100 protein-coding genes and 4 tRNA genes (1 of these 104 only partly in view) are annotated in these 115,343 nt (G+C 59.5%); 36 read left to right on the forward strand and 68 right to left on the reverse strand.

Translation table 11 applies throughout. The features are described from left to right. Window positions 1-259 precede the first annotated feature (259 nt). Window positions 260-808 carry a SecY-interacting protein gene (gene syd, locus ACJ8QF_RS15320; RefSeq protein ID WP_442537665.1) on the reverse strand — a complete coding sequence of 183 codons (549 nt, stop codon included), beginning with the start codon at window positions 806-808 and terminating at the stop codon, window positions 260-262. A 63-nt stretch (window positions 809-871) separates the two neighbouring features. On the opposite strand from syd, the gene queF reads away from it, so the two are divergent. From queF to xni, 3 genes are all read left to right on the forward strand, one after another. Further along, on the forward strand, window positions 872-1,717 hold the full coding sequence (gene queF / locus ACJ8QF_RS15325) for an NADPH-dependent 7-cyano-7-deazaguanine reductase QueF (RefSeq protein ID WP_004931905.1): 846 nt from the start codon (window positions 872-874) through the stop codon (window positions 1,715-1,717). A 192-nt stretch (window positions 1,718-1,909) separates the two neighbouring features. Then, window positions 1,910-3,274, forward strand: a complete 1,365-nt coding sequence (gene ppnN, locus ACJ8QF_RS15330) for a nucleotide 5'-monophosphate nucleosidase PpnN (RefSeq protein ID WP_021505658.1) — start codon at window positions 1,910-1,912, stop codon at window positions 3,272-3,274. 54 nt (window positions 3,275-3,328) lie between these two features. After that, window positions 3,329-4,087: a flap endonuclease Xni gene (gene xni / locus ACJ8QF_RS15335; protein WP_004931900.1), complete on the forward strand. Its 759-nt coding sequence runs from the start codon at window positions 3,329-3,331 to the stop codon at window positions 4,085-4,087. A 40-nt stretch (window positions 4,088-4,127) separates the two neighbouring features. Here xni and rlmM read toward each other — a convergent pair whose 3' ends face one another. The 4 genes from rlmM to ACJ8QF_RS15355 form a co-directional block, all read right to left on the reverse strand. Further along, window positions 4,128-5,231: a 23S rRNA (cytidine(2498)-2'-O)-methyltransferase RlmM gene (rlmM, locus tag ACJ8QF_RS15340; protein ID WP_004931897.1), complete on the reverse strand. Its 1,104-nt coding sequence runs from the start codon at window positions 5,229-5,231 to the stop codon at window positions 4,128-4,130. After that, entirely contained in the window at window positions 5,224-5,619 is a 396-nt protein-coding gene (locus tag ACJ8QF_RS15345; protein ID WP_004931896.1) for a DUF423 domain-containing protein, read from the reverse strand. The genes rlmM and ACJ8QF_RS15345 overlap by 8 nt, the downstream gene beginning before the upstream one ends. Window positions 5,620-5,670: 51 nt before the next feature. Beyond that, complete coding sequence (locus ACJ8QF_RS15350; RefSeq protein WP_004931894.1) at window positions 5,671-6,588, reverse strand: transcriptional regulator GcvA; 918 nt, start codon at window positions 6,586-6,588, stop codon at window positions 5,671-5,673. Between the two features lie 386 nt (window positions 6,589-6,974). Further along, entirely contained in the window at window positions 6,975-7,199 is a 225-nt protein-coding gene (locus ACJ8QF_RS15355) for a YgdI/YgdR family lipoprotein (RefSeq protein ID WP_004931891.1), read from the reverse strand. 196 nt (window positions 7,200-7,395) lie between these two features. On the opposite strand from ACJ8QF_RS15355, the gene csdA reads away from it, so the two are divergent. Both csdA and csdE read left to right on the forward strand, forming a co-directional pair. Further along, window positions 7,396-8,601: a cysteine desulfurase CsdA gene (csdA, locus tag ACJ8QF_RS15360; protein ID WP_197753867.1), complete on the forward strand. Its 1,206-nt coding sequence runs from the start codon at window positions 7,396-7,398 to the stop codon at window positions 8,599-8,601. 19 nt (window positions 8,602-8,620) lie between these two features. Continuing rightward, entirely contained in the window at window positions 8,621-9,055 is a 435-nt protein-coding gene (csdE, locus tag ACJ8QF_RS15365) for a cysteine desulfurase sulfur acceptor subunit CsdE (protein WP_044030600.1), read from the forward strand. Here the strand turns inward: csdE and tcdA are convergent. Together tcdA and mltA are read right to left on the reverse strand one after the other, a co-directional pair. After that, on the reverse strand, window positions 9,046-9,852 hold the full coding sequence (tcdA, locus tag ACJ8QF_RS15370; protein ID WP_004931886.1) for a tRNA cyclic N6-threonylcarbamoyladenosine(37) synthase TcdA: 807 nt from the start codon (window positions 9,850-9,852) through the stop codon (window positions 9,046-9,048). The two genes, csdE and tcdA, sit on opposite strands and share 10 nt — an antisense overlap. 84 nt (window positions 9,853-9,936) lie before the next feature. Next, window positions 9,937-11,073: a murein transglycosylase A gene (gene mltA / locus ACJ8QF_RS15375; RefSeq protein ID WP_004931884.1), complete on the reverse strand. Its 1,137-nt coding sequence runs from the start codon at window positions 11,071-11,073 to the stop codon at window positions 9,937-9,939. A gap of 216 nt (window positions 11,074-11,289) precedes the next feature. Here mltA and ACJ8QF_RS15380 point away from each other — a divergent pair. The 3 genes from ACJ8QF_RS15380 (at window position 11,290) to ACJ8QF_RS15390 (ending at window position 11,643) form a co-directional block, all read left to right on the forward strand. Next, window positions 11,290-11,366: transfer RNA gene (locus ACJ8QF_RS15380), tRNA-Met, on the forward strand. Between the two features lie 58 nt (window positions 11,367-11,424). Further along, window positions 11,425-11,501, forward strand: a tRNA-Met gene (locus ACJ8QF_RS15385). A 65-nt stretch (window positions 11,502-11,566) separates the two neighbouring features. Continuing rightward, window positions 11,567-11,643 (forward strand) — tRNA-Met (locus ACJ8QF_RS15390). 90 nt (window positions 11,644-11,733) lie between these two features. On the opposite strand, the gene amiC is transcribed toward ACJ8QF_RS15390, so the two are convergent. Further along, window positions 11,734-12,987 (reverse strand): N-acetylmuramoyl-L-alanine amidase AmiC, encoded by a 1,254-nt coding sequence (amiC, locus tag ACJ8QF_RS15395; RefSeq protein ID WP_342579297.1) that lies wholly within the window; start codon window positions 12,985-12,987, stop codon window positions 11,734-11,736. A 221-nt stretch (window positions 12,988-13,208) separates the two neighbouring features. Between amiC and argA the strand changes: the two genes are divergently transcribed. Continuing rightward, on the forward strand, window positions 13,209-14,552 hold the full coding sequence (gene argA, locus ACJ8QF_RS15400) for an amino-acid N-acetyltransferase (RefSeq protein ID WP_154747479.1): 1,344 nt from the start codon (window positions 13,209-13,211) through the stop codon (window positions 14,550-14,552). A gap of 38 nt (window positions 14,553-14,590) precedes the next feature. On the opposite strand, the gene recD is transcribed toward argA, so the two are convergent. From recD to rppH, 12 genes are all read right to left on the reverse strand, one after another. Further along, window positions 14,591-16,441 (reverse strand): exodeoxyribonuclease V subunit alpha, encoded by a 1,851-nt coding sequence (gene recD / locus ACJ8QF_RS15405; RefSeq protein ID WP_442537666.1) that lies wholly within the window; start codon window positions 16,439-16,441, stop codon window positions 14,591-14,593. Continuing rightward, a complete protein-coding gene (gene recB / locus ACJ8QF_RS15410; protein WP_442537667.1) occupies window positions 16,438-19,998 on the reverse strand; it encodes an exodeoxyribonuclease V subunit beta in 3,561 nt (1,186 codons plus the stop codon). Before recB ends, recD begins: the two co-directional genes overlap by 4 nt. Further along, entirely contained in the window at window positions 19,995-22,883 is a 2,889-nt protein-coding gene (gene ptrA, locus ACJ8QF_RS15415) for a pitrilysin (protein WP_154871792.1), read from the reverse strand. The genes recB and ptrA overlap by 4 nt, the downstream gene beginning before the upstream one ends. Before the next feature lie 232 nt (window positions 22,884-23,115). Further along, the gene (gene recC / locus ACJ8QF_RS15420; RefSeq protein ID WP_197753863.1) at window positions 23,116-26,487 is read right to left on the reverse strand and encodes an exodeoxyribonuclease V subunit gamma; all 3,372 of its coding nucleotides are present in this window, start codon (window positions 26,485-26,487) and stop codon (window positions 23,116-23,118) included. Window positions 26,488-26,518: 31 nt separating this feature from the next. Further along, window positions 26,519-26,875 carry a prepilin-type N-terminal cleavage/methylation domain-containing protein gene (locus ACJ8QF_RS15425; protein ID WP_033645649.1) on the reverse strand — a complete coding sequence of 119 codons (357 nt, stop codon included), beginning with the start codon at window positions 26,873-26,875 and terminating at the stop codon, window positions 26,519-26,521. Then, on the reverse strand, window positions 26,865-27,311 hold the full coding sequence (locus ACJ8QF_RS15430; protein WP_004931866.1) for a YgdB family protein: 447 nt from the start codon (window positions 27,309-27,311) through the stop codon (window positions 26,865-26,867). Before ACJ8QF_RS15430 ends, ACJ8QF_RS15425 begins: the two co-directional genes overlap by 11 nt. Beyond that, window positions 27,308-27,886: a prepilin peptidase-dependent protein gene (locus tag ACJ8QF_RS15435; RefSeq protein ID WP_049186878.1), complete on the reverse strand. Its 579-nt coding sequence runs from the start codon at window positions 27,884-27,886 to the stop codon at window positions 27,308-27,310. Before ACJ8QF_RS15435 ends, ACJ8QF_RS15430 begins: the two co-directional genes overlap by 4 nt. Beyond that, window positions 27,880-28,383 (reverse strand): prepilin peptidase-dependent protein, encoded by a 504-nt coding sequence (locus ACJ8QF_RS15440; protein WP_004931862.1) that lies wholly within the window; start codon window positions 28,381-28,383, stop codon window positions 27,880-27,882. Before ACJ8QF_RS15440 ends, ACJ8QF_RS15435 begins: the two co-directional genes overlap by 7 nt. Window positions 28,384-28,557: 174 nt before the next feature. Further along, window positions 28,558-29,352: a thymidylate synthase gene (gene thyA, locus ACJ8QF_RS15445; RefSeq protein ID WP_016929918.1), complete on the reverse strand. Its 795-nt coding sequence runs from the start codon at window positions 29,350-29,352 to the stop codon at window positions 28,558-28,560. Window positions 29,353-29,359: 7 nt separating this feature from the next. Then, the gene (gene lgt, locus ACJ8QF_RS15450; protein ID WP_019455719.1) at window positions 29,360-30,232 is read right to left on the reverse strand and encodes a prolipoprotein diacylglyceryl transferase; all 873 of its coding nucleotides are present in this window, start codon (window positions 30,230-30,232) and stop codon (window positions 29,360-29,362) included. Between the two features lie 221 nt (window positions 30,233-30,453). Next, the gene (ptsP, locus tag ACJ8QF_RS15455; protein WP_004931852.1) at window positions 30,454-32,700 is read right to left on the reverse strand and encodes a phosphoenolpyruvate--protein phosphotransferase; all 2,247 of its coding nucleotides are present in this window, start codon (window positions 32,698-32,700) and stop codon (window positions 30,454-30,456) included. Window positions 32,701-32,712: 12 nt separating this feature from the next. Further along, on the reverse strand, window positions 32,713-33,240 hold the full coding sequence (gene rppH, locus ACJ8QF_RS15460) for an RNA pyrophosphohydrolase (protein WP_004931849.1): 528 nt from the start codon (window positions 33,238-33,240) through the stop codon (window positions 32,713-32,715). Window positions 33,241-33,936: 696 nt separating this feature from the next. Between rppH and mutH the strand changes: the two genes are divergently transcribed. The 4 genes from mutH (at window position 33,937) to ACJ8QF_RS15480 (ending at window position 37,059) form a co-directional block, all read left to right on the forward strand. Continuing rightward, window positions 33,937-34,623 carry a DNA mismatch repair endonuclease MutH gene (gene mutH, locus ACJ8QF_RS15465; protein ID WP_033644848.1) on the forward strand — a complete coding sequence of 229 codons (687 nt, stop codon included), beginning with the start codon at window positions 33,937-33,939 and terminating at the stop codon, window positions 34,621-34,623. Between the two features lie 100 nt (window positions 34,624-34,723). Continuing rightward, a complete protein-coding gene (locus tag ACJ8QF_RS15470; RefSeq protein WP_004931845.1) occupies window positions 34,724-35,440 on the forward strand; it encodes a TerC family protein in 717 nt (238 codons plus the stop codon). Window positions 35,441-35,594: 154 nt separating this feature from the next. Then, the gene (locus ACJ8QF_RS15475; RefSeq protein ID WP_004931843.1) at window positions 35,595-35,813 is read left to right on the forward strand and encodes a YgdI/YgdR family lipoprotein; all 219 of its coding nucleotides are present in this window, start codon (window positions 35,595-35,597) and stop codon (window positions 35,811-35,813) included. 205 nt (window positions 35,814-36,018) lie between these two features. Beyond that, window positions 36,019-37,059, forward strand: a complete 1,041-nt coding sequence (locus ACJ8QF_RS15480; protein WP_049186872.1) for an NADP(H)-dependent aldo-keto reductase — start codon at window positions 36,019-36,021, stop codon at window positions 37,057-37,059. A gap of 34 nt (window positions 37,060-37,093) precedes the next feature. On the opposite strand, the gene lplT is transcribed toward ACJ8QF_RS15480, so the two are convergent. The 3 genes from lplT to ACJ8QF_RS15495 all read right to left on the reverse strand — a co-directional run bounded on the left by lplT (window position 37,094) and on the right by ACJ8QF_RS15495 (window position 43,035). Beyond that, window positions 37,094-38,278: a lysophospholipid transporter LplT gene (gene lplT / locus ACJ8QF_RS15485; protein ID WP_049186871.1), complete on the reverse strand. Its 1,185-nt coding sequence runs from the start codon at window positions 38,276-38,278 to the stop codon at window positions 37,094-37,096. Continuing rightward, window positions 38,278-40,431, reverse strand: coding sequence for a bifunctional acyl-ACP--phospholipid O-acyltransferase/long-chain-fatty-acid--ACP ligase (gene aas / locus ACJ8QF_RS15490; RefSeq protein WP_265261391.1), 2,154 nt, complete (start codon window positions 40,429-40,431; stop codon window positions 38,278-38,280). Before aas ends, lplT begins: the two co-directional genes overlap by 1 nt. Window positions 40,432-40,776: 345 nt before the next feature. After that, the gene (locus ACJ8QF_RS15495) at window positions 40,777-43,035 is read right to left on the reverse strand and encodes a molybdopterin guanine dinucleotide-containing S/N-oxide reductase (RefSeq protein ID WP_442537668.1); all 2,259 of its coding nucleotides are present in this window, start codon (window positions 43,033-43,035) and stop codon (window positions 40,777-40,779) included. A 220-nt stretch (window positions 43,036-43,255) separates the two neighbouring features. On the opposite strand from ACJ8QF_RS15495, the gene galR reads away from it, so the two are divergent. From galR to ACJ8QF_RS15510, 3 genes are all read left to right on the forward strand, one after another. Then, window positions 43,256-44,275: an HTH-type transcriptional regulator GalR gene (gene galR, locus ACJ8QF_RS15500; RefSeq protein ID WP_004931832.1), complete on the forward strand. Its 1,020-nt coding sequence runs from the start codon at window positions 43,256-43,258 to the stop codon at window positions 44,273-44,275. Between the two features lie 159 nt (window positions 44,276-44,434). Beyond that, window positions 44,435-44,779 carry a type II toxin-antitoxin system RelE/ParE family toxin gene (locus tag ACJ8QF_RS15505; RefSeq protein WP_004931830.1) on the forward strand — a complete coding sequence of 115 codons (345 nt, stop codon included), beginning with the start codon at window positions 44,435-44,437 and terminating at the stop codon, window positions 44,777-44,779. 5 nt (window positions 44,780-44,784) lie between these two features. Next, window positions 44,785-45,087, forward strand: a complete 303-nt coding sequence (locus ACJ8QF_RS15510; RefSeq protein WP_004931828.1) for a helix-turn-helix domain-containing protein — start codon at window positions 44,785-44,787, stop codon at window positions 45,085-45,087. A 27-nt stretch (window positions 45,088-45,114) separates the two neighbouring features. Here the strand turns inward: ACJ8QF_RS15510 and lysA are convergent, their stop codons facing one another. Further along, a complete protein-coding gene (gene lysA / locus ACJ8QF_RS15515) occupies window positions 45,115-46,377 on the reverse strand; it encodes a diaminopimelate decarboxylase (protein WP_265261390.1) in 1,263 nt (420 codons plus the stop codon). A 133-nt stretch (window positions 46,378-46,510) separates the two neighbouring features. Here lysA and ACJ8QF_RS15520 point away from each other — a divergent pair, with 133 nt between their 5' ends. Beyond that, entirely contained in the window at window positions 46,511-47,434 is a 924-nt protein-coding gene (locus tag ACJ8QF_RS15520; RefSeq protein WP_016929930.1) for a LysR family transcriptional regulator, read from the forward strand. 27 nt (window positions 47,435-47,461) lie between these two features. On the opposite strand, the gene ACJ8QF_RS15525 is transcribed toward ACJ8QF_RS15520, so the two are convergent. After that, window positions 47,462-48,370 carry a LysR family transcriptional regulator gene (locus ACJ8QF_RS15525; RefSeq protein WP_015378928.1) on the reverse strand — a complete coding sequence of 303 codons (909 nt, stop codon included), beginning with the start codon at window positions 48,368-48,370 and terminating at the stop codon, window positions 47,462-47,464. A 108-nt stretch (window positions 48,371-48,478) separates the two neighbouring features. On the opposite strand from ACJ8QF_RS15525, the gene ACJ8QF_RS15530 reads away from it, so the two are divergent. Beyond that, window positions 48,479-49,363, forward strand: a complete 885-nt coding sequence (locus ACJ8QF_RS15530; protein ID WP_442537669.1) for an MBL fold metallo-hydrolase — start codon at window positions 48,479-48,481, stop codon at window positions 49,361-49,363. Between the two features lie 74 nt (window positions 49,364-49,437). Further along, window positions 49,438-50,085, forward strand: a complete 648-nt coding sequence (locus ACJ8QF_RS15535) for a DsbA family protein (RefSeq protein ID WP_004931818.1) — start codon at window positions 49,438-49,440, stop codon at window positions 50,083-50,085. Window positions 50,086-50,113: 28 nt separating this feature from the next. On the opposite strand, the gene ACJ8QF_RS15540 is transcribed toward ACJ8QF_RS15535, so the two are convergent. Next, window positions 50,114-50,821, reverse strand: a complete 708-nt coding sequence (locus tag ACJ8QF_RS15540) for a tetratricopeptide repeat protein (RefSeq protein WP_442537670.1) — start codon at window positions 50,819-50,821, stop codon at window positions 50,114-50,116. Window positions 50,822-51,026: 205 nt separating this feature from the next. On the opposite strand from ACJ8QF_RS15540, the gene ACJ8QF_RS15545 reads away from it, so the two are divergent. After that, complete coding sequence (locus tag ACJ8QF_RS15545) at window positions 51,027-52,754, forward strand: ABC transporter ATP-binding protein/permease (RefSeq protein WP_442537671.1); 1,728 nt, start codon at window positions 51,027-51,029, stop codon at window positions 52,752-52,754. Between the two features lie 36 nt (window positions 52,755-52,790). Here the strand turns inward: ACJ8QF_RS15545 and agaF are convergent, their stop codons facing one another. From agaF to agaR, 6 genes are read right to left on the reverse strand one after another with little or no spacing between them, the layout of a single operon-like run. Beyond that, window positions 52,791-53,225 carry a PTS galactosamine/N-acetylgalactosamine transporter subunit IIA gene (gene agaF, locus ACJ8QF_RS15550; protein ID WP_004931813.1) on the reverse strand — a complete coding sequence of 145 codons (435 nt, stop codon included), beginning with the start codon at window positions 53,223-53,225 and terminating at the stop codon, window positions 52,791-52,793. Between the two features lie 10 nt (window positions 53,226-53,235). Further along, window positions 53,236-54,129 (reverse strand): PTS system mannose/fructose/sorbose family transporter subunit IID, encoded by an 894-nt coding sequence (locus ACJ8QF_RS15555; RefSeq protein ID WP_015378934.1) that lies wholly within the window; start codon window positions 54,127-54,129, stop codon window positions 53,236-53,238. Continuing rightward, entirely contained in the window at window positions 54,119-54,898 is a 780-nt protein-coding gene (gene agaW / locus ACJ8QF_RS15560) for a PTS N-acetylgalactosamine transporter subunit IIC (protein WP_286093562.1), read from the reverse strand. Before agaW ends, ACJ8QF_RS15555 begins: the two co-directional genes overlap by 11 nt. Window positions 54,899-54,912: 14 nt before the next feature. Further along, window positions 54,913-55,389, reverse strand: coding sequence for a PTS N-acetylgalactosamine transporter subunit IIB (gene agaV, locus ACJ8QF_RS15565; RefSeq protein WP_004931808.1), 477 nt, complete (start codon window positions 55,387-55,389; stop codon window positions 54,913-54,915). 1 nt (window position 55,390) lies between these two features. Next, window positions 55,391-56,674, reverse strand: a complete 1,284-nt coding sequence (locus ACJ8QF_RS15570) for a D-tagatose-bisphosphate aldolase, class II, non-catalytic subunit (RefSeq protein ID WP_342579286.1) — start codon at window positions 56,672-56,674, stop codon at window positions 55,391-55,393. Window positions 56,675-56,697: 23 nt separating this feature from the next. After that, window positions 56,698-57,471, reverse strand: a complete 774-nt coding sequence (gene agaR, locus ACJ8QF_RS15575; RefSeq protein ID WP_004931804.1) for a transcriptional repressor AgaR — start codon at window positions 57,469-57,471, stop codon at window positions 56,698-56,700. Between the two features lie 503 nt (window positions 57,472-57,974). Between agaR and ACJ8QF_RS15580 the strand changes: the two genes are divergently transcribed. Continuing rightward, entirely contained in the window at window positions 57,975-59,195 is a 1,221-nt protein-coding gene (locus ACJ8QF_RS15580) for a CynX/NimT family MFS transporter (protein WP_004931803.1), read from the forward strand. A gap of 183 nt (window positions 59,196-59,378) precedes the next feature. Here the strand turns inward: ACJ8QF_RS15580 and ACJ8QF_RS15585 are convergent, their stop codons facing one another. Both ACJ8QF_RS15585 and ACJ8QF_RS15590 read right to left on the reverse strand, forming a co-directional pair. Next, window positions 59,379-59,492, reverse strand: coding sequence for a YmiA family putative membrane protein (locus tag ACJ8QF_RS15585; protein ID WP_049232362.1), 114 nt, complete (start codon window positions 59,490-59,492; stop codon window positions 59,379-59,381). A gap of 388 nt (window positions 59,493-59,880) precedes the next feature. Further along, window positions 59,881-61,533 (reverse strand): multidrug ABC transporter permease/ATP-binding protein, encoded by a 1,653-nt coding sequence (locus ACJ8QF_RS15590; RefSeq protein WP_060560153.1) that lies wholly within the window; start codon window positions 61,531-61,533, stop codon window positions 59,881-59,883. A 375-nt stretch (window positions 61,534-61,908) separates the two neighbouring features. Between ACJ8QF_RS15590 and ACJ8QF_RS15595 the strand changes: the two genes are divergently transcribed. Continuing rightward, on the forward strand, window positions 61,909-62,460 hold the full coding sequence (locus tag ACJ8QF_RS15595) for a tyrosine-type DNA invertase (RefSeq protein WP_004931799.1): 552 nt from the start codon (window positions 61,909-61,911) through the stop codon (window positions 62,458-62,460). Between the two features lie 230 nt (window positions 62,461-62,690). Here the strand turns inward: ACJ8QF_RS15595 and ACJ8QF_RS15600 are convergent, their stop codons facing one another. The 17 genes from ACJ8QF_RS15600 to ACJ8QF_RS15680 form a co-directional block, all read right to left on the reverse strand. Further along, window positions 62,691-63,374: a response regulator transcription factor gene (locus ACJ8QF_RS15600; protein ID WP_154871735.1), complete on the reverse strand. Its 684-nt coding sequence runs from the start codon at window positions 63,372-63,374 to the stop codon at window positions 62,691-62,693. 45 nt (window positions 63,375-63,419) lie between these two features. After that, the gene (locus ACJ8QF_RS15605; protein WP_131165559.1) at window positions 63,420-64,115 is read right to left on the reverse strand and encodes a response regulator transcription factor; all 696 of its coding nucleotides are present in this window, start codon (window positions 64,113-64,115) and stop codon (window positions 63,420-63,422) included. A gap of 51 nt (window positions 64,116-64,166) precedes the next feature. Next, the gene (locus tag ACJ8QF_RS15610; RefSeq protein WP_004931793.1) at window positions 64,167-64,694 is read right to left on the reverse strand and encodes a fimbrial protein; all 528 of its coding nucleotides are present in this window, start codon (window positions 64,692-64,694) and stop codon (window positions 64,167-64,169) included. 60 nt (window positions 64,695-64,754) lie between these two features. Continuing rightward, a complete protein-coding gene (locus tag ACJ8QF_RS15615) occupies window positions 64,755-65,813 on the reverse strand; it encodes a fimbrial protein (RefSeq protein WP_234721980.1) in 1,059 nt (352 codons plus the stop codon). 10 nt (window positions 65,814-65,823) lie between these two features. Next, window positions 65,824-68,373 carry a fimbria/pilus outer membrane usher protein gene (locus ACJ8QF_RS15620; protein ID WP_033645647.1) on the reverse strand — a complete coding sequence of 850 codons (2,550 nt, stop codon included), beginning with the start codon at window positions 68,371-68,373 and terminating at the stop codon, window positions 65,824-65,826. A gap of 105 nt (window positions 68,374-68,478) precedes the next feature. Then, the gene (locus ACJ8QF_RS15625) at window positions 68,479-69,156 is read right to left on the reverse strand and encodes a fimbria/pilus periplasmic chaperone (RefSeq protein WP_197753854.1); all 678 of its coding nucleotides are present in this window, start codon (window positions 69,154-69,156) and stop codon (window positions 68,479-68,481) included. A gap of 97 nt (window positions 69,157-69,253) precedes the next feature. Then, window positions 69,254-69,775 carry a fimbrial protein gene (locus ACJ8QF_RS15630; RefSeq protein ID WP_004931785.1) on the reverse strand — a complete coding sequence of 174 codons (522 nt, stop codon included), beginning with the start codon at window positions 69,773-69,775 and terminating at the stop codon, window positions 69,254-69,256. Between the two features lie 480 nt (window positions 69,776-70,255). Then, window positions 70,256-70,804 (reverse strand): tyrosine-type DNA invertase, encoded by a 549-nt coding sequence (locus ACJ8QF_RS15635; RefSeq protein WP_442537672.1) that lies wholly within the window; start codon window positions 70,802-70,804, stop codon window positions 70,256-70,258. Window positions 70,805-71,344: 540 nt separating this feature from the next. Further along, window positions 71,345-71,587 (reverse strand): acyl carrier protein, encoded by a 243-nt coding sequence (locus ACJ8QF_RS15640; protein ID WP_004931779.1) that lies wholly within the window; start codon window positions 71,585-71,587, stop codon window positions 71,345-71,347. Between the two features lie 11 nt (window positions 71,588-71,598). Next, window positions 71,599-72,852 (reverse strand): beta-ketoacyl-[acyl-carrier-protein] synthase family protein, encoded by a 1,254-nt coding sequence (locus tag ACJ8QF_RS15645; protein ID WP_033645646.1) that lies wholly within the window; start codon window positions 72,850-72,852, stop codon window positions 71,599-71,601. Window positions 72,853-72,854: 2 nt separating this feature from the next. Then, the gene (locus tag ACJ8QF_RS15650) at window positions 72,855-74,234 is read right to left on the reverse strand and encodes an efflux transporter outer membrane subunit (RefSeq protein WP_342579283.1); all 1,380 of its coding nucleotides are present in this window, start codon (window positions 74,232-74,234) and stop codon (window positions 72,855-72,857) included. Continuing rightward, window positions 74,231-76,189 carry an ABC transporter permease gene (locus tag ACJ8QF_RS15655; protein WP_442537673.1) on the reverse strand — a complete coding sequence of 653 codons (1,959 nt, stop codon included), beginning with the start codon at window positions 76,187-76,189 and terminating at the stop codon, window positions 74,231-74,233. The genes ACJ8QF_RS15650 and ACJ8QF_RS15655 overlap by 4 nt, the downstream gene beginning before the upstream one ends. Continuing rightward, window positions 76,179-77,366 (reverse strand): efflux RND transporter periplasmic adaptor subunit, encoded by a 1,188-nt coding sequence (locus tag ACJ8QF_RS15660; protein WP_442537674.1) that lies wholly within the window; start codon window positions 77,364-77,366, stop codon window positions 76,179-76,181. Before ACJ8QF_RS15660 ends, ACJ8QF_RS15655 begins: the two co-directional genes overlap by 11 nt. Next, the gene (locus tag ACJ8QF_RS15665; RefSeq protein ID WP_442537675.1) at window positions 77,344-79,461 is read right to left on the reverse strand and encodes a peptidase domain-containing ABC transporter; all 2,118 of its coding nucleotides are present in this window, start codon (window positions 79,459-79,461) and stop codon (window positions 77,344-77,346) included. The genes ACJ8QF_RS15660 and ACJ8QF_RS15665 overlap by 23 nt, the downstream gene beginning before the upstream one ends. A gap of 19 nt (window positions 79,462-79,480) precedes the next feature. Next, the gene (locus ACJ8QF_RS15670; RefSeq protein ID WP_442537676.1) at window positions 79,481-80,425 is read right to left on the reverse strand and encodes an ABC transporter; all 945 of its coding nucleotides are present in this window, start codon (window positions 80,423-80,425) and stop codon (window positions 79,481-79,483) included. Then, window positions 80,425-81,090, reverse strand: coding sequence for a DsbA family protein (locus ACJ8QF_RS15675; protein ID WP_442522421.1), 666 nt, complete (start codon window positions 81,088-81,090; stop codon window positions 80,425-80,427). The genes ACJ8QF_RS15670 and ACJ8QF_RS15675 overlap by 1 nt, the downstream gene beginning before the upstream one ends. Window positions 81,091-81,267: 177 nt before the next feature. Further along, entirely contained in the window at window positions 81,268-81,471 is a 204-nt protein-coding gene (locus tag ACJ8QF_RS15680; RefSeq protein WP_004931753.1) for a DUF4762 family protein, read from the reverse strand. Between the two features lie 426 nt (window positions 81,472-81,897). Here ACJ8QF_RS15680 and ACJ8QF_RS15685 point away from each other — a divergent pair, with 426 nt between their 5' ends. From ACJ8QF_RS15685 to lldD, 3 genes are all read left to right on the forward strand, one after another. Beyond that, the gene (locus tag ACJ8QF_RS15685) at window positions 81,898-82,818 is read left to right on the forward strand and encodes a LysR family transcriptional regulator (RefSeq protein WP_049186844.1); all 921 of its coding nucleotides are present in this window, start codon (window positions 81,898-81,900) and stop codon (window positions 82,816-82,818) included. Window positions 82,819-83,141: 323 nt separating this feature from the next. Then, window positions 83,142-84,725 carry an L-lactate permease gene (locus tag ACJ8QF_RS15690; RefSeq protein WP_442537677.1) on the forward strand — a complete coding sequence of 528 codons (1,584 nt, stop codon included), beginning with the start codon at window positions 83,142-83,144 and terminating at the stop codon, window positions 84,723-84,725. A gap of 42 nt (window positions 84,726-84,767) precedes the next feature. Next, window positions 84,768-85,907, forward strand: a complete 1,140-nt coding sequence (gene lldD / locus ACJ8QF_RS15695; RefSeq protein ID WP_004931747.1) for an FMN-dependent L-lactate dehydrogenase LldD — start codon at window positions 84,768-84,770, stop codon at window positions 85,905-85,907. A 1-nt stretch (window position 85,908) separates the two neighbouring features. Here the strand turns inward: lldD and ACJ8QF_RS15700 are convergent, their stop codons facing one another. Together ACJ8QF_RS15700 and ACJ8QF_RS15705 are read right to left on the reverse strand one after the other, a co-directional pair. Next, window positions 85,909-86,718, reverse strand: coding sequence for a MoaF C-terminal domain-containing protein (locus ACJ8QF_RS15700; RefSeq protein ID WP_004931744.1), 810 nt, complete (start codon window positions 86,716-86,718; stop codon window positions 85,909-85,911). A 36-nt stretch (window positions 86,719-86,754) separates the two neighbouring features. Continuing rightward, on the reverse strand, window positions 86,755-88,020 hold the full coding sequence (locus tag ACJ8QF_RS15705; protein WP_050561918.1) for an MFS transporter: 1,266 nt from the start codon (window positions 88,018-88,020) through the stop codon (window positions 86,755-86,757). 669 nt (window positions 88,021-88,689) lie between these two features. Here ACJ8QF_RS15705 and ACJ8QF_RS15710 point away from each other — a divergent pair. Next, entirely contained in the window at window positions 88,690-89,607 is a 918-nt protein-coding gene (locus ACJ8QF_RS15710) for a TIGR03571 family LLM class oxidoreductase (protein ID WP_004931740.1), read from the forward strand. Window positions 89,608-89,765: 158 nt separating this feature from the next. Then, window positions 89,766-90,197 (forward strand): VOC family protein, encoded by a 432-nt coding sequence (locus ACJ8QF_RS15715; protein ID WP_197753844.1) that lies wholly within the window; start codon window positions 89,766-89,768, stop codon window positions 90,195-90,197. A gap of 6 nt (window positions 90,198-90,203) precedes the next feature. On the opposite strand, the gene ACJ8QF_RS15720 is transcribed toward ACJ8QF_RS15715, so the two are convergent. Next, a complete protein-coding gene (locus tag ACJ8QF_RS15720) occupies window positions 90,204-91,748 on the reverse strand; it encodes a BCCT family transporter (protein ID WP_033645643.1) in 1,545 nt (514 codons plus the stop codon). A 158-nt stretch (window positions 91,749-91,906) separates the two neighbouring features. Here ACJ8QF_RS15720 and betI point away from each other — a divergent pair, with 158 nt between their 5' ends. After that, complete coding sequence (betI, locus tag ACJ8QF_RS15725; protein ID WP_049186836.1) at window positions 91,907-92,503, forward strand: transcriptional regulator BetI; 597 nt, start codon at window positions 91,907-91,909, stop codon at window positions 92,501-92,503. A 15-nt stretch (window positions 92,504-92,518) separates the two neighbouring features. On the opposite strand, the gene ACJ8QF_RS15730 is transcribed toward betI, so the two are convergent. Continuing rightward, the gene (locus ACJ8QF_RS15730) at window positions 92,519-94,288 is read right to left on the reverse strand and encodes an ABCB family ABC transporter ATP-binding protein/permease (RefSeq protein WP_442537736.1); all 1,770 of its coding nucleotides are present in this window, start codon (window positions 94,286-94,288) and stop codon (window positions 92,519-92,521) included. 179 nt (window positions 94,289-94,467) lie between these two features. Between ACJ8QF_RS15730 and ACJ8QF_RS15735 the strand changes: the two genes are divergently transcribed. Then, window positions 94,468-95,325 (forward strand): AraC family transcriptional regulator, encoded by an 858-nt coding sequence (locus ACJ8QF_RS15735; protein ID WP_004931728.1) that lies wholly within the window; start codon window positions 94,468-94,470, stop codon window positions 95,323-95,325. Between the two features lie 34 nt (window positions 95,326-95,359). Here ACJ8QF_RS15735 and actS read toward each other — a convergent pair whose 3' ends face one another. Then, window positions 95,360-96,109 carry an amidase activator ActS gene (gene actS, locus ACJ8QF_RS15740; RefSeq protein WP_031300610.1) on the reverse strand — a complete coding sequence of 250 codons (750 nt, stop codon included), beginning with the start codon at window positions 96,107-96,109 and terminating at the stop codon, window positions 95,360-95,362. A 149-nt stretch (window positions 96,110-96,258) separates the two neighbouring features. On the opposite strand from actS, the gene ACJ8QF_RS15745 reads away from it, so the two are divergent. Both ACJ8QF_RS15745 and ACJ8QF_RS15750 read left to right on the forward strand, forming a co-directional pair. Further along, window positions 96,259-96,828, forward strand: coding sequence for an HdeD family acid-resistance protein (locus tag ACJ8QF_RS15745; protein ID WP_440484587.1), 570 nt, complete (start codon window positions 96,259-96,261; stop codon window positions 96,826-96,828). Window positions 96,829-96,963: 135 nt separating this feature from the next. Further along, complete coding sequence (locus ACJ8QF_RS15750; protein ID WP_015378954.1) at window positions 96,964-97,302, forward strand: hypothetical protein; 339 nt, start codon at window positions 96,964-96,966, stop codon at window positions 97,300-97,302. Between the two features lie 188 nt (window positions 97,303-97,490). On the opposite strand, the gene ACJ8QF_RS15755 is transcribed toward ACJ8QF_RS15750, so the two are convergent. Both ACJ8QF_RS15755 and ACJ8QF_RS15760 read right to left on the reverse strand, forming a co-directional pair. Beyond that, the gene (locus tag ACJ8QF_RS15755; RefSeq protein ID WP_015378955.1) at window positions 97,491-98,099 is read right to left on the reverse strand and encodes an OmpA family protein; all 609 of its coding nucleotides are present in this window, start codon (window positions 98,097-98,099) and stop codon (window positions 97,491-97,493) included. A 3-nt stretch (window positions 98,100-98,102) separates the two neighbouring features. Further along, on the reverse strand, window positions 98,103-98,579 hold the full coding sequence (locus ACJ8QF_RS15760; protein WP_021505694.1) for a hypothetical protein: 477 nt from the start codon (window positions 98,577-98,579) through the stop codon (window positions 98,103-98,105). Window positions 98,580-98,967: 388 nt separating this feature from the next. Between ACJ8QF_RS15760 and ACJ8QF_RS15765 the strand changes: the two genes are divergently transcribed. The 3 genes from ACJ8QF_RS15765 (at window position 98,968) to ACJ8QF_RS15775 (ending at window position 102,091) form a co-directional block, all read left to right on the forward strand. Next, complete coding sequence (locus ACJ8QF_RS15765) at window positions 98,968-99,582, forward strand: 2OG-Fe dioxygenase family protein (protein ID WP_226883068.1); 615 nt, start codon at window positions 98,968-98,970, stop codon at window positions 99,580-99,582. Further along, complete coding sequence (locus tag ACJ8QF_RS15770; protein ID WP_021505696.1) at window positions 99,579-100,811, forward strand: cysteine desulfurase-like protein; 1,233 nt, start codon at window positions 99,579-99,581, stop codon at window positions 100,809-100,811. Before ACJ8QF_RS15765 ends, ACJ8QF_RS15770 begins: the two co-directional genes overlap by 4 nt. Window positions 100,812-101,098: 287 nt before the next feature. Beyond that, entirely contained in the window at window positions 101,099-102,091 is a 993-nt protein-coding gene (locus ACJ8QF_RS15775; RefSeq protein WP_031300612.1) for a LacI family DNA-binding transcriptional regulator, read from the forward strand. A gap of 119 nt (window positions 102,092-102,210) precedes the next feature. On the opposite strand, the gene ACJ8QF_RS15780 is transcribed toward ACJ8QF_RS15775, so the two are convergent. The 4 genes from ACJ8QF_RS15780 to ACJ8QF_RS15795 form a co-directional block, all read right to left on the reverse strand. Further along, window positions 102,211-103,608, reverse strand: coding sequence for a c-type cytochrome (locus tag ACJ8QF_RS15780; protein ID WP_442537678.1), 1,398 nt, complete (start codon window positions 103,606-103,608; stop codon window positions 102,211-102,213). Then, window positions 103,605-105,257: a GMC family oxidoreductase gene (locus ACJ8QF_RS15785; protein ID WP_025304112.1), complete on the reverse strand. Its 1,653-nt coding sequence runs from the start codon at window positions 105,255-105,257 to the stop codon at window positions 103,605-103,607. Before ACJ8QF_RS15785 ends, ACJ8QF_RS15780 begins: the two co-directional genes overlap by 4 nt. Continuing rightward, on the reverse strand, window positions 105,254-105,841 hold the full coding sequence (locus tag ACJ8QF_RS15790; RefSeq protein WP_049186831.1) for a sugar dehydrogenase complex small subunit: 588 nt from the start codon (window positions 105,839-105,841) through the stop codon (window positions 105,254-105,256). Before ACJ8QF_RS15790 ends, ACJ8QF_RS15785 begins: the two co-directional genes overlap by 4 nt. A gap of 375 nt (window positions 105,842-106,216) precedes the next feature. Next, window positions 106,217-106,687: a YhcH/YjgK/YiaL family protein gene (locus ACJ8QF_RS15795; RefSeq protein ID WP_442537679.1), complete on the reverse strand. Its 471-nt coding sequence runs from the start codon at window positions 106,685-106,687 to the stop codon at window positions 106,217-106,219. Between the two features lie 571 nt (window positions 106,688-107,258). On the opposite strand from ACJ8QF_RS15795, the gene ACJ8QF_RS15800 reads away from it, so the two are divergent. Continuing rightward, window positions 107,259-108,209 (forward strand): 2-hydroxyacid dehydrogenase, encoded by a 951-nt coding sequence (locus tag ACJ8QF_RS15800; protein WP_015378963.1) that lies wholly within the window; start codon window positions 107,259-107,261, stop codon window positions 108,207-108,209. Window positions 108,210-108,294: 85 nt separating this feature from the next. Beyond that, window positions 108,295-109,605, forward strand: a complete 1,311-nt coding sequence (locus tag ACJ8QF_RS15805; protein WP_015378964.1) for an MFS transporter — start codon at window positions 108,295-108,297, stop codon at window positions 109,603-109,605. Between the two features lie 200 nt (window positions 109,606-109,805). Here the strand turns inward: ACJ8QF_RS15805 and ACJ8QF_RS15810 are convergent. From ACJ8QF_RS15810 to xerD, 6 genes are all read right to left on the reverse strand, one after another. Next, window positions 109,806-109,879 (reverse strand) — tRNA-Gly (locus ACJ8QF_RS15810). 147 nt (window positions 109,880-110,026) lie between these two features. Beyond that, complete coding sequence (gene lysS, locus ACJ8QF_RS15815; protein ID WP_004931697.1) at window positions 110,027-111,544, reverse strand: lysine--tRNA ligase; 1,518 nt, start codon at window positions 111,542-111,544, stop codon at window positions 110,027-110,029. A 9-nt stretch (window positions 111,545-111,553) separates the two neighbouring features. After that, window positions 111,554-112,652 (reverse strand): peptide chain release factor 2 gene (gene prfB, locus ACJ8QF_RS15820; protein ID WP_096242572.1). Its coding sequence is split into 2 segments (ribosomal slippage): window positions 111,554-112,576 and window positions 112,578-112,652, totalling 1,098 coding nucleotides; the frame shifts between segments, so codons are not numbered across the junction. Window positions 112,653-112,818: 166 nt separating this feature from the next. Continuing rightward, window positions 112,819-114,552, reverse strand: a complete 1,734-nt coding sequence (gene recJ / locus ACJ8QF_RS15825) for a single-stranded-DNA-specific exonuclease RecJ (protein WP_442537680.1) — start codon at window positions 114,550-114,552, stop codon at window positions 112,819-112,821. A 6-nt stretch (window positions 114,553-114,558) separates the two neighbouring features. Further along, a complete protein-coding gene (dsbC, locus tag ACJ8QF_RS15830) occupies window positions 114,559-115,275 on the reverse strand; it encodes a bifunctional protein-disulfide isomerase/oxidoreductase DsbC (RefSeq protein ID WP_004931688.1) in 717 nt (238 codons plus the stop codon). 26 nt (window positions 115,276-115,301) lie between these two features. Then, window positions 115,302-115,343, reverse strand: the end of a protein-coding gene (gene xerD / locus ACJ8QF_RS15835; RefSeq protein ID WP_048795302.1) for a site-specific tyrosine recombinase XerD. Its footprint extends 858 nt past the window's final position; 42 of the gene's 900 nt are visible here — the last part of the coding sequence; its start codon lies beyond the right edge, outside the window — the gene reads right to left on this strand; it ends in the stop codon at window positions 115,302-115,304.

Here is a 115,343-nt window from a genome sequence, read left to right on the forward strand (position 1 = left end):
GCTGCATCATCCTGATGCTTTCCTGCTCCGCCGGTTCCGTTCCGGTAACGATAAGATCGCTTAAATTCCCCGGAATCACAAGGGTTTGGGAGGCGTCTCACACTAAATTAAGCCTAAGAGTTATCCTAAAGAAATTCTAACCAATTGATCTGGATAACAATAATCTCATAGTCTGGAAAAAGGTGGGAAAAATTAAGAGCGATCTCTCACACCCCGTGTGAGAGATCTCTTACACGGGCGACGGCGAATCCGCCGCGCTTCAGTCCAGCACCGGGCGCAGCGCATCGAGGAAACTCCCCAGCGTCGCCGCCAACAAGGTGCGCTTATCGCTGCCGAATTGTTCCAGCACCACGTTGCCGCTAACGTTGCACAGCGACACCATCGTCATCTCGGATTCGGTGGTCGCCAGGAACAGCGTTGGCGACAGCTTGAGACGTTTTTGCGTCACCAGATGACCGATCAGGTTCTCCTGCAGGCGGATAAAATCTTCCTCGCTCCAGACCTGCAGCAGGCTCAGGCGATGCTCCCCAAATTGCGCGCTCATGTCGCCCGCGTATTGCTGCGTGTAAAAACGGTGCGCATCCGGCTGCAAACGCAGCTCCAGCGCGGCTTCTACCTTCTCCAGCGTCGCCGCCGGCTCGAAAGGCTGCGGCAACCACAGCACCTCGTCCTCGCGATTCTCCACGATGCAGGGCGACGGCACGCCGTACAACGCCTGGCTGGCCGGCGCGTGGCCGCGCGCTTGCTGCCACAACTCGACATAGCGTTGAGTGAATTCACGCAGAGCGTGCGATACATCATGGTCCATATTCTTTCTCGCATACGTTAAACTGACGGCCATTGTACCTATCTCTGAGCGAGGTGACAGCAGATGTCCTCCTATCAAGACCACCAGGCCCTGTCAGGGCTGACGCTGGGCAAACCCACCGCCTACCGCGATCGCTACGACGCCACGTTGCTGCAGGCGGTGCCGCGCAGCATGAACCGCGAGCCGCTGGGGCTGTATCCCGACAACCTGCCCTTCCACGGCGCGGACATCTGGACGCTTTACGAACTCTCCTGGCTGAACGCCAACGGGCTGCCGCAGGTGGCGGTCGGCGAGATCAGCCTCAACGCCGACAGCCTGAACCTGATCGAATCGAAAAGCTTCAAACTGTATCTCAACAGCTTCAACCAAACCCCGTTCGCCGATTGGGAAACGGTGCGCAGCACCCTGCAGCGCGATCTGTCTGCCTGTGCCCAGGGCGAGGTAAGCGTCACCCTGTTCAGCGTCGAGCAGCTGGAAGGCACGCCGATCGCCCGTCTGGCCGGCGACTGCATCGACCAGCAGGATATCCGCATCGACAATTATGAGTTCAACGCCGACTACCTGCTGAACGCCGCCGGTGAAGAGGTGGTGGAAGAGCAATTGGTCAGCCACCTGCTGAAGTCCAACTGCCTGATCACCCATCAACCGGACTGGGGCTCGGTGCAGATAAGCTACCGCGGCGGCAAGATCGATCGCGAAGCGCTGCTGCGCTACCTGGTCTCCTTCCGCCACCACAACGAATTCCACGAGCAGTGCGTCGAGCGCATCTTCAACGATCTGATGCGCTACTGCCGGCCGCAAAGCCTGACGGTTTACGCCCGCTACACCCGCCGCGGCGGGCTGGACATCAACCCGTGGCGCAGCAACGTCGTATTCGCTCCCGCGCACGGCCGCCTGGCGCGCCAATAAGTGCGAAACATTGCTCAACAACTGAGCTAACGAGCGGTTTATGTTGGTAAAAGCCCAGGGACGGCGGTAAGGTTAAAACGAGGCTGTGGCCGGGCAGAGCGCCCGCTGCGCCGCAGCACGCCAACCATAACGAGATGCTGTTTTGCTGCGTATGGATTACTACCGCCCCGCACCGGGTGCAAAGGAGTTACCTTGATTACACACATCAGCCCGCTTGGCTCTATGGATTTATTGTCGCAGCTGGAAGTAGACATGCTGAAGCGCACCGCCAGCAGCGACCTGTACCGCCTGTTCCGCAACTGTTCGCTGGCCGTGTTGAACTCCGGCAGCCAAACCGACAACAGCAAACAGCTGCTGTCGCGCTATGAAACCTTCGACATCAACGTGCTGCGCCGCGAGCGCGGGGTGAAGCTGGAGCTGGTCAACCCGCCGGAAGAGGCGTTCGTCGACGGCCGCATCATCCGTTCGCTGCAGGCCAACCTGTTCGCCGTGTTGCGCGACATTCTGTTCGTGCACGGCCAAATCGCCAGCGCCGGCCGTTTCCAACACCTGAACCTGGAAAACTCGGCCCACATCACCAACCTGGTGTTCTCGATCCTGCGCAATGCGCGCACGCTGCATCTGGATGAAGATCCCAACATGGTGGTGTGCTGGGGCGGGCACTCGATCAACGAGAACGAATATCTGTACGCGCGCAAGGTCGGCAGCCAGCTGGGCCTGCGCGAGCTCAACATCTGCACCGGCTGCGGGCCGGGTGCCATGGAAGCGCCGATGAAAGGCGCAGCGGTCGGTCACGCGCAGCAGCGTTACCGCAACAGCCGCTTTATCGGCATGACCGAGCCTTCGATCATCGCCGCCGAGCCGCCTAACCCGCTGGTGAACGAGCTGGTGATCATGCCGGACATCGAAAAACGCCTGGAAGCCTTCGTGCGCATCGCGCATGGCATCATTATCTTCCCGGGCGGCGTCGGCACCGCCGAAGAGTTGCTGTACCTGTTGGGTATCCTGATGAACCCGGAGAACAGTGAACAGGTGCTGCCGCTGATCCTGACCGGACCGAAAGAGAGCGCCGACTACTTCCGCGTGCTGGACGAGTTCATCATGAACACGCTGGGCGACGAAGCGCGCCGCCATTACACCATCATCATCGACGATCCGGCGGAAGTGGCGCGGCAGATGAAAAAAGCCATGCCGCTGGTGAAGGAAAACCGCCGCAACACCGGCGACGCCTACAGCTTTAACTGGTCGATCCGCATCGCGCCGGATCTGCAACTGCCGTTCGAGCCGACCCACGAGAACATGGCGAACCTCAACCTGTATCCGAACCAGCCGCCGGAGCAATTGGCCGCCGCGCTGCGCCGCGCCTTCTCTGGCATCGTGGCCGGCAACGTGAAGGAAAACGGCATCCACGCCATTGAGCAGTTCGGCCCGTACAAGCTGCACGGCGAACCGCAAATGATGAAGCAGATGGACAGCCTGCTGCAGGGCTTTGTTGCCCAGCACCGTATGAAGCTGCCGGGCAGCGCCTATGTGCCCTGCTACGAAATCGTCGCCTGACCCTCAATCCCGGGCGGCGTAACGGCCGCCCTGTTTTTTCTGACCTTACCGCCCATGATGATACACCTACTGATTGTCGACGCCCTGAACCTCATCCGCCGCATTCACGCCGTGCAGGGCTCCCCTTGCGTCAACGCCTGCCGCCACGCGCTGCAGCAGTTGCTCCAGCACAGCCGCCCGACCCACGCGGTGGCGGTATTCGACGAGGACGACCGCAGCGACAGCTGGCGCCACCAAATTCTGCCGGACTACAAGGCCGGGCGCTCGCCGATGCCGGAAAACCTGCAGCAGGAGATGCCGCAGCTGCGCGAAGCCTTTGCCGAACTGGGCGTCGCCAGCTGGCATTCGCCCGGCAATGAGGCGGACGATCTGGCGGCCACGCTGGCGGCGAAGGTCGCCGGCGGCGGCCACCAGGTGACCATCGTCTCCACCGACAAAGGCTATTGCCAACTGCTGGCGCCGAACGTACAAATTCGCGATTACTTCCAGAAACGCTGGCTGGATATGCCTTTCGTGCAACAGGAGTTTGGCGTGCAGCCGCAGCAGCTGCCGGACTACTGGGGGTTGGCGGGGATCGGCAGCAGCAAGATCCCCGGCGTGGCCGGCATCGGACCGAAAACCGCCGTGCTGCTGCTGCAGCAGTCGGGCACTCTGGACGGGCTTTATCAGCACCTGGAGCAGGTGCCGGAAAAATGGCGCAGTAAGCTGGAGCAGCACCGCGAGCTGGCCTACGTCAGCAAACGGGTCGCCACGCTGCGCACCGATCTGTCGCTGGACGGCAACCTGCAGCAGCTGCGCCTGCCGATACAATAAGGGCGCTGCAAGCAGCGCCCTTCATCAAGGCTTCACGCGGTTAATCGCGCTCGTCGCGGCGGCCCGGCACCGCCGACCACATGCGGCGCACGTGTACGGTGATCTCTTCGCGATCGTGATACAGCTGCTTGGCGTGCACTTCAGCGCTGATGCCGGCGGCGCCCAACGCTTCGCGGATGCTCATCAGGTTTTGCGACACTTCCTCGTAGCGCTTTTTCATCGGCAGCTTGAGGTTAAAGATCGCTTCACGGCACCAGCCTTTCACCAGCCACTGAATCATCAGGCTGGTCACCTTCGCCGGTTTCTCCACCATGTCGCACACCAGCCAGTAGATCTTGCTGCTGTTCGGCTCGAACTTGAAGCCGTCGGCGCGGTGGTGCGTCACCTGGCCGGTTTCCATCAGGCTCGGCGCCATCGGGCCGTTATCCACCGAATGCACCATCATGCTGCGTTTCACCAGCTGATAGGTCCAGCCGCCCGGGCAGGCCCCCAGATCGACCGCGTGCATGCCGCTGGCCAGGCGCTCATCCCACTCGTCGGCGGGGATGAACACGTGGAACGCTTCTTCCAGCTTCAGCGTCGAACGGCTCGGCGCATCGGCCGGAAAACGCAGACGCGGAATGCCCATATAGAACGGTGAGTTGTTGTTGCTGTAGGAGTAACCGACGTAACAGCAGCCCGGCGCGATGAAAAATACATGCACCACCGGGCGAGTCGGGTTCTCGCGCGCCATCAGCACCTTCTGCTCGCGCATCGCGGCGCGCAGCGGCACCGTCAGCTTGCGGCAGAACTTCATCAGCTCTTTGCTTTCGTTGGTGTCCGGCACTTCCACCCGCAGCTCACCGCCGCGATCGACCACGCCGATCAGCATGCCGACGATCGGCGATACCCGATCTTCCGGCGGCAGATCGCGCAGCAGCTCCCCCACCACGATCATCTGGCGGGCGAAAATCAGTTCGCGGAACGGAATTTCCCGCGCCAGACGGTCGGCATCGTCCGGCTGATAGCATTCGAACAACACGTAACCGCTGTGCTCTTTTACCCGCGCAAAGCCGTAAATCTCCAGCTGGGCGGCTTTATCGGTGATCTCCGCCGCACACTCTTTTTCGAAGCCGGGGCGGCAGTACAACGCAATCTTATTCATGGCGCTCGGCCTTTTTCCTCAGACGCAAAGCGCCAATCAACATCAATATCCAGCCGATCAAGAAGCACACGCCGCCAACCGGCGTGATATATACCCAGACCTTCAGGTGCGACAGCGCCAGGCAATAGAGGCTGCCGCTGAACAACACGGTGCCGAACGCCAACAGCGCTCCGCTCCAGTAAAACCACAGGCTCACGCGGCGCTGCATCGCGACCGCCAGCGCCAGGATGGCCAGGGTATGGAACCCCTGATATTCCAGCCCGGTGCGGATCCAGGCCATTTCGTTGGCGCCCAGCGTGCCGCTTAACACATGCGCGCCGAATGCGCCCAACGCGACAAACACAAAGCCGCTGATAGCGGCGAAAACCAGCATGGAACGGCTGCTCATCGTGATCTATCCCATTAAAAATCACCGGCCGCGGCAAGGCGGCGGCCAGCCTTATTGTTCGTAGCGGAAGCGGAACTTCTCTTGTTCGCTGGCGGCGCGCGCCAGGATCCACTGCCGGAAGGCGGCTATTTTACCCAGTTCTGCCTGGCTGTCATGACATACCAGATAAAAAGCGTTTTTACTGACCAACACATCGTTGAACGGGCACACCAGGCGACCGGCTTCGATCTCGGTTTGCGCCATCACGTTATTCACCAGCGCCACGCCCTGGCCATGCACCGCCGCCTGCACCACCATGGCGCTGTGGCTGAAGATCGGCCCCTGCTGCACATTGATGTGTTGCAACCCCAGCTGGCGCGTATAGGCCAGCCAGTCGCGGCGTGAAACGTCATGCAGCAACGTATGATAAGCCAGATCGTCTGCGGTTTTCAGCGGATGATCGCCGGTCAGCAGGCTCGGCGAACAAACCGGCAGCAGATATTCCGCATACAGGCGCTCGGCGCGCAGCCCCGGCCAATTGCCGCGGCCGTAGAAAATCGCCACATCGACGTCGTCCGCCAGCTTGTCTTCTTCGCGGTCCACCGCCTGGATGCGCACATCGATCCCCGGATAAGCTGAGTTAAAGCCGGACAGGCGCGGCACCAGCCACTGAATGGCGAAGCTCGGCGGCAGACTGACGGTCAATGCCCCCTTGGCGCTGCGCGCCTGCAGCTTGCGCGTCGCCTCGTTGATCGAAGAGAAGATCTCCTTGATATCGAGGTAGTAACTTTGCCCCTCTTCGGTCAGCAGCAGCGAGCGGTTGCGCCGACGAAACAGCTTCAGCCCGAGGAAGTCCTCCAGCGACTTGATCTGGTGGCTCACCGCGGCCTGGGTCACGAACAGCTCTTCCGCCGCCTTGGTGAAACTCAGGTGGCGAGCGGCCGCATCGAACACGCGCAGCGCATTGAGGGGAGGTAAGCGTTTAGACATTAAATTAGCTACTTTTGTGTAACATTAATCCGAATGATTCGGCGCCGAAAATCGGGCGGCTTTGCGTGGCAAGCCATCGGTAAACGCTAACGGCGGATTGCCATTAGTTTTTTTTATCCGAGCCATTATAATTTGTCCGTTGAGGATGCGCCAGCAAATACCTATAGTGGCGGCACTTCCCGGGCCGGAACGAAAAGGGAGTGGGTGTCGAGGACGCCGATGAACTTTTGGCTTGTGGTTGTGATGTTGTGTTTGCAAATTGTCCGGCGATTCCGGACATGGTAGCTAGGCTACTGTTTTTTCACTTCCTGTACATTTACCCTGTCTGTCCATAGTGATTTTATGCAGCACCGCAAAACTTGCGGTGCTTTTTTTTTGCCTGACGATTACTGGTTGCTTTCAACCATCTCTTTCACATCGGCGCGGTTGATCTGTTGCTCGACGCCGTTGGCGTCTTTATAGCTGATCATGCCGGTGTCGTTGTCCACTTTAGGCTTACCGTCAGCGACAATGGTGCGTCCGTCATTGGTATGCATCACGTAGTTGCTGGAACAGGCGGCCAGGGTGAACGTAAGCATCAGGGCAGAGATAACTGCGGCTGTTTTCTTCATTGAGGACTCCTTTGTAGTTTTAAATGCTGATAAATACCTTTTATGTGTATAGATGCGATTAATAAGCGCACGTTTAATAGCATAACAAACTTTCCCAATTTTGCCAGGCGATAAGTCCTAATCGGCGCGAACGCTTGTCTCCGGCGGCAAAATAGGACAGGATCACCCATCGACTCAAGCCAGTGACAATCAGGGTATGACGCCTTTTAACCCCAGCCTTTTTCGCCAACAGTTTCCCGCGCTCGCGCAGGACGGCATCTATCTGGACAGCGCCGCCACCGCGTTGAAACCGCAGGCGGTGATCGACGCCACGCAGCAGTTTTATCGCGACGACGCCGCCACAGTGCACCGCAGCCAGCATCGGGCGGCGCAGGATCTGACCGCCCGTTTCGAGCAGGCGCGCGGCCAGGTCGCGCAACTGATCCATGCGCCGTCGGCCGACGACATCGTCTGGACGCGCGGCACCACCGAGGCGATCAACCTGGTGGCACAGAGCTACCTGCGCCCGCGTCTGCAGCCAGATGATGAAATTCTGGTGAGCGAAGCGGAACACCACGCCAACCTGATCCCCTGGCTGATGGTGGCGGAGCAAACCGGCGCGCGGGTGGTGAAACTGCCGATCGGCGCCGATCGGTTGCCGGATTTGACGCAGCTGCCCGCCCTGCTCAATGACAAAACCCGCCTGTTGGCGCTGGGGCAAATGTCCAACGTCACCGGCGGCTGCCCGGATCTGGCGCCGGCTATCGCGCTGGCCCATGCCGCCGGCGCGCGCGTGATGATCGACGGCGCCCAGGGCGTGGTGCACGGCCCGGCCGACGTACAGCGGCTCGACATCGATTTTTACGCCTTCTCCGGCCACAAATTGTATGGCCCGACCGGCATCGGCGCGCTGTACGGCAAAGCCGAGCTGCTGGCGCAGATGGCGCCGTGGCAAGGAGGGGGAAAGATGCTAACCCAGGCGTCGTTCGACGGTTTTATCCCGCAAAAACCACCGCACTGCTTCGAGGCCGGCACGCCAAACATCGCCGGCGTGCTGGGATTGGCCGCTGCGCTCACCTGGCTCAGCGAACAGGATATGGCGGCGGCGGAGCGCTACAGCCGCGAGCTGGCGGACCGGGCGGAACAGCGGTTGGCGCAGCTGCCGGGCTTTCGCAGCTTCCGCAGTTCCGGTTCCAGCCTGCTGGCGTTCGATATCGCCGGCGTACACCACAGCGACATCATCACGCTGCTGGCGGAGCAAGGCATTGCGCTGCGCGCCGGCCAGCACTGTGCGCAGCCGCTGATGGCGGCGTTAGGCGTCAGCGGCACGCTGCGCGCGTCGTTCGCTCCCTACAATACTCAACAGGACGTCGATACGCTGGTCAGCGCGTTAACTCACGCCCTCGATCTGCTGGCCGACTGACTTGACTCCCGGAGACGCTATGCTCGCCCCCCATCCTTTTGGCCGAGAGGTCACCGCCGACGCGTTGATCGCCACCTTCAGCGCGCTGAAACAGTGGGAAGACCGCTACCGCCAGCTGATTATGCTCGCAAAACGGCTGCCGCCGCTGCCGGAAGCCTTGCGCAGTGAAGAAATGGCATTGAGCGGTTGTGAAAACCGCGTCTGGCTGGGGCACCAGTTGCTGGAAGACGGCACGCTGCACTTCTATGGCGACAGCGAAGGCCGCATCGTGCGCGGCCTGCTGGCGGTGCTGCTGACCGAAGTGGAAGGGAAAACGCCGCCGCAGATCGCCGCAATGGATCCGCTGGCGCTGTTCGACCGCCTGGCATTGCGCGCGCAGCTGAGCGCCACCCGCGCCAGCGGCCTGGCGGCGTTGGCCGCCGCCGTAAAGGCGATCGCCGCCCGTTACGCCTGACGCGCCGCCTTCGCCACCATCTTTTTCAGCGCGTGCGACACGGCGACGAAGCCGAAGGTGGCGGTAACCATGGTCGCCGCGCCGAAACCTGCGCTGCAATCCATTCTTTTCGGCCCTTCCGCCGTGCTGCGCGAAGCGCATACCGAGCCGTCCGGCTGCGGATAAACCAGCGGCTCGCTGGAGAAGACACAGTCGATGCCCAGCTTGCCCTTGCCGTTTTTCACCACGTTGAAATCGTGCTTCAGCCGCTCGCGCAGCTTGGCGGCCAGCGGATCCTGAATGGTCTTCGCCAGATCGGCCACTTCGATTTTAGTCGGGTCTATTTGCCCGCCGGCGCCGCCGGTAGTCACCACCGGGATCTTGAAGCGGCGGCAGTAGGACAGCAGCGCCGCCTTCGGCCGCACGCTGTCGATCGCGTCGATGACGTAGCTGAAGTTATGGTCCAGCAGCTCGGCGACGTTGTCCGGAGTGATGAAATCATCGATGCAGGTCACCCGGCATTCCGGGTTAATCGCCAGGATGCGCTCCGCCATCACCTCGGTTTTGGATTGCCCGACATGCTGACGCAATGCGTGGATTTGACGATTGGTATTGGTGACGCAGACATCATCCATGTCGATCAGGGTGATGGCGCCGATGCCGGTGCGCGCCAGCGCCTCAGCCGCCCAGGAACCCACGCCGCCGATGCCGATCACGCAGACGTGTGCCTGCGCGAACACCGCCAGCGCCTGCTGGCCGTACAACCGCGCCGTGCCGCCGAAACGCTGCAGATAGGCTTCCGAATAAGCTGTGCTCATAACGCTTTAATTACCTTCGTAATGCAAATGATAAGGGCCGGAAAATCCGGCCCTTGCGGGTCAATCTTTTCACGCCGCGCGCGTTTACCGGGTGGCCAACAACGAACCGCCGCCGTTTGACTGATTGGCGCTGAACAGCTGGCCGCCGCCATTGTTCTTCAGCACCCAGACGCGGCCGTAGTGGTTGTAGTACCCCGCCGAGTGGCCGGCTTCCGGCCCGATGCCCTGATACATGTCAAAATGTTGGCCCTTGATGGCGCCGCCCACGTCGAGCGCGACCATCAGACGCATCTCGTATTTTCCCGTGAATTTACCCTTGTTGTCCAGCAGCGGCACTTCGGCCAGCAGCGTGGTGCCCGCCGGGATCAGCGAACGGTCGGAAGCCACCGAGGCTTTGGCGATCAGCGGCACCGCACTGGCGCCTTTCACCGGCGCAAAAGCTTCCGGGCGGAAGAACACGAACGACGGGTTCTGCTCCAGCAGCTCACGCACCTCTGCGGCGCTGTGGGTATCCGCCCACTGACGGATCGCCTGCATCGACATGTCCGCCTTGGCCACTTCGCCGCGATCGATCAGCACCTTGCCGATGCTGCGATAGGCGTGGCCGTTCTTGCCGCCGTAACCGAAGAACACCAGCGGCTGGCCGTTGCCGTAGTCGACATAACCGCTGCCCTGGACTTCCATCATGAAGTTGTCCATCAGCGAGTTGGTGTAAGCGATGATATAGCGATCGTCGAGCGCGCCGGAGTAGATGCCCGCGCGATCCGGCAAGCGGCCCCTGCCCTTCGGCGGCATGCGGTACAGCGGATAGCGGAACTCGCCCTGTTGGGTATAGCGCGCCTGCACCACCGGCGTATAGTAGCCGGTAAATTGCACGTTGCCGTAATTGTCGACGCCTTCCATCTGGTAAGCGCTGAGGCCGTACTGGCTCAGCATGCGCGTGTCGGCACCGGACGCCATCCAGCTTTGCACCGCCTGATAGGTGCTGTTGTTGCGGTTAAACAGCGAAGGCGACGCGTACTTGATCTCCATCAGCTGATCCGAGTAATCCTTGGCGTTGACCGGCGAGCCTTTGGCGTTGGGCTGATTGACCAGCTCCAGCGATTGATCCAGACGGCCGTCCTTATATTGCTGCCCCCGATCGGTCGGCTTGGACGAACAGCCCGCCAACACCGCCACCATCAACCCGCCCAGCAGGTATTTGCCCCAACGTCCTTTCATCGCGCACACTCTCAAACTGATATGATCTACCGGCTGAACGATAACAAACGCTCATTGATAAAGGAATCGCTGCAAATAAAAAAAGCCGCACGGAGGATGGTGATGAAAAAGAAGGCAAATTGCGGGCAAATTCAGCAGAAAAACGGGTTTAGGGCAATAAAATGCAAAAAGGGTTTGCAACAAAACGCATGGAGAGTATAGTGCGCATCCATCGGACGCGGGGTGGAGCAGCCTGGTAGCTCGTCGGGCTCATAACCCGAAGGTCGTCGGTTCAAATCCGGCCCCCGCAACCAACCGATGCCGCATTGGCGGTATTTTTCGTTTGGTTACGATAACAAAGTATTACACGGACGCGGGGTGGAGCAGCCTGGTAGCTCGTCGGGCTCATAACCCGAAGGTCGTCGGTTCAAATCCGGCCCCCGCAACCAACCGAATGTCGTACCAGCGGCATAACATGAACGGTGGTTTCGTCGTAATACCGCATCAAGACGGACGCGGGGTGGAGCAGCCTGGTAGCTCGTCGGGCTCATAACCCGAAGGTCGTCGGTTCAAATCCGGCCCCCGCAACCAACTCTTGATGACAACAGATAAGCACCCTGACGGGTGTTTTTTTGTATCTGCAATCCGCGAAAACAGCCGGACTCGCGCCCGGCCCTGCCGTTATCGACTCGCCAGCGCGCCGCCGTTGGCGAAATAAGCCTTGATGCCCGCCAGAATCGACTCCGCCACCTGCTGCTGGAAATGGCTGGTGCGCAGCTTGCGCTCCTCTTCGATGTTGCTGATAAACGCCGTTTCCACCAGGATCGACGGGATATCCGGCGCCTTCAACACCGCAAAACCGGCCTGATCGACGCGATTCTTGTGCAACCGGTTGATTTTGCCCATCCGGTTCAACACTTCCTTGCCGAATTTCAGGCTGTCGTTGATGGTCGCGGTCTGGATCAGATCGAACATGGTGTGGTCGAGATAGCGGTCGCCGCTCTTGCTGACGCCGCCGATTTGGTCCGAGGCATTCTGCGTCTGCGCCAGGAACTTGGCCGCCGAACTGGTGGCGCCTTTGGTGGACAATGCGAACACCGATGACCCGCGCGCCGCGCGGCTGGTGAAGGCGTCGGCGTGAATCGAAACGAACAGATCGGCACGCTGCTTGCGCGCCTTGGCGACGCGCACCTTGAGCGGAATAAACACGTCTTCATTACGCGTCATGAACACTTTCATGTTCGGCTCGCGCTTGATCATGGCGCTCAGCTTGCGGGCAATCTGCAGCACGATGTCTTTCTCGCGCGTCTTGTACTTGCCGATCGCGCCGGGATCTTCGCCGCCGTGGCCAGGATCCAGCATGATGATGATCGGCCGATCGCGCCCCGCTTTGCCGGCCTGCGGCGCTTCCGGCGGCAGCGTGCGCTCCAGATCGCCCTTGTTGTAATCTTCCAGTAACGCCAGTAGCGGATCATATTCCTCGCCGCCGCTGCCGCCCTTGGTCGGATAGAGATCCATCACTAGACGGTTGCGATACTCCGGCACCGGCGCCAGCGTGAAAATATGCGGGCTGACGCTTTGTTTGAGCTCCAGCACCAGCCGCACGGTATTCTGATCGAACTGGCCGACGCGCGCCTGCTTGAGATAAGGATCGTCGGCGCGCACCTGCCCGGCGATGCCTTTCAGCACGCTGTTGAGGTGAACGCCTTCGATATCCACCACCACGCGATCGGGATTGGTCAGGGCGAACTGCTTGTATTTCAGCTCGACGTTGGATTCCAGCGTGACGCGGGTATAGGTGGAGGATGGCCAGACGCGCACGGCGATCACGTGCGATGATGCGGCGAAGCCCGTACGACTCACACTCAGCAACCAGCTGGCGGCAACGCCCTGTAATAAACGACGGCGGCCCAGATTGTGATTAGCGTTTGGCATGCGGCTCCGGCAGTAATAGCTGTTTACAACAGATGAAAAAAACACCAATGAAATGGGGATGCCGAAAACTTTAACCAATCATTCCAGCCCTGTCATCAGAAAATCTTTTTATGGTTTTTCAATTTATTAACGATTTAGCGCCCTTAGCGCACGCTTCATGACGATTTCCCACTTGCCATCGGCGCAATAAAAGAATAAAAATACAAAAATATCGTATAAATATGCAAAGAGGTTTGGCCGTGAAGGAACGTAGTACAGAGCTGGTGCAAGGATTCCGTCACTCAGTCCCCTATATCAATGCCCACCGCGGCAAGACGTTTGTCATCATGCTCGGCGGGGAAGCCATCGAACACGAGAATTTCTCCAACATCGTCAACGATATCGGGTTGCTGCATAGCCTGGGCATTCGCCTGGTGGTGGTTTACGGCGCGCGGCCGCAAATCGACGCCAATCTGGCGCAGCATAACTATGAGCCGATCTACCACAAACACACCCGCGTGACCGACGCCCATACGCTCGAACTGGTCAAGCAGGCCGCCGGCCTGCTGCAGCTCGACATCACCGCCCGGCTGTCGATGAGCCTCAACAACACGCCGCTGCAGGGCGCGCATATTAACGTGGTCAGCGGCAACTTCATCATCGCGCAGCCGCTGGGCGTTGATGACGGCATCGACTACTGCCACAGCGGCCGCATTCGCCGCATCGATGAAGACGCAATCCACCGTCAGCTCGACAGCAACGCCATCGTGCTGATCGGCCCGGTCGCGGTTTCGGTCACCGGCGAGAGCTTCAACCTGACCTCGGAAGAAGTGGCCACCCAGTTGGCGATCAAGCTGAAGGCGGAAAAAATGATCGGTTTCTGCTCCTCACAGGGCGTGACCGACGCGGAAGGCAACATCCTTTCCGAGCTGTTCCCCAACGACGCGCAGAAGCGCCTTGAAGAGCTGGAGGAAGGCGGTGACTACCATTCCGGCACCGTGCGCTTCCTGCGCGGCGCGGTGAAAGGCTGCCGCAGCGGCGTGCGCCGCAGCCACCTGATCAGCTACCAGGAAGACGGCGCGCTGGTGCAGGAACTGTTCTCGCGCGACGGCATCGGCACCCAAATCGTGATGGAGAGCGCCGAACAGGTGCGCCGGGCGACGATCAACGACATCGGCGGTATTCTGGAACTCATTCGGCCGCTCGAACAGCAGGGTATTCTGGTGCGCCGTTCGCGTGAACAGCTGGAGATGGAGATCGACAAATTCACCATTATCGAACGCGACAACCTGACCATCGCCTGCGCGGCGCTGTACCCGTTCCTGGAGGAAAAAATCGGTGAAATGGCCTGCGTGGCGGTGCATCCCGATTACCGCAGCTCTTCGCGCGGCGAAATGCTGCTGCAGCGGGTGGAAAATCAGGCGCGGCAGATGGGGTTGAAGAAGCTGTTCGTGCTGACCACCCGCAGCATCCACTGGTTCCAGGAGCGTGGCTTCACTCCGGCGGAGGTCGACGTGCTGCCGATGCAAAAGCAGGCGCTGTACAACTATCAGCGCCGTTCCAAAATCCTGCTGGCGGATCTGTAATCCCTGTGGGCGCGGCCCTTGCCGCGCCCCTTCAACGCTTATTCCGTTGCCTGCAGCCGTTCAGCCAATCCGCTGCGGCGCTGGGTCGGCATACGAATGGCCCGCAGCAGCACCGCCTCCGTGGCGTACAGCGAGAGCTGCTTACGCGCGCGAGTGATCGCGGTATAGACCAATTCACGCGTCAGCACCGGCAGGAAGTGATTCGGCAACACCAGCACCGTATGGTCAAACTCCGATCCCTGAGATTTGTGCACCGTCATGGCATAGGCGGTTTCATGCGCCGGCAAACGGCTCGGCTGCACCGACTTGATGCTGCCGTCCGGCAGTTGGAAATGCACGCGCAGCTCGCCGCGCTCATCCGGCAGCGTAATGCCGATATCCCCATTGAATAACCCCAGCGCGCTGTCGTTGCGGCCGATCATCACCGGCCGCCCCCGATACCAGCGGCCGAGCACGCCCGGTTTGCGGTCGATCAAGCCGGCTCGCTGCAGCCCGAGTTCAATACGTTCATTCAGGCCGGCAACGCCAAACGGCCCTTCACGCAGCGCGCACAGCACCTGGAAGCGGCTAAAGGCCGCCAGCACCGCCGCCGCATCCGCGCCTTCGGCAGTCAGCCGCAGATAGTCGCGATAGCCCGCCACGCAGGCATCCAGCAGCGCCTGATACTCTTCGCTCGTCGCCAGCGCATAGCCCGCGACATCGCCGAAACTGCCGCTTAAGGCTGCCAGCGCGCGCTCCCCCGCTCCGGCGTTGACCGCCAACGCCAGCTGACCGATACCGGACCGAGCGTCAAAACGGTAGCTCTTGCGCAGCAAACACAGGCTGTCGCGCACCGCCGCTTCCGCATCAGCCTGCCGCCCTGCGAGCGAACAGCCGGTCAGGCGGCTCAGCTCTGCGGCACGCGCATCGCTGTATCCCTGCTCGGCAAAACGGCAAATGTCCCCCAGTACCGCGCCGGCCTCCACCGAGGCCAGCTGATCGCGATCGCCGAGGAAAATCACCCGCGCCCGATCGGGCAGCGCGGCAATCAGGCACGCCATCATCGGCAGATCGACCATCGAGGCCTCATCCACCACCAGCACATCCAAATGCAGCCGGTTGCCGCGGTGATAGCGCATGCGTTGACTGTTCGGCTGCGCCCCCAACAGGCGGTGTAACGTCGCCGCCTCCGTCGGGAACAGCGCCTGCTGCGCCGGGGCCAGCGCCAGCTGACGGCTGGCGCTGCCTAGCGACTCCGTCAGGCGCGCCGCCGCCTTGCCGGTCGGCGCCGCCAGCTGAATGCGCAAGCGCGCGCTTTCATCCAACTGCACCAGCGCCGCCAACAGCTTGGCGACAGTGGTGGTTTTACCGGTGCCCGGCCCGCCGGATATGACCGCAATGCGCCGCGTGGCAGCCACCGCTGCGGCGATTTTCTGCCAGTCGGGCTCGTCGCTCGCCGCGCCGAACAAGCGATCGAGAATGGCACGCAGCTCCGCCTCCGGCACCGCCAGCGATTCGCCTTCACCGCCGATAAACGCCGCCACTTCGCCTTCGTTTTGCCACATGCGCTGCAGATATAAACGCGGCCCGCGCAGCACCAACGGCGTAGCGCCGCTGCCGTCTCCGACCGCCGCACTGGCCGCCAAACGCTGTTGCCAACGCGCGCTATCCGGTCGCCCGGCGGCTTCCCACATCGCCAGCGCCAGCGCCGGCTGGCGCCCTTCAAACAGGGTGTCCGCCTGCAGTTGATCCAGCATCAGGCAGACGTGACCGGCCCCTGCCTCTGCGCTCAGGCAGGCGGCGGCCAGCAAAATATCGGGCTCGTCTTCGTTCGCCACCACGCGGGCGAACTGCACGTCCAGCGGGCGCAACACGCCAAGCGCCACCGCCTGCTCCAGCAGTGCGATCATGATCCATCCTCCGTCGCCGCAGCCTCGCCGCTGAACAAGCGATCCATCCCCGCCACCAGCTCAAACTCGGGAAGACAGGTGAAAATACCGTTGCCCGGGTGCGCCGCATCCACGCCGCGCAGGAACAGATAAATCACCCCGCCGAAATGGCGCCGGTAATCGTAATCCGGCAGCCGATGACGCAGATAACGGTGCAGCGCCAGCGTATACAGCTGATATTGCAGATCGTAACGATGCTCCGCCATCGCCTGCTCCATCGCCGGCCGGGTATAGGCGCTGCTGTCTTCCCCCAACCAGTTGGACTTGTAGTCCAGCAGGTAGTATTTGCCCTGCCAACAGAACACCAGGTCGATAAAGCCTTTCAGCATGCCCTGCACCTGATGGAAATCCAGCGCCGGACAGCGGGCGGAAAGCGGATCGTAACGCTTCACCAGGGCATCGAGCTCCTTCGCCTGCAACAGCCGGTTGATCGGCAAATAGAACTGCAGCTCGGCCTGCTTGTGCTGCGGCGTTAGCGCCGCCAGCGTCACGCCGCTGTCGGCGAGCGGCGTGTTGAGCAATACCTGCATCCACGCCAGCAAAATCGGCTGCCAGTGTTCGGCAAATCCTTGCTGTTGCAGCTGTGCCAGCAACCACTGTTCATCCAACGGCTGGGTGAAGTCCAGCGTTTCGAACAGGCTGTGCAGGAAGGTGCCGGGCGTCGCGCCGCGCGGGAAGGTATGCGGTGTGAGCGCCGGCTCACTCTCCTCACTCCGCTCCCCCGCAGCGTCGACATCCAGACGCGGCAGCAGATCCTGCATCAGGCTCGCGCCGTGCTGTTGCAAACCGGTATAGCTGGTCACCCGCCAAAAATCCTGGATCCGCCGGGTAAAGCTTTTCGCCGCCAGCGCTTCGGCCAGTGCCGCCTGAGGGTGCCAGGGTTCCTCGTCCGGCGGTTCAACCAGCGACAGCGCGATGCCCCCGCCCGCCAATTGCTGCAGCCGCTCCTGCAGATACACGGCGTCGCCGGCCTGCCCGCCCTGCACCAGATAACCCAATGCGCTGCGGTGCAGATCGGTATCGCCCTGTTTCTTGCGCGTGCCCTGGAACAGCGGCGCGATGCCGATGCTGCAGTGGTACACCGAGCGGGTCAGCGCCACGTACAGCAGACGCAGATCTTCCGCCAAGCGCTCCTCCTCCGCCCAAGCCTGGCTCTCTTCATTGGCGTCGAGATCCAGCAACGCCTGGAAACTGTGGCGATCGTGATACAGCGCCTGTTGCTGCTGGCGGAAGTTGCCGACGAACGGCAGCCACACCAGATCGAACTCCAGCCCCTTGGACTTGTGGATCGTGATCACCTGCACCAGATGCCGGTCGCTCTCCAGCCGCAGCTGCTGATTGTCGGACTGGCGATTGGGCTGGGCGATCTGCTGCGCCAGCCAGCGCACCAGCGCATGCTCGCTGTCGAGCTGCGCCGCCGCCTCTTGCAACAGCTCCCCCAGATGCAGCACGTCGGTCAAGCGACGCTCGCCGCCGGCGCTGGCCAACAGGTTCTCCGCCAGCTGACGCGCTTTCATCAGCTCGCTCAGCATCGGCAACACGCCGCGGCGCAGCCAGAGCGTGCGGTAATTGTCGAATTCGTTAACCAGCGCGTCCCAGGCGCGCTCATCGCGGCTCAGGCCGTCCAGCGTCGGCGCGTCCAGCCCCATCAGCCCGGTGGCCATGGCGCTGCGCAGCGTACGCTCCTGCTCCGGCGCCAACACCGCCTGCAACAACCACAGCAGGTCTTTGGCCTCCGGGGTGTCAAACACGCTGTCGCGGTTGGACAGGTAGACCGACGGGATAGACAGCGCGCTCAGCGCATCGCGCACCAACGCCGCCTCATTGCGGCTGCGCACCAGCACCGTGATATCGGAGGCTTGTACCGGCCGTGACGCCTTGCCGCTCTGCAGCCGTGCCAGGCCCTGCTGCCCGGCGCTGAGCCAGTCGCGAATTTGCGTGGCGCACAGGCGCGCCATCAGCTGTTGGTAATCACTTACACCCACGCCTTCCCCCTGCTGCAGCCAGAACTGCATCGCCGGCTGCGGCGTGCCGTGCAATTCAAACGCCAGCCCTTGGTTCTTTTCCGCCGCATTAACCTCAATAAAGGGGATCTGGCCAAACAGGAAAGGCTTTTCTACCTGAGAAAACAGGTGATTGACGCTGGCGACCATCGACGGCGACGAACGCCAGTTGGTCTCCAGCGTATAGTGGGCGCTCACCTCTGAACGGGCACGCATGTAGGTAAAGATGTCGGCGCCGCGGAAGGCGTAAATCGCCTGCTTGGGATCGCCGATCAGCAGCAGGCCGCAATCGGGCCGGCCGACGTAAAGTTTTTGGAAAATACGGTATTGCTGCGGATCGGTATCTTGGAATTCATCGATCATCGCCACCGGATAGCGCTGGCGGATCGCCTGCGCCAGCTGTGCGCCGCCGCCGCTTTGCAGGGCGCCGTCCAAACGGCTGAGCAGGTCGTCAAACCCCAGCTCGGCGCGCTGGCGCTTTTCCTGCTGAATGGAGGTGCGGATCTCGCTGAGCGCGCGCGCCATGATCAGGTCGCGCAGCGTCAAGGGTTCATCGAACAGCTCATCTATCGCCGTGAACAGCGCATGACGCGGCGGCTCGCCCTTCTTGGTCTTCTCCAGCAGCACCGACTGGCGAAATTTATCCAGTTCCTTCGGCAGCTGGTAGTCCTGAGTCTCCTGCCCGCTCCATTCGCCGATCTTGTTCAGCCAGTTCGGCAGGTGTTTACTGCTGTAGCTGCGCTTATCGACGCCGGACTGGGCGATCAACGCCTCCAGATCGCCCGCCGCCGCCCGCCATTGCGCCTTGATGGCGTCGATGCGCGCGACGATCTGCTCGTGGCGCATCAGGACGGTTTCTTCGTCCTTCGGCGGCCGACGCAGCGCCGGCGCTTCACCGTGCAGATAGCCGGAGAGATCGGCCAGCAACGCTTCCGGGCCGCTCCACTCCTGGCTGACCGCACGCGCCACGCCCAGCGGCAACGGATAGCAGTGGCGACGCCAGAAATCGGCACAGGCCTGCCGCCGCAGCGGCAGCTCGTCCTGCACCAGCGTTTGTTCAAACAACATGCCGGACTCGAAGGCGTTGTGCGTCAGCATCCGTTGGCAAAAGCCGTGAATGGTGTAGATCGCCGCTTCGTCCATTTGCCGCTCCGCCGCCAGCAACTGTGAGGCGGCGTCGCTCAAATCGTCAATTTCTTCCATCAGCGCGATAAACAGCGGATTTTTGCATTCCGCGTCTTTACCGCGCACGCAGGCGATGCGCAGCCCGTGGATATTGTCGCGGATGCGCCCGCGCAGCTCCTCGGTGGCGGCCTCGGTAAAGGTCACCACCAGGATTTCTTCGACCGTCAGCGGGCGGGGAAACGCCGCGTCACCGCCCAACCCCAGCAGCAAGCGCAGATACAGCGCGCCAATGGTAAAAGTTTTGCCGGTGCCCGCCGACGCTTCTATCAGGCGTTCGCCGAACAGCGGCAACGACAGCGGCTCCAGCCTCTGCGGGGCAATTTCCGTCATGGTGTTGCCACTTTACGCGGCAAAATCTGCTGCAATGCAGACGCGTTCGGATAGGTGACCCAATCCTTAGGCGCCGCGTAATCCGCCTTGTCTTGCCCGCTGCCGCTAACCTGCGACAGCACCGCCAGCCCCTGTGGCTGGATCACCGCTTGGTGGAAATAATCCGCCAGTTTGGCCGGCGTCAGCTGTTGCACCTGCGCGATCAGTTTCTGACGAGTATCGAAGGTGAAGTTGCCGCGATCGAAATCGTTGGCGAACCGGCTGGCCTCTTCGCTCAGGGTTTGCGGCCGCTGCTTCAGCTCATTGATGAGCGCCTGTTTGTACTGTTCAAAGTCCGCCTCGCTCATGTCGCGCAGGCGTTTCTCGGTTTTCGGGTAGAAATCCTGATAGCGCTGGTACAGGTAGGCCGGCTGTTTGCTGTTGCTCTGCAACAGGAAGCCCACGCCCCACTGGCGGCCCACCGACATCGGGAAGGCGAAGACCGCGTACCCCAATTGCTCCTGCGTGCGCAGCTGGCTGTAAAACCACGGCTGAATAATCTGCCCCAGCAGCGAACTGTAGGCCATGCCGGTCACTTCGTCGTAGCCGGTCGGCACATACACCGCCGCCAGCGCCGAGTCAGTGCTGCTGCCCACCTGTTGCAGGTTGGCCAGATGCTCCTTGTCCACCACCACGTCTTCGCCGTGCCACCATTCGCTCCCGGTACAGCCCAGACGATGTTTCAGCGTCGACGCCAACGTGTCGACCTGCTGCTTGCTCATGTTGCCCACCACCAGCAGCTCCGGCGTGGCTTCGGCCAGCAGGCTGTCGCGATACGCCAGCACGTCTTTCAGCGTTAACGTCTTCAGCACTTCGCGGCGCTCGCTGCGTTCAGAATACGGCACGCGGGAAACCATCTGCACCGGCTGAATGGCCAGCTCAAACGCCTTGCCCTTCTCGGCGGCGTCCAGCTGCTCCAGATACCAGGACTTGGCCTGCGCCAACTGATCTTCCGTCGGCGTGAAGCTGGAATAGCCCTCGATCAGCGCCGTCAGCAACTGCGGCAAACGCTGGGTGAAACCGTTGGCGTTAAACATCAGACCGTTGTTCGGCGAGGTCGAGAAGCTCAGCCCACCGACCGATGCCTGATAGCTCAACTGATCCAACGCGAGGCCGGCCAGATAATCCGTCAGCGAGAACAGCACCTGATTGCGCGCGGAATCCATGGTTTTGGCGTTGCGGAAAGCGACGGTGACGTCGGCCTTCGGCTCGTCGGCGAAGTAACGACTCGGCATGTACAACACGCGCAGGCCGGGTTTATCCACCACCATTTCCGGTTTTTTGAACTCGTGCGATGGCTTGGTCAGGGTAAAGTCATCCGGAATGTACGGGTTGAGCGCCGGCAGCGACAGGGAAATGCCGCTCTCCAACTGCTGCCACTGCGTAAAGCGCTGCGGCGTGATTTTGTCGACCTGGTAAGGCGCGTTGACGAAATAGGCCGTCTTGTTGTGCGGTTCATCCGGGCTGACGAACCAGATGCGCGCGTTTTGCGGCGTCATGGCGTCCAGGCGTTCGGCGATCGCCTTTGGATCATAACGGTCGGCCAGATAAGGCGCGTCCAGCGCATGCTCAACCGGCACGCGCAGCATGGTGTCCACCAGCCATTCGATATAGTCCATGTCGCGCGTGATCGAGGGATAACGGAAGTCCAGGTTCAGAACATGCGAGATTTCATCGAAGTAGCTCTGCTTGATGCCCTCGCTGCGCAGCATTTTCAGGTAGTTGAAAATGGCGGCGACGACCTCATCGCGCTGGGCCAGGCCTTTGTCAGTGAGTGAAACGCTGATGGCGAAGACGCCGCCGTTGCGATCCACCATCGGATCGGCGCCGGCATTGATGGCGTCCGCCAACCCCTGCTTCTGCAGCCAGTCAGACAGGGTGTTTTTGCTGCGGTTGCCAATCAGGTAGCTGATGTAGGTATCGGTTTTGCTGCGAAACGCGGCGCTGTTGTTATCGATGCGGAATTCGACCTTCAGCTGCTTGCGCGGCTGCGCCGGCACATAGTGAATGATGATGCCCTGCTGTTCCGGCGTGACGGCCGGCACGGTGATCGGCGGCACGCTGGCGTCATGATTCGGCACGCGGCCAAAGGTTTTCGCCGCAATGCCAGCCAACTGCGGCAGCGACTGATTACCGTACAAAACGCCCATCATCAGATTGGCGGAATAGTAACGCTTATAGAAGCCGGTCAGTTCATCGTGCAACTTGCTGTCCGGCTTGTCTTTCAACGTATCGAGATTGCCGCCGGAGAAGCGCGCGCTCGGGTGCGCCGGGTTAAGGGTTTCCGCGCCGACCTGCGCCATGCGCATGCCGTCGCGCGAACGCGCCATCGTCAACTCGGCGTTCACCGCGTTGCGCTCGCGATCGGCATTGCCCGGATCCAGCAGCGGCTCGGCAATGGCGTCGGCCATGCGGTCAACCGCCGGCTCCAGCGCGTCATTTTCCACTTCCAGATAGAAGGCGGTGCGATAAGAGGCCGTGCTGGCGTTGTGGCTGCCGCCGTGCTTTTTCAGGAATTCGGACAGGTTTTCCGGCTCTGGATAGCGTTTGGAGCCCATCAGCACCATATGTTCCAGATAGTGTGCCAATCCCAGTTGGCTGTTCGGATCTTCGAGCGACCCAACCGGCAATGCCAGCGCCGCCAGCGATTTCGGCGCCTGGGCATCGGACACCAGCAACACCGTCATGCCGTTAGCCAACTTGATCGCTTCATACTGACGCGGATCGTGTTCGCTCTTGTTGATCTTCTCCGTCAGCGGTTGCCATCCTTGCGCGGCCCAACTCAACGGTGCCCAACACATAGCCAATAATACCAGCCCGGTGATACGGGCCAACTGTCTGCGCATATCCAAAATAAACCCCTATTCTGACGTCGCCACGCCCACTCCCTGACGTTGGCGACGTGCATCAAAACCACATAACCAAATCTGTACTCGCCGGGTTCTTCGCCAATGTGGCGGCCCGAAACACGGCGTGTATATGCCTGTACGTTATGTAAGACCGGGAATCACCCCAATGGTTGAATATAACCTTCGTTATTTTTACCACCTCCCGCCGTACAGCACCACCGGGGGATTGTTACCCCAGGTTATGTCGCGCCACCGGCAGCAGATAACGCTCTGTTTCGGCCAGTATTTGCGCTAAGTATTCATTATCCAATTGGCGGAATACTCGCTGCACGTAGGGATCTTCCCCTTCGCCGGGAATGCGCTGATCGCCCTGCCAGGCCTGCAACAATTTGGCGCGTGCCTTAATTTGCGCTTCTTCCTTCCAGTCGATTTGCTGCGTTTCCGGCAGATAACACTGGCTCAACCATGCCCAGCCGCTCTTGTTCAGCAACAACAGCGGCTGGCTCAGACCGCGCTGATAGCCCGTCAACAGCTCCGCCAACTGCGCCTGTGCCTCTTCAGGCGCCAGCGCGGCAAAGCGCCAGGCGGAGTTCTTGCGGCCGTAGATGCGGCTCTCGCCGGTGCCGCCGGCGCGGCAGTACACCAGGTGCTCCAGCCACAGTAATATGCCATCCACCGCCGACAGCGTAGCGGGCCGCCAGCGCAACAGGCCGTCATCCTGCACCTGATGCAGCCAGCCGCTGAGACGTACGCCGGCAATATCGATATCCAGCTCCAGGCTATGGCTCTCTGCGCGTTCCGCACGCACCTGCTCGGCCAGTTCGCTCATCTCTTCCTGCTGCTTTTGCCAATAGATCTCGCCGAAGGCGCCATAGGGCAAGCCGCCGGCGGCACGCACCCGCTGGAACAACCGTTCGGGATCGTCGCCGTCGATCAGGGTATTCAGCAGTTGGCTGTTGAACTGGTAGCGGCTGAGGTTATCCAGCGTGAAGGGCTCTTCGTCCGGCAGCTCAGTCTCTTCCAGGATAAAACTGACGCCCAGCCGCAATTGGAAAAACGCGCGAATCGGATGGCGGTAAAACCGCAGCAGCTCATCCAACGATATTTGCTGCAGCGCTTCGGCAGGCAGCGGCTGGTTGAACGCCGGATGCGCCGCACCACGACCATCGGCGGCGGGCAGCCACTCGGCGGCATAGCTTTGCGCCTCCGAGCCCGGCAAGAAATTCTCGGCGGCGAACGGCATGCGCGCATGCCACTTCAGCAAGTGCTCACCAACCCGCCGGGCGCTATCGTCTGCGCTGAGTTCCTCATCTCCCGGCAGGCAATAGCTTTGCTCCAGGTACTCAAGCAGCTCAGTGACCAGCACCGAAGGGTAGCGCGGGCTGTTGTCCTGAATGGAACGGCCGATGAAGCTGATATATAGCCGCTGCTGAGCGGACAAAATCGCTTCCAGGAACAGATAGCGGTCGTCATCGCGGCGGCTGCGGTCGCCGCGCTTGACCTGCTGCGCCATCAGATCAAAACCCAGCGGCGGCAACGTGCGCGGATACACGCCGTCGTTCATGCCCAGCAGGCACACCACCTTGAACGGAATGGAACGCATCGGCATCAGCGTACAGAAGTTGATTTGCCCGGCGAGGAAGCGCTGGCTGATGCGCTCCTGATCGAGGCGCGCCGCCAGATCGTCGCGCAGAATGGTCAACGGCACCTCATCGGGATAGCGCGCCGCCAGGCCAAAATTAATGGCCTGCTGCCACTGCTGTTCGATCAGCGCCAGCACCACTTCGGTGTCGCTGTCCGCTGCGAAGAAGGCATCCAGCAGTTGGCGGCACAGCGGCAGCCACGCCTCGAGCGGGCGCGCTTCGCTCAAGATTTGCCGCCAGTGGCTGAGCTGCGCCAGCAGGTCTGCCAGTTGCCCCGCCAGTTCGGCGACCAACCCGCTCGATTCGTCGTAAGGCAAAATGCCCTGCCAATCGCCGGCATTGCTGTCCATCGCATAGCCAAGCAGCATGCGCGTAATGCCGAAGCGCCAGGTATGTTGGCCGGTGGCGGGCAGATCCAGTTCGCGCACGTTATCATCGTCCAGGCCCCAGCGCACGCCGGATTCACCGACCCAATGACGCAGCAGGCGCAGCCCCTCTTCGCCAATGGCGAAACGGGCGGCCAGGGCCGGCACCTCCAGCAGCGCCAGTACCTGTTCCGAGGTAAAGCGGCTTTGCGGCAGATCGAGTAGTGAAATGAACGCCTGCAGCGCCGGATGCGCCTGGCGCGCTTTACGGTCGGAAATGGCAAACGGCAGGTAGCGCTCGGCGGGGGCATTGCCGAACACCGCCTGAATGTAAGGCGTGTAGCTGTCGATATCCGCCACCATCACGATGATGTCGCGCGGCGTCAACGACGGATCCTGCGCCAGCATGCTCAGCAACCGATCGTGCAAAACCTCCACTTCCCGCTGCGGGCTGTGACAGGCGTGCAGGCTGAGGGAGCGGTCGTTTTCATCAAGCGGACGTTTGCTGAAGCTGCTTTCCAGCGTTTCCGCGGTAATACCGATTACCGCATGGTCTTCCAGTTCCAGCATATCGCGCTGAACGGCGTGCAGCATGGTATCGGCCGGGATATCAACAAAGGCGTCGACCTCTTGCGCCCCTTCCATCTGCGACAGCAGGTAAAGGTGATCGCGCCCCAGCTTGCCCCAGGAGGCCAGCAGCGGGTTGCTGAGTTGCTGCTGCCCTTCGGCGTCAAACAGGCGCGCCGCGTCATCCGGCTCGCGGAACAGCCCTTGCTCGCGAGCCTGGTGGTAGTGACGACGCTTGCGGCTCTGCAAGCGGGCCAGAAAGGCGTAATCCTGAATATCACCCCAATAGTAGCGACAGGGGTTGGTGAACATCAGGTGGATGTCGATATGCCGCCCCAGCGCCTGCAGCGCTTCCAGATAGATCGGCGGCAATGCCGAGATGCCGCAGATAAACACCCGCGGCGGCAAACCGGGCGGGCATGTTTTTGCCTGCTCCAGCGCGTGGATAAAGCGGCTGTACAGATTGGCGCGGTGCCATTCCGGCTGCCCCAGTTCGCGCGTGTATTCCACCAGTCGCGCCCAGAGCGGCGCCTGCCATTGCTGAGCCTCCGCCAGACCGTCGATGCGCTCGCCGCGCTGCCAGCTCTCCAGCCACTGCGGGCGATAAACCAAATATTGGTCGAACAGGTCGGCGACCCGGCCGGCCAACTGGTGGATTTTGCGCTTGTCGCCGTCATCGGTCAGATAGTGCTGCAGTGGCGCAAACGCCGGCTGAGTCAACATCTCCGGCAACAACCACATCAGTTTCCAGGTCATGGCATCCTTGCTGAAGGCGCTCTCTTTCGGAATATCCGGCAACACCCGGGTGAACATGTCCCAAATGAAGGTCGCCGGCAGCGGAAACGCGACATTGGCTGCGATACCGAACTGTTCCGCCAGCTGCATCTGCAGCCATTGCGCCATACCGGGGCTTTGCACCAGCACCACCTCCTGTTGAAAAGGATCGGTCAACGGATCTCTGGCTATCAGCGCGCTGGTCAGCGTTTTCAACAAATCCAGCTGATTGGAATGATAAACCGTGAACATGAAGACTCCTTTAAAACAAAAGACATACGGCTCAAAAACGGGCGCAATACCAGCGGCTCAGCGTTGCCCACTGCCGCTGCGGCGTTTGGATCCTGACCGCCAATCGGCGGCAATCACTCCCCGCATCGTCAAGTGCCGTCTCGCGCCGCCACCCTTCCGGCAGCGGTTCAGCCTCGAGCCGGCCGGTGACGGCAAACGCCTCCAACTGCTGATGCGCCAGCCCCCAGGCTTGCCGGTAGTGCCACTGGCGCTGGAACGACTGCAACAGCACCTGATGATACTGTAACAAGCCAAGCAGCGACACCGAGAACAGCAAGGCCGCCACCAACACTTCCGGCAGGCTAAAGCCGTTGCGGGATATCCGCGCTGCCCGAGCGTTAGCCGTCACAGTCGGCCAACCTTTTCTCGGGGCAAAAATCCAGCCGACCGCCCGGCTGTGCTTGCAACTTGCCAGCAGCCTCCGCGCCGTCAAAGGTGCCCCATTGATACAGCCATACCGGTTCACCGCCGCGCATCTCACCAAGGCCGCGTATCGTCACCATGCCCGCTCTGGCTGACAGCCGAGCGCAAGCCGTCAGTTCCACGCGCTGCCTGCATAACCAGGCCGCTGCACTCAGCTCGGCGCGCGGCCAACGCTGGCTCATGCCCCAACTCAGCGCCGAAGCGGCCTGATTGTAAGCCTGAAGGTAACGCTGCTGATCGGCGGCCAGTAACAGCGCGTTATCCAATTGCCGATGCTGAGCATTGAGCAACATCAGCCCCAGCGCCAACAGCAACATCACCGCCGCCAGGGTGCTACCGCCTCGCTGGGTTCGCCGGTTCATGGCAGCGCCGCCATTTCGACGCTCCCGCTCAGACTACGCCTGATACGCGTATCGCTGGCGGAGCGCCCCGTCAGCGTCAGGCGAGCCAACGCCGCGCCGTGATCGCCCCGCTCTATCGCCACATGAAACCGCTCAATGCGCACTTCGTCCTGATCGAGTAGCCGCTCCCAGCCGCCGCCATCGCATTGGCTCACGCCGCGCTGCCCTTCCAGGCCGCCATTGCGTAGCCGATAACCGAAATAGCCCGCATCCTCACCCGAAGTGAGCCATTGCCCGCTGCGAGCAATGTCGTAGGCAACGATAACGCAGCTGCCAGCCACTTCTCCCGATGCCTGGCCTATCAGCAGCGGCCGGCCAGCGCACTTTCCGGCGCAAAAACCGGCGCGGCGCAGATCTTTCTCAATGCCGAACGCCAGCTGTCGCAGCGTTGACTCCAGCCGAAAGTGCTGACCGACGGCCACGTTCTGTTGGCGTAACAGCGGGTAAGTTTTTGTCGCGCCGAGCACGATGACGCTGCCGAAGAGCAACGCCAACATCACTTCCGGCAAGGTAAAACCGCGTGCTAAATTCAACATAGCGCAATGCCCCTGACCCACTGCCCTTCGCTGCACAAACGCAGCCGCCCACGGCCGGACAGCACCAGCCGCAGGCTGCCTGCGTCGTTGCTGAGAAGGATGTGCCCCGCCTGCGCAGTATTGCGCAAACCATAAAACCCAATCTCTTTGCCGGAGTAGCCGCTCAGCGCAACGTCACGATAAGGCGGCAAGAAAACGGAGCCTTCGGCGGAAGCGCAGTCCGTCGGTGGCACACCGCCGCCCAGGCACCAGGGCGTGCCATTCTTGAACCACAGCAGCGTCGTGCGGTTACGCCAGTTGGCGTCCGCCTGTAATCGCAGCAAAAACGCCAGCAGCTGTTGGGCCGTGTGTTCCAGCCGCAGCGCTTGCTGATGATAGCGCCATTGCCCGACGCCCCAGCCGGTGAGCATGCCGGCGATCAGGATCGCCGCTAATAGCTCAATTAGCGTCATGCCCCGTTGGCGATCATCGATGTTCGAGAGAGTATTGTCGTTCATGCCGCCAGTGTAAGGGCCGTAACAACGCGGTAAAGCCACATGCGCAAGCGCTGCGGCAAGCTGCGCAATGTTTTCTCTACGACGGCAGACCGCGACAAAAAAATGCGGCGCGGTACGCAATGCGGATAAAAAAAGGGGCGCAATCGCTGCGCCCCTGGTGTGATGCGGTTAAGGTCAGATCGCGACCGGCGCCTTGATGGCCGGATGCGGATCGTAACCTTCGATCTCGAAGTCTTCGAAACGGTAATCGAACAGTGAAGCCGGTTTGCGTTTGATCACCAGTTTCGGCAACGGACGCGGTTCACGCGTCAGTTGCAGCTGAGTCTGTTCCATGTGGTTGCTGTACAGGTGGGTATCGCCGCCGGTCCAGACGAAATCGCCCACTTCCAGATCGCACTGCTGCGCCATCATATGCACCAACAGCGCGTAGCTGGCGATGTTGAACGGCAGGCCGAGGAAGACGTCGCAGGAACGCTGGTACAGCTGGCAAGAGAGCTTGCCATCCGCCACGTAGAACTGGAAGAACGCGTGGCACGGCGCCAACGCCATCTGATCCAGCTCGCCGACGTTCCAGGCGGAAACGATGATGCGACGCGAATCCGGATCTTGCTTCAGCTGTTGGAGCACGTTGCTCAGCTGATCGATCTGACGGCCGTCCGCTGCGCCCCAGGCGCGCCACTGTTTGCCGTACACCGGGCCGAGATCGCCGTTTTCATCGGCCCACTCGTCCCAAATGGTGACCTTGTTGTCACGCAGGTAGGCGATGTTGGTATCGCCGTTCAGGAACCATAACAGCTCATGAATGATCGAACGCAGATGACATTTCTTGGTGGTCACCAACGGGAAACCTTCCTGCAAGTTGAAACGCATCTGGTGGCCGAAAATCGACAATGTGCCAGTGCCGGTACGGTCGGCTTTAGGGGTGCCCTCGGCGAGCACCTTGTTCATCAAATCCAGATACTGTTTCATTTGTCCCTCACGACACTTGTTGCTGTGGGCGACGACGGTACGCCCAAATCATCATAATAACACCGGCCACCACCATTGGGATGGACAGGATCTGCCCCATGCTGATCACGCCGTCGAACAGGCCGAGCTGAGCATCCGGCTGGCGGAACGCTTCGACGATGATGCGGAATGCGCCATACCCGATCAGGAACAGGCCTGATACGGCGCCCATCGGCCGCGGCTTGCGGATGAACAGGTTCAGAATGATAAACAGCACTACGCCTTCCAGCAGCAGCTCATACAGTTGCGACGGATGGCGCGGCAGCACGCCGTACTGATTCAGCAGCGGCAGCAGGGAAGGATCGGCGGCGGCGAGAGCCACGTCTTCGCTGCGCGAACTTGGGAACAACATCGCCCAAGGGGTGTCGGTAGTCACGCGGCCCCATAGCTCGCCGTTGATAAAGTTGCCGAGGCGGCCGGCGCCCAGGCCGAATGGGATCAATGGCGCGATAAAATCGGAAACCTGGAAGAAGGTGCGCTTGGTGCGGCGAGCGAACCAGAACATCACCAGAATCACCCCCATCAAACCGCCGTGGAATGACATGCCGCCATCCCAGACCTTGAACAGATAGAGCGGGTTATCCAGGAACAGCGGCAGGTTGTAGAACAGCACATAGCCTACGCGGCCGCCGACGAATACGCCCAGGAAGCCGGCGTAGAGCAGGTTTTCCACTTCGTCTTTGGTCCAGCCGCTGCCCGGCTTGTTGGCGCGACGCACCGCCAGCCACATGGCAAAAACGAAACCGACCAGGTACATCAGGCCGTACCAATGCAGAGAAACCGGGCCAATGGAGAAAATGACCGGATCAAATTTAGGAAACGCCAGATAGCTATTGCTCATCTATCACCACAACATGTCTGTTATTTTTCCCCATGCGGGGGCGGCAGGTGCCAAGCGGCGGCGGAGATTATCCCGCGCCTTGCAAGCGGCAGCATTGCCGCTGCGATCTGCAAGACGACGAACATGCGCCGCGCTGAGGTTGCGCATCATAACATAGGCTTAGCGCGGTCCGGTCCGGCAGGGCGGGAAAAGTTCTGTAAAAAAATCACACCGCGCGGCGGTTATCGGCCCCCGCGGATCAGCCCGCCCATGCCTCGCCGCTCCATAAACGCCGCCACCAGATGGCGCACTTCGGTGGTCATCTGGGTGTTCAACACCCGGTGAGCCAGCATTTCGGCGTCGGCCAGGTCGATATGTCGCAGCAGGTATTTGATGCGCGCCACGCTGCGGCCATTCATGCTCAGATTGCGATAGCCCATGCCCACCAACAACAGCGCGCCCATGGGATCGCCGGCCAACTCACCGCAGAGGCTAAGCTGCAGCCCGGCCGCTTTCCCCTGCTCGGCGATCAATTTCAGCACCTGCAACATCGCGGGATGCAAACTGTCATACAGCGCGGCGACCCGAGTGTTGTTGCGATCCACCGCCAGCAGGTACTGGGTCAAGTCGTTGGTGCCGACCGAGATGAAATCAACGCGCCCGGCCAAATGCGGGATCAGGAAAATCATCGATGGCACTTCCAGCATCACGCCGATTTTCGGTTTCGGGATCGCGTAGCCGAGCACCTCTTCCACCTCGCGCCCGGCTCGGTCAATCAGGCGTTTAGCTTCGTCGACCTCTTCAAGGCTGGTGATCATCGGCAGCAAAATACCCAGGTTGCCGGTGCCGGCATTGGCGCGCAGCATGGCGCGCACCTGAATCAAAAAGATCTCCGGCTGATCCAGAGTGATGCGGATGCCGCGCCACCCCAGGCAAGGGTTTTCTTCGCTGATCGGCATATAGGGCAGTTGCTTGTCGGCGCCGATATCCAGGGTGCGCAGCGTAACCGGCTTACTCGGATAGAGCTGCAGCATGCCTTGATACTGCGCGACCTGTTCTTCTTCGGAGGGGAAACCGCTTTGCAACATGAACGGGATTTCGGTGCGGTACAACCCCACGCCATCCACTCGGCCGCCCAACAGCTGTTCATGTTCCGGGCTGAGGCCGGCGTTCAGCATCACCTGGATACGCTCACCGCTTTTCAACTGCGCCGGCTGCTCGACGTCGTCTTCCGCCAGCTTGCTCAACTCCAGCTCTTCGCTGATCAGCCGTTGATATTCCTGCACCAACACCGGCTCAGGATCGACCAGCAGTTCACCGCGATAACCGTCGACGATCAGCAACCGCTGGCTGAGCAGAGAAGGCTGGATGTCGGCGCCCATCACCGTCGGCACGCCCATCGCACGCACCAAAATCGCCGCATGCGAGTTGGCGGCGCCGTCGCGCACCACCACGCCGACCAGGCGATCCTGCGGCACTTCGGCCAGCAATGTCGCGGTCAGCTCATCTGCCACCAGCACAAAACGCGCCGGCCACTGGGTGGCGCCCTGGGTGGTGTCGTCGAGGTGGAACAGCAGGCGTTGGCCCAGCGCGCGCAGGTCGCTGCCGCGCTCGCGCATATAGGTGTCCTGCAGTTTGGCGAACTGTTCGGCAAAGGCTTCTATCACCTGCTTCACCGCCCACTCCGCCACCGAACCGTTGTCGATTTCGGCGAACAGTTCGCGCTTGAGGCGAGCGTCGTTTAACAGGTGAGAATAAAGATCGAAGATCGCCGCGCTCTCTTTTTGCGAGCTGGCGGCAAAACGCTTGCTGAAACGGCGAAACTCCGCGCCGGCCTCTTCCAGCGCCAGCGTCAGGCGCTCGCGCTCGCTGGCGGTGTCCAGCGTCGACGCGCGGTAAACCTGATCGAGCGAAGGCTGGCTGCTGTCCTGCCACCCTTCCGCCACCGCCACGCCGGGCGAGGCCGCCAGCGCGCGCACGCGCGTTTGGCGATACTGACCGAAAATGGCGTTGAGCTGCGACTGTGACAGGATCCCGGCCATCTGCGTGGCCAGGGTGACCATGAAAGACTCTTCGCTTTCATCGAACTGGCGCAGCTCGCGCTGCTGCACCACCAGCACCCCCAGCAGTTGGCGCCGATGAATGATCGGCACCCCGAGGAAGGATCGGAAACGATCCTCTTTCACCTGCGGAACGTATTTAAAACTGGGGTGGCTTTGGGCATCGGCCAGGTTGATAGGCTCGGCTCGGCGGCCGACCAACCCGACGACGCCCTCGTCAAACGCCAATGCGATAGTGCGCCCACGCGGCTTTTTCAGCCCGCGCGTGGCCATCAGGTAGTAACAGCGGCGATCGTTGTCCGCCAGGTAGATGGAACACACTTCGGTGTCCATCGCCAGACAGGTTTCATTGACCAGCAGATCCAGCGCATCCGTCAGACTGGCCGCCGCGGCCACCTTCTCTACAATTTCTCGCAAGCGCGTGAGCATAGTCGGCTTAACTTAACCTCTCTTTCGGCGATAAGCGGGGGCCTGCCGCGGCGCCGCCTGCTCTTGCATCGGCATCACGGTCACGGCGAATTCTTTCATCACCCGGCGGTAGACGTCGCGTTTGAACGACACCACCTGGCGCACCGGATACCAGAAGCTCACCCAGCGCCAACCGTCGAACTCCGGCGTGCTGCTGCGCTGCATATTGATATCAGCGTCATTGCACAGTAGCTGCAACAAAAACCATTTTTGCTTTTGGCCGATACAAACCGGCTTTGTGTCCCAACGCACCAAACGTTTCGGCAATTTATAGCGCAACCAGTTGCGGGTCGAAGCCAGGATGCGCACATCCTTTTTACTCAGCCCCACTTCTTCGAACAGCTCACGGTACATCGCCTGCTCCGCAGTTTCGCCAGGGTTAATCCCACCTTGGGGAAACTGCCAGGAGTGCTGACCGTAACGGCGGGCCCATAGGACCTGCCCCTGACGATTACAGATTACGATACCAACATTCGGGCGGTAGCCATCATCATCGATCACCGGACTACCTCGATAAGCTTAAATTCGCATAGATGTCCTGATTGTTTCACACAAGCTACAGGCGGTAAACCACTGCTTTACGGCGCTGCGGGCCGGATAACATTGGGATAACTCACAGATATAGGCAAAGTTATAAACATACCCCAGCCTTTCAGACCGGTTTTATTCACTTTTTCTGTGGATAGGTGTGTGCAGAACTCGAGGGATAAGCCGGTAAAACTCTCGTCCCCTAAAATCCCCCCTCATACCTAAAAACAAATATTAAACTTAAAAACATATAGTTAACCAATATCTCACAGTGATGCACAGGGCAAAAATGTGATCTATGCACGGTAAGGATCTTACCCTGGCGAAAGATCCACCAACGCCGTTTTTATCCACAGATTATCCGGGCAAGTTACGCACAAAACGGACAAATTCGTAAAAATCCGCCTGAGTCAAGGCTGTAAATTGAACCAGTGATCGGTAAAAATTTGGGTTATCCCATAAATCTGTGGATAAATAGGTGTAAGATCCTGTTTATTGTCGGTGGCTTCAGGTGAACAAGCCCCGCAAGTGCATTGTCGCCCGCGCAAGGAAAGAAAAAAAGTCATGTAAAATCATGCTACTATTATTCTTTTCCCCAGGCGATAGCGGTTATTGCTCGCCGTGTATAATTGCAGTACGTTTTTCAACCAAATTCGACAGGCTTGATTTATGGCATTTTTATCCCCTCTGCCGCCCCCGCCGGAAAATGAACGGCAGCTGTTCGAGCGCGCTCAGGCGCTGGCCGGCTTCAGTTTTGGCGAACTGGCCGCCCGCGCGCAGTTGCCGATCCCCAAGGATCTGAAACGCGACAAAGGCTGGGTGGGCATGCTGCTGGAGCTGTACCTCGGTGCCATGGCCGGCAGTAAACCGGAACAGGATTTTCCTGAGCTGGGCATTGAGCTGAAAACCATTCCTGTCGACGCCGCCGGCAAACCGCTGGAGACCACTTTCGTCTGCGTCGCCCCGCTCACCGGCAACAGCGGCGTCACTTGGGCCAGCAGCCACGTTCGCCACAAGCTGGCGCGCGTGTTGTGGATACCGGTAGAGGGCGAACGGCAAATCCCTCTGGCGCAGCGCCGCGTCGGTTCGCCGCTGCTATGGAGCCCGAGCGCTGCAGAAGAAGAGATGCTGCGCCGCGATTGGGAAGAGCTGATGGATCTGATTGTGCTCGGTCACGTAGAACGCATCACCGCACGCCACGGCGAAGTGCTGCAACTGCGCCCCAAAGCGGCCAACAACAAGGCGCTCACCGAAGCCATCGGCGAACAGGGGCAACCTATCATGACGCTGCCGCGCGGTTTCTATCTGAAAAAGGGTTTTACCGGCGCGCTGCTGGCAAGACATTTCTCAATCTAAGCGATTTCGTTTAACTCTGGTTTAGCTAGCCCTGTCAGCGCCACGATAAACGCGTATAATTCACCCTTTGCATTTATTAAGTATTAAGGTGTGTCGGGCAATGTTCGAATGGATTATGGATCCCAATGCCTGGTTAGCGTTAGGTACGCTAACCATTCTTGAGATCGTACTGGGTATTGATAACATCATTTTTCTGTCGCTGGTGGTGGCGAAGCTGCCCAAAGCGCAACAGAACAAAGCTCGCCGAATGGGCTTGGCCGCCGCCATGCTGATGCGCCTGGCGCTGCTGGCCTCCATCGCCTGGGTGATCCGCTTGACGCACCCGCTGTTCACCGTGCTGGATCACGCCATTTCCGCCCGCGATCTGATCCTGCTGCTGGGGGGACTGTTCCTGATCTGGAAAGCCAGCAAAGAGATCCACGAAACCATCGAAGGGTCGGAAGAAGAGCACCACACCAAGGTGCACAGCTTCTTCGGCGCGATCGTACAGATCATGCTGTTGGATATCATCTTCAGTCTGGATTCGGTGATTACCGCCGTGGGCCTTTCCGACCATCTGTTCATCATGATGGCGGCGGTGGTGATTGCCGTCGGCGTGATGATGTTCGCCGCCCGGCCGATCGGCGAGTTCGTCAACCGCCATCCGTCGGTAAAAATGCTGGCGCTGGCGTTCCTGATCCTGGTGGGCTTCACGCTGATGCTGGAAAGCTTCCAGGTGCACGTGCCGAAAGGCTACATCTACTTCGCCATGTTCTTCTCCATGTCGGTAGAAGCGCTCAATCTGATGCGCAGCAAGAAAAACCGTTCGCCGGAATAACCCTGCGCGGAGGCCGCCATCGGCGGCTTCCGCCGTTTCGTTGCCCCCTCATTTCAGTTTTTCTTATCAGATAAAGACTTATCTGAGACGCCCCCGGCCAAGAGTTTGCTAATCTTGAAAGAACATTGTTTTTGCATAATCGAGGATCCGCAGGATGAAAAAGTGGGTAATGGCAGTGTCTGCGCTGGTGATGGCGGCCGGTTTGGCGGGATGTTCCAGCGACTACGTCATGGCGACCAAAGACGGCAACATGATCCTGACGCAAGGCAAACCAGAGATCGACGAAGACACCGGACTCATCAGTTATAAAGACGAGAAAGGCAACCACCGCCAGATCAACGGCGATCAGGTTTCCCAGGTTATCGAACGCTAATCACCGCTCGCCGGCTATCGTCCGTTCAAGCGCGGTAGCCCTCATTCGTCTCCGCACTGAATCCACTTCCCCCATCTTCACCGCTTGGTTATAGTCAGGAAAGGCGACATCGCCGCCCGACGGACTTTGCGCCGTCTTCTGAATTGGGCTCCTGTTTCACCGGGCCGCGCGGCCCGTCAGCGCTAACAAGAAAGGAAGGCCGTTAATGCAATACCACCGTATTCCCCACAGTTCTTTAGAAGTGAGCGTGCTGGGACTGGGCACCATGACCTTTGGCGAACAGAACAGCGAAGCCGACGCCCATGCGCAACTGGACTATGCATTGGCCGCAGGCGTGAACCTGATAGACACCGCCGAACTGTACCCGGTGCCGCCTCGCCCGGAAACCCAGGGCCTGACCGAGAGCTATATCGGCAGTTGGATCAAGGCGCGCGGTAATCGCGAAAAAATCGTCCTGGCCAGCAAAGTTTCGGGCCCGGTGCGCGGCACCGACAGCAGCATCCGCCCGCAGCAGGCGCTCGATCGCAAAAACATCCGCACCGCGCTGGACGCCAGCCTCAAACGGCTGAACACCGATTATCTCGATCTTTATCAATTGCACTGGCCGCAGCGCGCCACCAACTGCTTTGGCAAACTCAACTATCAATACACCGACGACAAAGCTACGGTCACGCTGTTGGAAACGCTGGAGGCGCTGACCGAGCAGGTGCGCGCCGGCAAGATCCGCTATATCGGGGTTTCCAATGAAACGCCCTGGGGCGTGATGCGCTACCTGCAGCTGGCGGAGAAACATGAGCTGCCACGCATCGTGTCGATTCAAAACCCGTACAGCCTGCTGAACCGCAGCTTTGAGATTGGCCTGGCCGAGATCAGCCAGCACGAAGGGGTGGAACTGCTGGCCTATTCCAGCCTGGCGTTCGGCACCCTGAGCGGTAAATACCTCAACGGCGCAAAACCGGCCGGCGCGCGCAATACGCTGTTCACCCGCTTCAACCGTTATTCAGGGCAGCAAACCCAGTTGGCGATCGCCGAATACGTGGCGCTGGCCAAAAAACACGGGCTGGATCCTTCGCAGATGGCCTTGGCCTTCGTGCGTCAGCAGCCGTTCGTCGCCAGCACTCTGCTGGGCGCCACCTCGGTGGATCAGTTGAAAATCAACCTCGACAGCCTCGACGTGATTCTGGATGAGGACGTGCTGCAGGCGCTCGAAGAAATCCACACCCGGTTTACCATTCCGGCGCCTTAATCCCCCTGAGGGCGCAGCCAGGCTGCGCCCCGTTTCACCGCCGCTGAGACCACCACAATGCGCTAATCGCCAGCGCAAACACCACGCCAAACCCTACGCCGACGCCCACCACCGGCACGCCCAGCTTCACGACCAAAGAATACAGGCCCAGCATCAGCAACATGGCAGCGTTTTCACCCAGGTTTTGCACCGCGATCGCATTGCCGGCGCCGACCGAATGTTTGCCCCGCTCCTGCAGCAACGCATTGAGCGGCACCACGAAGAAGCCCCCCAGCATGCCGATGATCGCCAGCAAGACGTAGGCATTGAGCATGGTCGTTTGCAGCGCAAACACCGCGACCGCGACGCCGATAAGGATCCCGGCCGGCATGCAGCGTTTCACCGTCCTAAGCGTGACGAAGCGCGCGGCGGCACCCGCGCCCACCACGATGCCGACGGCCACCATGGCGTTCAGCAGCGTCGGCGTGGCGTTATCGGCGATGCCAAGCGCCACCGGCACCCACAGCACCAACAGAAAACGCAGCGTCACGCCGGCCCCCCAAAACAGGCTGGTGCCAATCAATGAGAAACGCGTCTGCCCATCGCGCCATAATGTGACGCAGGCGGTAAAGAAACTGTTCGTCATGGCCCGCGGCCGCCATGAAGCCCCTGGGCGCGCCGCCGCCAGACGTGGAATATACAGGTTAGCGACCACCGCCCCCGCGTAAACCAACGCGCAGGCCGCCAGCGCCGCGACCACGTGCCAGTCCGCCAGAATACCGCCGGCCACCGAACCGGTCAGAATGGCGGCGATGGTCGAGGCCTCCATCAGGCCGTTGGCCTTGACCAGCTTCTCGCCGCTGGTGATCTCGCCCAGAATGCCGTATTTGGCCGGAGAATACGCGGCGGCCCCCACGCCGACCAGGCTGTAACCCAGAAACGGGTTCCCCCCAAAACAGATCACCAACGCCCCCGCCAGCTTCAGCGCGTTGGCGAACATCATCACCCGCCCTTTGGCGAAGCTGTCGGCCACCTGGCCGACAAACGGCGCCAGGATGATGTAGGTGGCGACGAAGGCCATCTGCAGGATCGGCTGGCTCCAGTCCGGATACAGCTGCTGCTTGATCAGCGCCAGCGTGGCGAACAGCAACGCATTGTCGCCGAACGCCGAGAGGAACTGCGCGCTGATCACGGCGATCATGCCGCGTGACAACAAAGGGGATTCGGTCGAAGGATTCATCAGGCACTCTCCGGCTGTTCGGCCATATGACGCAGGGTGACGAAATCAGGTTTGCCGCTGCCGAGCACCGGCAGCGTTTTCAACAGGCGAATATCGCGCGGCACCGCCAGCTCCGGGCTGCCCAGCTCGCGCGCCACCCGCAGCAATGCCTCGCGGGTAATAGCGGGATCGGTGGTGAACAGCACCAGCGCCTCGCCTTTGCTGCTGTCGCTTTTGACCGTGGCGGCATGCAGTTTTTCCGGCGACAGCCGTTGCGCCAGCAATTCGACGCTCTCCAGCGACACCATCTCGCCCGCCAGCTTGGCGAAGCGCTTCACGCGTCCGCGAATGGTGCAGTAACCCTGCTCATCCAGGCTGACGATATCGCCGGTATCATACCAACCCGGCTGCAGCACACCGTTCGCATCTTCCGCCGCCGGCGGTTCCAGCTCACCGGGACGTTCAACCCGCAGATAGCCTTTCATGATATTCGGCCCCTTCAGCTGCAGGCGGCCGCCGTTATCGATGCCCGGCACCGCGATCAAACGCGCCTCCATCTGCGGCATGATGCGGCCAACGGTGCCCACCTTGGTTGCCAGCGGCACGTTGATCGACACCACCGGCGCGCACTCGGTCACGCCATAGCCTTCCAGAATGCGGATGCCGTATTTATCCTGATAGATCTGTTTGGTGCTGTCCGCCAGTTTCTCCGCGCCGGCCACCACATAGCGCAGGCGGGCGAAATCATACGGATGCGCGAAGCGCGCATAGTTGTTGAGGAAGGTCGCCGTGCCGAACAGCACCGTGCAGTTACGGTCATACACCAACTCCGGCACCACGCGATAGTGCAGCGGGCTGGGGTAGAGGAAAATGCGGCTGCCGGTAAGAAGCGGCGTCAGCAGCCCCACCGTCAGGCCGAACGAGTGGAACAATGGCAGCGATGACATGAAACGGTCGCGCGGCGTGAAATCGGCGATGGTGCGAATTTGTTCTACGTTGGCCAGCAGGCTGGCATGCGAATGCACCACGCCCTTGGGGTGGCCTTCGGAGCCGGAAGTGAACAAGATCAGCGCCGCGTCCTCCGGGCGTTGCGGCAACGCCGCGCGCTGCGGTTGCAGCAAGTGCCGCAGGATCCACAGCTTATCCGCCAGCGTGACCGTATCTTTCAGATCTTCCAGATACACCCAGTTAGCCTGCGGCACCTGTTCCGGCAGGTGGGTCAGCTTGCCCTTCTCCAGGAACTGGCGCGAGGTGACGATGGTCTTGATGCCGGCGGCGGTCATCGCGCTGTTCAGGCCGTTGACGCCGGCGGTGTAGTTGAGCATCGCCGGAATGCGGTTGCGCAGCGAAGCGCCGAAGATCGCCGCTGCGGTGATGGTGGCGTTGGGCAACAGCAGCCCGACGTGCTCCCCTTCGGCGGTAAAGCGCTGCAGAATGCGGCTGACGCCCAGCGATTTCTTGATCAGCGTTTGGTAGCTGTCCTCTTTGAAAGCGATGTCTTCGATACAGGGCTTGCGGCGCCCATAGCGCTGCTGCGCCGCCAGCAAGGCATGGAACAGCGTCTGCGGTTCGCGCGTCTCCATGCGCGCCCGCATCATGATCTGCATCAGCCGATCGCCCGCCAGCGCCCGACGCTCGCGCGCACGCGGCGCCTCCGGCATCGGTAGCGTGGTCGGCGGCAAGATGCGGATGCTGATTTGCGGAAACCAGCGGATCTTGAACACCCCGGCCATGCGGCCGAACGGGCTGAATTCGGGGCCGTCGATCCGCACCGGCACCACGGTGGCGCCCGATTTGGCGGCGATAAACGCCGCGCCGTCGTAGATTTTCATCAGCGCGCCGGTTACGGTGATGCGCCCTTCAGGGAACACCACGATCGGCCGCCCCTGTTCGACCATGCGCACCAGCTGCTTGATGGCCATCGGCTTGGTGGGATCGAGCGAGACGAAATCGATGTAAGGCCGCAGCCAGCGCATAAACCAGCTCTCGCCGATGCTGGCATAGACCGCAAACACCGGTTTTATCGGCAGGAACAGCGCCAGCAGTACGCCGTCGAGGAAAGAGACGTGGTTCGGCGTAATCAGTAATTTTTGCCGTTCGAAGTGCTGGACGTCCCCTTCGACCCGTACCCGAAACAACAGGCGAAACAGCGCGCGCAGCAGTGAAAAGATCATGCCCTTCTCCCTTGGCCATGGAGGCGTAAATCGTTGTAGGGAAAAGAATACTATATGGCAGGCAAAAAAAAACCTACGCATCCGCGTAGGTTGGTGCAATTGAAAATGGCTTCAACATACAGAATATGCTGATTTCTCACCAATCAATACCTCTGGGATCACCTACTCTAGAGAGATGGCGTGCAGGAAACTACCGTCGAATCGCAAGAGTTCTGCTCCAAATGCAACCAGCTGTAAATTTCCCGCGATCTGCTGTAATAACTCAATGAAACTTAAACCTTCCCGCAGCGACGAAAAAATAAATATAACAACGACGAGCCAGTGACCCAGACGTGAAATCTTCACTCATCGCGCGCTGACCTCGACCAGACAGCTCATGGCGTTCGGCCCCTGCGTCAGCGGCGAGGTGCCGATATCCAGCGTCAGCACATTCGGGTTGCCCGCCTGCTCGAGCGGCCGGCGCTGCGCGTCGAAACCCGGCTCGAACCAGGCACCGGTCGCCATCAGCACCACGCCGCGCGTCACACCATCGGTGAGCGATACCCCCGCCAGACAGCTGCCGCGCGCATTGCTGACCAGCACTTCGGCGCCGTCCGCCACGCCGCGCGGCGCCGCATCGTCCGGATGCATATACAGGGTTTCGCGCCCGGCGGTCTTGTTGCCCTGCGCCAGCGGCGCCGGATCCATCTGGCTATGCAGGCGATCGCTCGGCTGAATGGAGATCAGGTGCAGCGGCCAGTTTTTGGCCTGCGGCGCACCCAGCCACTCCACCGGCGGCCGCCACTGCGGATGCGGAGCGAAATCTTCGTAGCGATAGCCGGCGATCCGCTCGCTGAACAATTCGATCTTGCCGCTGGGCGTTTGCAGCGGGTTAACCTGGGGATCGGCGCGAAACGCGTCAAAAAATACAAACTCTTTGGCCGGCGCGGGCAGCTCGACATAGCCCCGTTGCCAGAACGCCTCAAACTCGGGCCAGGCGACGCCGGCGCGCTGCTGCGCTGCGCCGCATTGCCGATAGATAGCTTCGATCCAGGCGCGCTCATCGCAGTTTTCGGTAAAGCGCTCGCGATAACCGAGACGCTCGGCCAGATCGGCGAAGATATCGAAATCGTTGCGCGCCTGATGCTGCGGCGCAATGGCCTGATGCATCGCCAGCACGTAGCGATCGCGCGACGAGCCGCCGATGTCGTTGCGCTCCAGCGAACTGGTGACCGGCAACACGATATCCGCCATCTTGGCCGCCGCCGTCCACCAGATATCTTGGACGATCACCGTATCCGGCTTCTGCCAGCCCTCCACCAGCCGATTCAACTGCTGATGATGATGGAACGGGTTGCCGCCGGCCCAGTGCACCAGATGGATATCCGGATAATGCCGCGTCTCGCCGCAAAATTGATAGGCTTCGCCGGGGTGCAGCAGCATGTCGCAGATGCGCGCCACCGGGATCGCCAGCCCGGCCGGGTTATCCCCTACCGGCATGGTCGGCGCGGGGGTATCCACGCGTGGATTGCCGACGCCGTTCATCGAGCCGTGGCCGAACGAGAAACCGCCGCCCGGCAGCCCCACCTGGCCCAGCATCGACGACAGCGCGATCATCATCCAGTACGGTTGCTCGCCACGATGCGCGCGCTGCACGGAGTAGGAACAGGTGATAAAACTGCGCACGCCGATCAGCTGCCGCGCCAGCAGCGCTATGCGCGCCGTCGGAATGCCGGTGATGGCGCTGGCCCAGGCCGGCGTTTTCGCCACGCCGTCGCTCACGCCGTTCAGGTAATCCGCCAACTGTTGATAACCCACGCAGTGGCTGTGCAGGAAGTCTTCATCCTGCGCGCCCAGCCGCTGGATTTCGTAAGCCAGCGCCAGCATCAGCGCCACGTCGGTATTCGGCCGGATCGGGATCCATTCCGCATTGACGAACTCGGGGCAATCATCGCGCATCGGGCTGATGTTGACCACCGGCGTGCCCTTGCGCGCCAGCTTTTGCAGCCAGGGCTTGAGCGCATGTTCCGCCGCGCCGCCGGAAGAGACCTGAGCGTTTTTCAGCGCCAACCCACCAAACGCCACAAACAGCTCGCAATGCTCCACCACGCTCGGCCAACTGGTGACGCGCCCGGTCAACGGCGAGAAAGTGCCGATCACATACGGCAGAAAGAACTGCGCTGCGCCCCAGCTGTAGTTGCCCTGCTGATCGACCCCGCCGCCGCCGCTGAAATAGAACCGCCGCACCAGCGAGCGGGCATGGTGCAGCCGCCCGGCAGACGACCAGCCATAAGAGCCGGTAAACAACCCGGAGGCGCCGTAGCGCTCGCGCACCCGACGATTCTCCTGCGCCACCAAATCGAGCGCCAATTCCCAGTCCACCTCGACGAAATCTTCCCTGCCGCGCAGCGTACGGTCGCTGCCCTCGCGCTTTTGCAGCCACGAGCGGCGCACCGCCGGCTTGCGAATGCGTTTGTCGGAGTAAACCATCGGCGCGATGGAATCGAGCAGCGGCGAAGGGTCGGGATCGTCGACGAAGGGTTCACAACGGATAAGCCGGCCGTCTTCAACCACGGCGGTATAAGCGCCCCAATGGGCGAGCTGCGGATAGCGTTTAATGGACATGGCGTTCTCGGCGCAAATCGGAATGCACAGACGTTACCTCAGCCCACCGCCGGTGCCAACGTACAAATTGCGCTATCGTTCGGTAGCAGTTGGTTATGCGTACAGACTCGAAGAGATTCTGCAACCGCCGCCACAAGTTGCGCACGAGACCGCTTGCAGCCCCGGTTTTTTTCCGCAAAACTGGGGGATGTAAGCGATTACCCAGGATGTGTTGACTGATATGGCTACGATAAAGGATGTTGCCAGGCTGGCGGGGGTTTCCGTGGCCACGGTATCCCGCGTGATAAACAATTCCCCCAAGGCCAGCGAAGGGTCGCGCACCGCGGTGCAGGCCGCGATGGAACAGCTGCAGTATCACCCTAACGCCAACGCTCGGGCGCTGGCTCAGCAATCCACCGAGACGCTGGGGCTGATCGTCTCCGACGTTTCCGATCCCTTCTTCGGCGCGATGGTCAAAGCGGTCGAGCAAGTGGCCTACGCCACCCACAATTTTCTGCTGATTGGCAACGGTTACCACGACGCCGAAAAAGAGCGTCAGGCGATTGAACAGCTGGTGAGGCACCGCTGCGAAGCGCTGGTGGTGCACGCCAAAAGGCTGAGCGATCAGGAACTTTGCGGCTGGATGCAACAGATCCCGGGCATGGTGCTGATCAACCGCACGCTGCCGGGCTTCGAAACGCGCTGCGTGGCGCTCGACGATCGCTACGGCGCCTGGCTGGCAACCCGTCATCTGATCCAGCAAGGGCATCAGCGCATCGCCATCATCTGCTCCACCCACCAGATTTCCGACGCCACCGATCGTCTGCAGGGCTATCTCGACGCGCTGCGGGAACACGGCATTGCGGTGGATGAAAAGCTGATCGCCTACGGCGAACCGGACGAGATCGGCGGCGAACAGGCGATGACCGAATTGCTCGGCCGCGGCCGTTCGTTCTCCGCCATTACCTGCTACAACGATCCGATGGCCGCCGGCGCGCTGTCGGTGCTGAGCGATAACAGCGTCGACGTACCGGGGGAAATTTCGCTGATCGGTTTCGACGACGTGCTGATTTCGCGCTATCTTCGGCCGCGCCTGACCACCATTCGCTACCCGATCGTGGCGATGGCGACCCAGGCGGCGGAGCTGGCGCTGGCGCTGGCCAACCGGCAACCGCTGCCGGAAATCACCAACATGTTCAGCCCGACGCTGGTGCGCCGCCACTCGGTCGCCACCCTCAACAACGCACACGAACAGCCGTAATTCCCGCCGCCGCATGGGTGAGCCGTCACCCATGCGCTCAGATTGCGCAGCCCGCCGCATTTCCCGCTTTTGGATTTTTTCCGCTCCCAGCGTTCGTGCATATTGTTGGCACAATAACCTTTACACTATATAGCATAAACGCTATATTCGGAGCGCGTCATGTGGCAAGTGGTGACCGTCGAACGGTTTGACGACTGGTTTTTAGCGCTCAACAACGCCCAGCAAACAAGCATCCTGGCGGCGATCTACAAATTGCAGACGTTCGGTCCGCAATTGGCGCGGCCGCATGCCGATACGCTGCATTTTTCCGACGCGGTCCGGCAGTTGAAGGAGCTGCGCATTCAACATCGCGGGCGCCCTTTCAGGGTGTTTTTCGCCTTTGATCCACAGCGGCAAGCGGTATTGCTGTGCGGCGGCGATAAAACCGGCGACAAACGCTTTTACCAGCGCATGTTGCCCATCGCCGCCATGGAGTTTTCACATTATCTGGCAACCCGGAGGTAATGCAGATGGCCAAACCTTTATCCCAACTGATCGATAAACTCGATCCCGCCGTCGTTGCCGCCGCCAGGCAAAAAGCGGATCAGGAGATTTTCGAGCTGCGGCTGGCGATGCTGAGGGAAGAGTTGGCGGTTTCTCAGGTTGAATTGGCGAAGCGGCTCGGCATCAGCCAACCCTCCGTCGCCAATTTGGAAAAGCGCGGCAGCGAAATCAAACTGTCGTCGCTCAAACGCTATATCGAGGCGATGGGCGGCACGCTGTCGCTGGATGTGCAATTGCCCAATGGCCAGCACCGCCGCATGACGCTGTGAAGCGGGCGCCAGGCGCCCGCCCGCTGATCAGATAAGTTCCAGCGCGATCAGTTCTTCGATGGTTTGGCGGCGGCGGATCAAACGCGGCTCGCCGTTTTCGAACAGCACTTCGGGCAACAGCGGACGGCTGTTGTAGTTGGAGGACATCGACGCGCCGTAGGCGCCGGTATCGTGGAACACCAGATAATCGCCGATCTGCACCGGCGGCAGCTCGCGGGTTTCCACGCCGCCGCCCGCCTGCTGGGTAAACACGTCGCCGGATTCGCACAACGGCCCGGCGATCACCGTGTCGCGCAGCGCTTGCCCCGAGGTATCGCGCCCATCGGCCGGCAACAGCGAAATATGGTGGTAACTGCCGTACATCGCCGGGCGCATCAGATCGTTAAAACCGGCGTCCACCAGCACGAAGTGGCGGCTGCCCATGTCTTTTACCGCCCGCACTTCGGCCACCAAGACGCCCGCTTCCGCCATCAGGAAACGCCCGGGTTCGATCTCCAGCTGTACCGGATGCCCCAGATGCGCGGCGATGCGTTCACGCGCCCGGTTCCACAAACCGAAATAGTGTTCGGTATCGATCGCCTCTTCGCCGTACTGATACGGGATAGACAGGCCACCGCCGGCGGAAATGGCGCTGATGTCATGACCGAGATCGATCACCTGCTGCACCATCGCATCGCAGACCCGCTCCAGATGCTGGTAATCGACGCCGGAGCCGATATGCATATGCACGCCGATCAGCTTCAGGCCGTAGCGGCGAATTTTCTCCACCGCCTGCGGCAGGTCGGCATACCAGATGCCGTGCTTGCTGTTCTCGCCGCCGGTGTTGGTTTTCTGGCTGTGGCCGTGGCCAAACCCCGGGTTAATGCGCAGCCACACCGGATGCCCTGCGGAAACCTGGCCGAGCTGATCCAACATATCGATGGAACCGGCGTTAACCGGGATCTTCAATTCGCTGACGCGCGCCAGCGTGGCATGATCCAACACGTCCGCGGTAAACACGATCTCGCTCGGTTCGCCTCCTGGCTGAAAACCGGCCTGCAGCGCCCGTTCGATCTCGCCCAGCGACACCGAATCCACCTTCACGCCCTGCTCGCGCATCAAGCGCAAAATATGAATGTTCGAACAGGCCTTCTGCGCGAAACGAATGGTGTCGAAGTGGCGCAGCTGAGCGATGCGCTGGCTGATGATGTCCGCATCATAGGCCCAGACCGGGCAACCGAAACGCTGCGGTAAGGTCAGCAGGTTAGCGGCGTTCAACGCGGTGGAGGTGTCGTGCAACGGGCGTGGCATGGCGATATTCCCAATTCGAAAATGACGGCAGATAAAGCCATAGTGCCGCACGCTGAATCGAGTGGAAAATATCTATTTAGCCGTAGTCTATTCATTTATGATATGGCTTTCTCTACAGTCGAGCGGCCTCGCCATGCACAGTATCTCTTTGCGGCAGATCGAAATCTTTCGGGCGGTGATGACCACCGGCAACCTGACCGAGGCGGCAGCCCTGCTGCAAACCTCGCAACCGACCGTCAGCCGCGAGCTGGCGCGCTTTGAAAAGCTGATTCGGCTGCAGCTGTTCGACCGGGTGCGCGGGCGTTTGTCCCCCACCGTGCAAGGGTTACGGTTGTTCGAAGAGGTACAGCGCTCCTATTACGGCCTCGATCGCATCGTCAACGCCGCCGCCGGCATCCGCCAGTTTCAGCAGGCGCAGCTGTCGATCGTGTGCCTGCCGGTATTCTCCCAATCGCTGCTGCCGGCGGTGTGCCAGCCCTTTATCGAACGTTATCCGGAAGTCAGCTTCAGCGTGATCCCGCAAGAGTCGCCGCTGCTGGAAGAGTGGCTGTCTGCCCAGCGCCACGATCTCGGGCTGACGGAAACCACCCTCACGCCGGCGGGCACCGAACGGGTGACGCTGATGACGTTGAACGAAGTGTGCGTGCTGCCGACGGGCCACCCGCTGCTGGTAAAAGACCAGCTGACGCCGCAGGACTTCGCCGGGCAAAACTTTATCAGCCTGTCGAGCACCGACAGCTATCGCCACTTGCTGGATGCGCTGTTCGCCGAGCAGGGCGTCGAGCGCCGCATGGTGATGGAAACGCACAGCGCGGCGTCGGTGTGCGCCATGGTAAGAGCCGGCGTAGGGGTGTCGATCGTCAACCCGCTGACGGCGCTCGACTATGCCGGCAGCGGCGTGCACGTGCGGCCGTTCAGCATCGACGTGCCGTTCACCGTCAGCCTGATCCGGCCGCTGCACCGCCCTTCATCGGCGCTGGTCACGGCCTTTATCGACCATCTGCATCAGCAGGCGGCACGCTTCTCCGCCCGGCTGGCCGCCGCTGTCAGGCGCTGAAAGCGGCCAGGGAATATTGCCGAGACCTTAGCGCAGCGTCGCCTGCCACTGCGGATCGGTGGCGAACCACTCCACCAGAAAGTCCAGCATGGTGCGCAAGGTGGCGGGCATCTGGCGACGCGAGGTGTAGATGCCGTAGATGCCCATCGACTGCGGCCGGTAATCCGGCAACAATTCGACCAGTTCGCCGCTGGCCAGCAGCGGGGCCGCCGAATAGTAGGGCTGCATGGAAATGCCCGCGCCCTGCACCGTGCCGGCCATCAACACCACCGACTCGTTGGCGCTCAGGTTGCCGCTGACCGCCACCGCCGATTTCACCCCCTGAGCATCGAAGTGCCACAGGCTTTTGCCGAAATAGGAGTAGGTCAGGCAGTTGTGCAACGCCAGATCCTGCGGTTGGCGCGGGGTGCCGTGTGCCGCCAGATACGCCGGCGCGGCGCACACCACCGATGCGCAGGTGGACAGCGGACGGGCGATCAGGTTGGGATCCAGCTCGTTGGTGATGCGCAGCGCCAGATCGATGCGCTCTTCCACCAGGTTCACCGCCCGGTTGTTCATCTGCAGATCGACCGCCACCTGCGGGTGACGCTTCAGATACTGAGCGACCGCCCCCACCAGCGCCGTTTGCCCGAGCGACTGCGAACAGGTAATGCGCAGCAGGCCGCGCAGTTCGTCGCTCTGCCCTTCCTCCACCAGGTCGATCTCTCCCGCCAGCGCCAGCATTTGTCGGCAACGTTCCAGAGTACGCTCACCGGCGTCGGTCAGACTAAGCTTACGGGTAGTGCGGTGCAGTAAACGCGCGCCGGCCCATTGCTCCATCTGCGCCAGGTAGCGCGTCACCATCGCGCGCGACATCTCCAGCGTTTCCGCGGCGGCGATCATGCTGCCGCGATCGACGATGGTGACAAAAACTTCAGCGGCGGTAATGCGATCCATGATTAGTCCGATTTATGCAACGAATAATTGCTTATTATCCGGTTTTTCTATCGCTTTATGCAACCTAACATCGTTACAACATTAACCGATACCTAAGGACCTCTGCCCATGTTTAAGAAATCACTGTTAACTCTGGCCTTCACCGGCGTCGCCACCCTGAGCACCTACGCCACCGCTGCCGATACCCTGACCATGGAAGTGTATAACCCGGGCGAGAAAAGCGTGTTCCCGGTGTCTTCCGAAATCGTCAGCGGCCAACACGAAGTGGCGCTGATTGACGCTCAGTTCCAGCGTAACGATGCCGAAGAGCTGGTGAAAAAGATCAAGGCGACCGGCAAGAAGCTGACCACCGTTTATATCAGCCACTCAGACCCGGATTTCTATTTCGGTCTGGACGTGATTAAGGCGGCCTTCCCGGAGGCGAAAATCATCGCTTCGCCTGGCACCATCAAGGACATCAACGCCACCAAAGACGGCAAAGTCGCCTATTGGGGCCCGATCCTGAAAGACAACGCGCCGAAAACCGTGATCGTGCCGCAGCCGCTGCAGGGCGACAGCTTCACCATCGACGGCCAGAAAGTGGAAGTGAAAGGCCTGAACGGCCCGACCCCCGATCGCACCTTCGTCTGGATCCCGGCGCTGAAAGCGGTCGTGGGCGGCGTCGCGGTCGCCGGTGACAATATCCATCCGTGGATCGCCGACAACCAGACCGTGGAATCGCGCCAGCACTGGCAGCAGACGCTGAAAAACATCGAAGCGCTGAAGCCGCAGGTCGTCGTGCCGGGCCACTTCCTGCCGGGTGCCGCACCGACGCTGGCATCGGTGCACTTTACCCAGAAATACCTGACCACGCTGGAAGCCGAACTGCCGAAGGCCAAGGATTCCGCCGCGCTGATTGAAGCGATGAAAAAACACTACCCGACGCTGAAAGACGAATCGAGCCTGGAACTGAGCGCGAAAGTGCTGAAAGGCGAGATGAAGTGGCCGCAATAAGCGCCCCTGCGTGATTGAGCCAGCCCTGGCGCCGCGGCGAGCTGCCGCGCGCCAAGCGAGGAGTAAAAGTAAAGATGACCGAAACCACTCTGCATTACATTTTCGATCCGCTGTGTGGCTGGTGCTATGGCGCCGCGCCGCTGGTGAAAGCGGCTCAGAGCCTCCCCGGGCTGAAGATCGTGCCGCACGCCGGCGGCATGATGACCGGCAACAATCGCCGCCAGATCACCGACGAGTGGCGCAACTACGTCATTCCGCACGACAAACGCATCGCCGAAATGACGGGCCAGCCGTTCGGCGAAGCCTATTTCAACGGCCTGCTGCGCGACACCACGGCGGTGATGGATTCCGAACCGCCGATCACCGCTATCCTGGCGGCGGAAAAGCTGTCTGGACGCGGGCTGGATATGTTGCACCGCATTCAGCAGGCACACTATAAGGAAGGCCGGCGCATCGCCGACACGCCGGTGCTGGAGGCGTTGGCGAAAGAGCTGGGGTTGCCTTCGGCGGCGTTTATCGCCGAAATGCGCTTCAACAGCGGCGCACCGACCGCGCAGCACATCGCGGAAAGCCGGGCGCTGCTGGCCAAAGTGCAAGGCCAGGGCTTCCCGACCTTTGCGCTGCAGGATAGTGATGGCCGCCTGCATCTGCTGCCGGCCGGCAACTATCTGGGTAATGTGGAAGCCTGGAAAAACCTGCTGGGCGCCGCCGCGCTGGCGTAACCCTCCTCGCCCCGGTTGTCGGGGCGGGTCATTCGACCCGCACGAATCGCCCTTCCGCCCGCACGTTGTGGCCGAACCCGCAATCCCCCCGCGTATGCATCTCCAGCGCTTGTTCGCCAAACGCCATCGTCACGTCGCAGACCTGCGCGCTGTCCGCTTCATGCTGGTGGTAGACAGCCTTGCCGTGTTCGATCGGCAGCTCGGCGGTGAAGTCGCCCATGTTCGGCCCGTAATACAGCCCCATCTGCGGCATGGCGTAGCCGGAGAAATCGATCAGCCAGCGCTCGCCCTGCGGCTTCACCACCACTTCGCTCCACACGCCGCGCCCGGCGTATTGCCAATATACGCCGCCCGGCCCCTGCGGCTGCGGCCGCTGCGCCAGCCGTTGGCGCAACAGGCTCAGGTTGTGCTGCGATTTGTCATCGTGCGGCGCCAGCGCCAGATAGGCCTGCGCCTTGAGCAATTCGCCGGCGTGCATCAGCGACAACGCCACGTTGTTGTAAGCCGTGGCGACGGCCTGCTCGCTCAAGCCGCAAAACTCGCTCCAGGCCGCCTGATCGCGAAAGATGTCGGCGGCTTTGGCGTAATCTTGCCGCTGATAGGCCTTTTTTCCCAGTTCGGCGTAGCTCGCCACCTTTTGGCAGTCGGCGGCGATGTCCGGCTCGTCAATGTGCGCCCAGGCCCGGGCGCTGGCGAAGACGCCGCAGGTCAGCAACAGGGGAAACCAAGCCTTCATCGTTTATCCTTTCTGCAAAAATTCGGCGCCAGTATAACCGCCCGGCGCCGGAGTGTATGCCGCAATTGCGCCCGCCAGCGTGCCGCTGACGATTCAGCCGCCTTATTTCAAACGGTTAGCGGAGTCAAAACTGCTTACAGTCGCGGTTTGTTTGTTACCGGCCCGCAGCCCATGCTGAACAAAATACCGCAATTATCGAGCAGTTATGAACGCAACCCCCTTGCAGAAACACGCCGTGTGGCAGCTGATCAAACCCTTTTGGGTGTCTGAGGAGCGATGGCGCGCCTGGGCGATGCTGATCGCCATCGTCATCCTGTCGCTCGGTCTGGTCTATATCAGCGTGCAGATCAACCAGTGGAACCAGGTGTTCTACGATGCGTTGCAGAACAAAAACTACCCGGTGTTCAAGGCGCAGCTGTGGCGCTTCACCTATCTGGCGCTGATCTTCATCGTGCTGGCGGTCTACAAGATCTACCTGACTCAGGGGCTGCAGATGCGCTGGCGGCGCTGGATGACGGAAAAGTTCATGGGAAAATGGCTGGCGCACCAGGCGTATTACCATACCGAGCAGCAGCAGATCGTCGATAACCCCGACCAGCGTATCGCCGAAGATCTCAACGTATTGACCCAATATACCCTGTCACTGTCGCTCGGGCTGCTCTCCAGCCTGGTGACGCTGTTTTCCTTTATCGACATTTTATGGCACGTCAGCGGGCCGATGACCTTCGCGCTCGGTCAACACGCCATCACCTTGCCCGGCTATATGGTGTGGTTCGCGCTGCTGTATGCGGTGCTGGGATCGCTGCTGATCTGGTGGGTCGGCAAACCGCTGGTCATGCTGGGCTTTAACCAGGAGCGGTATGAGGCGAACTTCCGTTTCGGCCTGATCCGCATCCGCGAAAACAACGATGCCATTGCGCTATACCACGGCGAACCACGCGAGGCGCAACAGTTGGGTAGCCGTTTCGACACCATTCGCAGCAACTGGTGGGCGATCATGCGCATCACCCGGCGGCTGAACATCGCCACCAACTTCTACGGCCAGTTCGCCATCGTGTTTCCCCTGCTGGTGGCGGCGCCGCGCTACTTCTCCGGCGCCATTCAGATGGGCGGCCTGATGCAGATCGCCTCGGCCTTCGGCCAGGTGCAGGGTGCGCTGTCGTGGTTTATCGACGCGTTTAACGACTTGGCGACCTGGAAAGCCTGCGTTAACCGTTTGGCCGGCTTCAACGCCGCCGTCGATCAGGTTCACCATCAGCCGCGCGGCATTCAGTTGCGGGAAGAGAGCGCCCATCCGTTGACGCTGGATAACCTCAGCCTGAACTTGCCCGACGGCCAACCGCTGCTGGCCGGTGCCGAGATGACGCTGCAACGCGGCGATCGCCTGCTGATCGTCGGCCCTTCCGGCTGCGGCAAGTCGACGCTGCTGCGGGCCATCGCCGGTATCTGGCCTTACGGCGCGGGCGCCATCGGGGTGGCGGCCAACGCCAACACGCTGTTCCTGCCCCAGCGCAGCTACATTCCGATCGGCACGCTGCGCGAGGCGCTGAGCTACCCGAGCCTGGCGTCAGAATACAGCGACGAACAGTTGATGCGGGTGCTGGAAAACTGCCGTCTGAAACACCTGCAGCGCTGGCTGGATACCTCCGCCAACTGGAGCCATCGCCTGTCGCCGGGTGAGCAACAGCGGCTGGCGTTCGCCCGCGCCCTGTTGATTCGCCCGAACCTCCTGTTCCTCGACGAAGCCACCAGCGCGCTGGACGACGAAACCGAGCAACTGATGTACTGCCTGCTGGTGGATGAACTGCCGGACATGACGCTGATCAGCGTAGCGCACCGCAACAGCGTGGCGAAGTACCACCAGACCTGCTGGCGCTTCAGCCGCGGCGAAGACCAACCGGCGCGCCTGGCGCTGAGCCCGTTGCCGGCATAACTCACGAAGCCGGGCGCAGGCGCGCCCGGTTTTCGTTCAGATGCCATCGGCCTGTGCGTCTTCGCACTTCACCCGGCGGCGTTCATGCCACAGGCTGGTCAGCCCGCGTTTACCGCACGCCAAAGCCATCTCGCGAAATTCATCCAGGCTCAACCCGTCGCGCTCCAGCATCATTTCCGCCGCCAACTGCATGTTGACGCCGGTCAGCACTTCACAATCGCCCTGCGCATCCGCCAGCTCGCAGGCGCTGCGAAACGGCGAACCACCGAGCATATCGGTCAGGAACACCACACCGTCCGGCTGCGCCACCGCCGCCAGCGCCGAGCGTAAGGCGTCGTTGAGCTGCGCGGTACTCATCTGTTCGGGGAAATCGACCGCCGCACAGTGCCGCTGCGGCCCCACCACCTGTTCCACCGCCTGCAACAGCCCGGTGGCAAAGCCGCCGTGGCCGGTAATCACAATGCCTGGCATAGCCCGCTCCTCACAAAATACCGATAAATTTGCCCGCCACGCCGATGACTACGGTGACGCCAATCAGCTTCACCGGCGAGAATCCGCGCTTCATCAGGAAGAAAATGAGCAGCGTGAAACACAGCGGCAACAAGTTGGGCATCAGCTTGTCCAGCACGTCGGTCTGCAGCGCCACGCTGGCCTTGCCGGCATGCATCACCAGCGGCGTGGACAGGTGCACATACGAGGCCACCAGCGCGCCGATCACCGTCATGCCGACGATCGACGCGGCGTGAGAAATGCGCCGGGTGTGGGTCTTCAGCAGCGCCAGCGCGCTGGTGCCGGCCTGATAGCCGTAGTGCGCCAGCCCAAAACGCAGGCCGAAGTGGAACAGGTTGAACAGCAGCAGGAAGACGATCGGCCCGAACAGGCTGCCCTCCAATGCCAGCGAAGCGCCTATGCCGGCGCAGATCGGCAGCAGCGTCAGCCAAAACAGCGCGTCGCCGATACCGCCGAGCGGCCCCATCAGCGCCACTTTCACCGCGCGAATGGTGGAGATCTTCTCCTTGTTCTGCTCCATCGCCAACACCAAACCGGACAGGAAGGTGACGTCGAATGGGTGCACGTTGATAAATTCCATGTGCATCTTCATCGAGTTGGCCAGATCCTGCGGGTTGCGGTGGATCTTGCGCAGCCCGGGGATCAGCTGATACAGCCAGCCGCCCGCCTGCATGCGCTCGTAGTTGAACGACGCCTGCAACAGCAGCGAACGCCAGGCCATGCGGTTGATGTCGCCGCGCGTCAGCGCTTCGGCGGGCTGGCTGTCCAGATAATCGTCCTGTTCGACCTGGCTGGTGGCCAGCGCCTGCGCCATGCGCTGCTCGGCTTTTTGCGCCAGCAGATCGTCGGAATCGTTAAATGCCATCTTCGGCGTCCTCCTGCGGAGCGGGCCGGGCGGTTGCCTCTGCCGCGCCGCGTTGCGTGTTGAAGAAGTCGATCAGAGCGATCGCCAGAGCCCCCAGCGCCACCGCCAGGATCGGCAGCTTGAGAAACGTGACCGAGATGAAACCGAGGATAAAATAGGCCACGTAGGTTTTTTTCATCATCACTTTCATCAGCAGCGAGAAACCGATCGCCGGCATCATGCCGCCCGCCACCGCCAGCCCGTCCAGCAGCCAGCCCGGCGCCTTCTGCACCATGGCGCTGGCCGCGTCGGCGCCGAAGTAAATCGGCAGGAACGCCACCACGAAATAGAAGATGAACAGAATGCTGATGCCCAGGTAATTCACCCGTTCGATGCCGCGCCAGTTCAGCGCTTGCACCATGCGATCGCAGCGGTGCATCATCGGTGAAAACAGCGTAAACAGCAGCGTGATGCAGCCCTGCACCGCAATCGAGAACGGCACCGCCACGCCGATCGCCACTTTAGGATCGGCCTTGGTCAGAATGGCGAACGCGGTGCCGATCACCCCGCCGATCACCACGTTCGGCGGTTGGGCGCCCGCCAGCGGCACCATCCCCATCCACACCAGCTCCAGCGTGCCGCCCACCAGCAACCCGGTGTAGACATCGCCCAAAATCAGCCCCACCAGCGGCCCCATCACCACCGGCCGGTGGAAGTGGGTCAGACCGTCGAACAAGTCAACCCCCGCCAGCCCGGCCAACAGCGCAATCAATAACGCATCCGTCAACATGCTTTCCCCCTAGCTCAAAAGAGCAGTTTGCCGATCGCCTCGCCCGCTTCATCCGGCACCCGGCGCACTTCGCACTCCACGCCCAGCTCCGCCAGCGCGCGGAACGCGGCCACGTCGCCGTCGTCCAGCGACACCGTTTTGTGCACCTGCCGCTTCCCCTCGGCGAAGTGCATATTGCCGACGTTGACGAAACGGATCGGCACCCCGCCGCGCACCAGCGTCAACACATCCTGCGGCGTTTTGCACACCAGAAAGATCTTCTGCCGATCCGCCGCCTTGTGGATCACGTCAATGGTTTTCTGCAGCGTGAAATAACGGGTCTGCACCCCTTCCGCCACCACCATGTCCATCAGGTTCTGCTGCACCGGATCGGCGGCAGCCTCGTCGTTGGCCACCACCACCAGGTTGGCGCCGAGGGTATTGGTCCAGGTCACGCCTACCTGGCCGTGCACCAGGCGATTGTCGATGCGGGTCATTAAAATGTTCGGCATATCAGCGGCCCTCCGGGTAACAGGCGGCGTGGTAATCGTCGAGCACCTGCGTCACTTTATGCAGCACCCACTCCTGCGGATCGGCGCTCAATTCGCCGGCGTTCAGCGCCCGCGCCTGATCCGGCAGGTACTGGCTGAGCAGCGCCAGCGGCGCCGGGCTGCGGCGCAGGTTGTCCAGCAAACCGTCGACCGCCTGCTGCACCTGCGGCTGCGGCCAGTAGTAACGCACCCGATCGCTCAGGCTGTAGTGGCGATCGAGGTACTGTTGGTGCGGCGTGCCGTGGTAATAGCGGCTCCACTGCTGCGGCTGCTCGCGCATCACCTGCTCCAGCGTGGCGCACAGCTGCGCCGACTGGCGTTCCCCCAGCCATTCGCGTTCGATGCGATCGAGGGCGAACAGCGCTTCGCGCAGCGCGAAGGTCAGCGCCGGCCCCACCTTCAGGATGGCGAAATGATCGCGCACCAGTTGGCGGTAAGCCTGCGGCGGCTGATAGTCCGTGGAGTGCGCTTCATAGATCATGCCCGGCTGCCGTTCAATGAAATGGCTCAATGCGTCGGCGCGCTGTGGCTGGTAGTGCTCAACGCTGTGGTGATCGAACTCGACGCCCGGCTGCACCACCAGCGCGATAGTTCGCTGCCAGGCATCGTTCAGCTCGGCCTTTTGCCAGGCGATACGATGTGTTTCCAGCGTTTGCGCCACCGCCTGCGGCGTGGTGACCTGCAGACCCGCCAGCGCCTCCTGCGCGCCGCCCGGCACCGGCACTTCGGTGCCGATCACATAGACCGGCGCTTCACCGCCGCTCTGCGCCCAGGCGCGTTCCGCTACCGCGCACAGGCGCGCCGCCCGCTCGGCAACCGTGGCATCCCCCAGAGGCGAGGGATCATCGGCGCACGACATGGAACAATCGAGGTGAATTTTGCGAAATCCGGCGCGAACGTAATCGTCTATCAAGGTTTCCGCCAGCGCCATCGCTTCCTGAGCCGGGCGATCTTGCCAAGCGTTGGGCCCCAGATGATCGCCGCCCAGCCACACGCGCTCGCGCGCCAGGCCCACTTCATCCGCCAGACGCCAGAGCGCATCGCGGAACTGGGTCGCCGTTTGGCCGGTATAGCCGCCGAACTGATTGACCTGATTGGACGTCGCCTCCACCAACACCGGCGTGCCACGCGCTTTGGCCTGCCGCAGCGCGGCCTTCAGAACCCAGGGATGGGCGGAACAGACGGAAAAGATCCCGACCGGCATACCGGCCTTGTGCTGCTCGACAAGCTGTAACAACTGCTGCATGAAGCCCCCATGCAGGCGCCGTGCTACCGATCGGCGATGATGACCTCAACGCCCAGCTCGGTTAACGCCCGCTCGTAATCGTCCGGAAGACGGCTGTCGGTGATCAGCCGATGGATTTGTCCGGCTTCGCGAATCATGCAAAAGCTTTTGCGACCGAATTTGCTGGCATCCGCCACCGCGATAATCTCGCGCGCCACCTCGCACATCACGCGATTGAGGTGCGCTTCACCGGGGTGAGGCGTGGTGATGCCGGCGCTCAGATCGAACCCGTCGACGCCCAAAAACAGTTTGTCGAAGCGGTACTGACGCAATTGCTGCTCGGCAGCCGGACCGTAGAGCGAGTAAGAGTTGCGGCGCACGCTGCCCCCCAGCACCATGACTTCCACCCCGTCGTTTCCCGAAAGCTCGTAGGCAATGTTCAGCGCATTGGTCATCACCACCAGATCGCGCCGCCCCTTCAGGAACGGCACGATCTGCGCGGTGGTTGAACCGGAATCGAGGATCAGCGCATCGCCGTCGCGCACATAGCCGGCCGCCGCGTTGGCGATCAGCGTTTTGACGTCGCGATTCAACCGCCCTTTGTCCCGCAGCGGCCGATCGAAAGCGAATTGCTGATTGAGCATCGCGCCGCCGTAAGCGCGCAGCGCACACCCTTTTCGTTCCAGAAAGCGCAGATCGTTGCGGATCGTCACCGTGGATACCGCAAACTGTTTGCTGAGCTGCTCCACGCGCACGCTGCCGTGTTCGCATAACAGATCGATAATGTGTTCACGTCGCTTTGCGGTATTCACTGGCATGAGCTGCGGTCCTCAGGTTTCCGGCATCGCCGGGGAGAAGATGGCTTTCGCTCTACTGCGCTGGCATTACAGCAAAGCGAAAGCAATGAAATTGTGATCGGGCTTACAGCCCCGTTTTAGCAAAAAAACCGCCAAAAAACCTTTCGAATCGAAACGGATCGAAAATCCTAAAAGCGGAAGGGGGGAAAAGTGAAATGCCATGACGGGCGATACCCCCCGGAGCGCTGAGGCGTGGGCTGCACGGAAAGCGAAAGCGACGCATGGTGCGCCCCGCGCCATGACTTTTAGTTCACTCAGTGACCAGGATCACATAATGGCAATTATCCGTCGGCCGGCGGGGATTAACCGCCGCCATCCCGCCGGGCCGTCCCCTTGTCAGCACGAGCCATCTTCCCTACACTGGCGAACGGATACCGTCGATTTTCGGTACGTAAGCGTTAACGTCAATCAACGCATCACGCCATGCAGCACTGATTGACTGCATGCCCTGGTGCGAGGAACCCATGCCGCAACCCGCTTCACCCCCAGCGTCCACCGCGACCCCGCGTCGCCGGTTACACCGCCCTATTCTGCTGATCGTCGGCATTATGCTGATCGCGGCCAATTTGCGCGCCGCCCTGACCAGCGTCGGCCCGCTGCTAGAGCAGATCCAGCAACAGCTGGCGTTGTCCGCCACCGCCGCCGGCCTGATCAATTCGCTGCCGCTGATCCTGTTCGCCATCCTCTCGCCATTGACCCCGGCGCTGGCGAAACGCATCGGTATCGAGCGCACCTTGGGCCTCGCCCTCGCGCTGCTGATCTGCGGCATCGCCCTGCGCTCCCTGCCGCAAGACGCCATGCTATGGCCGGGCAGCATCCTGATCGGCGCCGCCATCGCCTTCGCCAACGTGGTGCTGCCGACGCTGGTGAAAAGAGATTTCCCGCATCGCGCCGCCGCGATGATCGCCGCCTATGCGGCGGTGATGTCGCTGGTTGCCGCCATCGCTTCCGGTTTGGCCGTGCCACTGGCTTCGCTGGCCGACCTTGGCTGGCGGTTCTCCTTGTTATGCTGGGGCTTGCCTGCGCTGTTGGCGCTGCTGGTGTGGTTGCCGCAGCTGCGGCGCTCCGCCACACCCGCCGCTAAAGAGCCGCAGCCGACGGAGCCGCAACGCTATCGCTCTCCCTGGGGCAGCGCGCTGGGTTGGCAAGTGGCGATGTTCATGGGGCTGCAGTCGATCGCCTTCTACACCATCATCGGCTGGTTCAGCGCTTTTGCCGCCAGCCACGGCACCTCCGCTCAGCAGGCGGGTTTCGAACTGTTCGTTTACCAGGTGGTGGCGATCGTCGCCAACTTTGTCATGGTGGTGATTTTGCCGCGGGCGCGCGATCAGCGGGCGATAGCGTTGGGCAGCTCGCTGCTGATCTTCATCGGCGTCGGGGGATTATTGGTGCAACCCGCCAGTTCACTGGTGTGGCTGACGTTTGCCGGGTTGGGGGCGGGGAGCTCGCTGGTACTGGCGCTGTCGTTCTTTGGATTGCGCAGTCAGCATCATCATCAGGCGACGCTGTTGTCGGGTATGGCGCAATCCGTCGGTTATCTGTTGGCGGCGCTGGGGCCCACCCTATTCGGCCTGCTGCACGATCTGACGGAAGGCTGGCGCTTGCCGTTGATCGCCCTGCTGGGCCTGACCGTCTTGCAAATGCTGTTCGGCGCGCTGGCTGGCCGCAGCCGCGTGATCAGCTAACGCTGCGGCGCAATGGGGGCCGCACGGGCTCAGAGTCGGTGTCCTGCCATAAATCATCAATAAAGGCGCGCTGCTCATCGCTCAGCACCCATGACGGCGGAATTTTGGACTGTGCGCGACGCTCAGCGCCCTCTCGGTTTTTAGCCTGCTTTTTGTTCACGAATCGCCTTCCTGCTTAACCTGCTAACTCAGTAACCAGTAAATCACGGCGGCGGTTAACAGCCAGAACAGCCCGCTACCGATAAACACACACAGCCATGCTCTACGTTTGATATCCGATCCATCCTTGCTCACCACAGCGCCCTCAACCAATAGATTAAACCGTTCAAACAATAATTATTGATCTGTTTTAACGATCAATAAAGTCGTTTTTTCCTATGGAAATTTAAAAAACAGCTGCTAGCCATAGACCTGCATCACCGCCTCAGTAAGAGCGGCACCGTGGATATCACTGTTATCGGCAGGCGATAACTTGATTTGATAGGCGAACGAACGTGCAGTGTGCCATACCTTGAAAGGTCAAAATTAAACCACTGGTAAATAATTCAACTATCAATTATTTGACTGGTCATAAGCCAAATCGGCAACAGACAGCGCTGAAGGTGGGGGATAAAATGAAGCGACGTACTGGGATCATACGGAGAGAAGCACCGGCCCGCTTTGGTCTCGTTCGGGCCGGCGTGAGTTAACCGATTCTACTGACGGAATCCCGGCTGGCGTGTTCACGCTCGCTGCCGGTCAGCTCACGTAAATGACCCGAGCGCATCTCAAGCAGCCGATCGGCATGTTCGAAATAGTGATCGTCATGGCTGATGGCAAACACCGTTTTGCCCAGCGCGCGCAGTTCTGGCAACAGCTCGCGATAGAAAATGCGCCGGAATTGCGGATCCTGATCCGCGGCCCATTCATCCAACAGCAAGATATCGCGCTGTTCCGCCACGGCCAGCAGCAAAGCCAGGCGCTTGCGCTGCCCCTGCGACAGTTGCGGGTTAGTCACCCTGGCGCCGTCGAACTGCAGCTTGCTTTTCATATTCAACCGCTCGAGCCAGCCGGCGACCAGTTCCGCATCGGGTTCGCCGCCTTCCGGCCCTTGCAAACGATCGAACTGATGAAAATCGGTGAAAATCGCCGAAAACAGCCGACGGTAGTCCGGCATATCCGCCGCGGTCTGCGCGACGCCATCCAGAACGATGTGCCCGCTCACCGGCCGGTACAACCCGGTCAACAGCATCGCCAGCGTTGACTTGCCGCTGCCGTTGCCGCCGATCAAAAAGATCAGCTCGCCACGCCGCAGCGTCAGATTAAGCGGCCCGACGGCAAAACCGGGCTGTTGCTCCGTATCGGCATAGTGAAAAACCACGTCGCGCAGCTCCAGCGTCTGCCAGGAACGGCCGGCGGCGGCAGGGAACGCCGGTTGGTACTCGGCCAGGCGCAGCGTCTTCAGCTTGTTGAAAGCAACTTCGGCGCTGACCAGCGTCGGAAACGCCCCGACCGCCTGCAGTAATGGCGTGCGCAAGAACAGCAGCGTCAGGGAATACGTGGCGGCCACCGCTGAGTTCGCCCATCCCAGGCTGTTAGCCATAAAGAACACCAGCCCGATCGCCCCCAACATCATGATATTTGACCAGTTGAGCGCACTCAAATGGAAGGTATCGGCGCGAATGATATGGTGGCGGTAAGCTTGCGCATCGGGTTGATAGGTCTGTTCGTACAGCGCCTGCGCTCGCTTGCGGTTTAACGTCAGTTCCTTGCGACCGTCAATCACCGATTCATAATGATGATAGAGACGCTCTTCCGACTCGCGCAAACTGGCCATATGGCGATAAACCCGCGAGACCAGGCAACCGCTGCCCACCACGGTGACCGCGACCCACACCGCCGTCACCGCCAGCATTTTCGGTGATAGCCACCCCAGATAGGCCGCCGACCCCAGGGTTAAAATCACCCCTTGCACCAGTTCGGGCAAGCGCACGAAGGCGACGGTGATATTGCGGACATCGCTGGAGAGACTGGCCAACAATGAGGCACTGCCTAACTGTTCAAGGCGCTCAATATCGGTATCCAGGATGCGCTTCACTAACTGCCCGCGCAGGCGGTAGACGAAGTAATGGCCCAATGTCGTCAGCGCCAATTGCGATCCCAGCGTGACCGCCATCAGCAATGCCAGCAGGGCGAGAAACATCGGCAGCACAGCCAATGCATCGCCGCCGGCGTCCATCAGATATTGATTGATAAACGCAATGATACCGATGCCTAAGCCGGCGCTGGTCATGGTCAATGCCATAACCGCCAGAAATGGCCAACGATACTGGTGATAAACCACCCGTAGCAGTTCCATGAAAAACCTCTGAAGTCGCGATCTGGCAGGCATTGTAAGCGGCGTGAGAATGAGATCAAGACGAATTCTCATCACAGTTTATTGAGCTCCGTTGTGAGAGAGGCGATATCCCCTGGCCATCTGACGGTTGCAAAGTCTCCATACGGCTCTTACAGGTCGCTCAAGATTCGCTGATTAAATAGCTTCCGGAAATAAATTAAATAAATATATGAAATTCAAAAAGGCATTCATTTGAAAAATGAAAAAGTAGGAAAGATAAAAAAACCATCTACTCACAAATGAAATTATTTATTTTCTTTGCCGCCTATTATGCTCCAATGCTTTAATAAAACCTCATGATAAGAATCGCCAACATCAAAGACGCAGGAAAGAAAAATGAAAAAAAGGAAATTTCTCAGTCAGGTTGAAATTGAGCAACTGATTGCTGCCGTGCATGAGGGGAAAAATAGCATTCGAGATCGTTGTCTACTATTAATGTGCTTTATTCACGGTTTGCGGGTTAGCGAACTGCGTGCTTTACGCTTGGAGGATATTGATCTTACTTCCAATCGGATCCATATATCCCGGCTGAAAAACGGGTTTTCCGTTCAGCATCCGATCCAACCGCGAGAACGGCAGGCGCTGTTAAATTGGTTGGCCCAGCGGACGAGCTATCCTGACGCTGAAACCCCATGGTTATTCCTGTCGCGCCACGGCGGACAAATATCACGTCAGCAGCTGTATCGGTTGATGAGAATGTATGGTGAGATGGCCGGTATTAGCGTTCAGGTTCATCCTCACATGTTGCGACACGCCTGCGGCTACGCCCTTGCGGATAAGGGGATCGATACCCGTTTGATTCAAGATTATTTAGGACACAAAAATATCCAGAATACGGTGATCTACACCGCGACCAACGTAGAACGATTCCGCACGATCAACATTTAACCCCACGACGAGAATAATCACACAGCCCCGTCCTCCGTTAAACAACACATCGAGTGCGATGCAATATTCGGATAGGAAGATGCAGCCCGGCACGTCATCTACGGCCTACTCAGCAATATTTTCACGCCGAGCTGCTTTTCATGCCTCAACGCCCTGGGATACGCCTCACTGGGTAAACTTTTAACGGCAAGCCTGCCGATAAATCATAGCCCATACCGTTTCATTAAAGGTTAGGTGCCCTTTGACCATTTCCCACCCAATTGCCGCGTAATATTGCCGTGCAAAGAAAACAGTTCGCTGTCATTCTTCACCTGCAGTTTACGCATGGCGCTGCATTTATGCGCGCTGATCGTCTTGATGCTGCGGCGTTGTAACTCGGCGATTTGCCGCAGGCTCATCCCGTTGAACAAAAAAGCCAAAACGTCGCTCTCACAGCGGGTCAACTTTCGCGTTGCCGCCTCCTCGCCACTAACGGAAGGCGCCAGAAAAGCGCCTATCTGCGGGCTCAACACGCGCTCCCCAAGCAATACGCGATTAAAAAACTCCGCCACCAGCGGTAAAGCGTCATCTCTGGCGACGATGCTGATATTGGGCTGGTTCAACAGACGCCCCACCTCTTCTGCATTCTGGCAGCGGGTATAGACGATTACCCGCAATTCGGGTAGCTGCGTGCACAAGGCAAGCAACGTTTCTCTGCCCTGAGCCACCGTTTCATCTTCACCGTCCATCTCGCTAATCAGCACGTCAGCCTGCTGATAGACCACACTATCCGCCACCGCGCGAACGCTGGTTTCCTTTACGACAACTTTTGCCTGGGTTGGCAGCGTTTTTAGAAAACTCGCCAACCCCTCCAGCGTTAATGGACATCTGTCCATTAACGCTATGTTCAGCGGCTGCTGACGCCATAAATGCATAATCTGCTCCTATGCTTGCTTACCCGAGAGGCATCGCACGCTTGCCTAGCGAACAAAGGATGAACCTTGCGCAGCCATCCATTTCCCCTGAAGGTACAATTCCCCATCGCTGTGAAATCCCAACTTCAACATCGCATTGCGCTTATGCGTGCTGACGGTGCGTATATCACGGCACATCGTTAACGCCACGTTGGTTACGCTTTTACCGGAAAACAGCTGGGTCAGCACATCCAGTTCCTTCGCCGTCAGAGGCTTGTCGGCCGCCGCCTCATGCAATTGACGCTGACGCACCCGGTGACTGAAACTGCTGCAGCCCGTCAAGACCTGTTGGACGCAATGAGTCAACGCAATGGCCGGTTCCTGCTTCAACATCAGGCCACGGATGCCGGAGGCGATCAGTTGCCGTAGCAGCCTGGGTTCATCCAGTGCCGTACAAATAATTATCGCGGTGTCCGGCGAGTTTTCGCGAACTTCAGCGATCAACCGGAAACCGTCCAATACCGACTCTGATTTACCGCACAAATCCATCACCAATAAGCGATGCACATGCTGAGTGAATAAGGTTCTCAATGCCACCAGGTTCGTCACCTGCCGAACGTTGTCGGGCTGCAGGCCGCAGGACTCAATCAAGCGATTTCTCATCCCCAACGCAGTGATAAGGCAGGGCTCCATGATGGCCACGGCTCCCGTCGTTGCCTTACCGGCCGCCAAAGTCGTTGCAGAAGGATAATTACCATTCATATCATCACCTTAAATCTGTCTTTAGCATTCCATTGAGGACGGTCTCTTTGCCTATTGATAGACAAAAGTGACTTGCAGAGCGCCGTCTATCGAACCTGGTGTCGAACCGCCATGGGTGCTGTACGCCCGCGCCCGCAAATTGAATTTGGCTTCATGCGTCGCCTGGTTAACTGGCTGGGTCATGCTCTTGCCATTGCCCAGGTTTGCTCCCTGGTTGTTTTGCAATTCAATTTGTACCCGGCGAGAACTGCCGGTGCTTTTGTATAAGCTGGCGCTTTCCTCAGCGGCCGTCCCGCTGAAGGTCGCGACAACCGACGTGGTGGTGCTCGGGCAGTTTTTTAACGTCAGAGGGAATTCTACCCAGGGACTAAAAGCGCCGGACGTCGCCAGGGTCGCAGCGGAAATATCATTTCCCAAATTGACCGAAATCGTGCCGTTCGCGCCGTCGATTTCACAAGGTGCCGCTTTGATGTTGCCGGTAATCACTATTTTCGATACCGCGTGTACCATCGGGCTAGCCAAAAAAAACAGGCTGGCCAGCGCCAATGTGCAACCAAGACCGCCAAAAACCTTCTTCATCCTTTGCTCCTTCTCGTTAAACGCTGAGGCCTGCCCGGCCCACTACCGTTGAATATCCGTTTATTGGATTTCTGCCTGAATGGTCGCCGTGGCATTGAACTGCCCTACTGAAGGAGCTTGCCCGGTGGTGTTGATCGGATATACGCTGATCCGTGAACTGCCGCTCTGGTTGGGGTATTGGAAGTTATCGATCGGCAAGCGACCGCTCTGAGGCCGAATCACATTGCCCTGCATATCCTTAATCATTACGCCAATGTCGCGATTACTGGTCTTCAGCGCCTCGGGCATGCTGCCGTCCGCCTCACCGCGAAATGACAGACTGACCTTGACACCGGCAGAAATATTGCGACAGGCCAGCGTCAACGTTCTCTCCTCTGGAGTAAAACCGGGCGGCATAGCACCCTTGGTTTGGATATTCGACGTCAAGATATCGCCAAAATCGACCGTGACCGTTTGCGGGCTGATTTCACAGCTCTGCGGCACGGTGACAGTGCCGCTCATTGATATCGTGGAGACCGGCACATCGCTTTTCACCCCACTCACCACGGAGACGTAGGTGTCCACCAGGCGAGTGCTGGGGATTGTGGTCACACCCACGAAAGGGCGGCGGAAATACAGATGAATTCGCCCACGAGCGCCACTGTTGTAGGGCGTGCTGGCACAGGATTCGTCATCACCATCCATATCGGTCTTAAAGTTAGACTCATTGGTGAACGGTGCGGCAATAAACTCATTGCGATACCCCGCCACGAAAACTTCACTGGCCACGCCCAGGTATTCATTCAATGCGTAGTACGTTAATCCCCCGTTGCTGAATACCGGCTCACTCAGCAGCATTTTGGCGGTGACATAAGACGCCGTACGCGCCTGACACTCGCACCTCACCCGATAAGAGCCGGACAGGTTCCAGTTACCGCCGTCAGCATTCCTAATAATCCGCCCCACTACGTTTTGCGACGGATCGGTTAAAACCGGGGAAAAAAGGAATGAAAACCCATGGGTTCCCGAAATAGGGACACACTGCCCGAAAGCCGCCTGCGCCAGTGGTGCGCCCAACGTTGCGCACGCCAATAGCCCGCCGACGATGATCCCTCGTTGAATCGATATTCCTGTCGCCATCATATGCACCTTATAAACACTGCCCGTTAACGAGGCGAATCCCACCGCCCTCGGGCTGATTAGCCAATTGATAGTTGGCCTGACATTGCTGAGCCGCGTCATTGCCCCACTTAACCTGCAATCGCCCGCTCTCCGCCAGCCCGGCCAGATAAACCTGGCCGCCATCGCCGACGATGGCGGCATTGTCAGAGGGGCTGTTGAGAGTGCTGACGGTGGCACCGAATGGCACCGGATTGCCGCTGCGCGTCAGCAAGGTCAGCAACACGCGGGCACCGACGTCCGGATTGAAGCGGGCGCGTACCACGGCGCCGCGGGTTGGGATCACCGTTTGGCTGCTCAGCGTCATGTCGACGTCATCGGCGAAAGATTCACCGTCCAATCCGACGATATTGCGCCGATAAGGCGTCAGGTAAGGTACAACCGCATAACCGCGCCAGTCGGTGCTGACCCCGGTCTGGTTCAGGACATCAACCCCTGCGGCACCGGGCGCCTGCACCAACGCCACCGTATCGCCCAACGGCTGCGACAGCGTGACGCCGTTTTGGTGCACCAGAACGCCGCCCTGCACGCCGTAGTTCACCTGCTGCCGATGGCGATCGTAGTCATAACCCAGGTTCCACTCGGCGAGGGCGCCTTTATAATCCGCCTGAATATTGCCGTTCGCCCCTACGCCCCGGCCGGTATAGCCCTGGCTGATGCTGTAGTTCAGGTTGTTGCCCGGCAGGGCAGTACCGCTCAATCCGAGGTTGTTGCTGGTAGCACCATTGCGGCTGGTGTTCATGTTGTAGGTGGCATAGCTGCCTGGCAGCCATTTGCTGAGCGGCACGCTGACGTTGAAAGCCACGATATGGTCACGGATGTTGCTTCGATTGCCGTTACTGTCGTAGCCGTTCTGGTTGAAGGTGTAATTCAGCCCGTAACTGACAGCTTCCCAGCTGTTGTTGTAACTGAGGGTGACCGATTGCGAGCGGCGATTGTCGTCCCAGTAGTCTTCGTTAAACAGGCTGAGCGACAGCGTTCCCCCCAAATCCCACAGGCTCTGGCTCATCGTCAGCTCGGCACGGCTCTTCTTGTGATCGTTATAGATAGCACTGTTGCCGCCGTAACTCTCCAGCGCCTCTTGCAGGTTATAAAAACCGCGCGTGGAGTAGCGGTAGCTGGCCAAGCTGAAGTTGGTGCCGGTCTCAATGAAGTTTTTACCGTAGCGTAGGCGCCATGACTGCCCCTGTTCCTTCGGCCGGGTTTCCTGTTTGGTCCAGGCTTGGGTGACATCGGCAGACAGCGCGCCCATCGCCCCCAGGTTCTGCCCCCAGCCCCACGCCAGAGACTGATATTTACTGGCCGCCTGCACGCCGCCATACAGCGTGGCCCCCCATGGCAGACCGTAGATCCCGGTTGCCTGGCTGAACGGGCGTTCATCAACGCCGCCGCTGTATGAACGGTATTTCCCGCTGGTCAGGCTGTATTTAAACCGCCCTTCGCGCTGCAATACCGGCACCACGGCGTAAGGCACCACAAAATGCTGCTCCTGGCCATCAGCCTCACGCACGTTCACATTCAGGTCGCCGCTGCCGCCCGTGGGATACAGATCGGTAATTTCAAATGCCCCCGGCGGCACATAGCTTTGATAAATCACGTAGCCGTTTTGCCGGATGACTATTTGCGCATTAGTGCGTGCGATCCCGCGTACTACCGGCGAGTACCCTTTCATGCTGTCCGGCAGGATGTCGTCCTCAGAGGCCAACTGCCCACCGCGGAACTGCACGCTGTCGAATACATCGCTGGACGTCGCGCTGTCCCCCAGGGTCAGGCGGCTTTGCAACGCAACGATATCGCGCTGCAGGTAGGTATTGATTGAGCGCCAGGAAGAAGAGCCGCCGGTGTAATGATTCCAGATCGAATAGTTACGCAGGCGCCAGGCACCCCAGTTGATGCCCGAACGCAGATTGAGATAATAGTTATTATTGTTTTGCCGTTCGCTGTCGCGCATATGGCTATTGGCACCGCTGAAGTTGTAATTGACCAACAGCGCCGGTATGCCGGAATCCCATTTATCCGGGGAAACGTAGTCGCGCGCATTCAAGCGCAACGCCGCCTGTGGAATACTCAAATTCAGCCTCAGCTGATTGAACAAGAATACCGCAGAGGCCTGTGGAATGGCCTGCGCAAGGTTGACGCAGCTATCCCCAGGCACCATCGCCGGGAACATAGCAACCCTGACGCCCAGTTCAGCCAATTTTTCCGTGCTGAAACAAGGTTGTAGCGCTTGCTTACCGCCGACTCCCGGCATAAGCCGGAACTCGACGTCAAGGCTGTCGATCTGTTCGCCATTCAGGTAAAGATCGACCCGATAGCTCCCGGGCGCCTGGCTGCTGTTCTCCTCAAACACGGAGAGATCAGCGCCTCGCAGCGCCGGATTATCAATTTCCAGCAACGCCGGGTTGAAATAATCGCGGGCATAAGCCGTGCCGATCGAGCTCAGCAGCGCCACCTGGCAAGACATCAGGCCGGCAAGAACCGATCGCGCTCCTGGTAAACCAATGCAATTCGGGTTATTCATCCTTTTAACTCCCTGTCCCGATTGGCTCGGCCCGACAAAAATCAGGTAAGCCGAACCCCTGCTCCAGCGTTATCCCGGAGCAAAAAAACACGCACCGCTGCCCGGTTATAACGTGCTGGTAAAGTTCTGGCCGGTGCCGCCATAGTCGTTAATGATTTGCCAGCTCAGGCTGCCACCTGTACCGCTCGCCGTCGGCAGCGGGAAACTGGCGCTCGCCTGCGGCGCTACCATGGTGTTGCCGGTAATGGCGTGGCCATTCAGCTTCAAATTGAAAAAGGTGAGGTAGTAGGGAGAAGGGTTGGTCACCTGCAGACGATCGCCACTGCGCTGCCACGTCACTTTACCGGCCGCCTCCTCCAGATTGCCGGCGAGTCCCTGCGGGCGGTAAATCAACTTGATGCGGGTCTTGATGGCGATCTGCAACGTGTTTTCTTTCTTTTCCACCGAAGGGATCGCCTTCACATTCAGCCAATACAGCGACTCTCTGTCCGTCGGTAAATTGCCACCTGCGCGCACCACGCGCAGCAGGTTATTTTGGCCGCCGTCTAAACGAAATAGCGGCGGCGTGATGATAAAAGGCGCTTTCGCGCTATCGCCTTCTTGCGCATCGACCCAGGATTGGATCAGATAAGGCACCGCATCCGGATTACTGATATTCAGAGCAGACTCTTTTTTAGCGCCGTCGTAGATGAGGCGCGTTCCACCCACTACCACGCCGGCCTGTACCGGAGCCCAAAGCGTCATCAACAACGCCGCCGTCAGCGCAAAGTATCCAGCTTTCATTCTCTTTCTTCCCGTTTCCATCACCGATGAATAAGAGCCAGAGGACACGCTCTCTGGCTCATTTTTCTAGCTGTTCCGCCGCCGTAACGGCATGGCCTTACTGATAAACGATGGTGAAGTTGGCCGTAGCGTTGGCACTACCGACGGAAACGTTGTCATAAGCGAAATAACGCGCGACAAAGCCCAGAACGTTGTCTTTGTTCTCTGCCAGCGTATAGACGCGGGAATCGTTGCCGATATTTAACACGTTGCTGCCGTCGTCCAGCAGTTGCACGCCAATACCGCCCGCGACCCCGGCAGTGCCGGCGCCGGTCAGTTGCAGCAGCCCGGACTGCCCCTGAACCTGGGTACCATCAAAACGCACGGTGGCACCGGTGACAGTGGCCGGGCAATTTTTCAGCACCAGATTGAACGCCTTGGCGCCGGCGGTTTTAGACAGGGTGAAGGCATCTTTGGCGATCTTGCCCAAAGCGACCTGCTTGTTTTGGGAATCCGGATCGACAGTGCAAGACTGATCGGTAATGGTGCCAGTGATATTCAGCGCGCCGTCAGCAGCAAATGCAGAGGGGATAAATGCGGACGCGGTCAGTACAGCTACAGCCAACAGATTCTTTTTCATCCTACTTTCCTTAAAAATATGCAAAATATGCATGGGTTTATTTCCGACATATCCTTAATGTCATTCCTTTTATTTAGTTCCATGAATATGGAGGGCTTTAGCCAGACTGATTAATGGCATCAAGCTCATTCATCCAAACGATTCATTTTGAACTAAAGTGACTCCTTTGGTTTTTAAAACCAAAAAAAATTAATTTATCGGAATTAAAAACCAATAGAGTGATGAATGACTGACAAATCAGACTAAAAAACCAAGGTGTTAACTCAATGATTTAAAGCCGTGGAACTTTGATTAGGATTTTACTTAGAATCAGAGGGAAGGCATGACACGAGATGAAATCACAAGGCACTGTTTTTAAATGAAATTAAGCTTTAAACAGGAAAGGAAGCATGGGAATATTGACATTGTTTTTACGCGTCCTTACAGTATGTTTCAGTTTAGTTCAAAGTGACTCCTTAACGTTATTAACTTAAATCATACTTACCAAATTTCCTTAAAGCGCTGCGCATTGCTGGCGGTATAAATCACCGTATTCTGGATATTTCGGTGCCCGAGGTAATCCTGGATTAAACGGGTATCGATACCGCGGTCCGCCAATGCAAATCCACAGCCATGCCGCAGCATATGTGGGTGAGCGTTGACCTCCAATTTGGCTGCCTTGCTGTAATGGCGAATCAACCCGTAAATCCGTTGGCGCGACAGACGGCCGCCGCGGTTGGAAAGGAACAGCCACTCCCGATCGGCCCAGCGGTGCCGCTGACGCTTATCCAACCAGCGCCTCAGACATTGTCTTTCGCGCAGATAAAGCGGATGCACGGTGGAAAAGCCATTTTTCAACCGATGCACATAGATATTACCGCCCTCCAGATCGATATCCGACAAACGCCATCCCCCTATTTCACTGGCGCGACACCCATGAATAAAACACATGTAAATCAAACAATAATCGCGTTCTGGATTCTTTCCATGCAGCGTGACCTCAAGCAGTCTCTCCACTTCGGAAGGCGTCAGATATTTACGATTAGACATACAACCTCATTACTTTGAGAGGAAAAATGTGGCTGTCATTTTCCTTTTACATCACCACAATGGACACTCAGGGTAGCCCCTGGCTTATGGATAGGTTCCTGCATCCAGCGCGGAGTATAGCGGATTTGCCAAATGCGAACAGCGCGACAGGCGTTATTATCACCGGCGCCAGCCGCCCCTGTGAGGCGCTATTGTGAATGGGTTCCGCAGATCCCCGGTATTATCACCGCGCAGGTCCCTGTTTGCTTTAGCTTGCATTATCACTACCGGGCACGATGTAGAGTAAGATTGATAAATTGACCGGCAAAACAAAGAATATTCCTAAAAAAACATCGCCATGTCATTAATACTCGCCATTTATAACACCACCCAAAGGTGAATAAAAAACCACCACGGGTTCATATTAACCTGACGAATAAGCATTAATAATTATGGATATCGATAATAGAGTGAAACAGGAAGGGTAAGGATGAAATAGCAGTCACAACAGACGAAAAACCCAGGCTTTACCTCAACATGCGATCGCCTGGGGGGATGAAATTATTGACGGATTATCACGTGGCACAATTCGCCGAGGGTCAACTCAGGATGCTCGATCAGCATTTCCGCAGTGAGCGTAATGCCGAATTCTCGCCGAACCAACAACATCACTTCCATATAATCCAGGCTGTCCAGCCCAAGCTGCTGTAGCGTCATATCCGCCGACAGCATCGTTCTCTCCAGCCCTCTGGCTTCATGCAACAGGCCGCAAATCGCCTCATATAACCGATGATATTTGTCCATACGTTCTAACGTTATCCATAGTGATTGCCAAATATCAGCGCCGCATTGGCGCCGCCGAAACCGAAGCTGAGGCTCATGACATTACGCAGACGACCGTGCCGATGCCCTTCGCGAATATAATCAAGATCGCATTCGGGATCGGTCTCGTGCAAATGGCAGGTTGCCGGCATCATTTGTTGCTGTAATGCTTGCAGGCAGACGATGGCCTCAAAGCTGCCGGATGCGCCAAGCAGGTGCCCGGTATAGGATTTCGTGCTGGAAATCGGTATGCGATAAGCATCGCGTCCCAGCGCCGCCTTGATCGCTTCGGTTTCATTCACGTCGTTTTGCGGCGTAGACGTACCATGCGCATTGATATAGTCGATCTCATGGCTGCCGAGCCCCGCCTGCTCCAAAGCCCGCCGTAGGGTTTTCACCTTAGCCTGAGGATCCTTCGACGGCGCGGTAAGATCAAAAGCATCTGAAAAGTTGCCGTATCCTTTGATTTCGCCCAAAATCGTCGCACCGCGCGCTAAAGCCGCTTCCCGTTCCTCAAGGCATAACACGGCGGCACCTTCCGCCAGGACGAAACCGTTGCGTTCCCGACTAAACGGGCAACTGGCTTTAGTGATGTCCTTTTGCTCCCGGCTCAACAAACGCAACGCATCCATATTCCAGATCGCGCCGTTGCCGCGCAACGACTCCGAGGCGCCGGCCAGCATCATTGAAGCGCGACCGCTGCGTATCACCTCAAACGCATCGCCAATCGCGATGCCGCCGGTCGCGCAGGCCGCCGCCGGCGAGCCTTGATAGCCCCGCAGCAACCAATGCTGGCCACATATGGCGGTCGCGATATTGGGCATCGCGTGAAAACAGCCAAACAGCTGCCCTAGCCCGGATTGCAGATAGTCCGCATTGTTTTGCATGATCTCATCCTGGCCGCCCCAGCCGCTGCCGATAATCGCCCCGCACTCCAACGACGAATAAAAGTGCGCGGGCCCCACAAAACTGGATGAAAACGCCATTTCGATCGCCTCCGCGGCTGCGGCAAGCGCCAACCTGGCGAATCTGGGCAAGCGGCGGCTTACCCGCGCGGCAACGCCCTCCAGCGGTGGTTCAGACTCCAGCAAAGCAAAAAAGCGCGCGTGGATCCCCGCCGCCGACTTATCGTGATAACGATAGGCCAGGCGGCTGGCCATGATAGCCTGCCAGTTTTGCTGTACGTTGCCTCCCAGCGCGGTGACGGCACCGTAACCGGTGACCACCACTCGCCTTATTTTCTCCATGCTTATTCTCCTTGCCCCGATGCGAAAGCCTCGTTGCCGCCCAGTGCCAGCCAGAGCTGCATCGTGGCGTTCAGGTAGCGATATTGCAGCGCCGACAGCGAATTTTCGCTGGTCAACACGGCCTCTTGCGCATCCAGCAGCGTTTGCAGCGCGACGGAACCGGCCTGATATTGATGCCGCGCCAACGCCACGGCTTGTCGGCTCATCGCCAGATGCCGCCGCTGGTTGCCGATTTGCCGCTGTGCTTCCAGACGTTGTCGCATGGCGTTGTCCACATCGGCCAGCGCGCGGTAGACCGCATCGCGAAATTGAATCTCCGCCCGCTGCGCCTGCAACGCCGCTTTGTCGCTGGACAAACGCATCTTGCGCCATTCGATAAACGGCAGCGTCAACGTTGCGCCCAGCGAACGCGAAGGTTCACTGAACCACCGGCGGAAAAGCCCGCTGCCGGCATCCAACCCGGCCTCCAGACTCAGCGCCGGATAAAAACTCAATCCGGCCGCCTCCGCACCGGCCAGCGCCGCTCTCAGGCGGCGCTCTGCCGCCTGAACATCCGGCCTGCGCGCAATCACCTTCGCCGGCTGGCGCTGTACGACAGCCACCTCTTCAAGCGGCAACGAACGCCGTTCGCTATAGCGCAGCAGCGGCGATCGCCCGAACAATAACGCCAACGAGTTACGCGCATCTTCCCGCTGTCGCTCCAGCTCATGCAGCTGATTCTCTCGTGCCAACAGACTTTGTCCCGCCTGCAACAGTTCGAATTGGCCAACGTCGCCGGCGGTGTAACGAGCCGTCACCAGCCGCAAAGTTTCACACGCGATCGCCAGCGCCTGTTGCTGATAGGTGACTTGCTGATTCAAATCGGCAATCTGCCAATACCCGCGCGCGGTCGCACCGATCAAGGTCAACGCGGTATTGCGCCGGTCCAACTCCGAGGCGACGGCCAGCCATTCGGCCTGTTCGCGAATACGTGCCAGCTTGCCCCATAAATCCAGCTCATAGCTCAGAGAAAGCCCCGCACGGTAGCTTTCCTGCGGCGTAGCCGTGCTCCGCAACGTTCGGGTATTGCGGCCGCTCAGGCTGGCGGCCAGATCCGGCGTCAAATTGCCCTGCGCTAATCCGGCCTCCAACACGGCCTCGCGCCACTGCAATCCGGCCAGCGCCAGATCCTGATTCGCGATCAGCACGCCATCGATCAGCGCGGACAGTTGCGGATCATTGAAGTTTTCCCACCAGGCGACGCCCGCCCGCAGTGAACCGGAACGTTCATCGACCACACGCCACTGCAGCGGCAGCGACGGTGGCGACGTGGGGTCGATCGGCCGCCCTCCGCAGGCGCTCAGCGACAGCATCACCAGCCCGCAAACCAGAAGTCGGCTCATTCTCGCGCCAGCGCCTCCACCGGCTGCAGGCGCGCGGCGGTGCGAGCGGGAAAGAACCCGAACCCGACACCGATCAACGCCGAGAATCCGCAGGCCAGCAGCAACGGCGGCCAGGTAAAGATCATCGTTACCTGCGGCGCCAATCCGCTCAGAGCCCCTTTAACCAGCGCGGCGCAGGCGATCCCCAACACGCCCCCCAGGCTGCAGATCACCACCGCCTCAATTAAAAACTGCCGCATAATGTCCTTCTCAGCGGCGCCCACCGCCAATCGAATACCGATCTCATGGGTCCGTTCCGTCACCGAGACCAGCATGATGTTCATTACCCCCACGCCGCCCACCAGCAGCGAGATGGCGGCAATCGCGGTAATCAGCAACTGCATGGAGTCTGAGGCACGCTGAATGGATTGCGTCAGCTGATCGTCGGTCAGGGTGAAGAAATCCCGCCGCCCGTGTTCCACCATCAAACGCCGGGTCACATCCCTCCTCGCTTCTTCCAGCGTCAGTTTTTCATTCACTCGCATCACAATGGATTCCAGCGGCATATCGCCGGCGATGCGGCCGGTCAGGGAGGTATAGGGCAGCCAGGCAAGCGGTTGAGAACCGGCATATTGGGCGCCGCGGCGCTGCGCGACGCCAATCACCCGATAAGGCACGCCCGTTATCAGCAACACCGCGCCTACCGGGTCTTGCCGGGAAGAAAACAGCGCCTGCTTTAACAAGGGATCAATTACCGCTACCGGTGCGCGCTCACTCAGATCCTGCGCGGTAAACAGGCCACCGGAAAGCAGGCGAATGCCCTGCGTGCGGAAATACCCTTCGCCGACGCCCATCACGGCGAGTGGCACCTGTTTGCTTTCGCGAACGGCCAGCAGTTGGGTGCCGATCACCGGCGAGATGCTGTCGACGTAAGGCATCGCCGCCAGCAATGCAGCATCGCGCGCGCTCAGCGAACGCGCAAAATCGGGGCGCGATTTTTCCCACCCGAGGCCAGGGCGAATCTCCAACGTGCTGGTGCCAAGCTGGCTGATTTCCTTGAGAATATTACGCCGAGTACCTTCTCCGATGGCGATGGCGGAGACCACCGCCGCAATGCCGATAATGATGCCGAGCATCGACAACACGGCCCGGATCCGATGCCCCAGCAATGCCCGCCAGGCCATGCCGACAGCCTCTTTCAGCGCCACGCCCGGCGCCATGCGCTTCAGGGGGGCCACCGGCGATAGCGGCCGTTCGAACGTAGCAGGCTGTCGGGAGGCATCATGGCAACGATCCGCCACGATCTCGCCGTCGCCGATCTCAATGATCCGCCGTGCCTGCTCGGCGATCCGCCGATCGTGCGTCACGATAACCACGGTGTGCCCGACCGCGTTCAGCTCGTGCAAAATGGCCATCAACGCCTGACCGCTGGCGCTATCCAGCGCGCCGGTCGGTTCATCGGCCAAAATGATTTCCGCACCGTTCATCAGGGCGCGTGCAATACTGACCCGCTGCTGTTGCCCACCGGAAAGCTGCGCCGGGCGATGACCGCCGCGCTGCGCCAACCCGAGCCGAGCCAACAAATACGCTGCCCGCTGGCGGCGCTCTGCGGCCGGCATGGCGGTATACAACGCCGGGATCGCCACATTCTCGCCGGCGCTCAGATAAGGCATCAGATGATAGCGCTGGAAGATAAAGCCGATATGCCGGCTGCGAAGCTGCGCCAGGCGATCGCCGTCGGCTTGCCCAATAGCCACCCCGTTGATGTGCACGTCCCCCTGAGAAGGCTTGTCCAGACAGCCGATAATGTTCATCAGCGTCGATTTTCCAGAACCGGAGGCGCCGACGATAGCGACCATTTCCCCCCGCTGAATGCTCAGGGAAACGCGCTTGAGGACCGCAATTTTCTGCTCCCCGGTCTGAAACTCGCGCGAAACGTTATCCAAAACGATAATGGGATCCGTGCTAGCTGACATGGCCGTCCTCCGCATCAGGCTGCTGCTCCAGCAGCACCCGTTCCCCTGCGTTCAGCCCTTCCAGCACTTCGGCATAGCGACGATCGCGGGTACCGATACGCACTCGGCGTACCACGGTCTGCTCACCTTCCAACACCTTGACCTGGTAGCCCCCTTCATCCAATGCCGCGCCCAGCGCAGCCATCGGCACCCGCACCACTCCCTGCGCGCGTTCGGTAATGATAAATACCTGCGCCGTCATCGAGGTGCGCAGTCGACGTTCGCCATTGGCGACGGCAAACACGCCGTTGTAATACACCGCCGCCGTCTGCTGGCTTGAATTCCTGCCCAGTGGGTCGGTTTCCAGCGCCTCCGCCGGTGCCTGCTGTATCGCGCCCATGGCCCCCTCATATCGGCGGCTGGGATCGGCGGCGACGTAAAACCACAGCGGCTGCCCCGTCTTCACCTGCAAGATGTCATTTTCCGATATGCGGGTATGCACCATCATCGTATCCACGTCTGCCATCACCAAAATGGTCGGCGCGCTTTGCGACGAGACGATGGTTTGCCCTTCTTGGGTGACGATGCCCAGCACCTCGCCGTCGATAGGCGCGGTAATACGGGTAAAAGCCAGATTGGCCCTGGCGGTTTCCTGCGCCACCTCGGCCTGGACGATCTGCGACTCGTTCACTTTCAACTGCGCCAGTTGCGCGTCGCGCTGCGCCTGCGCTTTTTCCAAATCGCTGGCCACGCCGGCGCGGTCGCGCGCCAGCGCCCTTTGCCGCGTCAGCTCCAACTGGTACTGCTTGAGCTGCGCCTGACTCGCCAATTTCTGCGCCTGCGCGCTGCGTAATTCGGCCTGCGACTTGCGCAGTTCGTTAAGTTGCAGCGTCGGATCTATCTCGGCCAACAGCTGCCCCTGAGTCACCCTGTCCCCCTGTTTGACATACAGTTTTTTCAATTGACCGTTGACCTGCGCGCCAACGTTCACCTGCCGAAGCGGTTTCAGAATCCCGGTCGCCAAGACGCTTTTTTCGATGTCACCGCGATCGACGCGCGCCGTCTGCGGCGGTAATACCTCAGGTGCCCGATTCAACTCTAACAGCCCGCCGGCAAGCCCCCCCAACACGATCGCCGCCAGCGCCACACGCCGCCAGCGTCTCTTTCCGGGCACGTCATTCCACCTCAGCACAGTCATTCATCCTGGTGTCGACGGCGGCCACCAACCGGCCCTGCGACAAGTGCAGCACCCGATCGAACAACGGCAACAGCCGCGAGTTATGCGTCACGGTCACCAGGGTTTTACGGTTTTCTCGGCAATGCGCCACCAGAGCCGACATCACCGCCGCCGCAGTCTTTTCATCCAGATTCGCCGTTGGCTCGTCCAGCACCAACACCGGGCAACGGCTATACATGGCGCGCGCCAGCAACAGACGCTGCCGCTGCCCCAGCGACAGCCCGGCATGGCTCTCCCGTACCTGGGCGTTCACGCCGCCCGGCAGCTGCGCTACCGCGTCCGCCAGCCCCAAGCTGCGCAGCACCTGTTCCACCTGCCGTTGCTGGCCCGGCGCCGACGGCGCGAACAGCGTGATGTTCTGCAACACAGAGGCATTGAACAGAATGTCCTCCTGGCTTTGCAGGAAGAACAGCCGCTGCGCGGCGGCGTTTGCCAGTGTGCGCCCATCCAGACTCAGCTCCCCCCGCTGCGGCGTCAGCAGACAGGCGAGCACCTTCAGCAAGGTGCTCTTGCCCGCGCCGGAACCGCCGCAGATGGCGATGCACTCGCCCCGTTCCAACGCCAACGACAGGTCGCGTAAAACCGGTTGGCCGGCGTCGTAAGCGAAGCTCACCCCCCGATACGCCAACTGCACATCAAAATGGTTCACGCTTTCGTCGCCAGACCCGGTACGCAGAGATACGGCAGGAAACAGATCCCGCGCACGTTCATCGATAACGTGCAGTTGGTTTTTCTGCAGGACGGCAAAAAAGATCTTGCTGGTGTAAGAGGTAAAGATTTCGCGCAGAAAACTGTAGGCAAAGAATGCCCCCAAGCTGAGCTCGCCCCCTTTGAGCAACGGCAACGCCAGCAGCATGAACACCACCATTTCCAGGCTGCCAATTAGTTGATAAATGCTGCCCTTGACCTGCTCATAGATTTTTTGCCGCTGCAGGCAGTTGAACAGCGAACGGGCATGTTCGGCGAACCCTTCCTGCCGCTGGCCAGCCAAACCGGCGGACTTGATGGTCGAAAACCCTTGAATGGTTTCCAGAATAAAATCATTCTGCGCCGCCCCTCTCACCTGCAACTGCTGGGTGAAGTGGCGATCGCGATAAATAGCCCAAACGCTGACCGCCCCCATCAGCAGCATGCCGACAACCGGCACCAGCGCCAGCATCGGGCTCAAATAGCCCATCACCGCCAGTGCGATAGCTCCGATGATCCAGTCGGTGCGCAGGCCGTTATCCAGTTCGATTTTCTGGCCGGCGGCCATCTGCCAGCTGGTGAAACGGCTGAAAATCTCACCGGGCGCGCGCTTGCTGAAGAAATTCAGCGAATTTTCCAACAGGCGGGAAAAGCCGGCGGCGCCGTGCAGCAACACGAAGTTTTTGATAAAACGCTCGGTGATGATGCGCGCCATCAGAGCCAGCGCCGTGGATGCCACAAACGCCAGCAGATAGTAGGCGTAAGGGAATGCGATCTCACCGGCCATGGCGAACACCTGATTGATCGCGCTGGCGACCATCATCGGCATGATGAACAGCGTCAGCGAGATAAGAAACGTCATCGCCGCCAGGCGATAAATGCCGGCGATGCCGGCGGTATCCTTCAGGCTTAAACTGGCGAAGGCGCCCCGTCGGCGGCTCCGCGCGGCGGGGGCAGTAGACGGTAAATCGTCGCGATCGAGCACCAATGCGTAGCCGCTGATTTCCGCTTTCAGGGCGGCGTACGGCAGCAACTGTTGCCCCAACGCCGGATTCATTACGCAAACGTAACCGCCCTGACGATATGCCAGCAGTACATAGTGGCCCGCGCCGTAATGCAGAATCGCCGGTAAAGGCAGCGCCGCCAGATCCCGGTGCTCGAACGCCACCGGATAAGCCGGCAGCGCCAGCTCCCCTAAAATGGCGCACAGCGTCGCCAGCGAAGTGCCGTGTTGCGAAGCGGGGTAACGCTCACGCAGTTCCGTCAATGGCGCGCGAACGCCCTGCGTTTCCGCCAGCATGGCGATGCAGGCCAGCCCGCACTCATTGATTTCGCTCTGCAAGACCGGCGTAGGGAGGGTGTTTTCCATGCGTAGTGATATCCCTGACTTATTCGTTGATAAAAAATAAAGAGTGCGAATGCCACAGCAGCCAATCATCCGCATGTCGCCGCAGGGTGCGCTCGACGATTTCCGGCACGGCGCGGCCGACCTGCTCTGTGGCAATCGGTTCCTCTATGTGAATACGAACGCCGCGATCGTAATAAAGCGAATAGCACACCACCCGAGCCCGCATCGCCCGGGATAATCGAACGATGCCGCTGTGCAAATGCGCCGGCCGGTTGAACAAACGGCAAGCCAGTTTGGCCGAGGCGTCCCGGGTGCTGTTCAAGGTGTAATCCGGCGTGATGTCCGGGAAGAGGATGATGTTGCGCCGATGCTCCGCCGCCTCCAGCAGCGCCTGCGACAAGGTGCCGGCAATATGCCGGGGATCGTCGTGAATCGAGCAATAGTCGAGCCGCTGCCGCCATTCCCCCTCAGGCGCTCGCCGCGCTAACGTCTGTACGTCGCCGGAAACGATCACCGTTGCCCGCCCGGGATAAACGCCCGCGCCGACCAGCGTCGCCAACACGTCGGAAACCGTGTGCATCGGCGCCAACAACACCGGCACCCCGGCGCGATGCAGCGGCTCCACCACCTGATTGAGCTGTGAGGTGCACTGCGCCAAATGTTCCATCAACGCGGCATTGCGAGCCTGGAGCGCCGCCAAATCCAGCCATTGCCGCCGCTGCATCAGCCAGGCGAAGTCCAGCCTGCCGTCGCCCAACAGACTTTGGCGATTCGCTTCAGCAACCGCTTGCCGGTGGCGAAAACGGCGTTGCTGCAAACCCCACCTCAACCGCCTCAGCATCTTTAGCCACAGGCGATAATCCATGCGCCGCAGCAGAGCGCACGTCAGACTCCGGCTCACCCCGGTGCGAACAGCCGAGAGACGCGCCACGGCGTCCAGGCCGTTACGCCAGGCCAGATAGCCTCGAACCGCAAGCAGGCGCATCAGGGAGCCAGCGGCTTATCGTGCTGCAACAGCGACAGCAGTTGCCGGCTGAAAGCGGAAAACTCGCGGTCTTGCAACGCCAGCCATTTGCGATTGACGATAAAGCTGGGGGTCGCGTTGACCTGGTAATAACGACTTACCGCCGTCATATACGCCAACAGTTCCTTGACCCGCTCTGAATCTCTGGCCCGCTGATAAGCGGCCTCGTCGATGCCGTTGGCCACCAACCAGGCACTGAGCTGCTTTTCATCCGCCAGATTGAGGTTTTCTTTGATAATGGCGCGGTAAGCGGCGGGACGGTGCTGCGCCTCGATCCCCATGACCGTCAGGGTGGCGAAGAGGGGCGCAAAGGCCGCCATGCCGGCGTGATCGTCGTCGCTGAGATGCAAACGCACCAATTTGGCACCCGCTGGTAAACGTTTTTCCAGCTCGGCCACGCCGCTCTCATTGACTTCACAATAATGACAGGCGTAAGAGAACACTTCGACAATCGTATTGTCGTCTTGCAACGGGCTTTGCTCGACTTTTTCCGAAGAGAGAAAACTCAGGCTTTCCGCCGCCGGCGAGGCCATAACGTAATGCTGGAAATAAAGCGCGGTCAAAAAAGAAGAGGCGAAAATAATAACGAGCGTGTAGCTGATAAAAAGCATGGGACGTTTATACATAACGGACGCATCCTGCGCATTAATTAATATTCACTTGGCAGAGTGAACGTGTGTAAAAGAATTAACACCGTAAATAATAAAAAGCTAAAGACGACTGCTTCGCCCGATATCAGGCGGGACAGCGTGAACGCTGCCCGCCTGCCCACCACTCATCCAAATGCAGGTGGTCTACCCGCCTTAGCTTGGCGTGGTTGGATTCGTCGGGCAGCTCGCCGTCGGTGCCGGATAATAGTACTTCTGGACGCCACCGAATTTATTCGCGCAGGTTTTCACCAGCTGGCAGGTTCTATTGTTGCCACTGCCCACCCAGGCGAATGCCTTGGTACACACAAAAGTACCGCCGACGATGTTTTCCGCTTCAGACAGATTGATTTTCTTCATTACAATATCCTTATATATATTAAAATATAAACACACTACCCATCACTCTGCCTGCAAGACAGAGTAATACTTCAATACATTGAAAAACATTTAATTGATAACAATGAGAGCGCTGCGAAAAAAATAATAGCCCTCTCATACAAGCAGATCAATACAATTATTTACACCAGGCCGCAGCCTTAGTGAAATAAGTAACGCTTGATACAAGGATTATTCTAATTTAATCGCTTATAAAAACATGAAAGTTAATTCCAACCCAGGAATAGCCATGATTTATTTGAAGGATAATTCTCAGTTTAAGAGGTAATTAACCAAGAAAAGTTCAGATCCGACCAGTTAATCGGCGCTGGAAACAGGCTGAAAAGATTGCTTCCTGCCGCGCCGGACTTACACTGGGCAACAGGATTCTCACTCTTTAGGATGCCCATGCTCGCCACTCACGAATACGCCAACGACCTGATTCTGTTTGCCCTGATTGTCGACTGCGGGTCGTTCAGCAAGGCCGCGGAGAGCGCCGGCATCACCAGCTCGGTGGTCAGCAAACGCATCGGGCGGCTGGAAAAATCGCTGGGTGCCCGCCTGCTGTACCGCACCACCCGCAGCCTGACGCTGACCGAAAGCGGCCAGGCGCTCTACCAGCAGGCCAAAGAGATCGGCGCCAAAGTGCAGGAGGCGCTGTACGCCGTCAGCGAAAAGAGCGAAGAGTTGACCGGCACCATCCGTATGTCGGTGCCGACCATTTCGGGCGAGCTGTTGCTGAGCGAAAGCGTGGCGGAATTTTGCGCCCTACATCCCAGCCTGAAGGTCGAAATGCGGCTGGAAAACCGCTTCGTCGATCTGGTGGAAGAAGGCATCGATCTGGCGATCCGCACCGGCACCATGCCGGATTCCAGCCTGATTGCCCGGCCGATCTTCGATTCCCGCTGGGTGATCGTCTGCTCGCCGGGCTACCTGGAAAGCCACCCGGAACCGCGCAGCGCCGAAGACCTGCTCGGCCACAACTGCCTGACCTACACCTACCAGGAGAGCGGCACCGCCAACTGGCTGATGAAGCGGCCGGGGCGCAACGACATCTACGAGCTGCAGGTTAACGGCAACCTGTCGGCCAACAATGCGCGGGCGATCCGCAAAGCGGTGATCGGCGGCCACGGCATCGCCATGGTGCCGCGCTGCATGGTGTATGAAGATTTGCAGGACGGTAAACTGACGGAGATCCTGGCCGGCCACTGCGGCAAAGTGCTGGGCATTTACGCCGTTTATCCTTACACCCGCAATCTGCCGTTAAAAACCCGTCTGCTGATCGAACATATCATCGGTTCCTACCAAAATATCAGCCATTATTTTTGAGTTCCCTGCTCTGATTATTTCCCTGCGGCCGTAAAAAGACGTGGGGATTACCGCATTTTTGGACATGAACTATTGAACATTACCGCTTAATTAATGTGAGCTCACGCATTCATCACACAAAATTTCTTCCTATCAAACTGATTTTAAAGCAGTTAATTTAACGCCTCCTGCCGGCCAGTTTCCCACCGCCGGCGCCGTTCGCCGATGTTAAAAAATTACCGCATGGCATCGTCGCCAACGTTGTGATTAGAATGAAAATGTTGCGGTAATTAACCTTTCAGCTACATATCTCTGCCCATAAAAATAATAACCCTGAGGATCTTATGCCCCTGCTTTTCAGTATTGCGCCCATCGTCCTGCTGATTTGGATGATGACCAAAAGGAATGGCGTGCCCTCTTACCTCGCCCTGCCGCTGACGGCCGCCGTGGTGTATGCCGTACAGCTCCTGTGGTTCGATGCCTCGCTGCGGCTGCTGCATGCCAATATCATCACCGCGCTGGTGTCGACGCTGACGCCGATCACCATCATTGCCGGCGCTATCCTGCTCAACAAACTGATGCAGGTAAGCGGCGCGGAAAACGTGGTGCGCCGCTGGCTGGAAACCATCAGCCCCAATCCCGTGGCCCAACTGATGATTATCGGCTGGGCGTTCGCCTTTATGATCGAGGGCGCCAGCGGCTTCGGCACCCCGGCCGCCATCGCCGCGCCGATTCTGGTCGGGCTGGGCTTCAACCCGCTGCGCGTCGCCCTGCTGACGCTGGTGATGAACTCGGTACCGGTCTCCTTCGGCGCCGTGGGCACCCCTACCTGGTTCGGCTTTGCCAATCTCGGCCTGTCGGACACCAGCCTGCTGGAGATCGGCCGGCAAACCGCGCTGATCCACTTCGTCGCCGGCTTCGTCATTCCTCTGCTGGCGCTGCGCTTTATCGTTTCCTGGCGGGATATCCGCCGCAACCTGCCGTTTATCCTGCTCAGCGTGCTGAGCTGCACTGTGCCCTATCTGTTGCTGGCCCAGGTGAACTATGAGTTCCCGGCGCTGGTCGGCGGCGCGATCGGCCTGGCGCTTTCAGTGCTGCTGGCGCGCGGCGGTATCGGCCTCGCCCGCGGCGACAAACCGCAGAGCGCCGGGCAGGCGGTGCCGTTCATGCAGGTGGTCAAGGCCATGACCCCGACCCTGCTGCTGATTGCTATTCTGATAGTGACGCGCGTCCACCAGCTGGGCCTCAAAGCGCTGCTCAACAACACCGCGCTGCTGTGGCGGGAAAACCTCGGCTGGCTCGGAGAGCTGCGCATCAGCCGGGCGCTGATCGTCGAACTGCAGCAGGTGCTGGGCACCACCGCCGCCGCCGGCTACAAAACGCTGTATGTCCCGGCGCTGATCCCGTTCCTGTTGGTGGTGCTGCTGTGCATTCCGCTGTTCCGGCTGAATGGCGGCCAGGTGCGGCAAATGTTCAGCGAAACCGGCGGGCGCATCGCGCGGCCCTTTATTGCGCTGTTCGGCGCGCTGGTGATGGTCAACCTGATGATGCAGGGCGGCGACAACGCGCCGGTGATCCTGATCGGCAAAGCGCTGGCGGCGCTGACCGGCGGTAGCTGGCTGTTGTTCTCGTCATTCCTCGGCGCGCTGGGATCGTTCTTCTCCGGTTCCAATACCGTCTCGAACCTGACGTTCGGCGGCATTCAGCAGTCGATCGCCCAGAGCAGCGATCTTGACGTCAACCTGACGCTGGCCTTGCAGTCCGTCGGCGGCGCCATGGGCAACATGGTGTGCCTGAACAACATTATCGCGGTCTGCTCGATCCTCGGGATCGGCAACGCCGAAGGCAAAATCATCAGAAAGACCGTGCTGCCGATGCTGGCGTACGGCGGGATTGCGGCCGGTATGGCGGCGATCCTCACGCTCTGACCGACAACTCGTTATCGCAAGCAAGACAAGAAGGTAAACACTATGATCATCTCCGCGTCAACCGACTACCGGGCCGCCGCCCAGGCCAAACTGCCGCCGTTTCTGTTTCACTACATCGACGGCGGGGCCTACGCGGAGCATACGCTGAAGCGCAATACCGCAGACCTGGCCGATATCGCCTTGCGCCAGCGCGTGCTGCGCAATATGTCCGAACTCAGCCTGGAAACCACGCTGTTCGGCGAGCAGCTGGCGATGCCGGTGGCGCTGGGGCCGGTGGGGCTGACCGGCATGTACGCCCGCCGCGGTGAAGTGCAGGCCGCGCGCGCCGCGGCCAAAAAAGGCATTCCGTTCACGCTGTCCACCGTGTCGGTCTGCCCGATCGAAGAGGTGGCGCCGGCGATCGATCGGCCGATGTGGTTCCAGCTTTACGTGCTGAAAGATCGCGGCTTTATGCGCAACGCGCTGGAGCGCGCCAAGGCCGCCGGCGTGAAAACGCTGGTGTTCACCGTCGACATGCCGGTGCCGGGCGCCCGTTACCGCGACGCCCACTCGGGGATGAGTGGCCCTAACGCCGCCCTGCGCCGCGTGCTGCAGGCGTTTACCCATCCGCAGTGGGCCTGGGACGTCGGCCTGCTCGGCAAGCCGCACGATCTGGGCAACGTCTCAGCCTACCGCGGCAAACCGACCAGCCTGGAAGACTACATCGGCTGGCTGGGCGCCAACTTCGATCCGTCGATTTCCTGGAAAGATCTGGAGTGGATCCGCGAATTCTGGGACGGCCCGATGATCATCAAAGGCATTCTTGATCCGGAAGACGCCAAAGACGCGGTGCGCTTCGGCGCCGACGGCATCATCGTCTCCAACCACGGCGGCCGCCAGCTGGACGGCGTGCTGTCGACCGCGCGCGCCATGCCGGCGATCGCCGACGCGGTGAAAGGCGACATCACCCTGCTGGCCGACTCCGGCATCCGCAGCGGCCTGGACGTGGTGCGCATGATCGCGCTGGGCGCCGACAGCGTGCTGCTGGGGCGCGCCTTCGTCTATGCGCTGGCGGCGGCCGGCGAAGCCGGGGTGGCTAACTTGCTGGATCTGATCGACAAAGAGATGCGCGTCGCCATGACGCTCACCGGCGCGAAAACCATTGCGGAGATCAACGCCGGATCGCTGGTCAGAAACGCCTGACTCACAGCGGCTGCACGCCCTCCGGGTAGGCGTTGTAGCTCATCTTGCTGATGAAGGCCCCGGCCGGTGACACCAGAACCCGGCCGGCGGCGTCCAACCCGAGGAAGGTGCCGGTGCAGCGCCCGGAGATAAAGTCGAAGAAGAACACCGAGCACACCGGGATAATCTTTTCCCGGAAGGTGAACAGGAACATCTCGTCTTCAAACTTGTAGTAAGTGGCGTAGTCCATGTCGCCGTGGCCGAATTGTTCGCCGCGCAGGTTTTGCCAGGCGTAGCGCTCAGTGTTGACGTAGAAGTGTTCGTAATAGTGGTTGGGGCTGTAAACGTTCAGCGTGCGATAACCGATCAGCTCGCGGGTCAGATGCGGGGCGACGCCGCCCGGCGGGACGCCGGCAATCTGCCCAACGTGGAAGCTTTGCTTAAGGCGGGATCCCTTTTCCACCGTTTGTTCGGGCAACAGCGTGCTGCGCACCAGCAGCGCCCGGCCGCTGTCGCGGTTGAGCACCAGCGTCAGGCATTCGTTGCCTGGCGACTGCAGCGGAATATTGAAGAAATAGCGCGCGGCGGAGGTTTGCACCTCTTCGTAAGCGTCCTCGCCGCTCTCCCCGCTCCAGGCCCACAGCACCCGCTGCCGATCGGCGCTGAAACGCAGCGTGATTTCCCCGCCGTCTTCAAAGGCGATCTGCAACGTTTTGCCACGCCAGTCCTGAGTGCCCGGCAGCCGGTTGGTGTCGATGCCGCGCGCGAAATCGTCGTAATTCTTCCAGTCAGGTTCGGCATTTTGATTCAGTACGGATGGTTCTGCTGACATCTTCGCTCTCCTTGATTGAATGGGATGAAAATCGCCTCAGACGTCGGCGACGCCCGCCGGTTTCACCGCTCGGCGGTTCACCACGGCAGGGGCAGTTTCATCGAGAAAACAACTCAGTACGCCGGCGCACACGGCGCCGGCGGCCGCCAGCCACATCACGCTGACCAGCCCGTAGCGATCGGCGATCAGCCCGGCGATAAACGGCGCCAGGCAGCCGCCAATCACCTCGCCAATTCCCATCACCAGCCCCAACGCGGTAGCGATGCGCGCCGGCGACACCGTTTCAGACGGGATGGTGGCCATAAACAGCGTGAAACAGCCAAGGCCGGTATAAGACAGGAACACCAGCACGCCCAGCAACCACGGGTTATCGACGTAGCTCAGAAACAGCGGGCAGCACACCGCCAGCAGCGAAAAGAAGATCAGCGTCGGCTTGCGGCCGAAGCGATCGGAAATCGCCGGCACCGCCACGCCCCAGAACACCCAGGCGGCGCCGACGGCGCTCATGATGCCGCCCATCGTGCCTTCGCCGAAGCCGCGGTCGGTCACCAAAAAGTTGGGGGTGAAGGTAATGATGATCATGAACCAGGTGACGAACACACAGGAGATCAGAATGCACAGCGCCACGTTCTTGATTTTGAACAACTCGCCGTAAGCACCTTTGTTCGCCGTCTTGTCGGCCGCCGGCACTGCGCTGAAAGCGGGATCCTTCTTGCCGTTCACATAGCGATAGATCAGCCACGCCAGAATGATGCCCGGCACGGCGGTCAGGTGAAACGCCATGCTCCAGCCCCACTTCTGCGCCAGATAGATGATCAGCGGCGGCGCGATAATACCGCCCAACAATCCCGGCGCCGCGCCCTGGATCAATCCCATGTTGAAACCGCGGCGCTGCGGCTGCGATTTTTCCACCATCAACGACTGTGCGATCGGCAATACCGGCCCTTCGGCGATCCCCATCAACGCCCGGAAGATCAATAGCATGGCAAAGCCACTGACCAACCCCGACAGCGCGGAGAACAGCGAAAACACCAGGATCGACAGGATCAGCATCGGTTTACGGATATTAAAACGATCGGCTATCGCCCCCAGCCCGGCGCCAGACAGCGCCCAGGTTAACGCCAGCACCGCCGACAGGGTGCCGAGATGCACGTTGCTGAGCTTGAGGTCGGCGGCAATCATCGGAAACAGAAACGAGATGGTCAGGCGGTCGACGAACACGCAGCCGAAAACGAAAAATAAAATAATCAGCAACCGGTTCTCTTCACTTAATGCGCTGCGAGGCTCTGGCGATGTATTCATAGCGTCATTTGTCCATAAGTTAACTTATGAATGGCAAGCCGCCATGGCATAAGTGTGTTAAGCGCACGGCCAAGAGAGAAATTGGCCCTCCGTCACGACAACAACTCATTAACATGTTAATGACATAAAATTATCGTAAGCCGGCGGTCTGTCAACCGGCGCTTTCTTAGAGACGAATGAAGTTTTTGTTCGGTACTATTTTAAAATCGCATTATCACAAAAAGATATTTTACCCCTCTGTTTTTACAGACAATAAAATAATAACGGGTATTTTTCTTCGGTTAAAAACGCCTATTTTCACGCCATTTTCGAATAATCTCAACGATCACTCTTCAGGCTTATTAATTTTTTACCCGTGTTGAATGAACGCTGGGGAATATTCAGTTTTATTTTTATCTATTGAATCATTTAGTTTTATTTTATTGCCGCACAACAAACTAACTCTTATGAGGGAAAGGCTATTGGCAGAGTTACATAATTTCATCTGGACAATAGCAAAAGCGCAGAGCGTGACGTAAATCACGGCAATCATGCCGTATCCTGCAAGGTAATTATGCTCGCAACAGCAATTATCTATTGCGATTAGGGCTGTTTATCTCAATTAATCGTCATGCAACACTTCGTGCCATCGTTCGACACCGCGCCGCAAGGCCTGAGACGGAGTGACACATGAGCATCGAAAGACTAACCCGGGAGCCACTTTCCATCGGTATTGAGCTGCCGTTGGACAATGATTGGTCCACCAGCGGGCAGCTGAAACGCCAGCAGGACGGGCGGCCGTTCGGCGTGCCGGACATGAGTGAACACGCTGCGCGCATCAAGCTGGCCGATGAGCTCGGCTTTCGCGCCGCCTGGGTTCGCGACGTGCCGCTGTACGATCCTGACTTCGGCGACGCCGCGCAGGTGTTTGAGACCTTTACCTACCTCGGCTACCTGTCCAGCCTGACGCGCAATATTCTGCTGGGCACCGCGGCCGTGGTGCTGCCGCTGCGCCAGCCTTGGCTGGTGCGCAAAGCGGCTTCCACGTTGCAAACGCTGAGCGGCGATCGTCTGCTGCTCGGCGTCGCCAGCGGCGATCGCCCCGTGGAGTACCCGCTGTTCGGCGCCGATTACGCCGCGCGCGGTGAAAACTTCCGCACCAGCGTCGGCATTCTCAAAGGTGAAGCCGACAGCGCGCTCCAGCCCGGATTGCGCCTGCTGCCGGCCACGCCGCCGCCGCCGCTGCTGGTCGCCGGGCTGGCGCAACAAACGCCCGAGTGGGTGGGCAAAAATATGGATGGCTGGCTGTCGTATCCCGGCACGCCTGCGGACCACGTTTCGCGAGTCAAACTCTGGCGTAACGTAGCCGGTGACAAGCCCTACGTCAGCTTTATTCATCTCGACCTCACCGATAACGCCGACGCGCCGATTCAGCGCCATCGCTTCGGCATCAAGAGCGGCCGCAATGGATTGATTCAGGAACTGAGCGCCATGCGTGACGCCGGGGTCAACCACATCGGCCTGCATTTCCGCCGCAACCAGCGGCCGCTGGAAGAGACGATGCAGGAGATCGGTCAACTGGTGTTGCCGGAATTCCATCGCGCCTGACGCCCGCTTTAGCCCGCGATTCCGACCTGAGCGGGTCTTTGCCCCGTTACCGGGGCTTTTTTATTTCCGCCGCTGCTAGTTCATAACAACTCAGTCTAATCCCTGCGGCCAAACGGCGGCATGATGACGGGGCAACGAGCCACCATGAGGAATGAGCAATGACGGCAAAACTGACAGAAGCGGGTTTTTGGCGCAAAAACGCCGACTCTTCATCGCTGCGCGAGCCGCGCGTGCTGATCCGAGTCTACGTCGACGAAGGCGAGATTGACCGCGCCATCGCGTTTTACGAGCGGCTGCACGGCGTGGAAGCGGATATGCGTTTCGACTTTCCCGAACATCGGCTTGTGCTGGCGGCGGTGGGGCCGTTTCTGATCCTGGAAGGCTCGGAAGAAAGCCTGCGTCCTTTCCGCAGCACCGTCGGCACGTTGCTGGTCGATGACATTTATCCTTACCACCAGCGGCTGCTGGCCGCCGGGGCCGATATCTTCTTTGGCCCGGTGGAAGTGCCCACCGGCGCCTGTTTCAATGCGTGCCTGCCGGACGGCACGATTATCGAATACGTGCATCACCGGCCGCGCGCGGACGAATAAGCCGCCTCAAGGGAGCGCCGGCGTCATGGCGTAACCGCGCAGATCCTTGCGCAGGCTGACCATGTACAACACGATCACCGCCGAGAACGGCAGGCCGCACAGCACCACCGCGGTCTGCATCGCGCTGAAACTGCCGGCGTACAGCAACCCGGCGCAGATCAACGTGGTGACCGCCGCCCAAAATACCCGCAGCCAGGCCGGCGCGTCATCGTGGGCGGAGCCGCCCTGGCAGGAGAGGTTCGCTATCATCAGCGTGCCGGAGTCCACCGGCGTCAGGAACAGCACGAAACTGATCACCACCACAAAACCGGCGGTCAGCTGGGTATAGGGCAGGTATTCGAACAGCTTGAACACCGCCATCGGCGGATCGCTTTGCGCCACCTGCCCGAGGATCGCCTGCCCGCCTTCCAACACCAGGCTGATGGCGGTATTGCCGAAGATCGACAGCCACGCCAGCGTGAAGCCCAGCGGGATCAGCAACACGCCGAAGATCAATTCACGAATGGTGCGCCCTTTGGAAATGCGCGCGATGAACAGCCCGACAAACGGCGCCCACGCCACCCACCAGGCCCAATAGAACAACGTCCAGGCGCCCTGCCACTGGCGCGCCTTGCCGTACAGATACATATCGAAGCTGCGGCTGACCAGCGAAGTGAGATAATCGCCGAGGTTCTGCAACATGCCGTTGAGCAGATTCAGCGTCGGGCCGGCCAGAAACACGAACAGCAGCAGCAGGCACAGGAAGCCGACGTTGATGTTCGACAGCATCGCAATGCCCTTCTCGACGCCGGTGACCGCCGCCAGCGTGGCCACCACCATCATCACCACGATCAGCGCCAGCAGCACGCCGGTGCTTTGCGGAATATCGAACAGATAAAACAGCCCCGAGTTCACCAGCAGCGCGCCGATCCCCAGGTTGGTTACCATCGAAATCACCGTCACCAGAATGCCGAAGCTGTCCACCAGATGGCCGACGCCGCCGTGGGTGCGCTCGCCGAAGATCGGGTATAACGCAGAGCGCAGCGCCAACGGCAGGCCGCGGCAATAGGCGAAATAGGCCAGCGCGGTGGCGATCAGCGCATACAGCGCCCAGCCGTGCAGCCCCCAATGCAAAAAGGTCAGCGCCATCGCCTGCCGTGCCGCCTGCACGGTGCCGCCGCTGCCTTCCGGTGGCGACAAAAAATGATCCAACGGTTCATAGGCGCCGTAGTACACCAGCGCAATGCCGATGCCCGACGAGAACAGCATCGCCACCCACGAGGGATAGCTGAACTGCGGCGGTTCGTCATCCTGGCTGAGGCGAATATGGCCGAAGCGCGACAGCGCCAGCCAGAAGACGAACACCATGCAGGCGACCATCAACAGCATGTAGTACCAGCCGAACACGTCGGCGACCCAACTTTGCGCGACGTTCAACCACTGTTTGCTGGCTGCGGGAAACAACACGACCAGCGATCCCAGCAGCAGGATCACCGCCGCCGAGCCGAAAAATACCGGGACATTCAATCTGACTGGTTCTTCGTCAAGCGATGGAGGAGTTTTTGTTGTCATTGGCAGGCTTCCATGATGCGAAAGACAGACGATTTAAATGCAACTTTTAATTAACATTTTATCGTCATTTATTTGACATTTTCGCAGCATATAGAGTATTGATTGACCGTTCAATCAATCAAATCCAAAGTGTGATTGGCCTATCAGTTGAGGAAAATATGTACCGAAGAGACATTCCGGAGCAGCGTAAGGAGCAGTTGATTAACGCCGCCTTCGAGACCATAAACGTCGTCGGGCTGGCCGGCGTCACCCTGTCTCAGGTCGCGAAAGAAGCCGGGCTGTCGACCGGCATCGTCAGCCACTATTTTGGCGATAAAGAGGGGTTGCTGAGCGCCACCATGCGCAAGATCCTGCGCGATCTGCGCGACGCGGTGGCCGAGTGCCGCGCGCAAGCGGCGAGCGACAGCCAGTCACAGCTGTTCGCCATTATCCAGGGCAACTTCCACCCCAGCCAAACCAACGCCGTGTCCATGCGCGCCTGGCTCGACTTCTGGGCCGCCAGCATGCATCAGCCGGTGCTGCGCCGCCTGCAGCGCGCCAACGATCGGCGGCTCTATTCCAATATTTGCTGCCAGTTCCGCCGCGAGCTGCCGCTGCAGCAGGCGCGCGACGCGGCGCGCGGGCTGGCGGCGATGATCGATGGGCTTTGGCTGCGCGGCAGCCTGGCCGGCGACGAGACAGACCTAAAGCAGGACTGCCGCATCGCCTGCGACTACGTGGCGCAGCGGCTCAACGCCGCTCAGCCGCTGAGGTGAACGTGAACGGCTCCGTCAGTGCGGTTCCTGCTCTTCGCTGTACTGGGTTTGCCACATGGCGGCGTAGCGGCCGTTCGCGGCCAGCAACGCCTCGTGCCCCCCGCGCTCGACGATCTCCCCCGCCTCCAGCACGATAATTTCATCGGCATCCACCACGGTGGAGAGCCGATGAGCGATCACCAGCGTGGTGTGGTTGCGGCTCACCTCGCGCAGGTGCCCCTGGATTTCGCGCTCGGTCTGGGTATCCAGCGCGCTGGTCGCCTCGTCAAACACCAGGATGGCCGGATTTTTCAGAATGGTGCGCGCAATCGCCACCCGCTGCTTTTCCCCGCCCGACAGCTTCAGCCCGCGCTCACCCACCCGGGTGTCGTAACCGTCGGGCAGACCGACGATAAAATCATGGATATGCGCCAGCCGCGCCGCCCGCTCGATATCTTCATCGCTGGAGCCGGTTTTGCCGTAACCGATGTTATAACGCAACGTATCGTTGAACAGCACCGTATCCTGCGGCACGATGCCGATCGCCTGCCGCAGGCTGGCCTGGGTCAGTTGGCGAATGTCCTGGCCGTCGAGGGTAATAGCGCCCCCCTGCACGTCGTAAAAGCGGAACAGCAGGCGCGACAGCGTGGACTTGCCCGCGCCGGAGGCGCCGACCACCGCCACCGTGTGGCCCGCCGGAATGGTAAAACTCACCTGCTTGAGGATCGGCCGACGCGTGTCGTAACCGAAGCTGACCGCGTCGAACCTCACTTCGCCGCGATCGAGGCGCAGCGGCTGCGCATCCGGGCTATCGACGATCTCACGCTTTTCCTGCAGCAGATCGAACATGTTCTCCATGTCGATCAGCGCCTGGCGCACCTCGGAATAAATAAAGCCGAAGAAGTTCAGCGGCTGATATAGCTGCAGCAGATAGGCGTTGACCAGCACGAAGTCGCCGACCGTCATCGTCCCCTGCGTAATGCCTCGCGCCGCCATGGTCATCATCACGATCAGTCCGATCGAGATAATGGCGGCTTGCCCCAGGTTGATCGCCGTAAAACTGAATTGGTTCTTGATGGCGGCGTATTCGTACAGCCGGCGCGACAGATCGAAACGCTCGGCCTCGAACTCTTCATTGCCGAAGTACTTCACGGTCTCATAGTTCAGCAGGCTGTCGATGGATTTGCTGTTGGCGTCGGCGTTGGCCTTGTTGAGCTCGCGGCGAAAGCGGGTGCGCCAGCTGACCGCCAACACGGTGAACAGGATGTAGCAGCCGACCGTCGTCAGGATCGCCAGCGCGAACCAGCCGTTCAGCATATGCCACATGATCGCCGTGACCAGCGAGAGCTCGAACAGGATCGGCACGATGGAGAACAGCAGCCGCGACAGCACCGTGGACACCGCCTGGGTGCCGCGCTCGATGGACAACGACAATCCGCCGGTCTGGCGCTCCAGATGGAAACGCAGGCTCAGCGCATGCAGCTGGCGGAACACCCGCACGCCCAACAGGCGCGTGGCGTTCTGGCTGACGTGGATAAACATCACGTTGCGCAGTTCCTCAAACAGCGCGCCGCCCACCCGCGCCACGCCGTAGGCGACGATCAGCCCCAGCGGCACCGCCAGCATTTTCGCCGTCTCGCCGCTCAGCGCATCGACCATCGCTTTGTAGGCCAGCGGCACCAGCGTGGTGCTGACCTTGGCCGCCACCATGAACACGAAGGCCACCACCAGATACCCCCGCAGCCGCGGGTTGTCTTTCGGCCACAGATAGGGCAGCAGGAATTTCAGCAAACGGGAACGATCCATCATGTAATATTCATCTTCTCGGTCGGGATCGCGGCGCACAGCCGCGCGGGGTTATGAGTTTGGCCTGGCCGGCGGCGAACGCCGCACCATTCCGTTTTCCTGCAGCGATAACTCAGCATCATCCGTCAGGAGAAGCGGCGGCGGCTCGGGCAAAGTTCAGGCATGGAGGAGACAATCACATGACCCAGACGTATGCAAAGCGCTTTGCGCTGGTCTTTGACTATATCGACCGCCACCTGGACGAGGCGCTCACCGTCGAAAAACTGAGCGAAGTGGCCCACTTTTCGCGCTTTCACTTTCAACGCCAGTTTAGCGCGTATTGTGGCATCTCGGTGTGGCGTTATATCCAGTGGATGAGGCTCAAACGCGCCTCGTACCGCCTGGCGTATAACCCGCTGGAGCCGGTGATTGACATCGCGCTGGACGCCGGTTTTCAAAACCCGGAGTCCTTCAGCCGCGCCTTCAAACAGGCGTTCAGCCAAACGCCAAGCCAGTTTCGCAAACGGCCGGCCTGGATCGATTGGCAACAGCGCTTTCCCGAGCCGAAACACAAAAGGAAACAACCCATGAAGGTAGACATTCTCGACTTCCCGGCCACGCCGGTGGCGATGATCGAACACCGCGGCCCGTCCGCGCTGGTCAACGAAACCGCCGCACGCTTTATCGAGTGGCGCAAAACCAGCGGCCTGTCGCCGGTCAGAAGCAGCCGCACTTACGGTATCGCACCGCACGATCCGGCCACCACCGAAGCGCAGGACTTCCGCTTCTACCTCTGCGGAGAGGTCACTGCGCCGATCCCGGAGGACAACGCCTTCGGCGTGGTGAACAGCACGCTGCCGGCCGGGCGCTGCGCGGTGCTGCGCCATCTCGGATCGCTGGATGGGCTCTCGGAAAGCGCCCGCTATCTTTACAGCGAGTGGTTGCCGGCCAGCGGCGAGGAGCTGCGCGATTTTCCGCTCTATTTCCACTACCACAACTTCGTGCACGAGGTGGCGGAATATGAACTGGTGACCGATCTCTATCTGCCGCTGAAATAGCTGACATCCGGCTCTGCAAGGAGCCGGATTGACGTTAACAGGACGGCGACGAACCCTGCGGCGGCAGATAGCGCTGCGGATCGAGCGCGGTGGCGCGGTAGCGGATCTGGAAGTGCAGGAACACCGAATCGGTGCCGGTGCTGCCCATGGTGCCGATCTTCTGCCCCGCTTTCACATCCTGGCCGTTGCGCACCAACGTGGTGTCGTTGTGCGCATAGGCGGTAATGAAGTCTTCGCCGTGCTTAATCATGATCAGGTTGCCGTAGCCGCGCAGCTGGTTGCCGACGTACACCACTTTGCCCTTGGCGGAAGCATAAATCGGCTGGCCGCGTTTACCGGCGATGTCGATGCCCTTGTTGCCGCCATCGGCATTGGAGTACGCCTGCACGATCCGGCCGCTGGTCGGCCAGCGCCAGCAACGTGCGGCGCCCGGCGGCGGCGTTTGCTTGGCGATCGCGGAGGAAGATGTTTTACGGCGCGTGGCGGCGGTTTTGGTCGGCGCGCCGCCGCTCAGCCGCAGCTTTTGCCCCACTTCCAGATTATAGGGCGGGCGTATCTTGTTGATTCTGGCCAGATCGCTGACTTCGCTGTCGGTGATCCAGGCGATGTAATACAGCGTATCGCCCCGTTTGACGGTGTAGGACTTGCCGGTATAGCTGCCCTTCGGCAGTTTGTCGTAGTCGCGGTTGTAGGTGTTTTTACCCGAACATCCGGCCAACAGCAGCCCCAATGTCAGACACACCGCGATGCGGCGCCACCTCGCCAGCTTGCTTCCTGTGCTCAAATCCTGTCCCCAATCGTCTTTTCGGTTCTGATACGCGTCAGCCGCACAGTGTAACATTTGCGCCGGGTCAGTCAAAAACCCCCAGACGGTCTATGCTAAACAGGTAAGGATGACTGATTAATTACCCAACGACGAAATGGAGTACTGTCATGTTGAACCTCGACCGCAATAATCTGCCCCTCCTGAGCGAAGAACTGCTCAAAAAGCAACGCACCATCCTGCTGATCATCGCCTTCCTGCTGCTGGCGGGCGGCATACTGTGCCTGGTCAACCCTTTCGCCTCCGGCGCGGCGTTGAGCATCGTGGTCGGCGTCCTGCTGCTGTTGAGCGGCGCCGGGCTGATTATCGCCATGATCGCCAACCGGGCGCAGAATACCTGGCCGATGATCGGCGGCATTCTGCTGGGCGTGGCCTACCTGATTATCGGTTATGTGTTCATCACCAGCCCGCTGGCGGGCATTCTGGCGCTGGCGGTCTACCTTGCCGTGCTGTTCGCGCTCGGCGGCATCGCGCGCCTGGCGGCCGGCTATATGCGCCGCGGATTGCCGGGCAACTGGCTGCAGTTCGTCATTGGTGTACTCGATTTGATCATCGCCTGGATGCTGATCGGCTCAGGCCCGGCGGCGTCGGTCACGCTGGTGACGGCGATCGTCGGCATCGAAATGCTGGTCAGCTCCTTTGCACTGTTCCAGGCGGCGAATCTGTTTAAACGCGCCTGACGCTACCGGCCCGCCATCGCGGGCCTCATCGCTTTTGTTGCTTCCAGACAAAACAAGGCGATACCCCCTCGGCTTGTCCGTGGTTATCTTCATCGGTAAGTGCCAATATAGGCGCAGACAAGGGAGCTGAAACCGATGACAACCCATTCCAACCCGTTGAACTCGCGGGAAGTCTGCCTGCAATTACGCCATTTCAATCAGGTAATCGGGCAACAATGCCGCAATATGGCGCGCCAAAATACCACCTGCCCGTGCTGCCTGACGGACATCGCCACCGGTTGCGACGCCGGAATCAAACTGTGCGGCCAGCAGTTGGCCAAACCCAACCCGCAAACCCCGTTATTCCGGCAGATTCGCAACTTGCTGCTCGATCTGCGCGCAGAAGCGATAGGGGTTCACAGAATTGACGTCCTAAACCGCACCAATAACGAAATATCCTGGCTGTTGCGCGAGCTGTATTTCGAGACGTTCTGATCCCGCATTTTGTCGGCGCCGCTAAAGCGAAAGCCGAAAGCGAGATACGGGCTTTTGGCGACGCGATCGTGTTCATCAATCATTAGCGTCACCGGCTCCACACCATACAGCCTGAACTCCGCGAGCAGTCAGCGGGAGGAGCCCGTTTAAAAGCGGCTCTGGCAAAGGAAACGTCCACCGGCGCGGGGTTAACCGGCGGCAGCGGTTTTCGGCAACACGAAGTCAACCCGCCGATTCTTGGCCCGGCCCGTCGGCGTGTCGTTGGAAGCCACCGGTTCAGCCTCCCCTTTTCCCCGTTCACTCAGACGAGATTTTTCTACCCCATGTGCGATCAGCCAAACAGCCACCGCACGTGCGCGTCGCAGCGACAGATCCTGATTATATTTATCGCTGCCCACCGCATCGGTGTGTCCCTCGATCACCACGTTCCCTACCGGTTCGGCAGCGATAAATTGCGCCACCTGTCGCAGCGCAGGCTCCGCTTTAGCAGCAATCGCATCGCTGTCGAAGGCAAACAGCACATCGCTGCGCATCGATAACGTTACGGCATTTTTGCTGTCTCTGACGGAAATGTCGGCGGATTGTTTAGCCAAATCCGCTGCCTTACTCTGCAGATCAAGGACGCCGGCATTCAGCCCCGAAGGCAAACCAACCAAATCCAGCCGGGTAGCCTTGAGATCGAGTATCACCGGTTTCCCCACGGACGCCGGCTCTCCGCTGTCAGCCCATGAACCCAATGACACCAGCCCAAAGGCTAACATCCCCCCCACACAGGCGGCTTTCCTGAGGCCGTTCATCGCTCAACGATCCGTAATGGCTATCGGCCCGAGCGGCTCGACGTTGGCGATCGTCAGGTACACCTCTTTCACATCAGGTGGAGGCGCGGGGAAGCTGCCAAACCAGGTGGCGACATAGGGAATGCCTGAGCTTGAGCTGAATGACACGTTGGGAGAGGCCAGTGGGACATTATTGCTATCGGTAAGCAGCAGGTATTTTTTATTACCCACCAGAATGTAGAAGGATTTCTCAAGACTGCTTTTATCCAGACTGCTATACAAGCCTTGTCCATTAAGGTTGTCTTTCAACCCTTTGAAACGCACCTTGATGGTCAGGATTTCACCGTGGCGCACGGCCTCGGTCACTTGCGCTTCGGCTACGCCGCTGCTGACGATCCCGGTAGCCAACGGGGTCACGGGGGGATCCTCCGCGAACGCCATGCCGGGAAGCATTATCGAAGCAAACAGGCAGGAAATGACGAATTTTCTGACATGCTGCATGATCGGAGTCCTTATTCAGGAGGGAGTTGAAGATTGTTCTTTCAACAATCAGGCCATTCCACTGCGGTCACTCGGTCCCGGAATTATAGTAAAGCACCTCATATTCATGAGAGTTATCCCTGAAAGCGTAACCTTGGTCACGTTATGCTTACGCATGAACTCTCACCCGTAGTGCTTATTTTGCTGAATGACCGGCTTCATACAAGCATTGCCTTCTGCTCATCCTCTCTGCTGTTCACCCCACTTTACGACCGCCGTCACACCTCGCTACCGCTAAATTGCGTTGGTTATATAGTCGTCTACAATTCAATCGAATTACCCCCTACAACATCAGAAATTATTATTATTAGAGGTGATTATGTTACAGAAACACGAAAACGTAATAAGTATGACTGTACTAAGCCCGCAAGCCACCCAACAGCTGATGCCATCGTTCTCCTCCTTGCCCCACACGCAACACGCCGACGGCAAATATCGCCTGCGCCGTTATTCGGTCGTTAAATACCTCAACCCCAACGTCGCCGAAGTGGGGCCGCGCACCTTCATGCAGTCGGATCAGATCAACCACTTCCAGGGCAATGTGGTACGCCGCTTCGAACCTATCGACAGCGCCGTGTTGCAGAGCGCCGGCATGGCAGAGATGTGCAACCTGTTTGCAGAAAGCAACGAACTGCCGGAAGGCGCCGAGATAGAGATCCACCAGATGCGCGTGGTCGCCATCGAGAAAGACACCCAGGTGGCGCCGGAAGGCATTCACCAGGACGGTTTCGACCATATCGCAATGATCGCCATTCATCGGCACAACATCGTCGGCGGTGAAATCATGCTGTATGACGACAGCCACCACGACCCTTTCTTTAAAAAAGCGCTGGCGGACGGTGAAGCCGTGCTGCTGGCGGACAGCAAACTGTGGCACAACGCCACGCCGATCAACGCCGTGAGCCCGGAAGAAGAAGGTCATTTGGATCTCTTTGTCCTCACCGCGCGGGGGGAGAAAGCATGACCTTTACCCCCGAGCTCGCCCGCGCCCAGTTCAGCGCGCTGTCACAGCAGATCGACGGCAAACCGGCCATCTTTTTCGACGGCCCCGGCGGTGCGCAGGTTTCACGGGGCGTGCTGGAAAAAATGACCGACTACCTGGGAAGGTATAACGCCAACCTGGGCGGCCACTATTTCTCGAGCCGGGTCACCGGCGAGGTGATGGGCCAGGCGCGGGAATCGGTGCGCGCCTTGTTAAATGCGCCGTCGCCCGACAACATCGTCTTCGGCATGAACATGACCACGCTGACTTTCCATCTCAGCCGCATCATCAGCCGCGACTGGCAGGCCGGCGATGAAGTCATCGTCACCGCACTGGATCACTACGCCAACGTCTCCAGTTGGCAGCAGGCTGCCGCCGACAAAGGGGCCGCGGTGCATCAGATACCGCTGGAGAGCGCCGACTGCGCATTGGATGCCGCGAAAGTGTGCGAGCGCATCAACGCCAACACCCGTCTGGTGGCGGTCAGCTACGCCTCCAACGTCACCGGCAGCATCGTCGATATCAAAACCATCGTCGAAGCCGCGCATCGGGTCGGCGCGCAGGTGTATGTCGACGCCGTGCACTATGCGCCGCACAACCTGATTGACGTGCAGGCGCTGGGCTGTGACTTCCTGGTGTGCTCCGCCTACAAGTTCTTTGGCCCGCACGTCGGCATGGCCTACATCGCGCCGCAGTGGTTGCAGCGCCTGCGCCCTTACAAGGTCGAGCCGGCCACCGACGTCGGCCCCGGCCGTTTCGAGACCGGCACGCAAAGCTTCGAAGCGCTGGCCGGCGTCGCGGCCGCTATCGAGTATCTGGCGCAGTGGGGCACGCCCGGTGCGCCGTTAAGGCAGCGTCTGCAGGAGAGCTTCGCCGCCTACCACCAGCATGAAGAGGCGTTGTGCAGCCACTTCCTGCAGCGGCTGCAACAACTCGACGGCGTGCGGCTTTATGGCAACCCCCGGGCGGACAGCGCGCGCCGCACGCCGACCTTCGCCCTGACCTTCAGCGGCCATACGCCTGACGCGATCGCCCGCCGCCTGGGGCAGCACAACATCTGCGCCGGCAGCGGGCATTTCTATGCGTTGGGCTTGGTGCAACAGCTGGGGTTGCAGGACGGCGGCGTGCTGCGCATCGGCATGATGCACTACAACACTCGGGGCGAGATCGATACGCTGTTCAACGTGATCGCCGAAGATATTCTCAGTTAATCCGGCCATATCGGCCCGTTCATCTTATTGGGCGGGCCGAATCAAGTATCAAACTGCCAGCCTTTTCTTCCACCGCGTCCACGGCGCACAGATGCGTGCCTTTCTTTCCCCGCGTTACGAAATGCGAAGATAACGAACATATAATGCCGGAACGGGAAAAGAGACCGGGATCGGCGCATCGTGCGGTTGTCACCGGATACGACGGAGGCAGCACATTGCGTGCATTCTCTTTTGACTCGGCAGTGGGCATAATGACAAACACGGTCTGGATCAGATGAGTATGAATGGTGAAGTCGCAGCGCATTACGTTAAATGACATTGCTGTACTGGCTGGTGTCACCAAAATGACGGTCAGCCGCTATCTGCGCACGCCGGACAGGGTTAAACCGGAAACCGCTGCGCGCATCGCCGCCGTGATCGAGGAAGTCGGCTATCAGGCCGATCCTGACAATCCCGCCCTCTATTCCAATAGCCCTCCCCTCATCGGCGTTCTGGTTCCTTCTTTTAACAATCTGATATTTGCTGATGTCCTCGCCGGCATTGAATCCGTGACGTCTGTACAGGGTTATCAGACGCTGGTCGTCAATTATGACTACAACAGCAAACGCGAAGAGGAGCAAATTGCCGCGATCCTGGCTTTTAAGATAAAAGGGCTGCTGCTGACCGAGTCGGTTCATAGTCTGCGGGCGGAAAAATTCCTGAAGACGGCAAAAATACCCGTTGCTGAAATCATGGGGCTGTCAGGCAATGCAGATCGAATTAACGTGGGTTTTGATAATGTGAAAGCCGGCTACGATATGACCACCATGTTGCTGGCCAGCGGTAAAAAACGCATTATCTATTTTGGTTCAATGTCTGATATCCGCGATGAACAGCGTTACACGGGATATTGTCAGGCAATGGCTAACCATGATTTACCTACCGGTCGTATTTCCCCCAATAAGATCTCTTCCATTTCGATTGGGACAGGCATGATGACGCTTGCGAGCCAAATGTATCCGGATATGGATGGAATTCTCTGTACCAACGACGATCTGGCCGTTGGCGTGTTACAGGAATGCCTGGCAAACGGTATCAGCGTTCCAGCGCAAATTGCCATTGCCGGATTTCACGGTCTTGAGATCGGGCAGATCATCACCCCTCGGTTAGCCAGCGTACTGACGCCACGGTATGAGATGGGAAAAGTGGCGACAGAAATCATAATAAAAAAAATTAAAGGGCTGCCGACCATTGAACGTGTCGATCTCCACTTCCGCCTGTCAATGGGGGAGACAATATAGCTTTCCTCGCCAGTCACTTCAGTACTGGCCATAATTGCCCGCTTCGCCAGAAGAACGCCACTCGCTATCCCGACCAGAAATTCGGCCAGATGGCGCCACCCACCTGACCGAACGCCCCCTTAACGTGCCTTGCGGCGCCGGAGCCAGAATAGGACCAGCAGAATAATGACGACCGCTGCGACGGCCATACCAGGCAGAATCATCGGCTGTGCGCGCGCCAACAGCGGTTTCGGGCCCCCGGCGCGCACCTCACTCACGTCCTCCTCAGTCACGCTCAGCGCGCTGTTGCCGTATTTCTGCAGCACGAAGTTAGCGATATCGGCAACCTGCTTATCCGTCAGCTCTCCGACATAGGAACCGGCGCCAAAGCTCGGCATCAGTACGTGCTTGCCGTCAACCCGGCGATCAACCCCCTGCAAAATGGCGGCAATCAGGTTTGACGGGTTGTTCGCGGCCGTGGTGGAGTTGTTGAATAGCGAAGGGTAAGCCTGGTTCAAACTGCCGCTGCCGTCCGGCTGATGGCAACTGGCGCAGTAGCCGCTGTAGAGCGCCTCGCCGCTATTGAGCGTGTGGTTGGCGTTGGGCGAATTCATGCCGCGGAGATGGGGCTCAACGTTGTAGTTCGCCTGACCAAGGCCATTGCCCTGGCGCCCCTCGCCCTGTGACGGCACGGTCTTCAGGTAAGTTGCAATCGCCCGCAGCTGCCGGTCGGTCAGGTATTGGAAGCTGTGCTCAACGGCTTCAGCCATTGGCCCCGCAGCTTGTGCGCGCCCTTCCGCCCGACCGGTTTTCAGGTAGTCCACTAACTCCTGCTCGCTCCAGTCACCGATCCCTTCCTGGCGATTGGCGGTGATATTCGGCGCGTACCAAGCCCCCAACGATGCCCCCATCAGGAAGCGCGAATTGTCTTCCGCCATCAGCACATTACGCGGCGTATGACAGGTTCCGCAGTGAGCCGGGCCCTGCACCAGCGCAGCCCCCTCGTTCCACGCCTCACCTTTCGTCTCATCCGGGGTGAAACGCCGATTGTCCAAATAAAGCATGTTCCACACCGCCATGGAGAGGCGGATGTTGAACGGAAACGGCAGATCGGTTTGGCGCTTGGCCGGCTCATCGACCGGGGCAACGCCATGCATGAAATAGGTATACAACGCGTGGATCTCGTCATCACTCAGACGGGTATAGGCGGTGTAAGGCATTGCCGGATAGAGATACGTCCCATCTTGCCGGATCCCAGAGCGCAGAACCTCGGCAAACGCCGCTTCAGAATAGCCGCCGATGCCGTATTTTACCGATGGGGTTATATTGGTGGCGTAGATAGTGCCCATGGGAGAAGCAATGCCGTACCCCCCGGCAAAAGGCTTGCCCTGCTGCTGCGTATTCGTATGGCAGGCCATGCAGTCCGAGGCGATAGCCAGCGCTTGCCCTCTAGCGATCAGATCGCCGTCCTGGGCATGCGCCGCGAAGCCGCTTCCCAGCAGCAGCGTCACTGCCAGCGAGTGGGTGATTTTATTCATTTGCTCTCCAGGGCGCGTAGTACGTCATTGGCCGCCTTGAGTCCAAGCGCCGCCATCGTCAACGTGGTGTTGACAACGCTGGCTGAAACCATGGCGCCTCCACCCGGGATCCAAAGGTTGTCATGATCGTGGGCGCGGCAATTGCCGTTCACCACCGAGTTCGTGGGATCGCTGCCCATGATCGTGCCGCCCATAATGTGGTTGTTGGCATTCAGCTTGTCGTTAATCACAAACTCTTGCGCATCGAACAAGTCGCCAATCTGCCGTAGCTGGGTTTTGACCACTTCCAGCCCTTTGCGCACATAATCGCCGACGTCGTAGTGGATGTCCGGGCAGGCCAGGCCATGCTTGTCTTTGCGGGTGGGGCTCAGGGTCAGACGGTTGTTCGGATCCGGCAGCGGTTCCAGGCTGATGGAGAGATCCACCGAGCGGCTGGCGCGATCGCGCACTTCATCCTGCAGCGCCTTGCCGACCTTGCCCGTTTTCAGAACTTCAAGGGCGGAGGGGATCACCCGGTTGATGTTGTTGATGATGATCTTGTTGGCGGAGTGGTCGCTGCGGAACGCGCCGTCACGGTACCCCACCATGCAGCTGCTCTGCGCCGGGCCGCGGCCAACCCACAGGGCCTCTCGCGCCAGGAAGGAGCAGTGCAGGCCAGAGTGATCCATCATGTTGCGCCCCACCTGATCCGAGCTGTTCGCGATGCCGTTCGGGTTCTTTTCGTTGGCCGCCAGCAGCAGTAAGCGCGGGTTCTCAATCCCATTGCAGGCCAGAACGAACGTTTTACCGATCGCCCGATGGGAGTTATGCGCCGTGTCGTACCAGTGAACGGCGGTGACGCGGTTATTGTCGTCGGTGTCAATTTTGTACACCACCGCCTCGGGGATCACCTTCGCCCCCTTGTGTTCGGCCCGTTCAACGTGGTGAATGCCGTTGTACATGGCCCCGATCGGGCAAATCGGCTGGCAATTGTTATTGCCGCAGCAGGTGGGCCGTCCGTTCCAGGGGCGGGTGCTGCGGCCTTGCGGAATGGGCACCGATTTAAAACCGTGAGGATTAACAATCTCAGCAATGCGTCTGTCGCCGTAGGCCCAGGGCACCATGTCCATCGGGTAAGGCCCGCTGCGTTCCGCAGGGGACTGCCACTCCGGATTATTCGGGCCGGCAACGCCTATTTCCTCTTCGGCTTTCGCGTACCACGGTTCGATATCTTCGTAGGAAATAGGCCAGTCTCTCCCCACGCCATAGAGGGATTTCATGCGAAAATCATTGGGATGGTTGCGCCAGCAAGAAGCGGCCCAGTGCCAAGTGGTTCCCCCCACCACACGCAAATAGCCCTGTTTAAAGCCTGAGCCATTGGGGCCGGTCAGTTTGATATAGTCGTTCTCCGGGAAATAGAGCGGCGCGGTGGCGTACTCCGATTGCGGGTAAAGCCCCTGAAAATCCGACCCCGCACGATTGTGCAGTGGCATATTGCGCCAGTTTTCCACAGCCTGTGCGCGCTCAATGCGCGGGCCTGCCTCAAGTACCAGCACCGAGTAGCCCTGGCTCACCAAAGCATCCGCCATCAGACCGCCCACAATACCGGAACCGACAATGACGACATCGGCCTCTGCATCGCCGGAAGCATTAATTATTGGGCTTTTCACACGCGGTCCTCATATTTTTTATCGGCTACGGCAGGCAAATCTGTTGCGGGAATGGAAGGTTGGCGGGTAACGCCCGGCGGCAAGCCGGTCCACCACAGCGGGCCAAAATTGCACCAGGTCGGCACAATTAGGGCATCCTGAACCGTGCGATACATCAGCGCCTCTTTATAACTAATCAACTGACCCTGCTCAGCGTTTGAAGGATCTACGGTTCCGGTATACCACGCGGTCACGATCGCCTGGACAAGCTCCCTCTGCCCCTGTTCAATCGCATGTCGGTTCAAGGCTTCCGCATCGGTGGCTTGCTGGCTCAGGATGAACAGGGCGTTGAGTTGCGAGTTCAACTGCGGAAAATGTTCGCGCAGTGCGGAAAAATAGCGGGCGGAGAGTGTGACGTCCAAATCGTCAAACTCGGTAATTTTTCTCGAAATTTGCAAAAATTGCGCGTATTCAACGGGCGAGGCGGCAATTTGCGTCCGTTCGGCATAGGTTATATTTGAATAAGGCAACAGGCTGGCGGCGACGATGACGCCCACCATTTTCCCCAGCGCCTCCCTGCGGGTAAGCACGATTTGCAACGACATTATTAGCTCCGAAATAATTTATTTTTATATAGTTTTTTTAATATCTATCAGAACGCAGGCAAACCAAAATAAAAAATTGTGCTAATGGGGAGGAACCGCATTAAAAGATCAAGGCGTTATGAGATTGGCTACATCGACTACAGAGGTAAACTCCGGCCTTTAATGATGTCATCTGAACCTGAAGCAAATATCCCTGTAAATAATACGGCGTAATCTCTGCCGTACATTTATTCAACCCAACTCAATTTTTAAAAGTTAGGGGCTATGGCTTTGACGGGAAAGGCGTATTCTTCGGAATCGCTGCAGACGGCGGATGAGCAAGGCTTTCCGCCGGGCAGCCTGAAGTAGCGGTACCATCCGCCGCTGAACGTCTTGCTACGTCAGCAGGGCGCCGTCGATTTTCGCCACAATTTTACGCAGAACTGCCGGCGTTGTGCAGGTACTCATCGGGCGATGCAGCTCCCCCGGGAAGATAACGGCCAGTTCACCGGGTTGCAGGTGGATGAGAGTCTCACCGGGGATCGCCGGGCTAAACCCAAGGTCGTGCGCCTCGTTAAATGGCTCACTCAGGGACAAAGGCAGCCCCAGAACTCCGGCGCCAATCACTTCTCGCCCTTCCAGGACAAGATGGATATCCAGATACTGGCGATGAAACTCCGGCTTCTGGTCGGCCAACAGTTTGGTTTCCCCTTCAACGACGTTAAAGAACATCTGTTTACCCTGCACCTGATAGTGGCCGACAGGTAAATTGTACGGCTCACTTTCAATAATGCTGGCCAGCATTTTTCGAATGGCTACCGGATAGAATTTATTATTTACGGCAGTGGTTAAGGCATCAATAATCATAATATTTTCTCTGGTAGATATCGATTCGGCATTTCACCGACAAGAACAATGGCTGGGTAGTTTTATGGCAACAGGCAATCTCGGCGTAATTACGGTAGAATCGCTATTCGATCGTTCTACGGGCGCCACTATGAATAAGCAACAAAGCAAACCGCTTTGTTGTTAATATTTACAACCTATCACCACTGTGAGTAAACTCCACCTGAAAGGCTATTCGGCATGGTGAAATAAGTCATGACCTATCTCACGGTTTTTAGCCGCTTAAAACTGTGACAAAAGTCACTTAATTAAGTGTTACGAAACGACGTTACTTATCCTGTGATCCACGGCAGAAAATCACTGGATATTCACCGCTTTCACCAAAATCGATCGATTTAGCCTTCTCCGCCTACGGGCATAATGGGTTATTTTCCCCGATAGTCACTGACAGAAACCACGAAATTGCACACGAGATCACGCCAGCAGTAACATGCTTTTTTAACACTCTTTGGCGTGATGCAGATCGCAAAAATAAGCGGTAAAAAAACGTCTGATACAGGGTATCCCCTATTTTTCAGACAGGATCGCAACGATGCACACTGACACTCAACCTACCATTTTGCTTATCGCGCCGGTGATGGATGCTTTGCAAGCCGCGTTGGACGCCCGCTACCGGGTATTCCGTCTCTATGAACAATCAGATATTCCAGCCTTCCTGGTTCGCCATGGCGCAGACGTTCAGGCGGTGGTCACCCGTGGTGATGTGGGGGTAACCCGAGAGACGCTGGAGCAGTTGCCGCAGGTGGGCATGATTGCTGTCTTTGGCGTGGGAACCGACGCTATCGATCTCAACTACACCCGGGAACGCCATATCAGCGTCGGGATCACCGCCGGCGTGCTGACCGATGATGTGGCAGATCTGGCTCTGGGGCTAATGCTGTCCGCCAGCCGCCGCCTCTGCCAAGGGGACCGATTTGTACGCGAAGGCCGCTGGGAAACGACGCCGCCACCGCTGGCGACCAAAGTGAGCGGTAAACGCATCGGTATTTTCGGCATGGGGAATATTGGCCAAGCCATCGCCCGCCGGGCGAAAGGCTTCGATATGACCATCCTGTATACTGACCGCCAGCGCAAAGACGGCCTGGATTACCAGTGGTGCGCCGATCTGCACACGCTCGCAGCACAGAGTGATTTCCTGGTGATCGCGGCATCCGGCAGTGCGGAAAACCGCGGGATTATTGATGCCAGCGTATTTAACGCCATGCCCGAACGCGCCTGGCTTATCAATATTGCCCGCGGCAGCCTGGTCGATGAGGCGGCGCTGATAAAGGCGTTACAAAATCATGTTATCGCCGGGGCCGCTCTGGACGTCTTTGAAAACGAACCCCATGTTCCGACAGCGTTCTTTGCTCTCGAGAATGTTCTGCTTCAACCCCATGTGGCCAGCGCTACCGTAGAAACTCGTCAGGGAATGAGCCAATCCGTTTTGGATAATCTGGCAGGTTATTTTTCACATCAGGATATTCCTGGGTTAATTCAATAAAAATGATCGTTTGAGTTACGAATAATCATTTTTATCCGCCAACTCAATATCCTCTGTGAATGGCGGATATCATCGAGACGCTATTATGACCGATAAAATACCAGGAACTCGCTGGCTGCGGGTTATCGCGCCGATCCTTATCACCTGTATTATTTCATTTATGGATCGCGTTAATATCAGCTTTGCTCTGCCGGGCGGCATGGAACAGGATTTAGGCATTACCAGCCAGATGGCTGGCGTGGCCAGCGGTATCTTTTTTATTGGTTATTTATTTCTGCAAATCCCTGGCGGACGACTTGCGGTTTACGGTAGCGGAAAACGTTTTATAGCCTGGTCGCTCGTGGCCTGGGCGATTGTCTCTATCGCCACCGGATTCGTCACTCATGAATATCAACTGCTCGTGCTGCGTTTTATTCTCGGGATCTCCGAAGGGGGAATGTTGCCCGTCGTGCTGACCATGGTAAGCAATTGGTTCCCGGAAAAAGAACTGGGGCGCGCCAATGCCTTTGTCATGATGTTTGCCCCACTAGGGGGGATGCTGACCGCCCCGGTTTCTGGCGCGATTATTGCCACTCTCGACTGGCGCTGGCTGTTCATTATCGAAGGCTTGTTGTCGGTCGTGGTGTTGACCATTTGGTGGCTGGTGATCAGTGACCGTCCGGAAGAGGCGCGTTGGCTACCGGCGAAGGAACGCGACTATTTATTGACCGAACTGGCCCGGGAGCGCAAAGCGCGGGAAGGGAGGGTGCCGGCAGCGAAGGCGCCGTTAAAAGCGGTGTTTCGCAACAAGGGATTGATGCGCCTGGTCGTGCTGAATTTCTTTTACCAGACCGGGGACTATGGGTATACGTTGTGGCTGCCCACCATCTTGAAAAACCTGACCGGTGGCAGCATGGCCAATGTTGGGGTATTGGCGATCCTGCCTTTTGTTGCCACTCTGGCGGGGATTTATGTGATTTCGATGTTCAGCGATCGCAGCGGTAAACGCCGTTTGTGGGTCAGGATCTCCCTGTACTGTTTTGCGGCGGCGCTGATAGCCTCAGTGATCCTGCATGAGCACGTGGTGGCCGCCTATATCGCGCTGGTGGTGTGCGGCTTCTTCCTTAAAGCGGCGACCAGCCCCTTCTGGTCAATTCCCGGACGCATTGCGGCGGCGGAAGTGGCGGGCAGCGCACGCGGGGTGATCAACGGGCTGGGCAACCTCGGTGGGTTTTGCGGCCCCTATCTGGTAGGCGTCATGATTTATCTGTACGGACAGAACGTCGCGGTTTGCGCGCTGGCGGCATCGCTGTTGCTGGCAGGAAGTATCACCTTCCTGCTGCCGAAAGAATGCGACCGCTCCTGCGAAGAAACGGACAACCGCCTGCCATCCGGGGCTAAACAGAAGTGGAGTTAAACGGTAATGGCGCGCTGTGGGCAGCAACGGCGGCTCACACCCGCATCAGGATTGGGCGGCGCGTTGTATTATCGCGGTTAAATGCCAGGCCAATGGCTTGAGCGACTCACAAGCCAACCCGCACCAAACGGTGATGCAATCGTTGAGAATCAGCTTTTCTAAAAACGGTTATAACTCAATGGGGTGATGCATAGGGAGATTGGAGCGGGTGAAGGGAATCGAACCCTCGTATGCAGCTTGGGAAGCTGCCGTTCTACCATTGAACTACACCCGCATCGGTGTGCGACAGGCATTATAACCGGTTATCGGCGGCGGGCAAGCGGAGATGGCGCGTAACTGTCGATGTTTTAAGCGGTTAAGTCCCGTAAACGAAAAAAAACCGGCGCAGTCGCCTGCACCGGTTGTTGCACGCTAAACGGGATTATTTCTGTGGGCGCATCGCCGGGAACAGAATCACGTCGCGGATGGTGTGGCTGTTGGTGAACAGCATCACCATGCGGTCGATACCGATGCCCAGACCGGCAGTCGGCGGCAGGCCGTGCTCCAGCGCGGTGACGTAGTCTTCGTCGTAGAACATCGCTTCGTCGTCGCCGGCGTCTTTGGCGTTCACCTGGTCGGCGAAGCGTTGCGCCTGGTCTTCGGCGTCGTTCAGCTCGGAGAAACCGTTGCCGATTTCACGGCCGCCGATGAAAAACTCAAAGCGGTCGGTGATTTCCGGGTTCACGTCGTTGCGGCGCGCCAGCGGCGACACTTCAGCCGGGTACTCGGTGATGAAGGTCGGCTGAATCAGATGGCTTTCCGCCACTTCTTCGAAGATCTCGGTCACGACGCGGCCCAGGCCCCAGCTCTTCTCAACCTTGATGCCGATGGATTCGGCGATGGCCACCGCTTTGCCCATGTCGGCCAGGTCAGCCAGATCGGTTTCCGGACGGTATTTCTTGATCGCCTCGGTCATGGTCAGCTTCTCGAACGGCTTGCCGAAGTCGAACACTTCGTCGCCGTACTGCACCTGAGAGGTGCCCAGCACTTTCTCGGTCAGGGTGCGGAACAGCGTCTCGGTCAGCTCGATCAGGTCTTTGTAATCCGCGTAAGCCATGTAGAGTTCCATCATGGTGAACTCTGGGTTATGACGCGGAGAAACGCCTTCGTTGCGGAAGTTGCGGTTGATTTCGAACACGCGTTCGAAGCCGCCGACCACCAGACGCTTCAGATACAGTTCCGGCGCGATGCGCAGGTACATGTCGATATCCAGCGCATTGTGGTGGGTGATGAACGGACGCGCGGACGCGCCGCCCGGGATCACCTGCATCATCGGGGTTTCGACTTCCATGAAGCCGCGTTCCACCATGAAGTTACGGATAGCGGACATCACCTGCGAACGCACCTTGAAGGTGTTGCGCGATTCTTCGTTGGCGATCAGATCCAGGTAACGCTGGCGGTAACGGGTTTCCTGATCCGCCAGGCCGTGGAATTTGTCCGGCAGCGGACGCAGCGCTTTGGTCAGCAGACGCAGTTCGGTGCAGTGGATCGACAGTTCGCCGGTCTTGGTTTTGAACAGCTTGCCGCGCGCGCCGAGGATATCGCCCAGGTCCCACTTCTTGAACTGCTCGTTGTACACGCCTTCAGCCAGATCGTCGCGTGCGACGTACAGCTGAATGCGGCCGCCCACGTCCTGCAGCGTAACGAAGGATGCCTTGCCCATAATGCGGCGGGTCATCATGCGGCCGGCGACGGTCACTTCTACGCCCAGCGCTTCCAGCTCTTCGTTGTCTTTATCGCCGTACGCGGCGTGCAGTTTGTCGGAGGTGGAGTCGCGACGGAAGTCGTTCGGGAACGCAATGCCGTTCTCACGCAGGCCGGCCAGTTTCTCGCGGCGGGACTGCAGTTCGTTATTGAGATCCAGCGCCTGATCGGCGCCCTGTACTTGTTGTTCAGACATTTCTATTCCTCATAACCCGGCTTTCAAACTTGCCTCAATGAATTTATCCAGGTCGCCATCCAGTACGGCCTGCGTGTTACGCGTTTCGACGTTGGTGCGCAAATCCTTGATGCGGGAGTCATCCAGCACGTAAGAACGGATTTGGCTGCCCCAGCCGATGTCGGACTTGTTGTCTTCCATCGTCTGCTTATCAGCATTTTTCTTTTGCATCTCAAACTCGTACAGCTTGGCTCGCAGCTGTTTAAACGCTTGATCCTTGTTCTTATGCTGAGAACGATCGTTCTGGCACTGCACCACGATGTTGGTTGGCAGGTGAGTAATACGTACGGCGGATTCGGTTTTGTTGACGTGCTGACCGCCCGCACCGGAGGCGCGGTACACGTCGATACGCAGATCCGCCGGGTTGATTTCGATATCGATATCGTCGTCGACTTCCGGGTAGATGAACACCGAGCTGAACGAGGTGTGGCGACGGCCGCCGGAGTCAAACGGGCTCTTGCGCACCAGGCGATGAACGCCGGTTTCAGTGCGCAACCAGCCGAACGCGTAGTCGCCGATGATCTTGATGGTGGCCGATTTCAGGCCCGCGACGTCGCCGTCGGACTCTTCGATCACTTCGGTCTTGAAGCCCTTGGCTTCAGCCCAGCGCAGGTACATGCGCAGCAGCATGCTGGCCCAGTCCTGCGCTTCGGTGCCGCCGGAGCCGGCCTGGATATCCAGGTAGCAGTCGGCGCTGTCGTATTCGCCGGAGAACATGCGGCGGAATTCCAACTGATCCAGTTTGCTCATCAGTTGATCCAGCTCGGCGACCGCTTCGTTGAAGGTCTCTTCATCGTCGGCTTCCACCGCCAGTTCCAGCAGCCCGCCGACGTCTTCGCCGCCCTGCTCCAGCTGATCGATGGTTTCAACGATGGCTTCCAGCGCGGCGCGCTCTTTGCCGAGCGCCTGCGCGCGCTCCGGTTCGTTCCAAACGTCCGGCTGCTCCAGCTCGGCGTTGACTTCTTCTAGGCGTTCCTTCTTGGCATCATAGTCAAAGATACCCCCTAAGAACCGCAGTCCGCTCGGACAGGTCCTGAATTCGGTTTTTTACCGGGTTAATTTCAAACATGGTTTCGTTCTTTTACGTTGATATCGTCGATGGCGGAATGCCATTGGAACCGCTAATTCTAACGGATCCGGGCGGCAGTTTATAGCGAGTTGGTCAGTTTTTGTGGCGATCGGGAAGGATGCCGGGGATTGGAGAGCCCAATCCCCGAATTGTGTTCAATTTCGCCTCAGCGCGGCCAAAGATGCTGGATCAGCAGTTGCACGTTGCGGTTGCCGCGAAACTCGTTGACGTCGAGCTTGTAGGCCAGTTCCACCTCGCGCACGCTGCTGTCCGGCCACAGCGTGGTATCCACGTTGAACGCGATGCCGTCGAGCAGCGGGCCGCCGCCAAGCGGTTCCACCATCAGCTTCAGGTGTTTCTCGCCCACCAGCCGCTGCTGCAGAATGCGGAACTTGCCGTCGAAGGTCGGTTCCGGGAACGCCTGGCCCCACGGGCCGCCCTCGCGCAGCAGCTCCGCCGTGGTCAGCGACAGCTCCTGCATCGCCAGTTCGCCATCGGACCAGATCACCCCTTCCAGCATCGCCGGATCGAGCCATTCGCCCACCAGCTCGCCGAAACGCTGGCGGAACTCGTCGAATTTGGTCTCTTCCAGCGACAGCCCGGCCGCCATCGCGTGGCCGCCGAACTTCATCATCAGCCCGGGGTTCAGCATATCCAGCCGCTCCAGCGCGTCGCGCATGTGCAGGCCGGGCACCGAACGGCCGGAGCCTTTCAGGATGCCGTCGCCCGCCGGCGCGAACGCGATCACCGGGCGGTGGAAACGCTCTTTGATGCGCGAAGCGAGGATGCCCACCACGCCCTGGTGCCATTCCGGGTGATACATCGCCAACCCGTAAGGCAGCTCGGTGCTGGTGCGCTCCAGCTGATCGCACAGCTGCAAGGCCTCCACCTGCATGCCCTGCTCGATCTCGCGGCGCGTCTGGTTCAGCGCATCAAGATCGTTGGCCAGCATGCGCGCCTGCGCGATGTCGTCGCTCAGCAGCAGCGCCACGCCGATCGACATGTCGTCCAGCCGGCCGGCGGCGTTGAGCCGCGGGCCGAGGGCGAAACCGAGATCGTTGGCCGCCAGCTGGCGGGCGTCGCGGTTGGCCACCTCAAGCAGCGCGCGGATGCCCGGTCGGCATTTGCCGGCGCGAATACGGTTTAACCCCTGATACACCAGAATGCGGTTGTTGGCGTCCAGCGGCACCACGTCGGCCACAGTGCCGAGCGCCACCAGATCCAGCAGCTCCGCCAGATTGGGCATCGCCAGCGCGCGCTGCTCGAACCAGCCACTGTCCCGCAGCCGGGCGCGCAGCGCCAGCATCAGGTAGAACGCCACGCCTACCCCCGCCAGCGATTTGGACGGGAAGGCGCAGCCGCGCAGGTTGGGGTTAACGATCGCTTCAGCCGCCGGCAGGGTCTCGCCTGGCAGGTGGTGATCGGTCACCAGCACCTGCATGCCCTTGGCGTGCGCCACATCGACGCCGGCGTGGGAGGAGATGCCGTTATCGACGGTGACAATGAGTTCTGCGCCGCGCGCCGCCGCCTGCTCCACCACTTCAGGGCTCAGGCCGTAGCCGTCTTCGAAGCGGTTTGGCACCAGATAATCGACGGCTGCGCCGCCCATGCTGCGCAGCGCCAACACCGTCAGCGCGGTGCTGGTGGCGCCATCGGCGTCGAAATCGCCCACCACCATGATGCGGCGGCCGTCGGCCAGCGCCTGTTGCAGCAGGCTGACGGCGTCGTCGATACCGTCCAGCTGTTGCCAGGGCAGCATGCCCTTGACGCTGCGTTCCAGCTCTTGCTCAGCCTGCACGCCGCGCAGGGCATAAAGCCGGCGCAGCAGCGGCGGCAAACTGGCGGGCAGATGCGAGTCATCCGCCGCCGGGCGGCGGCGTAGTTGCGTTTTGATACTCACCGGCGATTAACCACCGGCTTTGGTGGCGGCCTGGTGCGCATCCAGCATGGCGGCCATCTCTTTCGGCCCCTGATAGCCCGGGATCATCATGCCGTTTTCCAGGATGATGGCCGGCGTGCCCTGAATGCCGAACTGTACGCCCAGCTCGTAATGCTTGCTGATGTCGGTTTTACAGGTCGCTGGAGAAACGGCGTCGCCCTTCATGGCGGCGTCGAACGCCTTGGCCTTGTCGGCGGTGCACCAGATCGACTGCATGTCTTTTTCAGCCTGGGATGCCAGCCCCTGGCGCGGGAATGCCAGGTAACGCACGGTAATACCCAGATCGTTGTACTCTTTCATCTGCTGATGCAGCTTGTGACAGTAACCGCAGGTGATGTCGGTGAACACGGTGATCACGTGTTTCTCTTTCGGCGCCTTGTACACGATCATCTGATCTTTCAGCGCGTCCATCTTGCTGCTCAGCAGTTGGTTGGTCACGTTGACCGGCTCTTTGCCGCTGACGTCGAACAGCGGGCCCTGCAGGATGTGCTTGCCGTCTTCGGAGGCGTACAGCACGCCGCTGTCGGTCAGCACGGTTTTCAGGCCGTTGACCGGTGAAGGCTGCACGTCCGCCTGCTGGATGCCCAGGCTGGCGAGCGCTTTTTTGATCGCCGCGTCATCGGCATGGGCGGCGCCGGCCACCGAGGCCACCAGCAGTGAAAGCAGCATTAAACCTTTTTTCATTATTCCAATCCTTTCGAACCCGCCGCTCAGGCGCGCGGGTGATGCTGTTGATGTAGCTGTTTCAGTCG

This window comes from Serratia sp. CY81684 (assembly GCF_052166595.1).
Lineage (GTDB): Bacteria > Pseudomonadota > Gammaproteobacteria > Enterobacterales > Enterobacteriaceae > Serratia > Serratia nematodiphila.

Coding starts and splice junctions, on each gene's coding strand:
- syd (WP_442537665.1), bottom strand. CDS start 808: ATGGACCATGATGTATCGCACGCTCTGCGTGAATTCACTCAACGCTAT.
- queF (WP_004931905.1), top strand. CDS start 872: ATGTCCTCCTATCAAGACCACCAGGCCCTGTCAGGGCTGACGCTGGGC.
- xni (WP_004931900.1), top strand. CDS start 3,329: ATGATGATACACCTACTGATTGTCGACGCCCTGAACCTCATCCGCCGC.
- rlmM (WP_004931897.1), bottom strand. CDS start 5,231: ATGAATAAGATTGCGTTGTACTGCCGCCCCGGCTTCGAAAAAGAGTGT.
- ACJ8QF_RS15345 (WP_004931896.1), bottom strand. CDS start 5,619: ATGAGCAGCCGTTCCATGCTGGTTTTCGCCGCTATCAGCGGCTTTGTG.
- ACJ8QF_RS15350 (WP_004931894.1), bottom strand. CDS start 6,588: ATGTCTAAACGCTTACCTCCCCTCAATGCGCTGCGCGTGTTCGATGCG.
- ACJ8QF_RS15355 (WP_004931891.1), bottom strand. CDS start 7,199: ATGAAGAAAACAGCCGCAGTTATCTCTGCCCTGATGCTTACGTTCACC.
- csdA (WP_197753867.1), top strand. CDS start 7,396: ATGACGCCTTTTAACCCCAGCCTTTTTCGCCAACAGTTTCCCGCGCTC.
- csdE (WP_044030600.1), top strand. CDS start 8,621: ATGCTCGCCCCCCATCCTTTTGGCCGAGAGGTCACCGCCGACGCGTTG.
- tcdA (WP_004931886.1), bottom strand. CDS start 9,852: ATGAGCACAGCTTATTCGGAAGCCTATCTGCAGCGTTTCGGCGGCACG.
- mltA (WP_004931884.1), bottom strand. CDS start 11,073: ATGAAAGGACGTTGGGGCAAATACCTGCTGGGCGGGTTGATGGTGGCG.
- amiC (WP_342579297.1), bottom strand. CDS start 12,987: ATGCCAAACGCTAATCACAATCTGGGCCGCCGTCGTTTATTACAGGGC.
- argA (WP_154747479.1), top strand. CDS start 13,209: ATGCAAAGAGGTTTGGCCGTGAAGGAACGTAGTACAGAGCTGGTGCAA.
- recD (WP_442537666.1), bottom strand. CDS start 16,441: ATGATCGCACTGCTGGAGCAGGCGGTGGCGCTTGGCGTGTTGCGCCCG.
- recB (WP_442537667.1), bottom strand. CDS start 19,998: ATGACGGAAATTGCCCCGCAGAGGCTGGAGCCGCTGTCGTTGCCGCTG.
- ptrA (WP_154871792.1), bottom strand. CDS start 22,883: ATGCGCAGACAGTTGGCCCGTATCACCGGGCTGGTATTATTGGCTATG.
- recC (WP_197753863.1), bottom strand. CDS start 26,487: ATGTTCACGGTTTATCATTCCAATCAGCTGGATTTGTTGAAAACGCTG.
- ACJ8QF_RS15430 (WP_004931866.1), bottom strand. CDS start 27,311: ATGAACCGGCGAACCCAGCGAGGCGGTAGCACCCTGGCGGCGGTGATG.
- ACJ8QF_RS15435 (WP_049186878.1), bottom strand. CDS start 27,886: ATGTTGAATTTAGCACGCGGTTTTACCTTGCCGGAAGTGATGTTGGCG.
- ACJ8QF_RS15440 (WP_004931862.1), bottom strand. CDS start 28,383: ATGAACGACAATACTCTCTCGAACATCGATGATCGCCAACGGGGCATG.
- thyA (WP_016929918.1), bottom strand. CDS start 29,352: ATGAAACAGTATCTGGATTTGATGAACAAGGTGCTCGCCGAGGGCACC.
- lgt (WP_019455719.1), bottom strand. CDS start 30,232: ATGAGCAATAGCTATCTGGCGTTTCCTAAATTTGATCCGGTCATTTTC.
- ptsP (WP_004931852.1), bottom strand. CDS start 32,700: ATGCTCACGCGCTTGCGAGAAATTGTAGAGAAGGTGGCCGCGGCGGCC.
- mutH (WP_033644848.1), top strand. CDS start 33,937: ATGGCATTTTTATCCCCTCTGCCGCCCCCGCCGGAAAATGAACGGCAG.
- ACJ8QF_RS15470 (WP_004931845.1), top strand. CDS start 34,724: ATGTTCGAATGGATTATGGATCCCAATGCCTGGTTAGCGTTAGGTACG.
- ACJ8QF_RS15475 (WP_004931843.1), top strand. CDS start 35,595: ATGAAAAAGTGGGTAATGGCAGTGTCTGCGCTGGTGATGGCGGCCGGT.
- ACJ8QF_RS15480 (WP_049186872.1), top strand. CDS start 36,019: ATGCAATACCACCGTATTCCCCACAGTTCTTTAGAAGTGAGCGTGCTG.
- lplT (WP_049186871.1), bottom strand. CDS start 38,278: ATGAATCCTTCGACCGAATCCCCTTTGTTGTCACGCGGCATGATCGCC.
- aas (WP_265261391.1), bottom strand. CDS start 40,431: ATGATCTTTTCACTGCTGCGCGCGCTGTTTCGCCTGTTGTTTCGGGTA.
- ACJ8QF_RS15495 (WP_442537668.1), bottom strand. CDS start 43,035: ATGTCCATTAAACGCTATCCGCAGCTCGCCCATTGGGGCGCTTATACC.
- galR (WP_004931832.1), top strand. CDS start 43,256: ATGGCTACGATAAAGGATGTTGCCAGGCTGGCGGGGGTTTCCGTGGCC.
- ACJ8QF_RS15505 (WP_004931830.1), top strand. CDS start 44,435: ATGTGGCAAGTGGTGACCGTCGAACGGTTTGACGACTGGTTTTTAGCG.
- ACJ8QF_RS15510 (WP_004931828.1), top strand. CDS start 44,785: ATGGCCAAACCTTTATCCCAACTGATCGATAAACTCGATCCCGCCGTC.
- lysA (WP_265261390.1), bottom strand. CDS start 46,377: ATGCCACGCCCGTTGCACGACACCTCCACCGCGTTGAACGCCGCTAAC.
- ACJ8QF_RS15520 (WP_016929930.1), top strand. CDS start 46,511: ATGCACAGTATCTCTTTGCGGCAGATCGAAATCTTTCGGGCGGTGATG.
- ACJ8QF_RS15525 (WP_015378928.1), bottom strand. CDS start 48,370: ATGGATCGCATTACCGCCGCTGAAGTTTTTGTCACCATCGTCGATCGC.
- ACJ8QF_RS15530 (WP_442537669.1), top strand. CDS start 48,479: ATGTTTAAGAAATCACTGTTAACTCTGGCCTTCACCGGCGTCGCCACC.
- ACJ8QF_RS15535 (WP_004931818.1), top strand. CDS start 49,438: ATGACCGAAACCACTCTGCATTACATTTTCGATCCGCTGTGTGGCTGG.
- ACJ8QF_RS15540 (WP_442537670.1), bottom strand. CDS start 50,821: ATGAAGGCTTGGTTTCCCCTGTTGCTGACCTGCGGCGTCTTCGCCAGC.
- ACJ8QF_RS15545 (WP_442537671.1), top strand. CDS start 51,027: ATGAACGCAACCCCCTTGCAGAAACACGCCGTGTGGCAGCTGATCAAA.
- agaF (WP_004931813.1), bottom strand. CDS start 53,225: ATGCCAGGCATTGTGATTACCGGCCACGGCGGCTTTGCCACCGGGCTG.
- ACJ8QF_RS15555 (WP_015378934.1), bottom strand. CDS start 54,129: ATGGCATTTAACGATTCCGACGATCTGCTGGCGCAAAAAGCCGAGCAG.
- agaW (WP_286093562.1), bottom strand. CDS start 54,898: ATGTTGACGGATGCGTTATTGATTGCGCTGTTGGCCGGGCTGGCGGGG.
- agaV (WP_004931808.1), bottom strand. CDS start 55,389: ATGCCGAACATTTTAATGACCCGCATCGACAATCGCCTGGTGCACGGC.
- ACJ8QF_RS15570 (WP_342579286.1), bottom strand. CDS start 56,674: ATGCAGCAGTTGTTACAGCTTGTCGAGCAGCACAAGGCCGGTATGCCG.
- agaR (WP_004931804.1), bottom strand. CDS start 57,471: ATGCCAGTGAATACCGCAAAGCGACGTGAACACATTATCGATCTGTTA.
- ACJ8QF_RS15580 (WP_004931803.1), top strand. CDS start 57,975: ATGCCGCAACCCGCTTCACCCCCAGCGTCCACCGCGACCCCGCGTCGC.
- ACJ8QF_RS15590 (WP_060560153.1), bottom strand. CDS start 61,533: ATGGAACTGCTACGGGTGGTTTATCACCAGTATCGTTGGCCATTTCTG.
- ACJ8QF_RS15595 (WP_004931799.1), top strand. CDS start 61,909: ATGAAAAAAAGGAAATTTCTCAGTCAGGTTGAAATTGAGCAACTGATT.
- ACJ8QF_RS15600 (WP_154871735.1), bottom strand. CDS start 63,374: ATGCATTTATGGCGTCAGCAGCCGCTGAACATAGCGTTAATGGACAGA.
- ACJ8QF_RS15605 (WP_131165559.1), bottom strand. CDS start 64,115: ATGAATGGTAATTATCCTTCTGCAACGACTTTGGCGGCCGGTAAGGCA.
- ACJ8QF_RS15610 (WP_004931793.1), bottom strand. CDS start 64,694: ATGAAGAAGGTTTTTGGCGGTCTTGGTTGCACATTGGCGCTGGCCAGC.
- ACJ8QF_RS15615 (WP_234721980.1), bottom strand. CDS start 65,813: ATGGCGACAGGAATATCGATTCAACGAGGGATCATCGTCGGCGGGCTA.
- ACJ8QF_RS15620 (WP_033645647.1), bottom strand. CDS start 68,373: ATGAATAACCCGAATTGCATTGGTTTACCAGGAGCGCGATCGGTTCTT.
- ACJ8QF_RS15625 (WP_197753854.1), bottom strand. CDS start 69,156: ATGAAAGCTGGATACTTTGCGCTGACGGCGGCGTTGTTGATGACGCTT.
- ACJ8QF_RS15630 (WP_004931785.1), bottom strand. CDS start 69,775: ATGAAAAAGAATCTGTTGGCTGTAGCTGTACTGACCGCGTCCGCATTT.
- ACJ8QF_RS15635 (WP_442537672.1), bottom strand. CDS start 70,804: ATGTCTAATCGTAAATATCTGACGCCTTCCGAAGTGGAGAGACTGCTT.
- ACJ8QF_RS15640 (WP_004931779.1), bottom strand. CDS start 71,587: ATGGACAAATATCATCGGTTATATGAGGCGATTTGCGGCCTGTTGCAT.
- ACJ8QF_RS15645 (WP_033645646.1), bottom strand. CDS start 72,852: ATGGAGAAAATAAGGCGAGTGGTGGTCACCGGTTACGGTGCCGTCACC.
- ACJ8QF_RS15650 (WP_342579283.1), bottom strand. CDS start 74,234: ATGAGCCGACTTCTGGTTTGCGGGCTGGTGATGCTGTCGCTGAGCGCC.
- ACJ8QF_RS15655 (WP_442537673.1), bottom strand. CDS start 76,189: ATGTCAGCTAGCACGGATCCCATTATCGTTTTGGATAACGTTTCGCGC.
- ACJ8QF_RS15660 (WP_442537674.1), bottom strand. CDS start 77,366: ATGACTGTGCTGAGGTGGAATGACGTGCCCGGAAAGAGACGCTGGCGG.
- ACJ8QF_RS15665 (WP_442537675.1), bottom strand. CDS start 79,461: ATGGAAAACACCCTCCCTACGCCGGTCTTGCAGAGCGAAATCAATGAG.
- ACJ8QF_RS15670 (WP_442537676.1), bottom strand. CDS start 80,425: ATGCGCCTGCTTGCGGTTCGAGGCTATCTGGCCTGGCGTAACGGCCTG.
- ACJ8QF_RS15675 (WP_442522421.1), bottom strand. CDS start 81,090: ATGTATAAACGTCCCATGCTTTTTATCAGCTACACGCTCGTTATTATT.
- ACJ8QF_RS15680 (WP_004931753.1), bottom strand. CDS start 81,471: ATGAAGAAAATCAATCTGTCTGAAGCGGAAAACATCGTCGGCGGTACT.
- ACJ8QF_RS15685 (WP_049186844.1), top strand. CDS start 81,898: ATGCTCGCCACTCACGAATACGCCAACGACCTGATTCTGTTTGCCCTG.
- ACJ8QF_RS15690 (WP_442537677.1), top strand. CDS start 83,142: ATGCCCCTGCTTTTCAGTATTGCGCCCATCGTCCTGCTGATTTGGATG.
- lldD (WP_004931747.1), top strand. CDS start 84,768: ATGATCATCTCCGCGTCAACCGACTACCGGGCCGCCGCCCAGGCCAAA.
- ACJ8QF_RS15700 (WP_004931744.1), bottom strand. CDS start 86,718: ATGTCAGCAGAACCATCCGTACTGAATCAAAATGCCGAACCTGACTGG.
- ACJ8QF_RS15705 (WP_050561918.1), bottom strand. CDS start 88,020: ATGAATACATCGCCAGAGCCTCGCAGCGCATTAAGTGAAGAGAACCGG.
- ACJ8QF_RS15710 (WP_004931740.1), top strand. CDS start 88,690: ATGAGCATCGAAAGACTAACCCGGGAGCCACTTTCCATCGGTATTGAG.
- ACJ8QF_RS15715 (WP_197753844.1), top strand. CDS start 89,766: ATGACGGCAAAACTGACAGAAGCGGGTTTTTGGCGCAAAAACGCCGAC.
- ACJ8QF_RS15720 (WP_033645643.1), bottom strand. CDS start 91,748: ATGACAACAAAAACTCCTCCATCGCTTGACGAAGAACCAGTCAGATTG.
- betI (WP_049186836.1), top strand. CDS start 91,907: ATGTACCGAAGAGACATTCCGGAGCAGCGTAAGGAGCAGTTGATTAAC.
- ACJ8QF_RS15730 (WP_442537736.1), bottom strand. CDS start 94,288: ATGGATCGTTCCCGTTTGCTGAAATTCCTGCTGCCCTATCTGTGGCCG.
- ACJ8QF_RS15735 (WP_004931728.1), top strand. CDS start 94,468: ATGACCCAGACGTATGCAAAGCGCTTTGCGCTGGTCTTTGACTATATC.
- ACJ8QF_RS15745 (WP_440484587.1), top strand. CDS start 96,259: ATGTTGAACCTCGACCGCAATAATCTGCCCCTCCTGAGCGAAGAACTG.
- ACJ8QF_RS15750 (WP_015378954.1), top strand. CDS start 96,964: ATGACAACCCATTCCAACCCGTTGAACTCGCGGGAAGTCTGCCTGCAA.
- ACJ8QF_RS15755 (WP_015378955.1), bottom strand. CDS start 98,099: ATGAACGGCCTCAGGAAAGCCGCCTGTGTGGGGGGGATGTTAGCCTTT.
- ACJ8QF_RS15760 (WP_021505694.1), bottom strand. CDS start 98,579: ATGCAGCATGTCAGAAAATTCGTCATTTCCTGCCTGTTTGCTTCGATA.
- ACJ8QF_RS15765 (WP_226883068.1), top strand. CDS start 98,968: ATGACTGTACTAAGCCCGCAAGCCACCCAACAGCTGATGCCATCGTTC.
- ACJ8QF_RS15770 (WP_021505696.1), top strand. CDS start 99,579: ATGACCTTTACCCCCGAGCTCGCCCGCGCCCAGTTCAGCGCGCTGTCA.
- ACJ8QF_RS15780 (WP_442537678.1), bottom strand. CDS start 103,608: ATGAATAAAATCACCCACTCGCTGGCAGTGACGCTGCTGCTGGGAAGC.
- ACJ8QF_RS15790 (WP_049186831.1), bottom strand. CDS start 105,841: ATGTCGTTGCAAATCGTGCTTACCCGCAGGGAGGCGCTGGGGAAAATG.
- ACJ8QF_RS15795 (WP_442537679.1), bottom strand. CDS start 106,687: ATGATTATTGATGCCTTAACCACTGCCGTAAATAATAAATTCTATCCG.
- ACJ8QF_RS15800 (WP_015378963.1), top strand. CDS start 107,259: ATGCACACTGACACTCAACCTACCATTTTGCTTATCGCGCCGGTGATG.
- ACJ8QF_RS15805 (WP_015378964.1), top strand. CDS start 108,295: ATGACCGATAAAATACCAGGAACTCGCTGGCTGCGGGTTATCGCGCCG.
- lysS (WP_004931697.1), bottom strand. CDS start 111,544: ATGTCTGAACAACAAGTACAGGGCGCCGATCAGGCGCTGGATCTCAAT.
- dsbC (WP_004931688.1), bottom strand. CDS start 115,275: ATGAAAAAAGGTTTAATGCTGCTTTCACTGCTGGTGGCCTCGGTGGCC.